This window comes from Rhizobium sp. Root708 (assembly GCF_001429725.1).
GTDB lineage: Bacteria > Pseudomonadota > Alphaproteobacteria > Rhizobiales > Rhizobiaceae > Rhizobium.
The window spans coordinates 1-115343 of record NZ_LMHV01000044.1 but is presented as its reverse complement, the minus strand read 5'-3'; the positions used below and the strand labels follow the sequence as shown (position 1 = coordinate 115343).

96 protein-coding genes and 1 pseudogene (1 of these 97 running past the window's edge) are annotated in these 115343 nt (G+C 57.6%); 58 read left to right on the top strand and 39 right to left on the bottom strand.

Features of this window, described 5'->3' with window-relative positions:
* The 7 genes from ASE04_RS28725 to ASE04_RS28695 form a co-directional block, all read right to left on the bottom strand.
* A protein-coding gene (locus ASE04_RS28725) for an aldo/keto reductase (RefSeq protein WP_056826068.1) crosses the window boundary here: on the bottom strand, positions 1 to 373 show its 5' portion. It extends 680 nt beyond the left edge of the window; only the first 373 of its 1053 coding nucleotides appear in the window; its start codon is at positions 371 to 373; its stop codon lies off the left edge, out of view.
* A gap of 144 nt (positions 374 to 517) precedes the next feature.
* Positions 518 to 1030: a nuclear transport factor 2 family protein gene (locus ASE04_RS28720; protein ID WP_056826067.1), complete on the bottom strand. Its 513-nt coding sequence runs from the start codon at positions 1028 to 1030 to the stop codon at positions 518 to 520.
* 39 nt (positions 1031 to 1069) lie between these two features.
* Positions 1070 to 1489 (bottom strand): nuclear transport factor 2 family protein, encoded by a 420-nt coding sequence (locus ASE04_RS28715; RefSeq protein ID WP_056826064.1) that lies wholly within the window; start codon positions 1487 to 1489, stop codon positions 1070 to 1072.
* A 135-nt stretch (positions 1490 to 1624) separates the two neighbouring features.
* Positions 1625 to 2638 (bottom strand): zinc-binding alcohol dehydrogenase family protein, encoded by a 1014-nt coding sequence (locus ASE04_RS28710; protein WP_056826062.1) that lies wholly within the window; start codon positions 2636 to 2638, stop codon positions 1625 to 1627.
* 319 nt (positions 2639 to 2957) lie between these two features.
* Entirely contained in the window at positions 2958 to 3506 is a 549-nt protein-coding gene (locus ASE04_RS28705) for a YbhB/YbcL family Raf kinase inhibitor-like protein (protein WP_056826061.1), read from the bottom strand.
* A gap of 151 nt (positions 3507 to 3657) precedes the next feature.
* Complete coding sequence (locus ASE04_RS28700) at positions 3658 to 4776, bottom strand: alpha/beta hydrolase (protein WP_056826059.1); 1119 nt, start codon at positions 4774 to 4776, stop codon at positions 3658 to 3660.
* Between the two features lie 842 nt (positions 4777 to 5618).
* Positions 5619 to 7028: a helix-turn-helix domain-containing protein gene (locus ASE04_RS28695; RefSeq protein WP_056826056.1), complete on the bottom strand. Its 1410-nt coding sequence runs from the start codon at positions 7026 to 7028 to the stop codon at positions 5619 to 5621.
* A 114-nt stretch (positions 7029 to 7142) separates the two neighbouring features.
* Here ASE04_RS28695 and ASE04_RS28690 point away from each other — a divergent pair, with 114 nt between their 5' ends.
* Genes ASE04_RS28690 through ASE04_RS28670 form a run of 5 tightly spaced genes read left to right on the top strand, consistent with a single transcriptional unit; the run spans position 7143 to position 14935 of the window.
* Positions 7143 to 8675, top strand: coding sequence for an acyl-CoA carboxylase subunit beta (locus ASE04_RS28690; RefSeq protein WP_056826054.1), 1533 nt, complete (start codon positions 7143 to 7145; stop codon positions 8673 to 8675).
* A 12-nt stretch (positions 8676 to 8687) separates the two neighbouring features.
* The gene (locus tag ASE04_RS28685; protein WP_056826052.1) at positions 8688 to 10694 is read left to right on the top strand and encodes an acetyl-CoA carboxylase biotin carboxylase subunit; all 2007 of its coding nucleotides are present in this window, start codon (positions 8688 to 8690) and stop codon (positions 10692 to 10694) included.
* A complete protein-coding gene (gene scpA, locus ASE04_RS28680; RefSeq protein WP_056826446.1) occupies positions 10694 to 12829 on the top strand; it encodes a methylmalonyl-CoA mutase in 2136 nt (711 codons plus the stop codon). Before ASE04_RS28685 ends, scpA begins: the two co-directional genes overlap by 1 nt.
* 6 nt (positions 12830 to 12835) lie before the next feature.
* Positions 12836 to 13237 carry a methylmalonyl-CoA epimerase gene (mce, locus tag ASE04_RS28675; protein ID WP_056826047.1) on the top strand — a complete coding sequence of 134 codons (402 nt, stop codon included), beginning with the start codon at positions 12836 to 12838 and terminating at the stop codon, positions 13235 to 13237.
* A 36-nt stretch (positions 13238 to 13273) separates the two neighbouring features.
* Positions 13274 to 14935, top strand: a complete 1662-nt coding sequence (locus tag ASE04_RS28670; protein ID WP_056826046.1) for an electron transfer flavoprotein-ubiquinone oxidoreductase — start codon at positions 13274 to 13276, stop codon at positions 14933 to 14935.
* 159 nt (positions 14936 to 15094) lie between these two features.
* On the opposite strand, the gene ASE04_RS28665 is transcribed toward ASE04_RS28670, so the two are convergent.
* Positions 15095 to 16117: a LacI family DNA-binding transcriptional regulator gene (locus tag ASE04_RS28665; RefSeq protein ID WP_156408911.1), complete on the bottom strand. Its 1023-nt coding sequence runs from the start codon at positions 16115 to 16117 to the stop codon at positions 15095 to 15097.
* A gap of 265 nt (positions 16118 to 16382) precedes the next feature.
* Here ASE04_RS28665 and ASE04_RS28660 point away from each other — a divergent pair, with 265 nt between their 5' ends.
* Positions 16383 to 17663, top strand: a complete 1281-nt coding sequence (locus ASE04_RS28660) for an MFS transporter (protein ID WP_056826044.1) — start codon at positions 16383 to 16385, stop codon at positions 17661 to 17663.
* A 67-nt stretch (positions 17664 to 17730) separates the two neighbouring features.
* Positions 17731 to 18831 (top strand): mandelate racemase/muconate lactonizing enzyme family protein, encoded by a 1101-nt coding sequence (locus ASE04_RS28655; protein WP_056826042.1) that lies wholly within the window; start codon positions 17731 to 17733, stop codon positions 18829 to 18831.
* A 216-nt stretch (positions 18832 to 19047) separates the two neighbouring features.
* On the opposite strand, the gene ASE04_RS32315 is transcribed toward ASE04_RS28655, so the two are convergent.
* The 3 genes from ASE04_RS32315 to ASE04_RS28645 form a co-directional block, all read right to left on the bottom strand.
* Positions 19048 to 19308, bottom strand: coding sequence for an aldo/keto reductase (locus tag ASE04_RS32315; protein ID WP_082597538.1), 261 nt, complete (start codon positions 19306 to 19308; stop codon positions 19048 to 19050).
* A gap of 647 nt (positions 19309 to 19955) precedes the next feature.
* Positions 19956 to 20264: a VOC family protein gene (locus tag ASE04_RS28650; protein ID WP_056826039.1), complete on the bottom strand. Its 309-nt coding sequence runs from the start codon at positions 20262 to 20264 to the stop codon at positions 19956 to 19958.
* A 111-nt stretch (positions 20265 to 20375) separates the two neighbouring features.
* Entirely contained in the window at positions 20376 to 21533 is a 1158-nt protein-coding gene (locus ASE04_RS28645; protein ID WP_056826037.1) for an acyl-CoA dehydrogenase family protein, read from the bottom strand.
* A gap of 385 nt (positions 21534 to 21918) precedes the next feature.
* On the opposite strand from ASE04_RS28645, the gene ASE04_RS28640 reads away from it, so the two are divergent.
* A complete protein-coding gene (locus ASE04_RS28640) occupies positions 21919 to 23604 on the top strand; it encodes a GMC family oxidoreductase (RefSeq protein ID WP_443216933.1) in 1686 nt (561 codons plus the stop codon).
* 118 nt (positions 23605 to 23722) lie between these two features.
* Here ASE04_RS28640 and ASE04_RS28635 read toward each other — a convergent pair whose 3' ends face one another.
* The gene (locus tag ASE04_RS28635) at positions 23723 to 24130 is read right to left on the bottom strand and encodes a carboxymuconolactone decarboxylase family protein (RefSeq protein WP_056826034.1); all 408 of its coding nucleotides are present in this window, start codon (positions 24128 to 24130) and stop codon (positions 23723 to 23725) included.
* Positions 24131 to 24411: 281 nt separating this feature from the next.
* On the opposite strand from ASE04_RS28635, the gene ASE04_RS28630 reads away from it, so the two are divergent.
* The 5 genes from ASE04_RS28630 (at position 24412) to ASE04_RS28610 (ending at position 29920) form a co-directional block, all read left to right on the top strand.
* Positions 24412 to 25179, top strand: coding sequence for an SDR family NAD(P)-dependent oxidoreductase (locus tag ASE04_RS28630; protein WP_056826033.1), 768 nt, complete (start codon positions 24412 to 24414; stop codon positions 25177 to 25179).
* A 99-nt stretch (positions 25180 to 25278) separates the two neighbouring features.
* Positions 25279 to 26052 (top strand): SDR family oxidoreductase, encoded by a 774-nt coding sequence (locus ASE04_RS28625; protein ID WP_056826030.1) that lies wholly within the window; start codon positions 25279 to 25281, stop codon positions 26050 to 26052.
* A 41-nt stretch (positions 26053 to 26093) separates the two neighbouring features.
* Positions 26094 to 26693, top strand: a complete 600-nt coding sequence (locus tag ASE04_RS28620) for a VOC family protein (protein ID WP_056826027.1) — start codon at positions 26094 to 26096, stop codon at positions 26691 to 26693.
* Positions 26694 to 26780: 87 nt separating this feature from the next.
* Positions 26781 to 28268, top strand: a complete 1488-nt coding sequence (locus ASE04_RS28615; protein ID WP_056826025.1) for an aldehyde dehydrogenase — start codon at positions 26781 to 26783, stop codon at positions 28266 to 28268.
* Positions 28269 to 28282: 14 nt separating this feature from the next.
* Positions 28283 to 29920 (top strand): GMC family oxidoreductase, encoded by a 1638-nt coding sequence (locus tag ASE04_RS28610; protein WP_056826023.1) that lies wholly within the window; start codon positions 28283 to 28285, stop codon positions 29918 to 29920.
* 69 nt (positions 29921 to 29989) lie between these two features.
* Here ASE04_RS28610 and ASE04_RS28605 read toward each other — a convergent pair whose 3' ends face one another.
* Positions 29990 to 31054, bottom strand: a complete 1065-nt coding sequence (locus tag ASE04_RS28605; protein ID WP_056826021.1) for an ABC transporter ATP-binding protein — start codon at positions 31052 to 31054, stop codon at positions 29990 to 29992.
* 103 nt (positions 31055 to 31157) lie between these two features.
* Positions 31158 to 32096, bottom strand: a complete 939-nt coding sequence (locus ASE04_RS28600) for an SMP-30/gluconolactonase/LRE family protein (RefSeq protein WP_056826019.1) — start codon at positions 32094 to 32096, stop codon at positions 31158 to 31160.
* 506 nt (positions 32097 to 32602) lie between these two features.
* On the opposite strand from ASE04_RS28600, the gene ASE04_RS28595 reads away from it, so the two are divergent.
* The 7 genes from ASE04_RS28595 (at position 32603) to ASE04_RS28565 (ending at position 40497) form a co-directional block, all read left to right on the top strand.
* On the top strand, positions 32603 to 34282 hold the full coding sequence (locus ASE04_RS28595) for an extracellular solute-binding protein (protein ID WP_056826017.1): 1680 nt from the start codon (positions 32603 to 32605) through the stop codon (positions 34280 to 34282).
* A gap of 104 nt (positions 34283 to 34386) precedes the next feature.
* Positions 34387 to 35484: a carbohydrate ABC transporter permease gene (locus tag ASE04_RS28590; protein ID WP_056826440.1), complete on the top strand. Its 1098-nt coding sequence runs from the start codon at positions 34387 to 34389 to the stop codon at positions 35482 to 35484.
* Positions 35481 to 36362 carry a carbohydrate ABC transporter permease gene (locus ASE04_RS28585; protein ID WP_056826015.1) on the top strand — a complete coding sequence of 294 codons (882 nt, stop codon included), beginning with the start codon at positions 35481 to 35483 and terminating at the stop codon, positions 36360 to 36362. The genes ASE04_RS28590 and ASE04_RS28585 overlap by 4 nt, the downstream gene beginning before the upstream one ends.
* Positions 36363 to 36462: 100 nt before the next feature.
* The gene (locus ASE04_RS28580; protein WP_056826013.1) at positions 36463 to 37002 is read left to right on the top strand and encodes a hypothetical protein; all 540 of its coding nucleotides are present in this window, start codon (positions 36463 to 36465) and stop codon (positions 37000 to 37002) included.
* A gap of 50 nt (positions 37003 to 37052) precedes the next feature.
* A complete protein-coding gene (locus ASE04_RS28575) occupies positions 37053 to 37601 on the top strand; it encodes a cupin domain-containing protein (RefSeq protein WP_056826011.1) in 549 nt (182 codons plus the stop codon).
* A gap of 364 nt (positions 37602 to 37965) precedes the next feature.
* Entirely contained in the window at positions 37966 to 38769 is an 804-nt protein-coding gene (locus ASE04_RS28570) for an SDR family oxidoreductase (RefSeq protein ID WP_156408910.1), read from the top strand.
* A gap of 102 nt (positions 38770 to 38871) precedes the next feature.
* Entirely contained in the window at positions 38872 to 40497 is a 1626-nt protein-coding gene (locus tag ASE04_RS28565; protein ID WP_056826007.1) for an MFS transporter, read from the top strand.
* Between the two features lie 17 nt (positions 40498 to 40514).
* Here the strand turns inward: ASE04_RS28565 and ASE04_RS28560 are convergent, their stop codons facing one another.
* Both ASE04_RS28560 and ASE04_RS28555 read right to left on the bottom strand, forming a co-directional pair.
* The gene (locus ASE04_RS28560; protein WP_082597536.1) at positions 40515 to 41381 is read right to left on the bottom strand and encodes an IclR family transcriptional regulator; all 867 of its coding nucleotides are present in this window, start codon (positions 41379 to 41381) and stop codon (positions 40515 to 40517) included.
* A gap of 143 nt (positions 41382 to 41524) precedes the next feature.
* The gene (locus ASE04_RS28555; RefSeq protein ID WP_056826003.1) at positions 41525 to 42964 is read right to left on the bottom strand and encodes an MmgE/PrpD family protein; all 1440 of its coding nucleotides are present in this window, start codon (positions 42962 to 42964) and stop codon (positions 41525 to 41527) included.
* Between the two features lie 196 nt (positions 42965 to 43160).
* Here ASE04_RS28555 and ASE04_RS28550 point away from each other — a divergent pair, with 196 nt between their 5' ends.
* The 15 genes from ASE04_RS28550 to ASE04_RS28475 all read left to right on the top strand — a co-directional run bounded on the left by ASE04_RS28550 (position 43161) and on the right by ASE04_RS28475 (position 63087).
* Positions 43161 to 43946, top strand: coding sequence for an enoyl-CoA hydratase-related protein (locus tag ASE04_RS28550; RefSeq protein WP_056826001.1), 786 nt, complete (start codon positions 43161 to 43163; stop codon positions 43944 to 43946).
* 462 nt (positions 43947 to 44408) lie between these two features.
* The gene (locus ASE04_RS28545) at positions 44409 to 45776 is read left to right on the top strand and encodes an MmgE/PrpD family protein (protein ID WP_056825999.1); all 1368 of its coding nucleotides are present in this window, start codon (positions 44409 to 44411) and stop codon (positions 45774 to 45776) included.
* Between the two features lie 51 nt (positions 45777 to 45827).
* Positions 45828 to 47654, top strand: coding sequence for a thiamine pyrophosphate-binding protein (locus tag ASE04_RS28540; protein ID WP_056825997.1), 1827 nt, complete (start codon positions 45828 to 45830; stop codon positions 47652 to 47654).
* A 13-nt stretch (positions 47655 to 47667) separates the two neighbouring features.
* Entirely contained in the window at positions 47668 to 49128 is a 1461-nt protein-coding gene (locus tag ASE04_RS28535) for an NAD-dependent succinate-semialdehyde dehydrogenase (protein ID WP_056825994.1), read from the top strand.
* 710 nt (positions 49129 to 49838) lie between these two features.
* Complete coding sequence (locus ASE04_RS28525) at positions 49839 to 51425, top strand: GMC family oxidoreductase (protein WP_056825989.1); 1587 nt, start codon at positions 49839 to 49841, stop codon at positions 51423 to 51425.
* Positions 51426 to 51520: 95 nt separating this feature from the next.
* Positions 51521 to 52282: an SDR family NAD(P)-dependent oxidoreductase gene (locus tag ASE04_RS28520; protein WP_056825987.1), complete on the top strand. Its 762-nt coding sequence runs from the start codon at positions 51521 to 51523 to the stop codon at positions 52280 to 52282.
* Positions 52283 to 52303: 21 nt separating this feature from the next.
* Positions 52304 to 52837 carry a carboxymuconolactone decarboxylase family protein gene (locus tag ASE04_RS28515; RefSeq protein WP_156408908.1) on the top strand — a complete coding sequence of 178 codons (534 nt, stop codon included), beginning with the start codon at positions 52304 to 52306 and terminating at the stop codon, positions 52835 to 52837.
* A gap of 365 nt (positions 52838 to 53202) precedes the next feature.
* Complete coding sequence (locus ASE04_RS28510; RefSeq protein ID WP_162260550.1) at positions 53203 to 54360, top strand: ABC transporter substrate-binding protein; 1158 nt, start codon at positions 53203 to 53205, stop codon at positions 54358 to 54360.
* 37 nt (positions 54361 to 54397) lie between these two features.
* Positions 54398 to 55156, top strand: a complete 759-nt coding sequence (locus tag ASE04_RS28505; RefSeq protein ID WP_056825980.1) for an ABC transporter ATP-binding protein — start codon at positions 54398 to 54400, stop codon at positions 55154 to 55156.
* A complete protein-coding gene (locus ASE04_RS28500; RefSeq protein WP_056825978.1) occupies positions 55149 to 55898 on the top strand; it encodes an ABC transporter ATP-binding protein in 750 nt (249 codons plus the stop codon). The genes ASE04_RS28505 and ASE04_RS28500 overlap by 8 nt, the downstream gene beginning before the upstream one ends.
* A 52-nt stretch (positions 55899 to 55950) precedes the next feature.
* Positions 55951 to 57861: an ABC transporter permease gene (locus ASE04_RS28495; protein WP_056825976.1), complete on the top strand. Its 1911-nt coding sequence runs from the start codon at positions 55951 to 55953 to the stop codon at positions 57859 to 57861.
* Positions 57862 to 58083: 222 nt separating this feature from the next.
* Positions 58084 to 60171 carry an acetate--CoA ligase family protein gene (locus ASE04_RS28490; protein ID WP_056825974.1) on the top strand — a complete coding sequence of 696 codons (2088 nt, stop codon included), beginning with the start codon at positions 58084 to 58086 and terminating at the stop codon, positions 60169 to 60171.
* Between the two features lie 42 nt (positions 60172 to 60213).
* The gene (fabG, locus tag ASE04_RS28485; RefSeq protein ID WP_056825971.1) at positions 60214 to 60960 is read left to right on the top strand and encodes a 3-oxoacyl-ACP reductase FabG; all 747 of its coding nucleotides are present in this window, start codon (positions 60214 to 60216) and stop codon (positions 60958 to 60960) included.
* Between the two features lie 14 nt (positions 60961 to 60974).
* Positions 60975 to 62225, top strand: coding sequence for a thiolase family protein (locus tag ASE04_RS28480; protein WP_056825968.1), 1251 nt, complete (start codon positions 60975 to 60977; stop codon positions 62223 to 62225).
* A 4-nt stretch (positions 62226 to 62229) separates the two neighbouring features.
* Positions 62230 to 63087, top strand: coding sequence for a MaoC/PaaZ C-terminal domain-containing protein (locus tag ASE04_RS28475; protein WP_056825966.1), 858 nt, complete (start codon positions 62230 to 62232; stop codon positions 63085 to 63087).
* 602 nt (positions 63088 to 63689) lie between these two features.
* On the opposite strand, the gene ASE04_RS28470 is transcribed toward ASE04_RS28475, so the two are convergent.
* The 8 genes from ASE04_RS28470 to ASE04_RS28435 form a co-directional block, all read right to left on the bottom strand.
* A complete protein-coding gene (locus ASE04_RS28470; protein WP_056825964.1) occupies positions 63690 to 64664 on the bottom strand; it encodes a Bug family tripartite tricarboxylate transporter substrate binding protein in 975 nt (324 codons plus the stop codon).
* A 48-nt stretch (positions 64665 to 64712) separates the two neighbouring features.
* Positions 64713 to 66215 carry a tripartite tricarboxylate transporter permease gene (locus ASE04_RS28465; RefSeq protein ID WP_056825962.1) on the bottom strand — a complete coding sequence of 501 codons (1503 nt, stop codon included), beginning with the start codon at positions 66213 to 66215 and terminating at the stop codon, positions 64713 to 64715.
* A gap of 10 nt (positions 66216 to 66225) precedes the next feature.
* A complete protein-coding gene (locus ASE04_RS28460) occupies positions 66226 to 66684 on the bottom strand; it encodes a tripartite tricarboxylate transporter TctB family protein (RefSeq protein ID WP_082597534.1) in 459 nt (152 codons plus the stop codon).
* Positions 66685 to 66844: 160 nt separating this feature from the next.
* Complete coding sequence (locus ASE04_RS28455) at positions 66845 to 67219, bottom strand: acyl-CoA thioesterase (protein ID WP_056825959.1); 375 nt, start codon at positions 67217 to 67219, stop codon at positions 66845 to 66847.
* Between the two features lie 23 nt (positions 67220 to 67242).
* On the bottom strand, positions 67243 to 67851 hold the full coding sequence (locus ASE04_RS28450) for a VOC family protein (protein WP_056825957.1): 609 nt from the start codon (positions 67849 to 67851) through the stop codon (positions 67243 to 67245).
* A gap of 120 nt (positions 67852 to 67971) precedes the next feature.
* Positions 67972 to 68745: an SDR family NAD(P)-dependent oxidoreductase gene (locus ASE04_RS28445; protein ID WP_056825955.1), complete on the bottom strand. Its 774-nt coding sequence runs from the start codon at positions 68743 to 68745 to the stop codon at positions 67972 to 67974.
* Positions 68746 to 68791: 46 nt separating this feature from the next.
* Complete coding sequence (locus ASE04_RS28440; RefSeq protein ID WP_056825953.1) at positions 68792 to 69571, bottom strand: glucose 1-dehydrogenase; 780 nt, start codon at positions 69569 to 69571, stop codon at positions 68792 to 68794.
* A 62-nt stretch (positions 69572 to 69633) separates the two neighbouring features.
* Positions 69634 to 70479: an SMP-30/gluconolactonase/LRE family protein gene (locus ASE04_RS28435; RefSeq protein WP_056825951.1), complete on the bottom strand. Its 846-nt coding sequence runs from the start codon at positions 70477 to 70479 to the stop codon at positions 69634 to 69636.
* A gap of 415 nt (positions 70480 to 70894) precedes the next feature.
* Between ASE04_RS28435 and ASE04_RS28425 the strand changes: the two genes are divergently transcribed.
* On the top strand, positions 70895 to 72373 hold the full coding sequence (locus ASE04_RS28425; RefSeq protein ID WP_056825946.1) for an NAD-dependent succinate-semialdehyde dehydrogenase: 1479 nt from the start codon (positions 70895 to 70897) through the stop codon (positions 72371 to 72373).
* 39 nt (positions 72374 to 72412) lie between these two features.
* Here the strand turns inward: ASE04_RS28425 and ASE04_RS28420 are convergent, their stop codons facing one another.
* Both ASE04_RS28420 and ASE04_RS28415 read right to left on the bottom strand, forming a co-directional pair.
* Positions 72413 to 73147, bottom strand: coding sequence for an SDR family oxidoreductase (locus ASE04_RS28420; protein WP_056825945.1), 735 nt, complete (start codon positions 73145 to 73147; stop codon positions 72413 to 72415).
* A 65-nt stretch (positions 73148 to 73212) separates the two neighbouring features.
* Positions 73213 to 74181: a sugar ABC transporter substrate-binding protein gene (locus ASE04_RS28415; protein ID WP_056825942.1), complete on the bottom strand. Its 969-nt coding sequence runs from the start codon at positions 74179 to 74181 to the stop codon at positions 73213 to 73215.
* A gap of 365 nt (positions 74182 to 74546) precedes the next feature.
* On the opposite strand from ASE04_RS28415, the gene ASE04_RS31995 reads away from it, so the two are divergent.
* The 14 genes from ASE04_RS31995 to ASE04_RS28350 all read left to right on the top strand — a co-directional run bounded on the left by ASE04_RS31995 (position 74547) and on the right by ASE04_RS28350 (position 91004).
* Entirely contained in the window at positions 74547 to 74669 is a 123-nt protein-coding gene (locus ASE04_RS31995) for a hypothetical protein (protein WP_274533915.1), read from the top strand.
* A gap of 17 nt (positions 74670 to 74686) precedes the next feature.
* Entirely contained in the window at positions 74687 to 76204 is a 1518-nt protein-coding gene (locus ASE04_RS28410; protein WP_056825940.1) for a sugar ABC transporter ATP-binding protein, read from the top strand.
* A 24-nt stretch (positions 76205 to 76228) separates the two neighbouring features.
* The gene (locus ASE04_RS28405; RefSeq protein WP_244490508.1) at positions 76229 to 77431 is read left to right on the top strand and encodes an ABC transporter permease; all 1203 of its coding nucleotides are present in this window, start codon (positions 76229 to 76231) and stop codon (positions 77429 to 77431) included.
* 88 nt (positions 77432 to 77519) lie between these two features.
* A complete protein-coding gene (locus tag ASE04_RS28400; protein WP_056825937.1) occupies positions 77520 to 78917 on the top strand; it encodes an MmgE/PrpD family protein in 1398 nt (465 codons plus the stop codon).
* A gap of 40 nt (positions 78918 to 78957) precedes the next feature.
* The gene (locus tag ASE04_RS28395; RefSeq protein ID WP_056825934.1) at positions 78958 to 79716 is read left to right on the top strand and encodes an electron transfer flavoprotein subunit beta/FixA family protein; all 759 of its coding nucleotides are present in this window, start codon (positions 78958 to 78960) and stop codon (positions 79714 to 79716) included.
* Positions 79717 to 79739: 23 nt separating this feature from the next.
* Positions 79740 to 80687: an electron transfer flavoprotein subunit alpha/FixB family protein gene (locus tag ASE04_RS28390; RefSeq protein ID WP_056825932.1), complete on the top strand. Its 948-nt coding sequence runs from the start codon at positions 79740 to 79742 to the stop codon at positions 80685 to 80687.
* Between the two features lie 52 nt (positions 80688 to 80739).
* Entirely contained in the window at positions 80740 to 82089 is a 1350-nt protein-coding gene (locus ASE04_RS28385) for an MFS transporter (protein WP_056825929.1), read from the top strand.
* 703 nt (positions 82090 to 82792) lie between these two features.
* Entirely contained in the window at positions 82793 to 84445 is a 1653-nt protein-coding gene (locus tag ASE04_RS28380) for an ABC transporter substrate-binding protein (protein ID WP_056825928.1), read from the top strand.
* Positions 84446 to 84515: 70 nt separating this feature from the next.
* Positions 84516 to 85619, top strand: a complete 1104-nt coding sequence (locus tag ASE04_RS28375) for a carbohydrate ABC transporter permease (protein WP_244490520.1) — start codon at positions 84516 to 84518, stop codon at positions 85617 to 85619.
* Entirely contained in the window at positions 85616 to 86497 is an 882-nt protein-coding gene (locus tag ASE04_RS28370; RefSeq protein WP_056825926.1) for a carbohydrate ABC transporter permease, read from the top strand. The genes ASE04_RS28375 and ASE04_RS28370 overlap by 4 nt, the downstream gene beginning before the upstream one ends.
* Before the next feature lie 28 nt (positions 86498 to 86525).
* Positions 86526 to 87299 carry an SDR family NAD(P)-dependent oxidoreductase gene (locus ASE04_RS28365; protein ID WP_056825924.1) on the top strand — a complete coding sequence of 258 codons (774 nt, stop codon included), beginning with the start codon at positions 86526 to 86528 and terminating at the stop codon, positions 87297 to 87299.
* 11 nt (positions 87300 to 87310) lie between these two features.
* Positions 87311 to 87883 carry a (2Fe-2S)-binding protein gene (locus ASE04_RS28360; RefSeq protein ID WP_082597528.1) on the top strand — a complete coding sequence of 191 codons (573 nt, stop codon included), beginning with the start codon at positions 87311 to 87313 and terminating at the stop codon, positions 87881 to 87883.
* Positions 87880 to 88878 carry an FAD binding domain-containing protein gene (locus tag ASE04_RS28355; RefSeq protein WP_056825923.1) on the top strand — a complete coding sequence of 333 codons (999 nt, stop codon included), beginning with the start codon at positions 87880 to 87882 and terminating at the stop codon, positions 88876 to 88878. The genes ASE04_RS28360 and ASE04_RS28355 overlap by 4 nt, the downstream gene beginning before the upstream one ends.
* Positions 88879 to 88895: 17 nt before the next feature.
* Complete coding sequence (locus ASE04_RS28350) at positions 88896 to 91004, top strand: xanthine dehydrogenase family protein molybdopterin-binding subunit (RefSeq protein ID WP_244490507.1); 2109 nt, start codon at positions 88896 to 88898, stop codon at positions 91002 to 91004.
* An 11-nt stretch (positions 91005 to 91015) separates the two neighbouring features.
* Here ASE04_RS28350 and ASE04_RS28345 read toward each other — a convergent pair whose 3' ends face one another.
* The 4 genes from ASE04_RS28345 to ASE04_RS28330 form a co-directional block, all read right to left on the bottom strand.
* Positions 91016 to 91834, bottom strand: a complete 819-nt coding sequence (locus ASE04_RS28345) for a glucose 1-dehydrogenase (protein ID WP_056825919.1) — start codon at positions 91832 to 91834, stop codon at positions 91016 to 91018.
* Between the two features lie 18 nt (positions 91835 to 91852).
* Complete coding sequence (locus ASE04_RS28340; protein ID WP_056825916.1) at positions 91853 to 93358, bottom strand: tripartite tricarboxylate transporter permease; 1506 nt, start codon at positions 93356 to 93358, stop codon at positions 91853 to 91855.
* An 11-nt stretch (positions 93359 to 93369) separates the two neighbouring features.
* The gene (locus ASE04_RS28335; RefSeq protein ID WP_082597526.1) at positions 93370 to 93855 is read right to left on the bottom strand and encodes a tripartite tricarboxylate transporter TctB family protein; all 486 of its coding nucleotides are present in this window, start codon (positions 93853 to 93855) and stop codon (positions 93370 to 93372) included.
* Between the two features lie 75 nt (positions 93856 to 93930).
* Positions 93931 to 94908 carry a Bug family tripartite tricarboxylate transporter substrate binding protein gene (locus tag ASE04_RS28330; RefSeq protein ID WP_082597524.1) on the bottom strand — a complete coding sequence of 326 codons (978 nt, stop codon included), beginning with the start codon at positions 94906 to 94908 and terminating at the stop codon, positions 93931 to 93933.
* A 288-nt stretch (positions 94909 to 95196) separates the two neighbouring features.
* Here ASE04_RS28330 and ASE04_RS28325 point away from each other — a divergent pair, with 288 nt between their 5' ends.
* Positions 95197 to 96219, top strand: coding sequence for a zinc-dependent alcohol dehydrogenase family protein (locus tag ASE04_RS28325; RefSeq protein ID WP_056825910.1), 1023 nt, complete (start codon positions 95197 to 95199; stop codon positions 96217 to 96219).
* 52 nt (positions 96220 to 96271) lie between these two features.
* Entirely contained in the window at positions 96272 to 97771 is a 1500-nt protein-coding gene (locus ASE04_RS28320; RefSeq protein WP_082597523.1) for an aldehyde dehydrogenase family protein, read from the top strand.
* 67 nt (positions 97772 to 97838) lie between these two features.
* On the opposite strand, the gene ASE04_RS28315 is transcribed toward ASE04_RS28320, so the two are convergent.
* The 3 genes from ASE04_RS28315 to ASE04_RS28305 form a co-directional block, all read right to left on the bottom strand.
* Positions 97839 to 98759 (bottom strand): LysR family transcriptional regulator, encoded by a 921-nt coding sequence (locus ASE04_RS28315; RefSeq protein ID WP_056825907.1) that lies wholly within the window; start codon positions 98757 to 98759, stop codon positions 97839 to 97841.
* Positions 98760 to 98906: 147 nt separating this feature from the next.
* Entirely contained in the window at positions 98907 to 99962 is a 1056-nt protein-coding gene (locus ASE04_RS28310; protein ID WP_056825904.1) for an aldo/keto reductase, read from the bottom strand.
* 227 nt (positions 99963 to 100189) lie between these two features.
* Complete coding sequence (locus tag ASE04_RS28305; protein ID WP_056825899.1) at positions 100190 to 101398, bottom strand: DUF3422 domain-containing protein; 1209 nt, start codon at positions 101396 to 101398, stop codon at positions 100190 to 100192.
* A 535-nt stretch (positions 101399 to 101933) separates the two neighbouring features.
* On the opposite strand from ASE04_RS28305, the gene ASE04_RS28300 reads away from it, so the two are divergent.
* From ASE04_RS28300 to ASE04_RS28290, 3 genes are all read left to right on the top strand, one after another.
* Positions 101934 to 102119: a twin-arginine translocase TatA/TatE family subunit gene (locus ASE04_RS28300; protein WP_056825896.1), complete on the top strand. Its 186-nt coding sequence runs from the start codon at positions 101934 to 101936 to the stop codon at positions 102117 to 102119.
* Between the two features lie 452 nt (positions 102120 to 102571).
* A complete protein-coding gene (locus tag ASE04_RS28295) occupies positions 102572 to 104146 on the top strand; it encodes a Re/Si-specific NAD(P)(+) transhydrogenase subunit alpha (protein WP_056826430.1) in 1575 nt (524 codons plus the stop codon).
* Positions 104147 to 104176: 30 nt separating this feature from the next.
* Entirely contained in the window at positions 104177 to 105610 is a 1434-nt protein-coding gene (locus ASE04_RS28290) for an NAD(P)(+) transhydrogenase (Re/Si-specific) subunit beta (RefSeq protein ID WP_056825894.1), read from the top strand.
* Between the two features lie 74 nt (positions 105611 to 105684).
* Here the strand turns inward: ASE04_RS28290 and ASE04_RS28285 are convergent, their stop codons facing one another.
* From ASE04_RS28285 to bioB, 6 genes are read right to left on the bottom strand one after another with little or no spacing between them, the layout of a single operon-like run.
* On the bottom strand, positions 105685 to 106302 hold the full coding sequence (locus tag ASE04_RS28285) for a carbonic anhydrase (RefSeq protein ID WP_056825891.1): 618 nt from the start codon (positions 106300 to 106302) through the stop codon (positions 105685 to 105687).
* Positions 106303 to 106338: 36 nt separating this feature from the next.
* Positions 106339 to 107325 carry a beta-ketoacyl-ACP synthase III gene (locus tag ASE04_RS28280; protein WP_056825889.1) on the bottom strand — a complete coding sequence of 329 codons (987 nt, stop codon included), beginning with the start codon at positions 107323 to 107325 and terminating at the stop codon, positions 106339 to 106341.
* The gene (locus ASE04_RS28275; RefSeq protein WP_082597521.1) at positions 107322 to 108593 is read right to left on the bottom strand and encodes an adenosylmethionine--8-amino-7-oxononanoate transaminase; all 1272 of its coding nucleotides are present in this window, start codon (positions 108591 to 108593) and stop codon (positions 107322 to 107324) included. The genes ASE04_RS28280 and ASE04_RS28275 overlap by 4 nt, the downstream gene beginning before the upstream one ends.
* Complete coding sequence (gene bioD / locus ASE04_RS28270; protein WP_056825884.1) at positions 108590 to 109225, bottom strand: dethiobiotin synthase; 636 nt, start codon at positions 109223 to 109225, stop codon at positions 108590 to 108592. Before bioD ends, ASE04_RS28275 begins: the two co-directional genes overlap by 4 nt.
* Positions 109222 to 110367: an 8-amino-7-oxononanoate synthase gene (locus tag ASE04_RS28265; RefSeq protein ID WP_056825882.1), complete on the bottom strand. Its 1146-nt coding sequence runs from the start codon at positions 110365 to 110367 to the stop codon at positions 109222 to 109224. Before ASE04_RS28265 ends, bioD begins: the two co-directional genes overlap by 4 nt.
* A complete protein-coding gene (gene bioB, locus ASE04_RS28260; protein WP_056825880.1) occupies positions 110364 to 111365 on the bottom strand; it encodes a biotin synthase BioB in 1002 nt (333 codons plus the stop codon). The genes ASE04_RS28265 and bioB overlap by 4 nt, the downstream gene beginning before the upstream one ends.
* 370 nt (positions 111366 to 111735) lie before the next feature.
* Here bioB and ASE04_RS30885 point away from each other — a divergent pair, with 370 nt between their 5' ends.
* From ASE04_RS30885 to ASE04_RS28250, 3 genes and pseudogenes are all read left to right on the top strand, one after another.
* Entirely contained in the window at positions 111736 to 111882 is a 147-nt protein-coding gene (locus ASE04_RS30885; protein ID WP_156408907.1) for a hypothetical protein, read from the top strand.
* A gap of 375 nt (positions 111883 to 112257) precedes the next feature.
* Positions 112258 to 114507, top strand: a complete 2250-nt coding sequence (locus ASE04_RS28255) for a methyl-accepting chemotaxis protein (RefSeq protein WP_056825878.1) — start codon at positions 112258 to 112260, stop codon at positions 114505 to 114507.
* Between the two features lie 304 nt (positions 114508 to 114811).
* A pseudogene (locus ASE04_RS28250) lies at positions 114812 to 115246 on the top strand (DUF4158 domain-containing protein); the annotation flags it as partial.
* Positions 115247 to 115343 lie beyond the last annotated feature (97 nt).

The window sequence follows — 115343 nt, the reverse complement described above, 5'->3', positions numbered from 1 at the left end:
GGTAGAGGTCGATATGGTCGGTGTCGAGCCGACGCAGGCTCGCTTCGCACTGCTCGATGATGTGCTTGCGCGACAGGCCCGCATCGTTCGGCCCATCGCCCATACCCATGCGCACCTTCGTGGCGATCAGGGCGCGATCACGACGGCCCTTTAGCGCCTGTCCCAGGATCTCTTCGGAAACCCCATGCGAATAGACGTTCGCGGTGTCGAAGAGATTGACCCCGTGGTCAAAGGCGACATCGAGCAGGCGCCGGGCTTCGTCGACGTCGGTGTTCCCGGCCTTGGCGAAGAAGCCCGTGCCGCCGAAGGTCATCGTTCCGAATGTGACGGTCGAGACTTTGAGGCCCGACCGACCGAGATTGCGGTATTCCATCTGCTTTTCCCTTCGCATCCTGTTGCGGCTGATGGGACGCACCACAGAAGATCACGTTCGGTGCGCCGATGAAGAGCTGGCCCGGCAAGCAAAGCTGCTACATCGGTGCCAGCCCAGGACTCCGTCGATGCGTTCGAGCCCGCTTCAATTGCTCTTGGCGAAGAAATCCGGAATGAACGGTTTGTTCACCCAGCTTTCCGTCCAGGGTGTCACGACATCGATCTTCCCGTTGATGCTCTGGAAGTACCAGGAGCCGTCGATCTTCGTGAACGTGTCGTTGAAGGTGCCTACAAACATGTAGGCTTCATCTTCGCCGTCGTCGTTCTTCAGAGTCTGGAAATCCAGAATGTAGAAGCTGGCCTTGGCGGTGACGCCGTCTTCGCCGATCTCGATCACCGACGGGATGAAGTAGTGGATCGACCAGGAAATCTGCTTTGCCAGGTTCACGCAGAGCTGCTTGATTTCCGCTCGTCCGGTCTGGGCGGCCTGATCCTCACCGACCTGCCAGGTGGCATCTTCAGCAAACAGCGCGGAGACCTGATCGCCGTTGAACCGGTTGTCGAGCGCCTCGGCGTAGCGCGCCTTCAGCGTCCTGATCTGCTCGATATCTTCCAGGCGCTGGAGCCGCTGGGCGTCGCTCAGACTATTGGTTGTCATCTATCACCTCTTACGGTGTTGGGATCTATTGAAGTCGATCTAGCGGCGGTCGATGTGGACGCGCCGCTCCGTGAACCGCCACTGGCCGTTGCGCAGGGCAAATCTGTCCGCATACCGTCCGCGCGCGGCTACATGGATGCCCGGCCCGTCCACCAGCTGGGATACGATGAAACAGGAGACGCTGGTGGCCGTCTGGCCGTCTTCGGCAACGTCGATGAGGAGGTTACCGATCAGATGCTGCGGGCCGCGATAGGCGTCATGCGCAGGGGTATTCTCGCGCAGCCAGGCAAGTTTCTCTGCCTTGCCATGTGTCACCCGCTCCGGGGAAATGTGCCAGGCCGCATCCTCGAAGAAGGCGGCGACGGCCTCCAGATCGCGCTCATCGAGCCGATAGAAATAGCTATGGATCAGTCGCGTTATCTGGCTTTCGGCCTCGCGGCGCTCATCACGAGAAATCATCGTGCTGTCTCACTTTAAACATCGGTTTCTGGATGGCGATTCCACGGGCTGGGGTGTGATCGCGCCGACGCGGCGCAGGCACCGATCGCTGCCCCGCGGGTCGCCCATTCAAGGCAGGGACTGAAAGCCCGGCGTTCAAAAGCCTTCCAGCACGATTTTGCCGCGTGCTCTGCCGCTCTCCAGCAACTGGTGCGCCCGCTTGAGGTTGGCGGCGTTGATGGTCCCGAAAGTCTCGGTCAGCGTAGTGCGGATCTTGCCGGCCTCGATCAGTTCGGCCACTTGCCGAAGGATGTCGCCCTGAACGCCCATGTCGACGGTCTGCATGAGCGAACGCATGAAGACGGCTTCAAGGTGAATGGAGATGCACTTCCATTTGAAGGGGTTCGCATCGAACACCGCCGGACTGTCGATGTAGCCGTAGCGCCCCTGCGGCGACATCAGCTTGACGATGTCTTCGCGATATTCGATCGAGCCGGCCGTCGCGAAAACGAAGCCCGGCGCACCGATGCCCAGTGCCTCGATCTGTGGGCCCAGCGGCTGGCTGTGGTCGACGACATGATGCGCGCCGAGGCTGGAGCACCATTCGCTGGTTTCCGGGCGTGACGCGGTCGCGATCACCGTGAGATCGGTTTGGGCGCGGAGCAACTGGATCGCCATCGACCCCACACCGCCTGCACCGCCGATAATGAGCACCGCCGCGGCCGCGCCGGGAACAGGCCGCGTCACGTCGAGGCGCTCGAAAAGCATTTCCCAGGCCGTCAGGGAAGTCAGAGGCAGAGCGGCTGCCTCGGCGTCGGAGAGGGATGCCGGGGCCTTCGCCGCGATCCGGGCGTCGACGAGGTTGAACTCCGCATTCGTCCCTTGCCGCCGAAGGGCGCCGCAGTAGTAGACCCGATCCCCAATCTCGAAGCCTTCGACCAGCCCACCCTTCTCAACGACAATGCCGACGGCATCCCACCCCAGGACGCGGAACTCACCGTCTGCCGGTGCGGCATTGCGGCGGATCTCGTAGTCAATCGGATTGACGGCCGTGGCCGAGATTTCGACGAGCAGATCATGATCGGTCGGAACGGGCTTCGGTAGCGTGATGTCCATCAGGGCATCGTCGCGGTCGATGGGTCCGTTTTTGCTGTAACCCACTGCTTTCATGGCATTGTCCTTAGCTGCTGAGGCGATTGATTTGCTGACGCGACATGATCGCGACGCGAGCCAGCACGCCTCACTAATCTAGTAATTAATTCCCTAGTGTCAAACGAATGGCATTTTTATTGTCGAGTAGTTCATCAATACCAAACTGATTGTGAGCCTTATCCGTCGTTTGCCGCCGTCTGCAGCAACGCGGGGCGCCTGCCGGCGAGATCGCGCGAGCAAGACCGCAGACTAGCTGCGACCGTCACCTCGCCGATCAAGCAAGTTGGGCTGAGGAGACGTGCGACCCGCCGCGTTTCCTCAGCCGATTGCGCTGGATTTATCGCGTCGAGACCGGCACAAGTTCTGCAGAAGCTAGGCTGTTCGAGCGGACCATATAGCCGACCTGAGCAGCGCTCATCTCCGTGTTGATTTCCAGCTTCTCGACCGACAGCGCCCAGATCTTGAAGTGGTAATGGTGCGTCTTGTCGCCGGCTGGCGGGCACGCTCCGCCATATCCAGGCCTGGCAAAATCGGTACGGCCTTGCACGGCGCCGGCGGGCAGCTTGCTGCCATCGCGCTGCCCTGCATTCCGATCCAAATGGGTCACGGAAGTGGGGATGTTCAGCACGCTCCAATGCCACCATCCGCTCCCGGTGGGTGCATCCGGATCATACATGGTCACAGCGAAACTTTTGGTGCCCTGAGGCGCACCGGACCAGGATAGTGCCGGCGATTGATCGCCGCCGCTGCACCCGGACCCGTTCTGCACGTATAGGTCGGCTATCTGCTTGTTGTGCTCCACATCGGAACTCGACAAGCGCAGATCAGCGGCATTTGCCGTCGTCGCCAAGAGCGACAAGGCAGCTGCCAGAACTATCTTTTTCATTTATCACCATCATCTTGGTTGTGCCGCCGAGCGGACTGTTATGTCGATTATTCGAGCCGGCCACGGATAACCCGATCGAGCCATACTGACTGTAGATTCCGGGCACCGTGGCTGAGAGCGCCGCTTTTCAGCGCCGCTCTCCAAGCGTCACTCAAGCAACGAGGTGCTTCTGGAAGAAGGCCGTGAGCCGGTCGAACGGGATCAGGTTGACGCGGTCGTAAAGATCGACGTGGCCTGCACCCTTGACCCAGACCAGCTCCTTCGGCTCGGCTGCGCGGGCATAAGCATCCTCGCTGAATTCCTTGGAATGCGCCTGGTCACCGGTGATGAACAGCAGTGGCCGCGGCGAGATCGTCTCGATGTCGTTGAAGGGGTAGAAGTTCATCTGCTTAACTTCCGCCGTGATCGGGCGGTTCGTGGTGAGATATAGCGACGAGCCTTCCGGCACGAACTGGCCGCGCGGCGTCCGATAGAAGTCGAAGAACTCACGCTCGATCGGATGGGCGTTGGGCCGCAGCGTCTCGAGCATGCCGTCGCCATACTTTTTCGGGCCGCCCTGAAACTCGACGTAGCGCTGTTCTGCTGCCGCAGCGATCGCCTGCTTGCGCTGTTCGAGCGACTGAGACTTGTTCAGGCCGTTCCGGGTGACAGAGCCCATGTCATACATGCTGACGGTGGCGATCGCCTTCAGACGTGGGTCGAGCTTCGCCGCGCTGATCGCGTATCCGCCGCTGCCGCAAATGCCGACGATGCCGATCCGGTCCCTGTCGACGAAAGGACGGGTGCCGAGGAAGTCCACCGAAGCCATGTACACCTCGGTGTAGAAATCGGAGGCCACGGCATTGCGGGCGCCTTCGCTCTCGCCCCAGAAGGTCAGGTCGGGAGCCAGGGTCACGAAACCCTGCTCGGCGAGCTTCTGGGCATAAAGACTGGAGCTCTGCTCCTTGACCGCTCCGTTCGGATGACCAGCAATGACGGCCGGATATTTGGTCACTGGGTCCGCGTTCTTGGGTGTGTACAAGTTGGCGACGATGTCCATCCCGTACTGGTTCTTGAAGGTGACCTTCTGGTAGTTCAGCTTGTCGCTCTTGTAGAAATTATCTGCCCCTTCAACGATGCCCTGAGCCTGGGCCTCGAATGGAATGTTGAGGATAGACATTGCGCCGAGCGCGGCCACGCCTGCGCCGGTAAGCTTCAGGAGATCGCGCCGGCCGACGTCAAGATCGGATGCCTGTTCGGGCGTGTTGAGGATTTCATTCTGTCGGTTCATGGACGAACCTCCTTCGATGTTCGATTTGCACGCGTTGTATGTAGTCGCATGTGGCTTGACGGATTAGATCGCCCCGATCGCTTGCAGTGATGAATCTAACTCATGGATCGGAAGGGCTGGCTCAAGTCGAACCGCAAGACGACTGGACTTTGTCATCGGGCGGGCAATCGCAACTGCCGCAGTGACCTTTCGACCATCGGTGATTGAGCCTGCACGGGTTCGTAAGCACAGTGGGGCTAGAGCAACTCCGGGCCGATAATCAACCATGCGCCGGCAACTGAGCGACCTCCTTGAGGGAACAGTTGAGCGTGCTCAGCGACCAGGTAGAAGACTTACAATTCGGGGCGGACGAACAGAGAATCTAACAATATCTACTTTGATAGGGGCACAGGTCTGTCCAGGCTCTGAGCCACCGTCAAATAACAATCCTCACCTAATCTTTCCGTCTTTGCCGCCGGTGCAAATTCTCCCTCGCGGGCACGAAATTGATCGCCCACTGCGTCGCCTTCATGGGCAGCGACCATTTTGTCGAGACCAACGAATAATCGCGTGGGTTGGCGGCGAGCTCCGGCGAGTTTCGGACGTATTCGCCCGAGGTCAAGGAATTGCTGAGATTCTCGACGTTGATTTCGACGCTGTTGCCGTACGGGTCCTATAATTGAAGGCCGTTTGCGCGACAGAATCTGTGCAGAGAACCGGTCGACCGGATGGTGTTCCGCCTGGCCTCAGGCTCCTTCTTGTGGAGCGCAGTCGCGTCGTAGGAGCGTAGGAGCTTTAAATCCGCTCGGGATGCTCGTGAAGGAACAAACGACAGGCAAATTGACACATAGGAGCCGTTACCGTCAAATCAGCCTATAAGGGGTTGCGTCTTTGACATTGTGGTCGACAGAGATCTGTTTGCGCAGCGGCGGAATTGCGCGGCTCGCACAATTAGTCCGCTCGCATGTCAGACAGGAGATGCCAATTGGCTCGAAGGCTGTTCTGTCGGCAAGATTTAGGTCGTCTGCGTAGACAAAGGCGCCGGCGTAGGAGATCTCGCAGCCGATCGCGAGGGCATAGCTTGAACGCTGCGTTCGAAATCCGCCCACACCCTTTGTCACGCGCGTTGCTAGGCATAGGTAGCGCGCACCATCTGGCGTTTCGGCTAGCTGCCGGATAATGCGGTCGGGTGCCTCGAAAGCCTGATGAGCGTTCCACAGAGGACATGCCGCTCCGAAACGGGCGAATTGCAATTTAGTCGCGCTATGGCGCTTTGTAATATTGCCTGCCCGATCGATTCTGGCAAAAAAAATCGGAACGCCTTTCGATCCAGGTCGTTGCAGCGTGGAAAGCCTATGGCAGACCTGCTCGAAAGAAGAACCAAACCGGGCGGCGAGTAGTCCTATGTCATGTCTCAACCGGCGCGCAGCTTCGAGAAAGATCTGGTAGGGCATAAGAAGAGCGCCAGCATAATAGTTATGCAGCCCGATCCGACAAACCTCCGCGGCTTCACGTGTTCGAAACGCGGCCTTGTCCAGAATTGCTTCAATTGCGTCGCTCGCATGGCTCTGAGCGGTCTGGACGGCGATCTGAAATGTTCGGGTTTCGGCCGGCAGGTATGGGTTGAGAGATAGAATTCGCTGAGACGGATCGAAGTGACGGATGTGACTCACCATGGATGCGTCGTAAACCACCCGGACACCGAACCGCCGCTCAAGAAATTCGGCAAGGAGTGGTTGGGCATCGCCGCCCTGAAGGCCAATCTCGGCTGCCAAACCCTCGGCAGCTATATCAAGATCGTGGAGGTAATTATCGACATAATGGAAAAAGTCCCGCACTTCATCATAGGGCGTTCCTTCGACGAAGGCCGTGCGCCCAAGCCGGTCGTCCAGGATGGCGAGCTGCTCGCTATGTCGTCGATATGCTTGGTGGGAGCTGACCAGCGCGCGCGCAAAGCCGGGCGCGTTCTGCAAGATTAGTTTCAGCTCCTGCAGGCTCGGCGAGTATGACTCAAAAAGTGGATCTGCAAGCGTTTCCCTTACCGCCGAGGCCAGTCGGTCGATTTCGCCGGTCGAAAGCTCCGTGATGTCGAGGCCGTACTTATCGGCTAGCGCTAAGAGAACGGTCGCCGACACAGGTCGTTGATTGTTTTCAATCTGGTTCAGATAGCTGAGAGAAATACCGAGCCTTTCGGCAAACTGACTTTGTGTCGCGCTGTGCTCAAGGCGAAGTTCGCGCACCCTGCGCCCGATAAAGAGTTTTCCAGCAGCCATTTCGCAACTTCGCAATTTGCATTTTGAATTTCTATAACTTCACAATTGCTCGCGTTCAAGCGTTTTCGTCCGCCGATCGGTCCTATAGAAAGGTGGGGCAGCGAGGGAGCGAACATGCAGACGATATTGGACCAGCTCGAAACCCGGCGAGCCGAAGCGCGATTAGGCGGTGGCGAACGCAGGGTCGCGGCCCAACACGCCAAGGGCAAACTGACGGCCCGAGAGCGGCTGGAAGTCCTTCTCGACGAAGGGTCCTTTGAGGAATATGATATGTATGTCACGCACCGCTGTGTCGATTTCGGCATGGCGGAGCAGAAGGTCGCCGGTGACGGCGTGGTGACGGGGTGGGGCACGATCAACGGCCGCCAAGTCTATGTGTTTTCGCAGGATTTTACGGTTCTCGGCGGATCACTTTCGGAAACGCACGCGCAGAAGATCTGCAAAATTATGGATATGGCGTTGCGCAACGGGGCTCCAGTCATCGGGCTCAACGATTCCGGAGGTGCGCGTATCCAGGAAGGCGTCGCATCTCTCGCCGGTTATGCGGATGTCTTCAAGAGAAACGTTGAGGCCTCCGGCGTCATCCCGCAGATCTCGGTGATTATGGGGCCATGTGCCGGGGGCGCAGTTTACTCCCCCGCCATGACCGACTTCATCTTCATGGTGAGAGATTCCTCCTACATGTTCGTGACGGGACCCGACGTCGTGAAGACCGTGACCAACGAGATCGTCACGGCAGAGGAACTGGGCGGCGCGCGCACACATACATCAAAGTCGTCGGTAGCCGATGGGGCCTTCGATGACGATGTCGAAACACTTGAAAACATTCGGCTGCTTTTCGACTTCCTTCCGCTCAACAATCGAGAAAAGCCGCCCACCCGCCCGTTCCACGACGATCCTGAACGTCTGGAGCAACGCCTCGATACGCTTGTGCCAAATAGCTCCAACAAGCCCTATGATATGAAGGAACTGATACATGCGCTTGCCGATGAGGGCGAGTTCTTTGAACTCCAATCGTCATTCGCCGGCAATATCATCACCGGCTTCATTCGCATGGAGGGTCAGAGCGTCGGCGTGGTCGCCAATCAGCCGACAGTCCTGGCCGGCTGCCTTGATATCGATTCATCAAGAAAGGCAGCGCGCTTCGTGCGGTTCTGCGATGCGTTTAATATTCCTATCCTGACACTCGTGGACGTTCCGGGTTTCCTTCCCGGCACCGCGCAGGAATATGGTGGCGTGATCAAGCATGGTGCCAAGCTGCTATTTGCTTATTCCCAGGCGACTGTACCGATGGTGACGCTCATCACGCGCAAGGCTTATGGCGGCGCCTACGACGTCATGGCATCCAAGCATATCGGGGCGGACGTTAACTATGCCTGGCCGAGCGCCGAGATTGCTGTCATGGGCGCGAAGGGCGCCACCGAGATCCTCTATCGCGGCGAGGTCGACGATCCAGCCAAGATCGCCGCACGCGTGCGGGAATACGAGGCGCGTTTTGCCAATCCGTTCGTTGCCGCCGAACGTGGCTTCATCGATGAGGTTATCATGCCCCATTCGTCTCGTCGCCGCATCGCTCGAGCATTCGCCTCGCTTCGCAATAAGCAGGTCGATGCCCGCTGGAAGAAGCACGACACGATACCTCTTTAACAGGCTGATCTCATGTTCAAGAAAATCCTGATCGCTAATCGCGGCGAAATTGCCTGCCGCGTGGTCAAAACCGCAAAGCGTCTCGGCATCGCGACCGTTGCTATTTATTCTGACGCCGACCGCAACGCGCTGCACGTGCGCATGGCCGATGAAGCCGTTTGGATCGGCCCAGCCCCTTCAAACCAGTCGTACATTGTTATCGATCGCATCCTGGATGCGATCCGATCCACTGGTGCTGACGCCGTCCATCCAGGCTATGGTTTCTTGTCGGAAAACGCGGCCTTTGCGGCGGCGTTGGAGAAGGCAGGTGTGACCTTCATCGGTCCGCCGGTCGGCGCGATCGAAGCGATGGGCGACAAGATCACATCCAAGCGTCTTGCGGCTGAGGCGGGCGTGAGCACGGTGCCCGGCCATATGGATTTGATCGAAAGCGCCGACGAAGCAGTGCGCATCGCAGGCCAAATCGGTTTTCCGGTGATGATCAAGGCTTCCGCCGGCGGCGGCGGCAAGGGCATGCGCATCGCATGGAACGAACAGGAGGCTCGTGAGGGATTCCAAGCCTCGCGCAACGAAGCGAAAAACTCTTTTGGTGACGATCGCATCTTTATCGAGAAATTCGTCACTGAACCTCGCCATATCGAAATTCAGGTCCTCGGCGATAAGCATGGAAACATCGTCTACCTTGGAGAGCGCGAATGTTCGGTCCAGAGGCGAAACCAAAAGGTCATCGAAGAGGCGCCATCGCCGTTTCTCAACGCAGAGACGCGCAAAGCAATGGGTGAACAAGCCGTGGCGCTGGCGCGGGCAGTTGGCTATCACTCTGCAGGCACGGTCGAATTCATCGTCGACGGCAAGCAGAACAAGTTCTACTTTCTTGAGATGAACACGCGTCTGCAGGTCGAACACCCGGTCACGGAACTTGTAACCGGGCTCGATCTAGTCGAGCAGATGATTAGGATCGCCGCTGGTGAGGCAATCACCTATGGCCAGAGGGACGTGAAACTCAACGGCTGGGCAATCGAAAGCCGAGTTTATGCTGAAGATCCTTATCGCAACTTCCTCCCGTCGATCGGGCGGCTCACCCGCTACCGGCCGCCCGAGGAGGGCCCCGGCAATGACGCAACCGTAATTCGAAATGACACTGGCGTGTTCGAGGGCGGGGAAATTTCGATGTATTACGATCCGATGATCGCGAAACTCTGCACCTGGGCTCCGACACGCTTGGAGGCAATTGCGGCGATGAGCGAAGCGCTTGATAACTTCGAGCTTGAAGGTATCGGCCACAACCTGCCATTTCTGTCGGCGGTGATGCAGCAAGAGCGCTTTCGAGCTGGACGCTTGACCACCGGCTACATCGCAGAAGAATTCCCGGAAGGTTTCCACGGGGTTGCACCCGATGCGCGGGCAGCGCGGCGACTGGCAGCCGTCGCGGCCTTCGTCAATCATTTCGTGCAAGCTCGGGCGGCGGAAATTTCTGGGACAATCGGAAACCATCGGCGAAAACTTGACAAGGATTGGGTGGTGGAATTTGGTGAGTGGCGCTTCGGGGTTGGCGTTGACGCTGTGCCCGCGTCGACTCGCGTTTTGTTTGAGGATGGAGAATACCTTCCCGTTTCCAGCGAATGGCTTCCCGGACTTAGCCACGCGACCTTTGTGGTCGGCAAGGAACGGCTGGGTGTCAAAGTTGATCTTAACGGGGCGGTCATCAGGCTAAGGTGGCGCGGGATCGACGCGCGCGTGCGCGTTCGATCGTCTCGAACGGCCGAGCTGTCGCGTCTGATGCCCAAGAAGGCCGCCATGGACACATCGAAGCTCCTGCTGTGCCCAATGCCCGGCGTCATCACGTCTATTACCGTCGCGGCGGGCGATACAGTCGAGGCGGGACAGACACTGGCTGTAGTCGAGGCCATGAAAATGGAAAATGCGCTCAAGGCGGAGCGCAAAGGCGTGGTCAAACGTATTGAGGCCGAAGTCGGGGAAAGTCTTGCCGTGGACGAACTCATCTTGGAGTTCGAATGATGACGGTGGATACTCATGCATGGCAGGCATTGGCCGAGAAGGAATTGAAAGCCTCGCCGGAAGCGCTCGCCTGGAAGACGCCTGAGGGCATCGACGTCAAGCCACTCTATACCGCCGGCGATCTCGCCTCCGCCGATCATCTGGACAGCCTGCCGGGCTTCGCTCCCTTCACCCGCGGACCGCGCGCCACGATGTATGCCGGGCGCCCCTGGACGATCCGCCAATATGCCGGTTTCTCGACCGCTGAAGCCTCTAATGCTTTCTACCGCAAGGCGCTCGCCGCCGGTCAGCAGGGCGTGTCGGTCGCCTTCGACCTCGCCACCCATCGCGGCTATGACAGTGACCATCCACGCGTCGAAGGCGATGTCGGCAAGGCTGGCGTGGCGATCGACAGCGTCGAGGACATGAAGATCCTTTTCGATGGCATTCCGCTCGAAAAGATCTCCGTGTCGATGACGATGAACGGCGCCGTCATTCCGATCCTCGCTTCCTTCATCGTTGCCGGAGAAGAGCAGGGCGTATCGCGCGCCGAGCTCTCTGGGACCATCCAGAACGACATCCTCAAGGAGTTCATGGTCCGTAACACCTATATCTATCCGCCAGAGCCCTCGATGCGGATCGTGGCCGATATCATCGAATATACGGCCAGGGAGATGCCGAAGTTCAACTCGATCTCGATCTCCGGCTATCACATGCAGGAAGCCGGCGCGACGCTGGTGCAAGAACTCGCATTCACGCTTGCCGACGGGCGCGAATATGTGCGGGCCGCGATCGCCAAGGGCTTGAACGTCGACGACTTCGCCGGGCGCCTCTCCTTCTTTTTCGCGATCGGCATGAACTTCTTCATGGAGGCCGCGAAGCTGCGTGCCGCCCGTCTGCTGTGGACGAAGATCATGGAGGAGTTCGAGCCGAAGAATGCGTCGTCGCTGATGCTGCGCACGCACTGCCAGACATCCGGCGTCTCGCTGCAGGAGCAGGATCCCTACAACAATATTGTCAGAACCGCCTTCGAGGCGATGTCAGCCGTGCTCGGCGGCACGCAGTCGCTCCACACCAATTCCTTCGACGAGGCGATCGCGCTGCCGACGGAATTTTCGGCCCGCATCGCCCGCAACACCCAGCTGATCCTGCAGCATGAGACCGGCGTCACCAAGGTCGTCGATCCGCTCGCAGGCTCCTATTACGTCGAGAGCCTAACGAAGGAGCTTGCCGACAAGGCCTGGGCGTTGATCGAGGAGGTTGAGGCGCTCGGCGGCATGACGAAGGCCGTCAACGAAGGCCTGCCGAAGCGGCTGATCGAGGAGGCGGCAACGCGCCGTCAGGCGGCGGTCGACAAGGGTGACGAGGTGATCGTCGGCGTCAACAAATACCGGCTGGAAACCGAGGAAGAGCTGGAAATCCTGGCGATCGACAATGCCGCCGTGCGCGCCGCGCAGGTCAGGCGGATTGAGGACACCCGGCGCCGCCGCGACAGCGGCAAAGTGCGCGAGACGCTGGAAGCGCTCTCCGAAGTCGCCCGGAGCGGCGAGGGTAACCTGCTTGCCGCTGCTGTCGAGGCAGCGCGGGCGCGCGCCACCGTCGGCGAGATATCGGATGCGATGCGATTGGTGTTCGGGGATCATACTGCAGTCCCGGAAGTGGTCAATGACATCTACGGCAGAGCCTACATCGGCGATCCAGAGCTTGAGACACTTGTCACTCGTCTCGGAGACCTCTCGCGAAGCCTTAGCCGCAAGCCGAAGATCATGGTTGCCAAGCTTGGCCAGGATGGACATGACCGCGGGGCAAAGATCATCGCGTCTGCCTTCGGCGACATGGGTTTTGACGTTTTCGCGGGACCTTTGTTTCAAACACCGCAGGAAGCGGCCGATATGGCACTCTCAGCCAAAGTCCATGTGATTGGTGTTTCCTCGCTGGCCGCCGGCCATAAGACACTCTTGCCACAGTTGGTCGACGCTCTAAAAGAAAAGGGCGGTGGCGATGTTATTGTGGTCTGTGGCGGTGTGGTCCCGCGTCAGGATTATCAGTTCCTGCTCGAGCATGGCGTAGCGGCAGTTTTCGGACCAGGCACCAACGTCATGGATGCCGGCCGGGCCGTTCTTGACCTTCTGGAAGGTCGCTTGAGGAATAGGTGAGGAAAGATGTTAACCTGGCTCAATCACATCGCGATAGCCGTTCCGGATCTCTCCAAGGCTGCGGCGCAATACAAGTCGCTTGGTGCAAACGTCTCCGACCCTAAAGACCTACCTGAACACGGCGTCACCGTCGTGTTCGTCACCATTCCGAACACTAAGATCGAGCTCATGCATCCGCTAGGTCAGGGATCGCCAATCGAAGCATTTCTAGAACGAAACCCAAGCGGCGGCATTCACCATCTGTGCTTTGAGGTTGCCGAAATCGGCGAGGCTGCCGACAAGCTCCGCGACATTGGTGTGAGGGTTCTTGGAGACGGCACGCCGAAGCTTGGCGCTCACGACAAGCCGGTTCTATTCGCGCATCCCAAAGACTTCCAAGGCGCCTTGGTCGAGTTCGAGCAGATATAGGGTTGTACGAACGATCGGCCGATCAGGAGAAATCGAATGGCGGACGAAAGCGCGTTTGAACGTGAAAGCATGGAATTCGACGTGGTCATCGTCGGCGGTGGACCGGCCGGGCTGTCGGCTGCGATCAGGCTGAAGCAGGTCAATCCGGACCTTTCGGTCGTCGTCTTGGAGAAGGGCGCCGAAGTCGGCGCCCATATCTTCTCGGGCGCCGTCGTCGATCCCATCGGCATCGATCGGCTGCTGCCGGACTGGCGCGGCGAGACCGACCATCCGTTCAAGACCGAAGTCAATGCCGACCATTTCCTGGTGCTCGGTCCTGCCGGCTCGATCCGCCTGCCGAACGTTCTGATGCCGCCGCTGATGAGCAATCACTGCAATTACATCGTCTCGCTCGGCAACGTCTGTCGCTGGCTGGCGGGCCACGCGGAAGCCTTGGGCGTCGAGATCTATCCGGGCTTCGCCGCCACCGAAGTGCTCTACAATGACAAAGGCGCCGTCATCGGTGTCGCGACCGGCGACATGGGCGTCGAGAAAAACGGCGAACCCGGCCCGAATTTCACCCGCGGCATGGAACTGCTCGGCAAGTATGTGCTGATCGGCGAAGGCGTGCGCGGCTCGCTCGCCAAGCAACTCATCGCCAAGTTCGACCTGCAGAAGGATCGCGAACCGCAAAAGTTCGGCATCGGAATCAAGGAACTCTGGCAGGTCAAGCCGGAGAACCACAAACAGGGCCTCGTGCAGCACTCCTTTGGCTGGCCGCTCGGCATGAAGACCGGCGGTGGTTCCTTCCTGTATCATCTTGAAGACAACCTCGTCGCAGTCGGCTTCGTGGTTCACCTGAACTACAAGAATCCCTACCTCTACCCCTTCGAGGAATTCCAGCGCTTCAAGACGCATCCGGCGGTCCGCACCACCTTCGAGGGCGGCAAGCGCCTGTCGTACGGCGCCCGTGCCATTACCGAGGGCGGTTACCAGTCGGTGCCGAAGCTCACCTTCCCAGGCGGCGCCCTGATCGGCTGCTCGGCCGGCTTCGTCAACGTTCCCCGCATCAAGGGCAGCCATAACGCCGTGCTCTCGGGCATGCTGGCGGCGGACAGGATCGCTGACGCCATCGCCGCCGGCCGCGCCAATGACGAGATCATCGAGATCGAGAACGACTGGCGTTCGAGCGACATCGGCAAGGACCTGAAGCGGGTCCGCAACGTCAAGCCGCTGTGGTCGAAGTTCGGCACGGCCGTTGGCGTGGCGCTCGGCGGTCTCGACATGTGGACCAACCAGCTGTTCGGCTTCTCCTTTTTCGGCACGCTCGGCCACGGCAAGACCGACGCCCAGTCGCTGGAGCCGGCTTCCAAGCACAAGAAGATCGACTACCCCAAGCCCGACGGCGTGCTGACCTTCGACCGTCTCTCTTCGGTGTTCTTGTCGAACACCAACCACGAGGAGAACGAGCCGGTGCATCTGAAGGTCAAGGACATGGCGCTGCAGAAGTCGTCGGAACATGATATCTTCGCCGGTCCCTCGACGCGCTACTGTCCTGCCGGCGTCTACGAGTGGGTCGAGAAGGACGGGCAGGAGACCTACGTCATCAACGCACAGAACTGCGTCCACTGCAAGACCTGCGACATCAAGGATCCCAACCAGAACATCAACTGGGTGCCGCCGCAGGGCGGCGAGGGGCCGGTCTATTCGAATATGTGAGATATCAACAAGGACGCAACGCAAAGTGCTGATCCATCCGGAGACGGCTTCCGTAGCTGACGGTGCGATGGATGGATAAGACTTCGAACCCTTAACGACACTGTTTCCCTCGATCTACTAACTGGCCGTGAGCAGACTGGGGTGGTCTGAAAGCCAGCCTTACAGCCGTGATGTCGAACCGCGCGGGATCAACGTGGGAGAGGCAATTCGGATCTCGTTTTCGGCCTCTGCAAGAGTGAGTTGCAAAAGCTCGACCGCCGAAGAAGCTATGTGGTCGAACGGTACCCGCACACTGGTCATAGGTGGTGCGAGATGGCGCACAACGGGAATGTCGTTATAGCCAACCACCGAAACATCTGCAGGTACGGACAACCCGTGCGCTTCAAGCCAAGACATCGCGCCGATAGCGAGATTGTCATTGACTGCAAAAATCGCGGTCGGTCGGTGCGCGCCGCCATAGAGCTTTGCTGCTGCTGCTGCCCCGTCGTCAAAGTCAAATCCTGTGTTGACAAGCCAGTCGTCAAGCGGTTGAAAGCCGGCTTCTGACATCGCTCGCTCATAACCCCTCTGACGGCCGACCGAACTAGAGGCATAGGTCCTCCCTGCAATGATCGCTATTCTGCGGTGGCCGAGGTCGAGCAGGTGACGAGTTGCCAGATAGCCTCCAAGCTCGTCGTCGCCCAGAGAAGCGGGCCCCTTGCCATTTGTCCGCAATGCAAGGACGTAAGGCACCCCCTTGGCTTTTATTTCGCTTGGGACGACGTCACCGATTCTTGCTGTTGTCAGGATCAATCCGTCGACGCCTCTCGCCAACAAGGAATTTACGGCATGACGTTCGGCGGCCGCGTCCTCGTTGGTCGTGGCAACGATAGCAAATTGACCGAATTTCTGGCAAGCCTTCACCAGAGCCTCGTAAAACGTGCCCATAACTGTTTCTGCCAAGCTTGGAACCAATACCCCAATTGTCGAAGTCTTTCCTCGCCGGAGGTTCGCTGCTGAAATGTCACGGACGTAGCCTAGTTCGGCGGCAACCTGGCGCACACGCGTCGCTGAGGCGCTGTCCGAGCGGGGCAGGCGCTCATCAAGAATTCGAGATACCGTCGATTTGGACACACCCGCGGCGTCAGCCACGTCCCTCAAAGTTACGCTGGCGCCCGGGTTTCTTTTATTGTCGATAGGCATCCAAGCTCCCTCGCGTAGCAAAAACCATGTTTCGTGTCTTGACATCAGAACGCTCCATACACAAGATGGGAACGTTCCCGGGAACATTCCCGATCGAAGATTGGATCTGGAACGGCGGGAGGCGCGCTGCGTGTCGCCGCCATCGAGCAGCACCGTCAGGGAGGCGGAGCTGGTGGTGCCTTACCCGGCTGGTCTGTGCCTCTGGTCGCAGCCTCGTCGGGTCGGTGCGTGTAGCGGAATAGTTTGCTCTAGGGAGGAGCTTGCGATGAATACCATTACACCAAAGCAACGGCTCAGAGGCGCAGCGGTTGGCGCTTTCGTCGAGTGGTATGATTTCCACATATATGCGCTAACCGCGCCAACGATTGCGTCACACTTTTTTCCCAAGACGGAACCGGTAACGGCGTTGATCAGCACCTTCGCAATTTATGGGATTGCTTTCTTGGCACGCCCGCTCGGCGGAACGTTCTTCGGCTATTTCGGCGACAAGTTTGGGCGCATGCGCATCCTCAGCCTCACTGTGCTGCTGATGGGCACAGTCACATTCGCCACGGGTCTCCTGCCAACACACGATCAGATTGGTATCTGGGCACCGGTTCTTTTGGTGACCTGCCGACTCGCGCAGAGCTGCTTTGCAGCGGGTGAAACAAGTGGCGCTCTGAGTTACGTTGTAGAGACCGCGCCGGTTCGAAAGAGGGGCGCATGGGCAGCACTTATTGGTGGCTGGGGTTTCCTTCCAGTCGCTTTCGCCGCTGCGATCATTTACTTACTTCGACTGGTAATCGGAGACGATGCGTACGGAGACTGGGGATGGAGGCTACCATTCCTGATCGGCGGTGCTTTGGGTGTCATCGGTCTTTGGCTGCGCAAGAATCTTGATGATCCTGAAGAGTCGAACCTGGCACGCGCCGAGGCCCGAGACGTGAATCCGGTCAAGGCCGCTTCCTTCAGATCAAGTCGCGCGACCCTCAATGCAATCTTCCTGGTCTCACTTCATGCCGTCACAGCCTTCACCTTGTTGGGCTACATGTACACATTCCTACTGCAAACAGCCAAAGTCAGCACCGCAACTGCATTGCTCTCCAACGCGGCCGCAAACGTCTTGATATTCGTGCTCTTGCCAGTCGGTGGCTCGCTTGCTGACCGCTTCGGGCGCCGCCCGATGCTCCTCATCGGCGCTTCTTGGTTATTTCTGGCTGCATATCCGGCGTTCGCCCTTGCCTCGAATGGCACGGTTATGGGTGCGGTCGCAGGGCAGCTGGCACTCGTCATCGGTTTCTGCATCTATGCAGGAAGCAGTTTCGTCACGACCTTGGAACTGTTTCCGACCGCGATCCGGCAGTCCGGTCATGCCCTTGCTTACAACTTGAGCTTTGCTGTTTTCGGAGGCTTTACGCCCCTGCTCGCCACGTACATGGTTTCCAGCACCGGTTCGCCTTTGTCTCCCGCCATTCTTCTGATGATCGCTGCGATTGTTGGCGCCGTAACGGTAACTGTCACACCAGAGACGAAAGGGATTGATCTCAGATCGGCTGCCGTAAGCTGATTGGAACACGCCGGCAACGCGCGCTCGGACGCGCCTTGCCAACTCATAAAAACGAAAGGGCTGAGCAATGAAAGTGACAGGCATCGAAACCGTTCCCTATGTAATTCCATACCATCATCCGGTTGTCGCGGCCTCCGGCACCTTAAGCTGTGCCGAACATGTGTTGATCCGCATCCATACAGACGAAGGCATTATCGGCTTGGCGGAAGCTTCAGTCCGGGCATTCGTCTATGGGGAATCGCAGGTCTCGATCGTTGAAGCCGTCCGGCTTTGGTTCGAGCCCGCGCTGATCGGCAGCGACCCGTTTGCGGTCGAAGACATTGCTACGCGCCTTGCGTGGATTCCTGCGAACAACACGACACATGGGGCGATTGATATCGCTCTTCACGACATTCGCGGCAAAGCTGCAGGCATGCCATGCTGGCGACTGCTGGGTGGCAGTGGTGCGCCAATGCGCGTTACACACATCCTCACAATGGGGAAGCCGATGGAAGTCGCTGACGAGGCTTTGGAAGCAGGCGCCCGCTTTGCCATTTCGTCGTTCAAAGTCAAGGTCGGCAGCAAAGACTTGAAGTCCGACATTGAACGTGTTGCTGCTGTCCGCAATGCCGTCGGTACCAATGCTTCAATCTATCTCGACGCAAACCACGGATGGACGGCGGAGCAGGCCATCAAAGTTCTGAATGCCATGGTGGATTACGACATCGACCTCGTGGAAGAACCCAGTCCTTCAGAAGACCTGGTCGGACGACAGCGTCTAGCACGCCACGCTGCGATCGCGGTCATGGCAGATGAAAGTGCACCGACATTGGCTACGGCCACGCGCGAGTTGGTAAGCGGTTCCTGCCGAGCATTGAGCATCAAAACGACGCGAACGGGGTTCACAACCTCGGCGAAGCTCGTCGCGGTCGCCCAGGCCTTGGGTGGCCGGACGCTGATTGGATCTCAAGCGGATGGCATGATTGGAACCGCAGCGGCGTTGGCCTTCAGCTCGGCGCACCCGATGCTCGCTTGCGAACCCGGCGAACTCGACTACTACACAAACCTAAAAGACGATCTCGTCGTCGAACCATTGCAAGTGGCTGCAGGGGTATTGACGCCCAGTTCACGCCCTGGAATTGGCGTCGAAATCGATGAAGACAAACTCAGACATTACAAAGTTCGGTGAGCTCGAGAGTGACGTCTGATGCGACCAGTTGCGGAGTAGCACGACGCTAGATCCGCACCTCGTCGGCGCAGGCCGTCGCCGACCAGCAAACCAACGATACCCCGGCTGTCGGCGGCGAAAATGCAGGTCTTCCGGTGGCGGCGACAAGAGAGGGTCTACTTCCCTTGCATACGGCCTTGAAGCAGGAAAGCTTGCAAGCGATCGACGCGGGCCGGGCTACCAGCCCAACTTCAAGGCCTTGTTTTCCGTAGGCGGTGGGAAGGCCTTGTCAAGAAGGTCGCTCTCCAACGCCGTCAACGTAATTTCCGCAGCTTTGTAATTTTCGGTGACGCGTGTCGGCGACGAGGTCTTGGGGATCGTGATCACGTTCTTCTTTGCCAGAATGAAGGCAAGCGCAATTTGCGCCGGTGTCGCTCCTCTGTTCGCCGCGACCTCTTTGACTACTGTTCCCGTGAACCACTCGGCTGGACCTTTGATAGATGCCTAACCGAGCAGCTTGCTAAACTATTCGGTCATGAGGTTCGCACGAAGATCTCCCCGATCGTAGGCTCTAACTGGAGCCGTGCTGAGCTGACCGGCGGTGCCTAGAGCTCTGCAAAACGAAGCCATAGCAAGGCGCGCCACGTCCTCGCCCAGGCCTGTTACGAACGCCTCTTTTTCCGGGGAGGCGACGCATTGTCGGCGCTGGTAAGCCGTAGATTCCAGTTGGCTTTTTGACGCTTGAACGGCGCCACCCGGAGCAACAGCTTATGAACCTGCCGCATCGCTCGGCATTCGCAGGATTAACCCGTGACTTCGCCCTTGCTATAGGGCGTCCCGGCAACGCTGAGGAGGCGGGATGGCAAGAACTAGGAGCGACACCTTCGCCCGAAGCCAGGAAAGCCGAGCGATCACGGTAGCGCCCTATCGGACGTGTCACCCCATTCCAAGCAGATGAAAGGGTTTGGATGCGCCCGTAATAAGGGGCGCGTTCTGCATTCATGGGAGGAGCTCGACGAGGGTTCCGAACTGATCAGGCGGTTCGCATAGACCACCGCACGCGACCCATCCGCAGGGAGAACGGCGGTCACTTCGAGAAAGCCATTCTGCTCTAGATGTCGCTGGGCGGCGTCCATGTCACCCGGCTAGAAGGCGAGATGATGCAGTCCTTCGCGACCCGCATCGAGAAACTCTTTATAGGATGATGGTGCATCGTTGGACTGATGGATGAGCTCGATTTGCACGTCACCGAAATAGGCAAAGGCGATCGTGAAATCGACACCCCTTTGGACGGCCCCGATGCGCCCGCCACGGGAATTCTCGATCACCACGAATGGTCCGACCTTTAAGACTTTGGTCCAAAAAGCCATCGCATCGTCTATGTTTCTGACCACGTAGGCGAGTTGCAGACGCCTGCCGAGTATCGCTGTTTGCGTGAGATTGGCTGACAACATCCGTCATTTTCCTTCGCGCATGGCAAGCCGTCACACATGCTATCAGGTCTCTACAGAAGTCGGCCACTCCTCTCCGGCTCCCGGAGGGAGCGGACTGCCTGCTTCACGTTGTCACGCACTCTTTGCCGGACGTTGGCTGAACCGTCGATCGAAGATGAATTCGGCCATTCGGTTTTTCATCATCTCGACGGAACCGCCCGCAATCATCCACCCCTTGGTACGCAGCATGCAATACTCTGCCAAGGTTTCCCGGCTGTACCCCATCCCGCCCATAATCTGAACGGACTCACAGGCAACGTCGAAGCCGACCTGATTGCAGGCAAGCTTTGCCAATGTGGTATCATATGCGGACGGGAGACCAGTATCCGCCCCGACTGCCGCTTTATAGAGAAGGAGCTGCGCGGATTCGAGTTTCATGGCCATGTCGGCAAACTTCCATTGCAGCCCCTGGAACTCGCAAAGAGGCCGTCCGAACTGCTTCCGTTCGATGGCGTAATCGCGCGCAAGATTGTAGGCGTGACGACCGATCGCCAACGATCGAGCGGTATTGCCAATCCGCTCGGCGTTGAATGCTGTGATCTGTTGCTTGAAACCGCCTGGTCCGAGTAACAGGTTCTTCTTGGGTACACGCGCATTCTCAAAATAAAGCGGGCACCACTCCTCACCACTCATGAATTCTGACGGCTCGCCAACGGTAAACCCTGGTGTTCCTTTTTCGATGATAATCGATCCGATACCATCGATCCCTGGAGCAAATCGGCAATAAACAAGAAAGATTGATGCGTCGCGGCTATGCGTCCCAAAGACTTTCTGACCGTTGACGATATAGTCGTCACCATCTTCCTTAACGGATGTGCGCAGATCGGTTGCTGCAGAACCCGCCTCAGGTTCAGTCATGCCAAGCGAAATCACCATTTCGCCGGAAAGAAGAGGAGCCAGCCACTTTTCTTTCTGCTCCGCGTTCGCATATTCCGCGAAAGTCCTGATCGCCCCGAAATTTCCCGCCTGGATGATATCGGCGCTTTTGGGACATACCAAGGCCATCTGTTCGATCGCAATGACAGCATCCATCAAGGTGCCACCCATGCCTCCATCCTCGGGTTTAATGGTGATCCCAAGAAGGCCTTGACTAGCGATCATTTTTGCTTCTGCCCAAGGATATTCCTTGGAATGGGCTCGCTTTAGTGCGCCGTCCTTGAGTTTGTCATTAGCGAAGCGGCGAACGCTTTCCGAAAAAAGCGCTTGTTCGTCGGTGAGCGCGAAATCCATAAATTCCTCCAATTCAATCGGGACAATGCCTTAAAGCCGCCGTGGGTACATCCGTGTAACCGACCAGCCACAATCGGCGCATATAAGCTAATCTCATTTAATAGGACATTTTTCAAGAACATTTTGAGAGCGGCGATAACACGGATCGTCGAAGCTAGTGCTGGTAAAAAATCACGATCACTGCTCCGAAGAAGGGCAAGGGCCGGAACTCTTCACCGCCTACGTCGCCCCGAGCGCGGACGTTGGCGTAAAGCAGTGATAACAAAAAATGTTCACACTGCAGGATTTTATCTTTATAAGCTTTTTGTTGATTGTCGGGCGGCGAAAGCTCGCCGCGCGCACTGAGTTCAGTTCGCGTTGAAAAGGAAGTATCGCCGGCAACGCCATGTCCGCAGCCGCGCGGTTTGAAACGAATCTTAGTTGTGGAGAGGGGCTCGGGGAGGCCTACATCGTGGAGGCATACGACTACGTGATCATCGGAGCAGGATCGGCGGGCTGCGCGGTTACGCGAAGCCTGGTGGAGGATCCTGAAAACCAAGTACTGCTCCTGGAAGCAGGTTCGCACGCGAACAGATTTTGGGTCAATACGCCTGCTGGGATGGCGAAACTCTATTTCCACAAGGATTTGAATTGGAACTTTCACACGGAGCCAATGCCAGCGCTCAATAATCGCCAGATGTATTGGCCGCGCGGCAAGCTTTTGGGCGGTTCAAGTTCCATCAATGGCATGATTTTCATCCGCGGGCACCGGAGCGATTTTGATTATTGGCGAGATCAAGGCAATCCAGGTTGGGGATATGACGATCTTCTTCCTTACTTTCGGCAGATGGAACATTTCGAACGACGATCTGATCGTTGGCGCGGTCAAGATGGACCGCTCTGGGTGAGCGATCCCATCAAGAAGATGCCATCCAGCTATGACTTCATCGAATCAGCCAAGCGCTTGCAGATTCCAGAGACGGAAGACATGAATGGCGAGGTGCATGATGGCGTCGGTTTCATGCAGCATACGATCAAGAATGGACAGCGCTGGTCAGTATATAAGGCATTCGTAGAGCCGATCCTGAACCGTGCGAACTTAACGCTAAGAACCGAGGCGCACGTGCAGCGCATATTGTTCGAGGGACGCGTCGCCGTCGGAGTGGAAATTCTTCATAAAGGCGAGCTTAGAAAAATACGGGCGAGACGCGAGGTCATTGTCTCCAGCGGGGCGATCAATTCGCCAAAGCTGCTCATGCTATCCGGTGTGGGTCCGGTCGAGGAATTGCGGCGCCACGGTATTGCAATCAACTTAGCCAGCGAGGGCGTCGGCCAGAACTTGCAGGATCATTTCTACATTCATGCCGGCTTTCGCACGACGCCGGAAAGCTCTTATAACGAACGCATCAGGGGCATACGAAAATACTGGGAAGGCTTTAAGTACCTTCTGACCCGCAAGGGTTACCTGGCGTTGGGTGCGTCCCAGGTAGCAGCTTTCGTCAAGAGCGACCCGAGCCAGAACTATGCAGATCTCCAGATCAGTTTTCGCCCAATGACGTTTGATTTCCATCCTTCCGGGCGGATGGTCGTCGAGGCGTTTCCTGGTGTCGGTGCCTCCGTCTATGTTTGTCGCCCCAAGACACGTGGCACGATCACGTTGCGATCCGCCGACCCTTCCGACAAGGCAGTCTGCAATCCGAACTTCATGACCAACAGCGACGACATCGCCGCGATGATCAGCGGGTTCAAAATCACCCGGCAAATTATGTACACGGAGCCGATGGCCTCCCGTGTGATCGCCGAGGAGCTGCCAGGACCATCGGTTAAGACGGACGAGGATATCCACCGGTATCTGGAAGATTACGGAGCAACGCCGCAGCACACAGTCGGTACCTGCAAGATGGGCAATGATGACTTGTCGGTTGTGGACGAACGCCTAAGGGTTCGCGGCGTCGAGCGCCTGCGGGTCGTCGATGCGTCGATCATGCCGCAGCTGACCTCTGGAAACACCAATGCGCCTTCGATTGTCATTGGCGTCAAAGGCGGCGACATGATCCGCCAGGATGCTTTGTCGCGCCGGCTCTCCGCTTAGAGCGTGGCGGGCGCTCGCCCGCCACAGCGACAACGCTCTCCAGTCCGTGCGTGTTGGTGCCCGTAACAGCGTGCCCGAGCATCAAGCGTTAGGGTACGCCTCTCAGAAGACGCCTACTTCAGCGGTCGTTACCTCCGCCGTCTTCGCTCACTCTGTTCTTGAAATTCTCGAACTCCTCGACGACAAGTGGGAGGGCTGTCGACATGCCATGCAAGTTTGATAGGCTGACGATCTCAAGAGCTTCCATAATTTCATCCTCGCTCGCACCGGCTTCTAACGCGGCCTTTGTTTGACCCGTGACGCCAGCATGGTGAAACTGAAAGGCGTTCAAGGATACCATCAGGATGTGCTTGAATTTTTGTGGCAAGCTAGAACGGTGATAAAGCGGGTGCATGACTGTGTCGTGAAGCCGCTCAAGCATGTCCGGGTCACGCTCCGCCAAGATCTTCGTCCACCCCCGTGCAGTACCGCGGTCACGCTCGACCCGTTCGAGCACCTCCTTCGTCCTTCTTTCGTCACTCGTCATGGCCAATGTCCTCTTCCACGATTTCGTAAAATATCTCTAATAGTGCGATTGGTGTCAACAGGAATGCCCGCTCACCAAGCAAGCCCTTGAAACCCAACTTTCGCAAATGCATTTGACAAAATCCTAGTCTATAGGATATCTTCATAATGTCGACTGACGGTGTTGATTGTGCGGCGGCGCTCTCGATGTGGCCCAGTCAGCACCCTTTCGCAGGCGAACCGTTTCCTCGCGATCGGGGTCGAAACGGGCGTGCGAACTCATCATCTGGGAGGGGTGTGAGCATGAAAAAAATCGCGGTGGTAACAGGTGGAACATCCGGCATCGGGCGGCGGACGGTCGAACGGCTCCTCAATGAGGGTTGGTCGGTTTGGAGCCTGGGGCGGTCAGAGCAGCTCCTTCAACAGCAACGCGACGATTATCAGCACACTGGTGGATTCCGATATGCCCTTTGCGACGTCGCGGATGCAGCCAGTGTCGCATCGGCCTTTGCGGAAATTGCCAGGTCGGTTGAGGGAATAGACGCGCTTGTCTGCTCTGCCGGGATTAACATCACCGGTTCCATGGAAGAGATGACCCCGGAAGATGCTGATAGGCTCATCGGGGTCAACGTGAAGGGCCCATGGTTATGTTCGCGAGCCGCATTGCCGCTCCTTCGCAAACGCGCCACGCCCTCCAATCCGGCCCGTATCGTAATTTTGGGTTCAATCGGGGGGATGCGACCGAAGGCCGGCGCCGGCGTCTATTCGGCAACGAAGGCTGCGGTCCATGTCTTAGCGGGCGTCATGGCGGTCGAGTTCGCGCCTTCGGGTGTCACAGTCAATGCGGTCGCACCCGGTACCACGCGCACACCGATGATCGAGACGGCGCAGAAAAATGCCAGCGCCACTTCCGGGTTCAAGCTGTCAGGCGCATCGCCGCTCGGACGTATCGGCGAAGTCGATGATGTCGTCGATGTGATCGATTTTTTCCTGAGCGACGCATCGAAATACGTCAATGGGGCGGTGCTGCCCGTCGATGGTGGAACCAGAGCAGCGTTCGTCAAATCCTGACCCCACGCAGGCGCCTCCAGATCAGGAAGCACCATGAGGGGTGGTAAGAAGCTTACGTCGTGGCCGGGAGGCGGAGCAACATAACCGAGGAGGACATTCATGGGTAAGGTGAGATATGATTTTACAGGTGAAGTCGCGCTCGTAACCGGAGCGGCAGCTGGGATGGGGTTGGCCGCAGCTAGAGCTTTCGCCGAGGCCGGCGCAAAAGTGGTTCTTTCCGACATCGACGAAAAACAGTTGCAAAAAGCCGTGGAGGAAATCCGGTCCGAGGGCGGTGAGGTGACTTCGTTCGTGTGCAACGTCGCCGACGACGATCAGGTCAAGGCTTTGATTGCAAAGACCGTAGAGATCTATGGTCGGCTCGACTGTGCATTTAACAATGCGGGCGTCATCACCCGTGCCAAAGATATTGCCGACATGGCAGTCGATGAATACGACCACGTGATGTCCATCAATCTGCGGGGCGTCTGGAGCGCCATGAAATATGAGATCATCCAGATGAAAAAGCAGGGATGGGGCGGTGCAATAGTCAACAACTCCTCGCTGGCTGGCAAAGTTGGTGTTGCCCAACGTGCTCAATATGTGGCTGCCAAACATGGCATGCTCGGACTGACCAAGTCAGCCGCCCTGGAAGCGGGGCGCGACGGAATTCGGATCAACGCAATCTGCCCTGGGACGATCGATACGCCCATGGTCCATCGAATGGTCAACGACAATGATTTGGACACGAAGCTTTCCAAAGCAGCCGTGCCGCTTGGCCGACTGGGAACGGTTGAAGAGATCGCCCACGCCGTACTGTGGCTTTGCAGCAACGGGTCGTCCTATGTCATCGGCGAACCGCTCTCTGTCGATGCCGGGGTCACGATTCAATAACCGGGCCACTTTCCAAAATTCCTCTCAAAAAGGTCGTGAACATGATCCCCGGAGCAGAATCGACATTTCTGGCGCCTTTGCTCGGACCCGTGCGACAGCTCGGCTATGTGGTGAACGATCTTGAAGCCGCGATTGGCTTTTGGACGAATGTCCTACGGGTCGGTCCCTTCGTGGTTGTTGAAGAAGCGATAGGGGACCGTGACTTCGTCTACAAAGGGATCAAACGAGACATCAGAACGTCGCTTGGCTTTTGCTATTGCGGCGACGTCCAGCTGGAACTAGTTCAGCAGATTAACACGGTTGTTTCGCCCTACAGGGACTTCCTCGACGATGGTCGCGAAGGCCTCCACCATGTTGCGTTTTTCCCGGATGATTACGAGCTCTGCTGTGATCAACTTCGCGGTGGCGGGCTGAATGAAGTTGCTTGGGTCGCAGGAAGGGATGGGGTCAAGACCAATAGCTTCTTTGGTGGACCAAGTGGCCTTGGCTATATGATCGAGCTTAATGCCGTGACACCCGAACGCCTGACATATTACGAGGGTTTCAAGTTACTGGCACAGTCGTGGGATGGAAGCCGTCCCATCCGCCGCTACAAGACCCGCGCGGATTACATCGCCTCTGCCGACTGTCAGTCGAGATGATTAAAACAGCCGTCACGCCTCACGAAACGGTCGCGCCGGCGTTATCGGCGCGTCAGTGCAAGTGGACCATACAGGAGTTATAGCAGCATGCAGACCTATCAGCATTGGATCGGCGGAAAACATCACAGCCCCGCTTCGGGTGAGTGGCTCGACACCACGGAACCATATACGGGCAATGCCTGGGCAAAGATCGCCAGGGGCAACCAGAAAGATGCTGACGCGGCCGTCGCCTCGGCGCATGAAGCAATGTTCAATGGACCTTGGGCTCGGATGAACCCGACCGAGCGTGGCCACATTCTGCGTCGTATCGGCGATCTCTTGTCCGATCCGCAAAACGCCGAGCGACTGGCCCAGTACGAATCGCGTGACAATGGCAAGATCCTGGCGGAGATGCGCCATCAGCTGAAGACGATCCCAAGCCACTGGTATTACTTTGCCGGACTCGCAGACAAGATCGAAGGCACGGTTATCCCGGTCGACAAGAATGAGATGCTCGCGATGACCTATCGGGAACCGGTAGGCGTCGTAACAGCGTTGACCGCCTGGAATTCGCCGCTTGGTTTTGTCGCCCTCAAGTGCCCGCCATTGCTGGCGGCGGGCTGCTCTGTCGTAGTCAAGCCATCAGAATTTGCATCGGTAAGCACGCTCGCCTTCGCAGAACTGACCAAGGAAGCTGGTCTTCCAGACGGCGTCCTGAACGTCGTTACCGGCTTCGGACAAGAGATTGGCGCTCGGCTCGTCGAACATCCTGATGTCGCCATGGTCACCTTCACCGGCTCCGATGCGACGGGAAAGCGGATTTACGAAACCGCGGCGCGGGGGATGAAGCGGGCGGCGATGGAGCTTGGTGGCAAATCGCCAAACATCGTGTTTGAAGATGCGGATCTCGATCAGGCCTTATTGGGTGCAGTGGCAGGCATTTTCGGCGCGGCTGGCCAGATGTGTACAGCGGGTTCAAGGCTTCTGGTGCAAAACTCGATCAAGGACGAGTTCATCGCACGGCTTACAGATACGGCGCGCAATTTGAAACTCGGTGATCCCGCCAGTGCCGATACGCAGATAGGGCCAATCGCCACACAACCGCAGTTCGACAAGGTGCTGCACTACGTCAATGTCGCCAGAGCCGACGGCGCCGATTGCATTTTGGGCGGGCATCCCGCAACGGGCCCGACCTTGACGGGCGGCCTGTTCTTCGAGCCGACCATCTTCACCGGCGTCACCAGCAAGATGCGCATCGCGCAAGAAGAAGTCTTCGGACCGATCCTTTCGGTCATTGGTTTCGAGAACGAGGAAGAGGCTGTCACAATCGCCAATGATGTCATCTACGGCCTGGCTGCTGGCGTCTGGACGCGCGATATCGGCCGAGCCGTGCGCCTGTCAAAAGCCCTGCACGCGGGAACCGTATGGGTAAACACCTATCGGGCCTATAGTGCCATGGTCCCTTTCGGTGGCGTGAAGCATTCGGGCATTGGCCGAGAAAGCGGCCTCGACGCGATCAACGAGTTCTTGGAAACCAAGAGTGTCTGGATTTCGACGGCCCAATCCGGACCAGCCAACAATTTTGTTCAGCGCTAGGGAAGGGGACGGATATGTCCGACTTCCATTCTGCCCAAGACACCGGCCATTGGGACTATATCGTGGTCGGTGCCGGTAGTGCTGGCAGCGTTGTCGCTGCAAGGCTGAGCGAAAATCCGGGAACCCGAGTGCTCCTGCTGGAATCCGGTCCTCCAGATTCGCTCCTCCTGAAAGCATTTGGACTTGGATACTATTTCGACCTGTCGCGCTACGAGTGGGGATACTGGTCAGAACCCGACCTTACTCGGAACGGACGGTCTGATCATTGGCGGCGTGGTCGGGTCGTCGGCGGCACGGGAAGCATCAATGGCATGAACTACGTGCGGGGAACGCGCTCGGACTACGACCGATGGGCGGCCATGGGCAACATCGGATGGTCAGCCGACGACGTGATGCCGCTGTTCCGCGCCTTGGAACGTGTTGAACTGCCTTTCGAACATCACCCCGACACCACAATCCGCGGTACGACCGGTCCAGTCCCGGTTCGAGAAGTGAGACAGTGTCACCCACTAACCGGGGCGTTTTTGGCATCAGCGGAAGCTGCCGGCTATGCGCGGACCCCAGACTACAACGGAACCCGGCAAGAAGGGGTTGGACGCGGACAGTTCAACCAGATCCGCGGCTTTCGGCGCACGTCAGCCGATGTCATTCTCAAGCCAGCTTTGCGGCGCAAGAATCTGGAACTGTTCACGTGCGCTCACGTCCAAAAGCTCATAATCAAAGACGGGAAGGTCAGCGACATCATTTTTGATCGCGCGGGTACCCTGTGCCGCGCGCGTCCGCAACGCGTTGTCCTATGCGGTGGCGCGATCAACACGCCGCAGATCCTTATGCTGTCCGGGATTGGTGATCCAAAAGACCTAGTCCCACTCGGCATCGAGCCGAAGCTCGAGCGCCGGCGTGTCGGCAAGAACCTCATGGAACACCCCCTTATTAGAACGGCATTTCGCGCCTCGTTGCCAACCTATAATCCGACCGAGGGCCTATTGCAGAAGGTTGGCTTCCTTGCAAAATTCCTCTTCTCTGGTCAAGGGCCGATTGCCACGCCCGCTGAAGCCCAAGCTTTTCTTCGATCGCGACCTGAGGAACCTGAACCTGACGTCCAGATCCATTTCGCACCCCTTGCGGCCGTGTTCGCCAAGGAACGCACGAATTTCTACAAGGGCGTGACGATCCTCCCCTATCCATCATTCTCCATTCACATCAACAAGAGCCATCCCAAGAGCCGCGGTACGGTTCGGCTGACAAGTGCAGATCCCCACATCGCGCCACAAATACATCCCAATCTGCTTGGCGACGTAGAAGATGTGGAGACTTTAGTAAGAAGCATCCTGCTCTTGCGGCGCATCGTCTCGGAAAAACCATTGGCCGACATGATCACCGAGCACGTCGACCCGCAGCTAGGGCTCGTCACCCACGACGAACTTGTCGATTATGTCAGGAATACGACGAGTCTGGCTTATCACCCCGCGGGCACGTGCAGCATGGGCACGTCCGACGATGATGTTGTCACGCCTGGCCTGAAAATGCGCGGGCTGGACAATCTTTGGATCGCCGACGCGTCGGTGATGCCTGATCTCATCAGCGGCAACATCAATGCAGCCTGTATGATGATCGGCGAGAAAATCGGACGCCAGCTGCGCGACAGCTGAGGACCCAGAAGCGGGTTGATGCGCACTGGGCCCTATGGGATCGACAGCGTTATCCTGCAGACACTCCGTTCATTCGATGCGCTTGCCGCTTTCTGCGTCGAAAAGGTGAACTGCGGAAACGTCCGGAAGGATTTTAATGGTCGAATGCCACTTGGCATTGATACGTTCGCGGAAAACGGCCATCAGCTTACTTTGCCCTAGCATGAAGACAACTGCGGTTTCAGCCCCGGTCGGTTCAACGACGCGAACTTCGCATTCAACGCCTGTTTCGCTGATAATGAAATGTTCCGGCCTCACTCCGTAAAGCAGATCTTTTCCCCTTGCACTATCTGAGATCTGACCGACCGGAAGGCTTACGCCGTCATCAGAAATGAAGCGAGGCGAGCCATCGTCCATCAAACGCCCACGGATGAAATTCATCGATGGCGAGCCAATGAAACCCGCAACGAAGACGTTTTTGGGACGATCGTAAAGCTCGATCGGTGTCCCCACTTGTTCGAGGTGACCATTGCGCAGAACAGCGATTCTGTCAGCCATGGTCATGGCTTCGACCTGATCGTGCGTCACGTACACGGTGGTGGTCTTGAGACGCTGATAGAGCTCCTTGATCTCGCCGCGCATCTGAACGCGCAGCTTTGCGTCGAGGTTGGACAGCGGTTCATCAAAAAGAAACACCGCAGGATCGCGGACGATTGCACGCCCCATCGCCACCCGTTGTCGTTGGCCGCCGGAAAGCTCACGCGGGTAGCGAGAAAGGTAAGGGACGAGATCCAGGATCTCAGCAGCTTTTCGCACCCTCTGCTCGACCTCCTGCTTCGGGGTCTTGCGAAGCTTCAGCGCAAAGCCCATGTTATCCGCCACTGTTTTGTGCGGGTACAGCGCATAGCTTTGAAACACCATGGCAATATCGCGATCTCGGGGAGGGAGGTCGTTCACGACCGCGTTGCCGATGCTGATGTCACCCTTGGTGACCTCCTCAAGTCCGGCGATCATGCGCAACAATGTGGACTTGCCGCACCCAGACGGTCCAACGAGAGCGATAAACTCACCGTCCTTGATAGAAAGCGATACGCCATGCATCACCTCAAGCGCTCCATAGGACTTACGGATACCATTGATTTCGATTGATGCCATTGTAACCCTCCAGATTGTAACACCAATTGCTCTTCGTGAGCGGACAAGAACGCGTGGAGGCTGATCCACTTTGCGTCCCAAGCCGGCCGCGACCGCGACTAAATTAGGCTGCTTGCGGCAGATAGCGGCGCTTTAGTCCACTGACTTTCAGATTGATCGAAAATAACGTGGTGATGCAGCAGATGTAGAGCCGGTTGAGGCTTGGCCCGCCACCGAATTCAACATTGCCGCAGACCTCGGGTGTTGCAATGCATCCGATCCGTTCTCCATGCGGATTGAAGCATTGGACGCCGTCACCAGCGCCGACCCATATATTTCCGCGCTCATCAAGTCGCATGCCATCGAAAATAAAAGCGTCGCATTCGGCAAAGACGCTGCCACCGGTCACGCGTCCGTCACCGCTGACGTCGAAGACGCGAATATGGGCCGGGTCGGAGGGGGAATGGGTGCGACCGCTATCGACAACGTAGATCTTTTTTTCATCTGGAGAGAACGCCAAACCATTGGGCATGATCATGTCCGTGATCACCGCATCGATCTTGCCCGATGAGGGATCGACGCGGAAGACATAGTGGGCGCCGATGTCGCTTTCTGCTGTCGGAGCACCATAGTTGTTATCAATTCCGTAGGGTGGATCGGTAAACCAAATCGACCCATCGGATTTGACGACAACGTCATTCGGCGAATTTAGCGCTTTTCCCTGCCAACGATCGGCGATGATGGTGATCGAACCATCATGTTCTGTCCGGGTCACACGGCGCGAGGCATGCTCGCAGGTGATGAGACGCCCCAATAGATCAACCGTGTTGCCGTTCGCATGCTGTGATGGCTGTCGGAAAATGCTAACGGACCCGTCAGTCTCGTCGAGCCGAAACATCCGATCTCGGGGAATGTCGGACCAGACAAGGTAACGTCCGCCCCCAAAGTATGCGGGGCCCTCGCTGTACCCTGTCCCGGTATACAGGGGGACAAGATCCTCGTTGTGATCGATGAGATCATCGAAATCAGGGAAATAGCTCCGATACGCTGGATTGCGCTCCATTTTTCCTCCTCTGCATAGCTCACAACCCGCTCTCCTCAGCCGGTCATGCGACATCTAAAAGTCGCATAGAATGAGACAATTTACAATAGCGCAACGTGGAGTGCGACATTGAGCGCCAAAATCGAAAATATCGAACGCTCTGCCGTCTGACGTTCACCTTCATGCACCGGCACGATCACCTTCCGCTGACTGGTCGCCGCCACCCTCGCGAAAGGCTTTGAAGCAGGCACTCTCATGGGTCGCATGCACCAAGGCTGGCCTAGGAGAGGCAGCAGAATATGAAAAATAAAATCTCACTATACAGGATGTCTGTTGACACCGCGGTAGGCCAAGGGTTAGCTTTGCAAGACATCGGGATTGTCGATCATTCCCGTTGCTGCGCAGCTCAATCGGCAAGAGCATATCGCGTGCTTACATGCATCGTTGCCGTGCAGCGAAAAGATTGGAGTTATCCGACGCATCTGAAAGCTTAAATTGTTCACTTTGGCAGTCTGGGAGGACCTACCATGAAGCTGGAAATTTACGATCAGTACATGCGCATGAGCCGGAGATCGCTTCTCCAAAGCGCCGCAAGCTTGGCGGCTGTTAGCGCAGCGACCACCTGGCCGAATTCACTCTTTGCAACTGATATGTCGCCGGAGGATGTGGACCTGCGCAAGCAGATTGCGCAGGTGCCCGGCGTTGGCGCACGCCAGCCAACCGATTCGGACTGGCAAAGGGTAGGGGAGCTATGCTTGGGGCCGACCAAGAAAAATGTCAAGCCCGGTGAATTCAAGGGTGTGGAACTGAGGTTCATGGGCCTGAACACCCAAAACCTTCATATCATCCTGTTCCGCGGGCTGCTCAAGGCTTGGGAAGATTACACAGGCGCCAAGATCACCTATATCGATCTGGACAACAACACTTTCAATGCGAGATTGCAGCAGTCGATCGCCCTCAAGACAGTCGACTTTGATCTGCTGGAGATGGGCCCCCCGTTCGAAGGCGATACGGCAGGACGTGGTTTGCTCTCCGAGATGCCGGATTGGGTGCCAGCCCAAATTGACATGGACGACTACGTCAATTACCTGAAACCGCCGATCGGGACTTGGGACGGAAAGACCTATCGGATATCAGTTGATGGCGACTGCCACATCTTCAACTATCGAACAGACGTCTTTTTTGATCCTTCATTTTCCGAAGCGTGGACTGCATACGGGGAAGACAAGGCCGGCTTGTCGTCCTGGGGAGTACCAGCCACCTGGCAGCAGGTCCAAGCGACCACGAAGTTCCTGAACGGCAAGGAACTCGACGGGGTAAGCGTCTACGGCTATCTCGACCATTGCAAACCCTGGGGCGGTTTCGGATTTTACTTCTTGATGGATCGCGTCGCGCCCTACGCGAAGTATCCTGGCGAGCCCGCATGGATTTTCGATCCTCAAACAATGGAGCCACTCGTCAACAACCCCGCCTGGGTTCGTGCAATCCAGGACGTCGTTGATGCACTACCCTTCGAACCTTCAGACCAGCTGAACATGGACGGGATGGGAACGGGCTTCACGCAGTTTCTTGCCGGAACCGGATCGATGATCTCATGGTGGGGGGATATCGGGCAAAATGCCAATACAAGTGACCAATCGGTCGTGGGCGACCGCATTGCGTTCAGCGTAAACCCTGCCTCTGACGAGGTGTATAATGTCAAAACGCAAAAATGGGAAAAACTTGCATCCGGTCCGAACGCCGCACCCAACATGGCGTTCGGCGGGCTCGGCATCTATGTGACGAAGCGAGCGGAAAGCGATCCGGTCAAACACAAGGCGGCCTGGTCAGCCGCCGCACATCTGGGCGGCAAGGACCTTGCACTTTGGCTCTCACTGTACCCGTCGGGCATGCAACCCTACCGTAACAGCCAGTTCACGGTCAGTGAATATGTTGGCGCGGGATACAATGAAAACTATATCACCAGCTATCTCAAGGCGACTCAGGATACGTATAACCACCCAAATCCGGCGCTCGATCTGCGTATCCCCGGCACGTTTCAATATTACAGTGCAGGCGAAGAAATCTTGGCGAAGATCTACTCCGGCGGGATGACAGCGCAGCAGGGAGCTGACGCCATCGCGGCGGCTTGGAACAAGATCACGGACCAGCTGGGACGCGAGAGCCAGATTAAGCTTTACCAGCAGGCGCTCGGACGCAAGGTTTAAACCGGAATAAGAGGCACTTACTTTGGTGAGCGCTTCCCGTTCACACACAATGGTGCCGAAGTTAGCGCTGGATCACGAAATTGACCGCCATCGACTATGCAAACATGGAACGAAATCAGGCCGCCAAGCCATCAGTCCGCCATCATCCACGGCTCGGTTTCGGGCTCTTGGTGGTTGGGACCGTCACCTTAAGCGCCATGCTCGCCTTGCAGGTTCTTTATACGCTCGAGATCATCACCATCGGTTTCGACACCTGGCGCCCCGTTGTCTATGCCTACGTCTTCTGGGGTGTGATGTTGTGTGCATCTCGCATCTTGACGCGGGGAGAAGCAGGATGGCGAGCTCTCTTCGTTCTGCCGGCGATTTTGTTCACCGTCGCAATTGTGCTGTTTCCGACGGTGTTTGCCTTTTTCGCCGCATTTACGGACTGGAACCTCGCTGGAAGGTCAGGGCCGCATTTCAACGGCTTGAGCAACCTACTCGACTTGGTGCACGACACCTACTTCTGGAATGCGCTTGCCAACATGCTCTTCTATCTCAGCACCGTCGTCGTCCAATATATACTCGCTTTTGGGCTGGCTTTGCTGCTGAATGCCGACATTCGCGGACGAAAATTTTTCCGGGTCGCCTTTCTGATGCCGTTCATGCTCAGTCCGGTAGCAATCTCATGGATGATCGGTCGCTCGATGATGGATCTTCGCGCAGGACCGGTCTCGAACTTCATGCGCCTTTTGGGGTGGCATGACCCGAGCTTCTTCACCTCGCCTTGGGCTGCGCGCATCAGCATCGCTGCCATAGATGCGTGGGTTTGGATACCGTTCATGATCATTCTCCTGCTTGCTGGGCTACAGGCGATGGACAAGGAGATACAGGAGGCGGCCAGAGTTGATGGCGCGACGTCATGGCAAGCGTTCTGGCAGATCACATTTCCGCTCATGCTTCCCGTATCGATTACCGCCATTCTCATCAGAGTGATCTTTCTCTTGAAGCTTGCGGACGTCGTCATCAATGTCACTGCTGGCGGTCCAGGCGGTGCGACAGATACTGTGTCGAGCTTCATCTTTCGCATGACAGGCGATCGAGCAAACATCGGATATGGGACGATGCTGGCGATTGTCTACCTGATCCTTATTACGGTGTTCTTGCTCCTACTCATCCGAACGTCTGCACGCCTTGTTCGGTACAAGGAGGATCGCGAATGAACAAGCGTCTGCAACAGGCGACCGGGAAGTCGCTCATATACGCGGCCCTTTGCCTTTGGACCGTCGTGTGCCTGTTTCCAATCTACTGGACCTTGACGACGTCGTTCAAACTTGGCCGCGATGTCATCCGCGGGCGCCTCATCCCCGGGGTCGACTACGTTCCCAGTTGGGTCGGCTGGCGTTCGCTCGGCTTTTCGCCAGACACGATTTTCGAAGCCTCGACAGTACGCACGGAATTTTTCTCGAGGTTTGAAAATAGCCTCATCATCTCGCTTGGCGCGTCTTCGCTGTCTCTCGTCCTTGGTTCCCTGGCGGCCTATGGTCTCGCAAGGTTCAGCTATCGCGCTGGGCCCCTGCACAACAGGGACATTTCATTTTTCTTCCTATCTCAGCTGATCCTTCCTCCGGCCGTGCTGGCAATGCCGATCCTCATCTTGTACCGCGCGGTTGATCTCCTCGACACCCGCATCGGTGTTATCTTGATCTACACACTGTCTGTCCTGCCGATCGTCATATGGATCACGCGTGACCAGTTTGCATCCATCCCGCGCGAACTTGAGCAGGCCGCTCTCGTCGACGGCTGCTCAACATGGGGAGCCTTTTTTCGCGTGGTGTTACCTCTGGCGATGCCAGGGCTGGCGGCAGCATTCATCCTGTCAGTGATCCTTTGTTGGAACGAATACTTTCTCGCCGCTCTTTTGACGAGTTCGAACGCCAAGACCCTGCCGGTGATGGTCGCCAGTCAGACCGGTGTTTCCGGCGTCGGATGGTGGACGATGGCGGCGCTGTGTTTCGCATCCGTCCTCCCGCTCGTGATCGTCGGGCTGTTTCTCGAAAAGTTTATTGTCAAGGGTTTGACCGCAGGTTCCGTGAAATAGGGGTGCTACACTGTCTCGTCCGGCAAGATGACCGCATTGCACGGCCGGGAACGACAAGCTCAGAGGCGGAGATTGTCAAAATTCCTCAAGGGAGAAACGGATGACCAAAGCGCAAGTGGCAAGTGACCATCGCACGATGAGGGCGCGCCGCGTGGTGACAGGGGTAGATGCTCAGGGTCGTTCGACATTTGTGAGTGACGAGGTCGTCGAGGAGCGATTTGTCGGCGATGCGTTCACGGTTAACATGGTATGGCGGGTTGGAGGAATACCGATCCCCGTCGATGCGATAGGGGCGTTCCGCGAGATCACGAATGTTCCACCAGAACGCGGTTTCAACTTCTTTATCACGACATTCCCGCCGGACAGCTCCTGGGACTACTCCAAGGACTATGCCAAGTCACTCACTGAGCTTCAGGCCGACGCCGCAGCGGGATCGCAGGACGATCCAAGTATGCACGCGACGAACACGTTGGACATCATTGTTGTGATCTCGGGCGAAGTCTTTGCCTGCGTCGAAACAGGCGAAATTCTTCTAAGGCAAGGCGACACCCTCATTCAGCGTGGCACGAAGCATACATGGCATAACCGCACGAGCTCCGACTGCGTGGTCGCGGCATTCATGGCGAGCGCGAAACGATGATAAAGGCAGCACTATTCCCACACTGACAAGAAAAAACAGAGGAGAGATCAATGACAAACGAAAAACAGGACGGTCTGCAGACAGACCACCGCAACGCGCGCTCGCGCCTCGTCGTCACGGGTGTCGGCGCCGATGGCCGTTCGACCATAGTCAGTGATGCTCTGTCGGACAAACGGTTCGTCGGAGACGCCTATTGTGTCAACATGATGTGGCAGGCACGATCTATTCCGGTGAGCATCGAGGCGGAAAGTTCCATCACTGAAGTCAACTTCCGTCCCCCGCCGAATGGCGTCACCGTCGTGACGACAACGTTCCCGCCGGACAGCTCTTATGACTACAAGGCCGGATATGCCAAGTCTCTCGAGGATTGGGGAGCTAACCATCGAACTGGACGAGACAACAATCCGGCAATGCACACGACCGATTCAATCGACATCGTCACGATTGTCAACGGTGAGATCTGGGCAATCTTGGAAGGCGCGGAAACCTTGATGAAAGCTGGAGATGTTCTGGTGCAACGAGGCACGAGGCACGCTTGGGAAAATCGGAGCAATAGAGACTGCACGATCGTGGCAACGCTGTTGAGTGCAACCCGGTAAGATGACGCACAAGCGGTTGCACCGGATTAGGCAAACGGCTTCCATAGAGCCTGCGAGACAAGCGGTCAGGTTATCATTCGTGTTGACCTGGGCGCTCACGGCCTTGAGGCTAAGAGGCCCGGTGGGTCACTTTGTCACCCGCCCTGCTCCCGAGGCAACAGCGCCGAGCGTTCTGTTGCAATGGCAGGAAGATAACAGGATTCATAACTTTCTCCTATTTTGTGGGATTGTCTTATGGGTTCGGAAGATCCGAAGATTCCGTCGTAATGTCCCGATCGTGGCGGATCCGCAAAACCTCGCAGCAGTGCCGGCTTGACATTAATCCTCCATAGTGAGACATATTTACAGCATCGGAAAGTGAGTGTTGGCTGACGCACCCTTGTCGCCGACATACGAGGAGAACGATATTATGGACTTGGGAATAACTGGCAAGCGCGCTGTTGTGATCGGTGGAAGTTCAGGGCTCGGCTACGCAGTGTGTGAACGGTTAGCTCAGGAGGGCGTTGAGCTTGTCGTGTTTGCACGAGATCTCGGAAAGCTGAATACGGCGAAGGATCAGCTTCTCAAGATTCCGGATGCGAAGGTCGACGTGGTCCCCGGCGACATTACGAGCATCGATGATATCGAACGGTTGAAACAGATCGTCAGTGAGACCGGGGGCGCACAGATTCTGATTCTGAATACGCCGCCGCCGCCACGTCCCATGTTTGACTTTCTCGCTGAACAGGATGATCAACGGTGGGAAGATGCTTACCAGGGTCAGTTGAAAGGCGCACTCCTGGTTCTGCGAAAGTTGACACCCCTTCTTCTCGGTCAGGGATGGGGACGGATCGTCGCGATCACGTCAGCCTCTATCAAACAACCGCTACCAAACCACGCGCTATCGACAGTCTACCGAGCCGGCGTTCAAGCGGCACTCAAACATCTTTCGATGGAACTCGCCGAACACGCGGTGACTGTCAATTCCGTTGCTCCAGCTGTCGTGGTGACATCGTCTTACCACACTGTGCACAACATCGAAGAGCGCGTCAGCCACATTCCTCTGAAACGTGCCGGCAAGCCCGAGGAACTGGCGGCAACTGTCGCGTTTTTTGCATCTGATCTGGCGGGCTTCATTACCGGTGAAAATGTGCAGGTAGATGGCGGATTTACGAGGTCTCTCTACTAGCGCGCAAGCGGCGCCTCGCCATGAAACCCGCAATTTCGCAGGGCCGCGTCGCTAGAAGAAGCTCGCTGCCACGGGCGAAAAAAAGTTCGAAGCGAGGCTGATGTGGACCGTTCGCAATCGCCAATTGGACTGCTGGTGCATCACCGTTCGTTCCTCGTCTACTGGATGGCCGGTCTAAGCGCGAATTTTGGTTGGCAGATCCAGGTGGTAGCGGCGTCGTGGCTGATGACCGCGATGGACGGAAGACCAGAACTTGTGGCGCTGGTGCAGGCATCGGTAGCACTGCCCGTCATGCTATTGTCGTTGCCGGGCGGCGCAATCTCGGACGCCATTGGTGACCGCAAGATTGTGCTTTGGGCCCAGACCTTTCTTCTCGCTGTAAGTGTCGCCCTGGCTCTCCTGTCTTACATCGAACGCTTGACGCCTGCCTTGCTCTTAGCCTGCACATTCATGGTGGGATGCGGTCGAGCATTGTATTATCCGGGCTGGCAGGCCATGGTTTTCGAATTCGTTGAGAAAAAGCACGCGGTCAAGGCGGTAGCACTCAGCTCCAGCAACCTCAATATCGCGCGCAGTCTTGGTCCAGCGATCGGCGGCTCGATCGTTGCGATGGCTGGTGGGTTCGCCGCATTTTCGGCAAGCGCCCTGACGAATGTGAGCGTGCTCTTGTTTGTTCTACGATGGAAGGGCGGAAAGCGCGACACTGCCCTGCCGCCGGAACCTCTGGCCAGCGCGATGATTGCGGGCATACGCTACGTATCACTGTCACCTTTGCTGGTGACTATCATGTTTCGCTCTCTGATCTTTAATATCGCTGCCATCGGCGTCTTGGCGCTGATGCCTCTGGTAGCCCGCGACCTGCTTGGGGGCGGTCCAATCTCATATGGGGCTTTGCTTGGCGCGTTTGGCTTCGGTGCGGTTACGGGAGCGCTACTGATTGACATGGTCAGAAGCCGATTTGCGCTGGAGCCGTTTCTGGCAGCGGGTTTCTTCGGCTTTGCGATCTCTTCCATCGGACTTGCCTGGAGCCCTCTGACGCTCGTCTCGATGCTCGCGAGCGCGCTCGGTGGGCTGAGCTGGGTGTTTGTTCAAGTGACCTTGTATTCCTTGACGCAGATTTCCTCTCCTCGCTGGGTATTGAGCCGTGTGATCGCGATCTTCCAGATGGCCGTTTTCGGAGGCAACGCCGCCGGCAGCTACGCATGGGGACGATTGGCAAGCGACTACGGAACGAGTGCCTCTCTCGAAGCGTCTGCTGTGTTCCTGATCCTGGGCGCGGGACTGGCCCCAGTACTCAAGATACGACCGCTAAAGCCGGACAAGCTCGATTCCAACAACCAGTGGTCTGCACCGCAACCAAAGCTCGACATGGTGATGACAAGCGGCCCTGTGATCACGACTATCACCTATCGCATTTTGGAACGAGATGTTGAGCACTTCCTTGAGGCGATAGGCCGCAAGAGACGCAACCGGCTACGCGACGGAGCTTCGCGGTGGGCACTGTCGCGCGACATGCAAGATCCCTGTGTCTGGTTCGAGCGCTTCTACGTCGCAACTTGGGCCGAAGCGCAGCGATTGCACGCGCGGCGGACAGTGGAGAGTGCCGAACTTATCGACTATTTGCGAAGCCTGCATCAAGGTAGCGAGCGGCCTGAAGTCCATTACGAGCTTGTTCGCGAGCCTTCACGCGGGGAGAGGCAGATCAAGCCGATTTCATTGGGTCATTGATGGTTTAGTCGGCGCCACTAGCCGACAGCACGTGCCGGTCGATCCGTTCCGACTGCAATGACCCCCACCCGGTCGGTCACCTGACGCCCAGCATCCCTGACGATCCCGACCACACGATCGATTTCCTCGCGATTAAAGCTGGAATCGGCCCCGGCGACACCGATGCTACCGAGAATCTGCCCGGCCTTGTTGAAGATCGGCGCAGCAATACCAATGACGTCGGGATTGAACTCGCCGATCGTCTTCGCGTAACCTGCGCGGCGAATGTCAGCAAGATTTTCGCGAAAGGCATCCCAGTCAGCGCCAAGCCCTGAAGTGGCAATCGAGCCACGGTGCTTCGCATAAATGCTGCGAAGCTGGTGTGGACCGAGATGGGCCAGTATGATCTTCGAGGCCGCGCCGCGAAACAGCGGTCGCCGCTGGCCGCGGGAGAAAAGATGCGCTGGGCTTTCGGGTGCCAACTCTTCACGCACGCAAAGAACCGAACCGCTGAAAAGCGCGCAAAGGACGGCTGAAAGATTGGTCTCCTTGACCAACTTTTTCAATGTAGGACCCGCAGCTTTGTAGAGCGGATCGCAATGACGGATCTGAAGATCGAGCTCAATGATACGCGGACCGAGCGTGTAATGTCCGTTTGCAACGGGTGCAAGCATACCAATGTCGGCGAGCGCTTTGATATAGCGATAGCCAGTTGACCGAGATGTCCCGAGTGCTCTGATCAGACCATCGCTGGACCACGCGGGCGCCGCCGCAGTAAATAGATCAAGAAGGCTCAGCATCCTAACGAGGCTATTTGAACCGAGGTCTTCGGATACCGGCTTTGACGATTTTTTCGTGGCGGAGACTGCGCGGGCAGTGGTGGTTTTCGCTGAACTTTTCGCCATCGTCCTTTTATCTCGAAATAAGGCGGCGTCTGCTGCCTCGCCCGTCACTGATTTTATTTCATAGTATTGGATAATACGATGATTTGTCTACCCTTGACGTGGACTATTGCCCACGCCTCGATATCTGCACTGTGAGTGTGGCCTCACGCAGTTGCGCTATGGGCTTGGCTGACAGTCAAGCGGTGCCTCAGCAGATCGGTCAGCACGGCGATCGGCACGTCCGGGTCAAACCGGTCGATGACGGCAAACAGCTCGGATGCCGTGTGCGGCCCTAAGGCGTTTACGGTGAGTTCATCGAGCTTTGCCTGATGCTCCTCCAGTGTGAACGGATTGCTCGGCATCCCTTTTCCCCCTTCCATGAACACCGCCTCTTTCGACCCGTCCTTGAAGGTAACGATGACTTCGCCGACGAAATTGAACGGATATCGACGGTCGAGCTCCTCGGAGTGCCTCAAGCGAATTCGACGGGAGAACTCAACAACAGGCGAGCCCTCATCCAGCGCAAAATCGCCGTCAAGAAAGGCTCTGTGGGTCGCGTAGCCATTTCCCTTTCCCAACACCGCAAGGCCCATCTGCAGCGTCAAACTGAATTGCAGCTCTTCGATATTTGCAGTGCCGTTTTGCTGAGCATGCGGATTGTCACCGAGCGTGCGCGTCATGCCTTGGATTACCGCCTCAACCGACTCGATGTCATCGGCACGTTCCTGGAAGAGCGCCATCGCGTCGATGTAAGGATGATGAGCGCCGCAGCAGCAGTAGGCTTTTAGCCAAATGTTCGTGATGCGCTGCTCGAGAACGGTCGAAAAGGCCTGCATCGCATCGGCGATGACCACATCGCGGCGAATGAAATTGCGGAAAAACCCCTTTGGCCCCGTCAGATATCGCTTAGGTCCGGTGATCCCGACCTTTGCAAGCCTAGCAGCTTCAATGCCATTTCGCACGGCGATGCCGGCATGGATCCGTTTGATGGAGCCGCCACTCTTTGTATACTCCGTTGTGCCCGAGGCGTGACTGAGGGCGATCGCCATTGCGTGAGCCGTCTGGTCCATATCGAGACGATAAAGTTTGGCGGCAACCGCCGCCGCACCGAAATTGGCAAGCACAGCATGCGCATGCCATCCGGCATTAACAAGATCGGGCGCAGCGAGACGACCCAGCCGGACATAGACTTCGTAGCCCGCCATCATGGCTTCGACAACCTGTCCAAAGGACGCTCCGAGCTCTTCCCCCACGGCAATAGCAGTCGGCACAACGCAGCAGCCCGGGTGCCCATTGCTGGCGACGTCGTCATATTCAAAACCATGACCGTAGGTCGCGTTGATGTAGGCTGCATCGCCTGCGTCAATCTTGCTCGCCTCGAGAACGACGCTCGAGGCGCCAGCACGCGGTTTGTTCAGAAACCGGCGCGCATCCCGAGACCATGGAAGATCGACTGCGCCGGCTTGCAAGGCGAGCTGGTCTTTGATGAGGGCCTTGAGCGCCGGCACCGACGCCTGCTCAATGTCGGCCCATCTGAATTCATTGATGAAGCGCGACACCGCACCCTCAAAATTGACCTCGCCCGTGATCTGTCCTTCTGACATAATTCCCCCATTATTAGCAGCTGCATTGCAGAAATCCTAGTTCTTGAGAATATCCTGCATTGCGGGATATCGCAAGCTTATTCGGCCGATCAGGCGTCGTCCAAGACGCGCGCGAGACGTCCAATCTGTCGTATGCAACGTTTGACATTTGTCCCGCATTATAGGATATAATACATTCGCATTGAAGGGGGAACTGATGGTCGAAGAAAGACAAGAGGTTGTTTATTCAAACAGCGTCAGTGATTGCGTAAGCCTGGTTACGATTAACCGCCCAGAGCGGCGAAATGCGCTTAACCTAGAGGTTAAGGATAGACTTTCGAACATCCTTCAAGCTCTTGAGCAAGACCCGGCTGTTCGTGTGATCGTGTTAACGGGAACGCAAAATTGCTTTGTCGCAGGCACCGATCTCAACGAACTGGTCGATATGAAGGCAATTGATCACACGCTGCTCGTAACGGACCGGGTCTTCTCGGTTCTGCGCCGTTGCACCAAGCCTGTGATTGCAGCCGTTGAAGGATACGCTTTGGGTGGTGGATGCGAGCTGGCTCTCGCCTGTGATATCGTCATTTCCGGCGAGACGGCGCGTTTCGGCTTGCCAGAAATACTCGTCGGCGTGATGCCGGGGGCGGGCGGTACGCAGCGGCTTTTGCGAACGATCGGCAAATATCGAACGATGCGCTACGTTCTTACCGGCGATCCAATCATGGCGCGCGACGGCTTCTCGATGGGCTTTGTCTCCGAACTGACCAAAGATGGTGAGGCCTTGCAAACGGCGTTGGCGCTGGCTCAAAAAATTGCCGCTATGCCGCCCTTGGCCACGAAAGCGATAAAGGAAGTGGTACAGACCGGAGGCGATGCGTCGCTCGACACCGCGTTGTTGCTGGAGCGCAGAGCATTCCAGCTGTTGTTTGACACAAACGATCAGACCGAAGGAATGCGCGCATTCCTGGAAAAGCGCGCAGCGAACTTCCTCGGGCACTGAGTTATTGCTTCTTCTTCGCCTCGTCGAGGTCGAAGAGAACCATCTTGGTGGCCGCCGATTTGAGTGCTCTGCAAAATTTGCGGGGCTCGGCAGATGCGGGCTAGGTTTGTGCACTTGGCGGCCGCGTTGCCGGCGATGCGCCCAAGGAGGAGTGCTGTGAAATGTGAATCCCTCCCATTCCGGAAATCACGTTGACGCCACCCACCGTGTCTCCAGCACAGGGACCCTCGATCGGCATAGCCATCATGTTCACGACTGCATGTTCCGGGTGACCGCAAGACCGTCGATAACATCGACCGTCAAAAAACCAAACGATCGGCTTGACAAACACACGTGATTGGCAATTAATGTCAATATATGGGATTAAATTATGGCTTGGCTTGAGGCCTTGCCAAGTCAGGGGATTTGCGTCAGCGCGTTCAAACAAATTATTGCGCCGCCGCCTTAGAAAGAGAATCCAAAATGGTAGCACTTACTGCAGATGTAGGTCGGTTTCTTGCTGCAATTCGCTATGACGGGCTTCCAGCCGAAGTCCTACCGGTCGTCCGAGATGCTTTTGCCGATACCGTGGGCGTCATCATGGCCGGCGTCGACCAGCGCATATCCAAGATATTGCGCAAGACGCTCGTTGAGCAGGCGGGCAGACAAGAGGCCCGTGCCTGTCTGTCATCGCATCTTGTCGCCGGTCCCGATGCTGCTTTGCTCGCCGGCGCAATTGCTCACGCTCTCGACTATGGATGCCAGACGATGTCCGGTCATCCGGGCGGGGTCATCATTCCAGCGATCCTCGCGGAGGCTGAAGTTCTGGGATCGACTGGCGAGGAGATGGTCACAGCCTTCGTCGCCGGTTACGAAGTGTGGTGTGAGGTCTGGAGACGGAACAAGAACTACCATAAGGCAGGCTGGCATCCGACGGCCGTTCTTGGACCGGTAGCGGCGGCTGCGGCCTGTGCCGTGCTTCGAAAACTGTCGGCTGAGAAGGCGCAAATGGCGATCGCCATTGCGGCCAGTCACTCCGGCGGCCTGTTTTCCAATTTCGGATCGATGACAAAAGGTTACCATTCGGGAATGGCGGCTCGGAATGGCGTCATCGCTGCGCGTCTTGCCGACGCGGGAATGACTGGTGGGCAAGATGCCTTGGAAAACAAGCAGGGCTTCCTTGCAGCCTTCTCGTCAGGGGGAACCCCGGATATCGAATCGCCGTCTCTGCTCGGCAAGGAGTGGTACCTTCCGCGCTACAAGCTTCAGTTCAAGATGCATCCGAGCTGTTTCTTCATGCACCGATCGTTCGAGGGAACGTTGAAGATGCTCGAAGGTCGCAAAATCGATCCGCAGGAAGTGGAATCGGTTGAGGTCGAGATGGGCAGGGGGCAGGTGACGGTGCTCGTCCACGATCAACCCCAGAACCAGTACCAAGCCCAGTTCAGCGGGCAATTCGGCATTGCGGCTGCGGTTATTCTCGGCAAGTTCGGCGTGCCGGAGATTGCCGATGAGGTCGTCCAGAGGCCGGACATGCAGGCCTTCTATCCGAAGGTGAAGCTCAAGGCGGTCGATGAATACGACCCACGGGATCCGGTTTTCTCACCAACTGAAACCGTAACTCTGAGGCTGAAGAGCGGTGAAGTCATTGACAGTGGTCCGATCTCAACCATTCCCGGTTACGCTGCAGAGCCATTAACGCCCGAGGAACTGTGGACGAAGTTCCGAGACTGTACGCAGTTTACCCATTCCGAACCCGAGGCACGAGAGCTTTTCGATCTGCTCCAGCGCGTCGATCGGCTGCCATCGGCACAGGCTCTACCGACCTGCACAACAATTTTTCGCGACTAGATCAAGCGTTTCGCGCCCGTCGGGCAAGACGCACATCATGAGGAGGCACCTATGGAAAAGAAAATGATCACGGTCTCGCAGGCCATCGCCCGGCTGCTTGAGACAATGGGGACGGAAGTTGTCTATGGCCTCAACGGCCACGGAAACTGGGGCTTGCTTGACGCGCTCGTCTACGAGACGAACATTACCTGCATCGGTGCGCGCATGGAAGACCAAGCTGTCGAACTGGCCGACGGCTACTGGCGTTACAAGCGCGGCGGACCGCTTCCGATCGTGACGACAAGCGTCGGGCCGGGCAACGCCAACATCATGCCCGCCATTGCAACCGCATATTATGAATCGATCGGCCTCCTCGCCCTTGTTGGCGTCGGCGCAACGCATTGGTTCGATCGAGGCGGGATTGAGGAAGCCTATCGCCAGGGACCGGAGGACTTTGCTGGCGCGATCCGACCGATCTGCAAAAAGGCCGTCATGGCAACCCGTCCTGATACGTGTATCGATATGTTCCTGCGCGCCTACAAGACCGCGCTGACGGGTCGCCCGGGGCCGGTGGTCATGGCTATTCCATTCGACATCCAGCACGCCCTTATTCCCGAAGATAGCCTTCCCGATCCGCTTCCCTATATGCGCGTGCGCCGTCCGGGTCCGGATCCGGAGGGAATTGCCGCCGCAGTCGAACTCCTCAAAGCCGCCAAGCGCCCCCTCGTTGTTTTCGGCAGCGGCATCGCCAATAGCGGTGCGCATCAAGCGCTACAGGATTTTGCCGAAGCGACCGGCACGCCCGTTGTGGCAACCTCGGCCGGCAAGGCGGCATTTCCCGAAAAGCACCGCCTGTCGGCCGGCACGGTTGGTCGCGCCGGTACGCTGCATGGCAACCATCTGGCACGCCGTTCCGATCTGATCATCGGCGTGGGCACCCACTTTACCGATATTGATTCGGGCGGCTGGACGTTGTTTGACATTCCCGGCAACGCCAAATTGATCCATATCGACATCGACGAGAACGAGCTTGGTCGCGCTTATCCCACCGAAGTTGCTTTGAACTCGGATGCCCGGCTTGCACTCGAAGCGTTTACGAAGGCTGCGAAGGCGTCCGGTGTTGGCGAAAAGGCTGATTGGACTGCGGAACTAGAAAAGGAGCGCGCTGCTTTCGAGGAAGCTGTCAAGCCCCTGCGCACCTCCGCGATTTCGCCGTTGCATTATGCGCGGGTCTGCGAAGACGTAAGCCAGGTGGTCGAGCAGACCTGCCCGGATGCCGTCATCACCTTCGATACCGGCCACATGCTGAGCTTTGGTCCAGCATTTATCCGCGCCTCGTCGCGAAACGTCTTCCACAGCAGCTTTATGCACCGCATGGGCTGGAGCGCTTCGGCGGCGATCGGCGCCAGCATGGCCAGTGGCGGAAAACCGGCGATCGCCCTGTTGGGGGACGGAGCCTTCATCATGCGCAATACGGTCATGCTGACGGCTGTTGAGCAGAAGCTTCCTGTCATCGCGATCGTCTTCGACAATAAGTCGTTGCAGATCGAGCGCGAGGCTATGTTCAAGATCTACGGACGCGAGTCGCTTTGCGATTACCGCAAGAAGGACGAGACCGAACTTTGGGGGCCGGATTTTGTGAAGATGGCCGAAGGGATGGGTTGCGTTGGCGTTCGCGTCGAAAAGGCCGACGACTTCAAGCCCGCTTTCGAAGCGGCCATGGCAAGCGGTCTGCCAACAGTCATTAGTGTCGCAACCGAAATCGAGACGCCGCAATACCGCTCGGCTTGGTACCCCTATCCGAAGAACTGGGACGAAACGTGGAAGCCCGGGCTCGTTGCAGGCGAGACCGGCAGGGCATTCGAGATGCCGACATTTGAGAAGCACGCCGGCGAGTGAGGAGATCAGTCTGATGACAAAGCTTGACCTTAAAGACCCTACACTTTTGCGCATGTCAGCCTTTGTCGACGGCAAATGGATCAACGCCGACAATGCAGAAACGATAACCGTAACCAACCCGGCGACCGGAGCGGCCGTCGGCACGGTGCCCAAAATGGGTGGCGCAGAGGCACGACGCGCCATTGAGGCGGCCGACATCGCGCTACGAAAATGGAGGAAAGTTCTTGCAAAAGACCGCGGGCAACTGCTGCGCCGCTGGTTCAACTTGATCATCGAAAACGCTGACGATCTCGCTCTCATCCTCACGTCTGAGCAGGGCAAGACGTTGGCGGAGGCGAAAAGCGAGGTGGTAAGCGGCGCCGCGTTCATCGAATGGTTTGCCGAAGAAGCACGGCGGACCTATGGTGAAACGATCCCAACGCCAGCGAACGATCGTCGGGTCGTTGTGATAAAGCAACCGATCGGCGTCTGCGTTGCCATAACACCTTGGAACTTTCCCAACACGATCATCACCCGCAAAGCCGGCGCGGCCCTGGCTGCAGGATGCACCATGGTCGTCCGTCCGGCGAGCACCACGCCGTTCACCGCGTTGGCGCTGGCTGAGCTTGCCGACCGCGCCGGCATTCCGCCCGGTGTGTTCAGCGTGGTCACAGGTGGCTCGCGTGAGATCGGTGCGGAATTCACCTCGAACCCAGTAGTGCGAAAACTCTCGTTTACGGGATCGACCCAGGTCGGGCGCACATTGATGCAGCAGTGCGCTGGAACAGTGAAGAAGCTCGCTTTGGAGCTTGGAGGCAATGCACCTTTCATTGTTTTCGATGACGCCGACATCGACGCCGCCGTTGCCGGCGCCATGGGGTCGAAATTTCGCAACACCGGACAGGCGTGTGTTGGAACCAATCGGTTTTACATCCACGATAAGGTATACGACGAGTTCGTCAAAAAATTCCTGTCCAAGGTCGCGGAATTGAAAGTTGGATCGGGAACTGAGCCGGGCGTAACCTTCGGCCCCGTGCATGACATGAGCGGGGTCCGTAAGACGGAAGAGCATATCGCCGACGCATTGGAGAAAGGGGCGAAGCTCCTCGCTGGGGGCAAGAGGCATTCTCTTGGTGGGACTTTCTTCGAGCCAACGGTGATCGGCGAGGCAAATGCCCACATGAAGGTTTCGCACGAAGAAACTTTCGGACCACTTGCATCCATCTTCCGCTTTTCCGATGAGGAAGAACTTATCACCGCGGCTAACGATACCGAGTTCGGTCTGGCATCCTACTTCTATAGCCGCGACATTGGGCGCATCTGGCGCGTCGCCGAGGCGCTGGAAACCGGCATGGTAGGCGTTAACATCGGGTTGATGGCCAACGAAGCGGTGCCCTTCGGCGGCATCAAAGAGTCCGGTATGGGCCGTGAAGGCTCACACTATGGCATCGATGATTACATGGAAGTCAAATATATCTGCATGGCCGGGATCTGAAGTCCCCGGAAACTGTCGGCGGCGCACAGGGCCTCCTGCGCGCCGTTTCAGTTTACCTGATTTATCGAACCTCAGCTCTGGACCGCGGCAGAGTGCTCTTACTGCACGCCCGTACTGTCGCGGAACGCCTGAATTTCTTCCATGACCATTGGAAGAGCCTTCGACATTGCATGCAGATTCGAAATCGCAACGATCTCCAGCGCTTCTAAAATTTCCTATTCGCTTGCCCCATTTTGAAGAGCCGCGCGCGTTTGAGCTCGAACGCCAAATTCGTGGAATTGGAAGGCGTTCAAGCACATCATCAAGACGTACTTGAACCTCAGTGGTAGCGTCTGCCGCTCATAAAGAACGTGCATGACGATCTCATGCAAGCGTTTAAGCATGTCAGGATCACGTTCGGCGAGCATACGCGTCCACCCGCGCCATGCCGCGCTAGCGCTCGACTCGTTCGAGCACCTCTTGACTTCGCCTCTGTCGCATTCCGTCACCTCGCAATTTGCCGAGCGAATAGCGTGGAGTCACCACCATGGTGATTTATCCCGTATGATGGCATTTTGGTAGATGGCGAATCGCATAGGCAGCAGCCGACGGACGACAAAATCCCTTGAATATAGTTTGTTATCCTGTATTGTGGGATTATTACAATACAAATGAGCGTGTGCGCGGCCTGCCACCTTCGGGTGTCAGCCCGTGAGGATGGTAGCGTAGGCATGGAAATTTTCGACTTCATCGTTGTCGGCGCTGGTTCCGCCGGCTGCGCAGCAGCCAGTCGCCTTAGTGAATCCGGCCGGCATAGCGTCCTCCTGCTTGAGGCCGGCGGGCCAGATAGCAACCTCTGGATCCACGTGCCGATGGGATTTGGAAAGACATTCGTCAACAAGAGCCTGACCTGGCAGTTCACGACCGAGCCGGTGCCGTCACTTTCAGACCGGCGCATTTTTACCCCGTCGGGTCGTGTCGTTGGCGGATCGAGTTCCATCAACGGTCTGGTTTATTGCCGCGGACAATCCGCCGATTTTGACAACTGGCGTCAGGATGGTAACCCCGGATGGAGCTATGCCGACGTCTTGCCGTTCTTTCGTCGATCGGAAGACCAGCAGAATGGTGCTGATGCCTATCACGGCCAGGGTGGACCGTTGGCTGTTTCCGACCTCGTGGACCGCAATCCGCTATGCCGCGCCTTCGTCGACAGCGCTTTGGCAGCAGGGTTCACGGGCAACAACGACTTTAACGGGGAGACCCAGGACGGCGCTGGATACTTTCAGATGACAGCGAGAAACGGGCGCCGCTCAAGCAGCGCTGTCGCTTTCCTGTCAAGCGCACGAGCAAGAAGGAACCTTGTCTTGCGCACGCATGCGCAGGTCGAGCAGTTGCTCATTGAAGACGGGCGCGTCAATGCGGTTCGCTACACGATGGGCCAGGGGCCGGCCGTCGCGCAGGCGCGGCAAAAAGTGATCTTGTCTGCGGGCGCTATCAACACGCCAGCCATCTTGCAGCGATCGGGTATCGGGCGCGGTGAATGGTTGCGCGAGGCTGGCATAGATGTGCAGCACGAGCTGCGGGGAGTGGGCTCGAACCTTCATGATCACGTCCAAGCGCGTCTGGTGATGAAGAGCCGGCGCAAGACACTCAATTCTCAGGTGCGCAGCCCTATGAGCAAGGTCGCCATGGCTTTGCAATACGCCCTCTTCAGGCGCGGTCCGCTGACATCCTCGGGGGCTCAGTCGGGCTGCTTCATCCGCTCGCGCCCCGGTCTGGATCGCCCGGACGCCTTGCTGATGTTCATGCCGTTCAGCAGTACGGACTACCGCAAAGGGCTCGATCGTTTCCCGGGTTTTTCGGTATCTGCTTTCCAACTGCGCCCGGAAAGCCGCGGCTCTGTTCGGGTCCGCTCGGCAAGCTGGCGCGAAGCACCTCTCCTTGCGCCCAATTATCTCGAGAGTGAGCTTGACCGGCAAACTCTGATCGCTTCACTGCGCATAGCAAGGCGAATTGTCGCCTGCAATCCGCTCAGTGACCAAATCGAGCGCGAGGAACGTCCTGGCTTGGATGTGTCCAGCGACGCCGAACTTCTGGATTACATAAGAGGGGCAGCAGGATCCGTGTACCATCCGGTCGGGACATGCAGGATGGGCACCGGACCCGACGCTGTTGTCGATGCGAGGCTTCGGCTTCATGGGCTGGATGGACTGGTGATTGCCGATGCGTCGATCATGCCATCGATCGTTTCGGCGCCCACCAACGCAACATCGATCATGATCGGCGAACGGGCGGCTGCGTTCTTGCTGGAGGGCTGAACTTCCAGAAGACACGACGCAATCGATACCCCGGTTGCTCGGGCGAGAAGGCAGCGGGGAATAGCGAAAGTTTCGTTTGGAGAGGAGACGTGACAATGGCGACCATCAATTTGGAAGGCGCAATCGTGCCAGTGACTGGAGCAGCATCGGGCATTGGGCTTGCGATCTGCAGGCGCTTGCGCGAGCTGGGTGCCTATCCAATTTTGCTCGATTTGAATGCCGGGCTCTTGGAGGCTGCCGCGCGCGATCTTTACCAGGACGAAGACGGATCACGCTTCGCCTACGTCGTTGATGTCTGCGATGCGCGAGCGATGGAACAAACTCTACGGCTCGCCGCACGTGAGCATGGATCGATCACCCACGCGGTGGCAAGCGCTGGTATTGTTGGCCGCGAGCCGGTGATCGAGATGAGCGATGAAACGTGGCGCTCAGTCCTCGACGTGAATTTGAACGGCGTATTTTATTTTTGCCGCGAAGTGGGACGGCAGATGGCAAAACAGCAACGCGGATCGATCGTGACAATTTCCTCGGTCGCAGGCATGTATGTAAGGGAAGGGCGTTCTGCTTATTCAGCATCCAAAGCTGGCGTCATACTGTTTACCAGCGCCCTTGCTTTGGAGCTTGGTCCAAAAGGTGTCCGGGTCAACAGCGTTGCACCCGCGCTGATCGACACGCCCATTCAAAAAGCCAACGCGTCCGCAACTGTTTCAGCCGTCGCCGAGCGGACCGCCCTGAAGCGGATGGGCACGCCTGAGGAGGTGGCCGATGCGGTCGTCTTTCTACTCTCGGACATGTCCTCCTACATCACCGGGCATGCGCTTGTCGCCGATGGTGGCCTGAGCACGCGCTACAACTGATTGGATAAGATGGAGCAGCCGATGCTCAGACTTTCCCCCGTGTCAGCAGACATAGACAGTCCCCCCGACGTCATCCAGGCTATCAGGTCGAGGCGCGGAGGCACGCTCTTCGACATCGATCGGCTGCTTCTCCACAGTCCTGCTTTCGCCGCCGGATGGACAGCCCATGCCGGCGCTGTCAGATCGCAGCTGTCCCTGGAACCAAGACTTCGTGAACTGGCGATTGTTGCGGTCAGCGTCGTCATGGAAACGCACTACGAGGTGGCAATCCATGGTCGCGTTTTTCTGGAGGCGGGTGGATCACAAACGCAGCTCGAAGCACTACGCGACATTGATAGCGCCCGCGAGCAGACCCTTCTTTTCAGCGCGACAGAACGGGCTGCGATCGCCTTGGCGATTGAGATGACGCGCTCCATTCGGGTGTCTGATTCGACCTTCTTGACGGCTAAGGAAGCAATGGGCGATCCGCGCGCTCTTGTGGAGTTGATCGGCGTGATCGCTACGTACAATATGACCAACCGATTTCTGATGGCTCTGAACTTTGCCCAATCGTGAGCATCGGACTGCAGGGTCTCGGACTGCGCTTGCAACCGATGGACACAGGGAGTGAAAGACAAGCGCCATTGCAAATCCGTGTCATGTCGCCGCAGCCCCTCATCGTTCCGTTAAATTATCTCGCCAATTGAGATCAATTACGCCAGAATTCCGCTGGAAGACCATCACTTCCCCACTTTTCAGCCGCCTTTTGTCGCTTTTTACAGTTTAGGTGTGGTCCGTGAGCCCCAAAACAAACGCTATTTGACCGTCATAAAATCTCATGATACGGTATTTTTAACTTATGCAACGAACCGGGAGGGGTTTCCATGCAAATCAACCGACGCAATCTATTGAAGTATGCCGCCGCTGGTGGAGTCGCTTCAATGATGAACCCAGCATACGCACAGCAACAGCAACCGTTTCGGATTGGCGTCTTGTGTGACCAGTCGTCGGTGAACTCGACATCCGGCGGCAAGGGGTCGATTACTGCTATCCAGCTGGCTGTCGAGGATTTCGGTGGGCAGGTCCTTGGACGCCCGATCGAAGTGCTCACAGCCGACCATCAAAACAAGGTTGAAATCGCGTCCGGGATAGCCCGCGAGTGGATGGAAACAAAGAATGTCGAGGCATTTTTTGACCTGCAGAACTCCGCTTGCGCTCTCGCAGTTATGGGACTTGCGTCCGCCAAGAACAAAGTTGCCGTTGTATCGAATGCCCATTCCTCGCAACTAACAGGCAAGCAGTGCACGCCGACCTCGTTTCATTGGACCTACGATACATATCAGCTGTCGGGCGTTCAGCCCCAAGCATTCGTGGGAATGGGCAAGAAACGCTGGTTCCTGCTGAACTGGGACTACGCGTTCGGGATTTCGCTCGAACAAGATTTTCGCCGTTCACTCGAGGCGCTTGGGGCTGAGGTCGTCGGGTCTGTCAGGGTCCCCGCCGGCGCCTCGGATTTCAGCTCGGCAATTCTCGCTGCTGCCAATTCGGGTGCAGACGTCGTCCAGGTCGGGGTTGCTGGTACAGACCTCTTGAACCTCATCAAGTCAGCTCGGGAATTCGGGCTCGATAGCGCTGCTACCCTTGCGACCACAAGCATTACCTTGGTGGATGTCGAACTGCTCGGTCTCGAAGCAGCGCAGGGCCTCTACGTCAACGAAGTCTTCTATTGGGATCAGAATGAGAAGACCCGTGCGTGGTCGAAGCGTTACATCGACAAGGTCGGTATTCCCCCGAATGGCGAGCGCGCGTGTGGTTATAGCGGCGCACTCCACTACTTGAAGGCGGTGGCGAAAACCGGCGGCGCCGATGGAGCGGCGGTTGCCCGTGAAATGCGCAATACGCCGGTCAACGATCTTCTGAGCGACAACCTAACGGTTCGCTCTGATGGTCTGTGCGTTCGCGACATGTATCTCTACAAGGTCAAGTCGCCGAGCGCGTCGAAAACGAAGTTCGATGATTACGAATACGTCTCAAAGGTAACCGGCGAAAGCTCGGTTCGCCCCTTGAGCGTCAGCGAGTGCCCGCTCGTCAAGACGTAAGTCCGATCGCATTCGGTGAGCATGGGAGGAGCCGACTTTGTCGGAAACTGATTTCATATTGCAAACAAGAGAACTGCGGCGCGACTTCGGTGGCTTTCGAGCAATCGATGGGGTCAGCCTCGATATTCGCCGTGGCCAGATCCATGCGATCATCGGACCGAACGGTGCAGGCAAAACAACGACGTTCAACATGCTCACCAAATTCCTCGCTCCGACGGCGGGGAGCATCACCCTGGACGGGATCGATATCACATCAGCTGGACCCGCTCAGGTCGCATCTTTAGGGATGGTCCGCTCGTTCCAGATCTCGTCAACCTTCGGGCGGCTCACAGCGTTGCAAAATGTCAGAATCGCCTTGCTGCGCGCTGCCAACGAGACGCATCAATTTTGGCGCAGTTCGGACCACATGAACAAGCACAACGATCGGGCAATGCAGCTGTTGGGTCAGGTCGGGCTGGAGACTTGGGCTCACCATCCAGCGGCGCTTCTTCCCTATGGACGCAAGCGCGCGCTCGAACTTGCCACCACACTCGCCCTTGATCCGAAAATTCTGTTGCTCGACGAACCGACGGCGGGCATGGGGCAGGAGGATATCCAGACCATATCCCGCCTCGTCAAGTCGCTCGCTGGAAGGAAGACCATCGTGATCGTGGAGCATAACCTCAAGGTGATCTCCGAGCTCGCGGACCGAATCTCGGTCATGGTGCGCGGTCGTGTCGTCTGCGAGGGTGACTACGCGACAGTGTCTGCCAATCCCGACGTCAAGGCCGCTTACTTGGGTTCTGCTCATGTCTAACATTGCAACAGCGCCAACCCTGACAGTCGTCCCTTCCGACAAGACACCGGTCCTGGAAGCGCGCAAACTGAATGCCTGGTACGACGAGAGCCACGTTCTGCATGGGGTCGACATCCAGCTTAACGAAGGAGAGCTTGTGGTTTTGATCGGCAAGAACGGCGCCGGCAAGACAACCACGTTGCGCAGCATCATGGGCATCGGGCCACGTGCGACAGGTGAGATTCATCTTTTTGGGCGACCGATTCTGGGTCGCCCTCCCGAGGCGATTGGTCGGCTCGGACTTGCCTATTGTCCAGAGGAGCGAGCCATATTTTCCAGTTTGACGGTCGAGGAAAACCTCTTCCTTCCGCCGGTTATCGGACCAAACGGGCTTTCCGTCGAGGAGATATTCGAACTCTTCCCGAACCTGAAAGAGCGTCTGGCGACCCAGGGCACGAAACTGTCCGGTGGTGAGCAGCAAATGCTTGCTATCGCGCGGATCTTGCGCACCGGCGCGCGCGTATTGATGCTCGACGAACCGACGGAAGGTCTCGCACCGGTCATCGTCGAACAGATCGCAAAGACGATAGCCATCCTGAAGAAGAAGGGCTTTACCATACTTCTTGTCGAACAAAACCTGGCGTTTGCGATGTCTGTGCTGGACCGTATCTACCTCGTGGATCAGGGTCGTACGGTTGATGTTCTCGACAAAAGCGCCGCATCCGCAAGGATCGACGACCTCAAAGCCTGGTTGTCTGTCTGACGGCCAGAAGGTGCTTTCGGCGGCAAAAGATAAACTTACAAGGTGACGAACCATGGACGGCTTCTCCCTCAATCTCTTTTTCTCGTACCTTTTCCTAGGTCTGATGAACGGGGGATTTTACGCTCTGCTTAGCCTTGGGCTTGCCGTCATTTTTGGCATGCTTCACATCGTCAATTTCCTTCACGGCGTGCAATACATGCTGGGTGCATTCGCCACAGTGCTGTTGCTTCAGCATCTTGGTCTTGGCTATTGGTGGGCCCTTGGTATAGCACCGGTGCTTGTCGGCTTCTCGGGCTACGTCGTCGAGCGGTTCTTGCTGTCGCGCGTCGCCGGACTGAACGCGCTATACGGCATGCTTTTGTGCATCGGGCTTTCGATGATGATCCAGGGGCTGTTTCAGGCCTTCTTCGGTCTCGTGGCGCTACCCTACTCGCCGCCGCCGGAATTGCGAGGCGGGCTTCGTCTGCCGTTCATGGTCGCCCCTTATTATCGTCTGTGGGTTCTCGGCTTTGCCGTCTTTATCTGCGGCGCGACCTGGTTTTGTATTCAAAAGACCAAGCTTGGAGCCTATCTTCGGGCCTCCACGGAAAATCCAGAGATCGTCCGGACGTTCGGCATCAAGGTTCCTTTGCTGGTGACACTGACCTATTCTGTCAGCGTGGCGCTTGCCGGTCTTGCGGGCGTCCTCGCAGCCCCGATCTATCAGCCACAAGCCTTCATGGGCAATGACCTGATCGTCGTCGTCTTCGCGGTAGTGGTCATCGGCGGCATGGGGTCGATCTCGGGAAGCATCATCACCGGTTTCATTGTCGGGCTTTTGGAAGGTGTCGTTGCTTACTTCTACCACGAGGCCTCCTCTCTTGCGATTTTCGTGTTGATGGTTCTTATCTTGATCGTTCGCCCAGCCGGTCTGTTCGGATGGACCGTGAACAGCCCGAAGAATGCCGCAGAAAACGATGAGATCTTCGACGTAACCCCTTCAGGGGTGAAGGCGACAGGGCTCATGCTCGCCGTCGGACTGCTTGCGGCTTTCTTCCTCATCTACAAGTTCACGGTCTTGCAGGCATTGTGCTTTGCAATCTACGCGCTGTCGGTGGGCTTCCTTGTGTCTTGCGTCGGTCTTCTGTCGTTCGGACATGCGATGTTTCTGGGTGCCGGTTCCTATACCGTCGCCTATCTTAGCTCAGCGTGGCAGGTTCCTACCGAACTAGCGGTGATTGCCGGGGTGATGATGGCGGGGGCTCTCTCATATCTGGTCGGATTGGTCGCACTTCGCCGCCAAGGTATCTACTTCGCGATGATCACCATGGGTATCGCACAGATGATCTATTTTCTGATCCTGCGCGCACCGTTCTCGCATGGCGAGGATGGTATCCAGAATGTCCCATTATCAAACTTTCTCGGGGTCTTCCCGCTGTCAGATCCGACGGTCCTTTACGTGATCGTCTCGGCAGTGTTTCTTGTCACCGTGTTTGCTATCGGCCGCGTCGTCAACTCACCGTTTGGCGAGGTTCTAAAGGCGGTCCGGGACAATGAGCCACGGGCCTTATCCCTGGGCTTCAAGGCAAACCGCTACAAGCTGACAGCCTTTGTCATTTCGGGCGCCTTGGCTGGGCTGGCGGGGAGTTTGAAAGCAGTCGTTACCCAAAGCGCAAACCTAACGGACGTTCACTGGTCGATGTCGGGCCAGGCACTGCTCATGGTTCTGATTGGTGGCATGGGAACGCTTTACGGCCCGATCCTTGGTGCATTTATCGTCTTCGGACTGATCTATTATTTCGCGTTCCTCGGCGAGTGGGTTTTGGTGGCGCAAGGAGCCGTGTTTGCGGCGTGCGTCTTGCTCTTCCGCCGCGGGGTCGTCGGCGAGATCATCACCTGGCTTCGCCGTTCGTCAGTTGCGGCGAAACGGTCCGACACCATCGATGCGCGTCTTGCTTCGGACGTCGGTCGCAAACTGTCTTAGCCCCGTGGCGCGACCATGAGCAGGCGGTTGACGTCAAACGGGCATTGCCAGGGCGCTATCGAAATTGAAGCAATTCCCGGCCAGTCGTTCTCCTAAAATGCTCGGGCTAACAGCAATCATGCACAGATAAGGATTTGCAAAAAGTCCCACACTGTGACATATCTTAATGGAACCGCTCCGGCGGACGTAGCACCTCAAAATCACAACATAGGGAGGATCACCGTGAACTCACACGAGAAGCGGCAGTTCGAAGCTCTGTTTTCTCCGCGCACCATTGCATTGATCGGTGCCTCGGCCGACCAGAAGAAACATACATCGCGACCGCAGCGTACGCTTCGCAAGCACGGGTACGAGGGCACGATCATCCCAATCAACCCAAACCGAGACGAGGTGGGCGGCGATCGCGCCTATCCGTCCCTGCTCGATGTACCGGTCGCAGTCGATCACGCGTTCATCATGGTGCCGCGAGCCGCGGTACCGGAGGCTATTGAGCAATGCGCCAGGAAGCAGGTTCCGATCGCCACGATCTTTACCGACGGTTTTGCTGAAACAGGTGACGAGGGACGTCGCATCCAGGACGAGATGCTGCGCACGGCGCGCGCTGGTGGCGTGCGCCTCCTGGGGCCCAACTGCAGCGGAATTTATAGCAGCAAGCCATCCTGTGCGTTGTCGATCAACGCCGCTGTAGAGAAACTCGATATCGTGGCGGGCTCGCTCGCGATCATTTCGCAGTCTGGCAGCATGACCGGCGGCTTGATGTCTCGCGGTCTTGGACGTGGCGTCGGCTTTTCGAAAATCGTCTCGATTGGCAATGAATGCGATTTGTCCGTCGGCGAAATCGCCGAATGGCTGGTCGATGATCCGGAGACCGGCGCGATCTTGTTGTTCCTTGAGACCTTCCGGATGGCGCCAAAGCTTGCGAAAGCCGCCCGGCGTGCCGTGGAGAAGGGTAAGCCGATCATCGCTTACAAGCTCGGCCGATCTGACGTGGGCCGCGACCTAGCAGCATCGCACACCGGAGCGATGGCAGGAGGCGACGAGGTTGCCAACGCATTCTTTCAGGCAAACGGCATTCTCAGGGTCGACTGCCTGGAGACATTGTTCGAGCTTCCGGCGATGCTGAAAGGGCAAAGACCTTCGTCAACCCATCGCGTCGCGGTCATGACCACGACCGGCGGCGGCGCAGCGACTGTGGTTGACCGGCTGGGCACTCTCGGCGTCGACGTTGTTGCACCACCTGAATCGATCGTCCATGATCTGGCCGAAAAGAACATCACTATTCCGCGCGGTCGACTGACCGACTTGACTTTGGCAGGAACCAAGACTGAAGTTTATAGTGCGGTCGCCGGAGCGCTGCTCGCCTCTGATCACTGCGACATGTTGGTCGCGATCGCCGGCAGCTCCGCTCAGTTCCAGCCTGAGATCACCGTCGGTCCTCTCGTCGAGGCAGACAAGCATGGTAAGCCGCTGGCCGTGTTCATTGCGCCGCATGCAAAAGATGGCCTTGATCAATTGGCCGATGCAGGCATTGCGGGCTTCAGGACCCCCGAAACCTGTGCGGATGCGGTTAATGCCTGGGCGAATTGGAAGCCTCCGATTCTGCGCCCGGAGCCGGATGAAGCTTTGTTGGAACCCGTAAAGAAGGTCATTGCCGCATTGGGCGGACGAAAGCCAAATGAGGCTGACGCCGGCGAGATTTTCAAGTCGATCGGCATCTCAACCGCAGCGTCGAGGACGCTAACAGCCGCGGGCGATGCAGCCGATCTCCGCTTTCCGGTGGTTGCCAAGATCCTGTCGGCTGATGTGCCCCACAAGACGGACGCCGGTGGCGTGGTCTTGAACATCGGCAATGCCGAAGAACTCACTCAGGCTATCCAAACGATCAGCGAGCGTGTCGGCAAGAAACATCCCCAAGCCAAAATAGAGGGCTTTCTCGTCCAGCAGATGGAGCGTGGCGCCCTGGCGGAGGTCATACTCGGCGTCAGACAAGACCCCGAAGTGGGCCCCGTTGTCGTGCTCGGCGTCGGCGGCATCCTCGCCGAAATCTACAAGGACGCGGCCATCCGACTGGCACCTGCAACGCTAGAAGAGGCTCACGAGATGATCGCCGAAGTCCGCGGGCTGGCGACCATCCGCGGCTATCGCGGGCTGCCGGAGGGAGATTGCGATGCGCTCGCAGAGGCAATTGTCCAGATCTCGCAACTGGCAGGTCTCGACACGGTCGCCGATGCGGAGATCAACCCGCTCTTCGTCAAGGCGAAGGGCGAGGGGGTGGTCGCGGTAGACGGCTTGGTGCTTTTGAAGAATTGAGGACCCGGTCGACAACCGGGCCACAGGGCAAGGAGATCTGAGATGGAATTGAGCTTGACGGGTAGGACCGCGATCGTCACGGGCGCGGGAAACGGTATCGGTGCGGCGATCGCGGCGAGACTGGTCGCCGAAGGCGCCAATGTTGTCGTAGCTGACATCAATTTGGAAAATGCAGAAAGACAAGCTGAAGCGTTGCGCAGGGATGGAGGCAAGGCAAAGGCGATCAAGGTCGATGTGGTCAAGGAGGCTGATGTCAATGCGATGGTCGATGAGACTGTCGCAGCCTTCGGTTCAATCGACATCCTTGTCAACAATGCGGGCCTAACGCGCGACATGCGCATCACGAAAATGTCCGAAGCAGATTGGGACATCGTCGTCGATGTGATCTTGAAGGGCTCGTTCAACTGCACCAAGGCCGTGCTGCCGCATATGAATGAGCGCAAGTGGGGTCGCATTGTCAACATATCGTCGCGTGCCCACCTCGGCAATCCCGGCCAAGCCAACTACTCGGCCGCCAAGGCTGGGATCATCGGCTTCACACGTGCGATGTCGCTGGAGGCCGGACGTAATTACATCACAGTCAATGCGGTCGCGCCCGGGATCATCAATACGGACATGATCAGGTCCCTGCCACATTGGGAAAAGATCAAGGAAAATGCGGAAAAAACGACGCCGATACCGCGTGTTGGAGAGCCTGAAGACGTCGCCGACGCGGTCGCATTTCTTGTGTCGGAACGGGCAGGCTACATCAGCGGCGACGTGCTGCATGTGACGGGCGGCCGCTACTAGGAGAGGATGAGACAATGACCGAAGCCTACATTACCGGAATTGGAATGACCCCCCTTGGAAAGCACTGGGATCAGAGCGTCAAGCAGCTTTCCGCGCGCGCGATAGACGTCGCTTTGGCTGATGCTGGTATTGGACTTGATGCGATCGAGGCCGCATGGTTCTGTAACACGCGGCTCGGCGTGCTGGAAGGTCAGCACAACATCCGTGGCCAAACCGTGCTGCGCGCTTACGGCTTCGAAAATATTCCAATCTTCAATACTGACAATGCATGCGCGAGCTCGAGCTCGGGGCTTGCACAAGCCTGGGCGGCCGTCCGCTCGGGAATTCACGACGTTGTTCTGGTAGTCGGGGCGGAAAAAATGAACTTCCGCGACAAGGAACAGCAGATGTTCGATGCGTTCAAGGGCAGCTGGGATCGGGAGCTCGCCGATCAGCAAATGCAAGCTCTGCTGGCGATTGGTGAAGATCTTCCATTGCCAGAGAAGGCCTTGAACCTGACAGGTCAGCGGTCCGTGTTTATGGACATCTATTCTGCAATGGCGCGCTACCATATGCATCGCTTTGGCACCACTGAGGAACAGATTGCCGAAGTTGCCGCCAAGAACCACTGGCATTCGCAATGGAACGAACTTGCGCAGTACCGCACGCCGATGGATCGTGAGCAGGTGCTCGCTGACAAGTTGATCTCATATCCGATGACGCGTGCCATGTGCGCGCCGATGAGCGACGGTGCGGCAGCGCTGGTGGTGGTTTCGGAACGCGCCATGGACCGTTTTGATCGCAAACGGGCGGTTGGCATTCGGGCCGTGGCGGTCAGTAGTGGTAGCAACCGGAAGCCGGATGAACTGGACAAGCATTTGACAAGGACGGCCGCCAACCGCGCCTACGCGCTCGCCGGCTTGGGCCCCTCCGACGTATCCGTTGCTGAGCTTCACGATGCCACGGCATTTGCCGAAATCATGCAGAGCGAACATTGCGGTTTTGCCCCGTATGGAGAAGGTGGCCCTCTGGCCGAAAGCGGCGCAACGCGGCTCGGCGGGCGTATCCCGATCAACGTTTCTGGTGGGCTGCTGTCGAAGGGGCATCCCATCGGTGCTACGGGGGCAATCCAGGTCAATGAAATTGTAACGCAGCTGCGCGGCGAAGCCGGCCAGCGCCAGGTGGAAGGCGCCCGCATCGGACTTTGCGAAAATGGCGGCGGCTTTTATGGCTTTGAAGAGGCGGCATGCGTGGTTTCGCTCTTCGAAGCTCCCTCGAGAGGCTGAACTCATGGCGATCGACGCTAAGCATCTTTTGTCCTACAAGGTCGAGGATATCCACCAGACTTACACCGCCAAAGACAGCGCGTTTTATGCGCTGTCGGTCGGCATGGGCCATGATCCATTGGATGAGCATCGTCTGGCATTTGTCGATCCTTTGAAAGGCGACGCCCAGCTGGTGCTGCCTTCCATGGCACTGGTGCTCGGCTATCCCGGTTTCTGGCTTGTTCGACCGGACACAACAATCGACCCTACTCGTGTCCTTCATGGCATGCAGTCCGTCGAATGGCACAAACCCCTGCCTGCAGCAGGGGAGGTGATCGGGAAGACAAAGCTGGTGAAGCTTGTCGATCGGGGCGAGGGAAAACACGCAATGGCCGTTTCCGAAAGGGTCATTGAACATGCCGGGACGGGAGAACGCTACGCGACATTGACACAAGTCCATGTCTTGCGCGGCCAAGGCGGATTTGGCGGCGATACGACGCCACTTCCCGCGCCGCACGCGCTGCCACGCACCGACCCCGATTTCCGCGTCGAGGTTGCGACGAATTTGGATCAGGCGCTGGTTTACCGGTTGAACGGCGATCTTTTCGCCTTGCACGCCGACCCCGAAATGGCCCGAGAATCCGGCTTCGAGCGGCCGATCTTGCATGGCATGTGCGTGGCGGGCATCGCCGTCCAGGTGTTGATGAGATTGCTCGCGCACGATGACCCCGCCCGCCTCCGAGCCACTGAGATGCGCTTCTCGGCCCCCTTCTTCCCAGGCGACAGCCTCGTTATAGAAGCTTGGAAGGATGGTTCCTTCAAGGCGATGAGTAGCCGCAACGGCGAAACAGTGCTTGATAACGGCAAGATGCTCTGCCAGTGACTTAACCCTTCAGCTTGACGTGACCTCGGGGCTTGACCCTTCCAGCCCGCGTTTTGTACGCGGCGGGCTAACAGCTTAGCCCGCCTGACACACAGATCCTTGCGCACTCGTGATCCAGCTGTCACGCCATTACACCCCGATGTAAAGGGTAGACGTTTCGGCGGATTCCGAGACGGTAGGAGCGGGGGCCGGCGTGGTCCAGACGAAGCAGCCGGTCTAATCGGGGGTCCACGGCCACTCAACTTCGACCGTCAGCGGCAGAAGGACCCACGATCGCGCGCGCGATGGCTGCAGACGACGCCAAGCCCTATGGAACGCGTCGTATCGTTGTCGCCGGTGAAGTGGCGCTGCTCGAAAGTTTGCACGCACGGGACAGCGAGCCTCTTTTGTGAAGGCGGTGATCGCCTTGGTGCATGGCTTCGAAAAGAGTTGAACATCATCTTGTCCTAGGGGGTAAATCTGAAGTGAGTGCGAAGGCGGTTATCGGTTGCCGCGAATGAAAACACGCTGACGCAGTCAGAGCGACGTTTGGACTTGAGATGGTGCACGGGATTGCCTTCGGGGCGGAAGCAGGTCCGAAGACCTGCTTCACAGATTCCGATCTATTCAGGCTGAAGGCCGGATTGCTGGATCAGGTCACCCCATTTCTTCAGCTCGCTTTCGATATGCTTGCGAAACTCCTCGTGTGGCGCATAGGCGACAAGAAGTCCCTGATCGTCGGCAAGCTTTTGGAAGTCTGGCGACGTGACTGCCGTCTTGCACGCTGCTTCAAGCTTATCCACCACGTCAGGGGGCGTGGAGGCCGGCACCGCAAAACCGATCCAACCGATCAGCTCCATGTCTTTGTAGCCCAGCTCTTCGAATGTCGGCACATCCGGCATCGACGGAAGCCTCTTCGGGCTCATGACGCCAAGACCCACCAACTCTTTCGCACGGATAGCCCCGAGCAGCGGACCTGGTGATTCGAACAACAGGGGCACATGATCGCCGATCGTATCCGTTACAGCTTGGGAGGTGCCCTTGTAGGGGACATGCATGATCTCGATTTTTGTCCGCGCCTTGAGGAGCTCCTGCGCCAGATGGCTCGGCGTACCCGGACCCGCCGAAGCGAAGGAGAGGGTCTCGGCCTTTGCTTTGTCCAGCAACTCGGGCAACGTCTTTACCTGCAGCGATGGATTTGCCACCAGCACGCTCGGAGATCCGCCAATTCGACACACCGGCTCGAAACTCTTGACTGGGTCGTAAGCCAGGCTCTTTCGAAGATGCGGGTTAATGGAGAAGGCAGAGGCGGCAGCCAGGACCATAGTGTAGCCGTCCGGCTCTGCCTTTGCGGCGGCGGCGGTTCCGAGCGTCGCACCCGCACCGGGCTGGTTTTCGATGACCACAGGAACGCCAAGTACCTGACTGAACACCGGGGCCAGTTTGCGCGCTGCAATATCACTGACGCCGCCGGCTGACAGCGGGACGATTACCTCAATCGCCCGGGACGGGTAATCGTCAGCATAGGACGGCCCGGCGAGAGCCAAGAGTGCACCAGCGCAAACGCCAGCGGCGAGTTTCTTTGCAATGTAGGTCATAGTTCCTCCCTTGACATACAGATTGGATTTATCTCTTCCTTGACACCTTCAATCTTCGGTAAACGCGACTTCGCGCGTGCGTCGCAGGCTCGGCAATGCAATCAGCAATACCGAGGCGAGCGCCAGAACCAGAAGAACCGCACTGATCGGCCGCTCGACGAACACAAGCGCGTTGCCATGAGATAACAGCATCGCGCGGCGAAGGTTCTCCTCCATCATTGGACCGAGCATAAAGCCCAGTATCAACGGGGCGGGTTCGCAATCGAGCTTTGCAAATATGTAACCAACCAAACCGAAAAGTGCGAGCAGTCCGACGTCGAAGCCCGAGTTTCCAAGGCTGTAGACACCGATCCCGCAAAAGACCAGAACGGCGGGGAAGAGCACGTGATAAGGCACGGTCAGCAACCTCACCCAAATGCCGATCAGCGGCAGATTGAGGATCACGAGAAACAGGTTGCCGATCCACATGGATACGATCACCCCCCAAAACAACTCCGGTTGTTCGGTCATGACCGTGGGTCCCGGCTGGATGCCCTGAATGACAAGCGCTCCCATCATCAAAGCCATGAGCGGGTTCGACGGAATGCCCAGGGTCAGCATGGGGATGAATGACGTCTGCGCGCCAGCGTTGTTTGCGCTTTCCGGGCCGGCAACGCCCTGAATGGCACCATGACCGAACTCTTGAGGCCTCTTGGCAATCTTTTTCTCAAGTGCATAGGAGGCGAAGGACGAGAGCATGGCGCCACCTCCCGGAAGCACGCCGAGGATTGATCCGAGAGCAGTTCCGCGCAGCACCGGCATCGCCATCTGCTTGAGATCCTGCAAGCCGAGCCGTAGCCCGGAGACCTTGGTGACAACCGTTTCCCTGTGTTCAGCGTGCTCGAGGTTTCGGATGATCTCGCTCAGCCCAAACATGCCCATCGCCACGATGACCAAATCGATCCCATCTTCGAGGTCGGGAATGCCGAGCGTATAGCGAAGCGCGCCTGTCGTCACGTCAGTCCCGACCAGTCCGAGGAGCAATCCAAGGACGATCATCCCGATCGCCTTGATGAGAGAGCCGCGTGCCAGCACACATGAAGCGACGAGGCCAAGGCACATCATCGAAAAGTACTCAGCGGGACCAAATTTCAAGGCCATATGGGCGAGGGGAGTCGCAACGAGTACAAGTACGAATGTCGCGACAGTGCCCGCGAAGAATGAGCCGACTGCCGCCGTTGCCAAGGCCACCCCGGCTCTGCCCTTGCGCGCCATCTGGTAACCATCGAGCGCCGTCACCACAGACGAAGACTCGCCCGGCAGATTGATCAAGATTGCTGTCGTCGACCCCCCGTACTGCGCGCCGTAGTAAATCCCGGACAGCATGATCAGCGCCGTAACAGGCGACAACGCAAAGGTGACGGGCAGCAACATCGCGATTGTCGGCATCGGACCGAGACCAGGCAATACACCGATCAGCGTGCCGAGAAAAACACCCAGGAAGCAATAGCCGAGATTGACCGGCGTCAACACGGCTTCGAAGCCAATGGTTAGATTTGTCAGGAGATCCAATGTCTTCCTCCTACCTGAACCAATAGCCGAACACCGCAAACGGCATTCCTAGCGCGTAGCAAAAACCAAGGACGCAGAAGGCCGACAAGCCCGCGGCAAGAAGGGCGGCGCCCTTGATCTTGGACTGCGCGCTCGCGATTGCTCCAATGGCCGCGAGCACGAATACGGAAATCAGCAACCCAGCCGGTCGCATCAGCAGGCCGAAAGCCAACGTCGCACCGAGGACGAATACGATGCCTCTGACATTCAGACCGGAGATCGGTTCGCCTGTCGCGACAAAACCCTTGAGCGCGACAATGAACCCAAGCGCGATGAGGAGCAACGCAAGGACGACGGGAAAGTATCCCGGTCCCATTTGTTTCACCGTGCCAAAACTATACTGGAATCCGCCCCATAGGAACGCAAGGCCAAGGACCACGAACAGACAACCTGCGACGAAATCCCGGGTTACCAACAAGCTTCTTAACATTCATTCCTCCCGAAACGATCGTAGGGCAGAGGCCGCCTTGGCGGACTGCAACACCTCCTAGTTGAAGTGCCAGCCGATCAAATTTATCTCATATTATAGCATTTTTTACAGGAATCAGAACTGTTTTCTTGCATTGGCATGGCCTTGATGATTCCCGGAGCTATAGCGGTCTGGGCTTGCCCTTCTCGTCAAGAGCGACGAAGGTGAAGGTCGCGTGCGTTACCTGTTCACGATGTTCACCATAGCGATCGCGACGCCACGCCTGTACAAAGATGCGCATCGAGGTTCGTCCGGTAGCATCAAGACGGGCGAAGAGCGAGACTTCGTCACCCACCTTTACGGGACGCATGAATGACATAGCCTCCACAGCCACAGTCGCCGAGCGCCCGCGCGCAACGCGAGCGGCCATGTTACCGGCCGCGAGGTCCATCTGCGCCATCAACCATCCCCCGAAGATGTCGCCGGAAGGATTTGTGTCGGCGGGCATTGCGATCGTGCGGATGACAGCCTCGCCAAGTCCTTCAATTTCGTCCATGAATATCCCTCCCGTTTCCATAATCATCCCGCTGGCGTCGCAGCGCAGTCAACAGATGAAAGATATTCTTCACGTGTCCTGTAGCGACGGACAGGACGCTCGCCATTCCACGTCTGGCAAAGCGCCTTGATCCCCTGGAAGTAACGAACCCGTCCGGCTGTATTGGGCGCAAGCTCGATGAAGTGACCCAGCGATGAAGGGGCTTTGAAGTAGATTGAACTAATGGCGCCGTCCGAGGTCTTGATCGCACACTCGCGAGCAAAACCAATCGCCTCCAGCTTCTTGCAACTCTCCTCATAGTGTTCCGGCCAGAAGCCGAGATGGTGCAAACCCTCGCGACCTTCCTTGAGGAAGTCAGCCCATGGCGACGAGCCGTTACTATGAACCGAAATGAGCTCGATCTGCACATCGTTGGCGTAGCTAAACGCGAGCGACATCTCCACCTTGCTCTGGGCTCCACGATATTCGATCAGCCGGTCGGAAGCGGCATCTTCGATGACCACAAACGGTCCCGTCTGAAGTTTGTCGGTGAACAGGCGCATCGATGCTTCCAGATCCCGAACCACGTACGATATTTGAAAGCTCGTTCCGAGGAAGGCCTCGGCAAATGCGCTGGTGGGCAGGTTGATCATCGTCGCTACCTTGCGTTTCTTTCCGGAGCTACTCGAAAACGAGCGGACCCGACGGTTCCAGAAGTAGGGGCCTGGCATGCCGGCGAGCTGGGAGGACCCCCGCCGGATCGTTGCCAGGCCCTAGGCGTAGTGGATGCTCAGCCCCCCATCCACCACCACCGTCTCTCCGGTCACGTAGCTCGCCATATGCGAGAGCAGGAACAACGCCACCTTGGCGATTTCCTCGGGTTCCCCAAGCCGGCGCATTGCTGCGCGGGCTGCTAGCTGCGTCACAAAACCCTCACCATAGGCTCTAGCCTGCGCCTCCTGGATGGGCGTCTTGATCAGCCCGGGCGCGATACAATTGACGCGGATGTTGTGCGCGGCGAAATCGAGTGCCATGGCACGCGTCATCTGCACAATTGCCGCCTTTGACGTCGTGTAGGCAGCACGCTCAGGCTTGGAGAGGATCCCACCGATGGACGCCATGGTCAGGATGGCACCGCCATTGTTGTCGACCATGTGGCGGGCTGCTGCTCGACAGACATGGAGGACACCATTGACATTGATGTCGATCACCCGTTTCCAATTCTCCTCCGGCATATCAAGAAGGTTTCCGCGCCAAACGATGCCGGCGTTGGCGACCGCATGGGTGACCGGACCATGGTCGTGATGAATTTGCGCGAAAGCGGCGTCGACGGCGACCATGTCGCTGACATCGACCAGGTAACCAAAGCGGGAATGCGTCTGGTTGGGATAGAGTTCTTCCAGCGCCTTTTCGAGTTGACCCTTGTCAACATCGAGAAGAACAGGCTTGGCGCCTTCGGCCCGCAGCGCCCGGCAGATTGAAAGGCCGATACCGGAAGCGCCCCCGGAGACCGGCACGACCGCCGAATTCAAGTCAAGAGATATCATCGTCATTTTCGCTCGATGTTGCAGGTCAACTTCATCTGATTGCGGATCAGCCGATACCGGCACTTTGCCCGCCGTCGATATTAAGTGCTGCACCGGTAATGAAAGCGCCGTCGTTCGAGCACAGCCACATGGCGGCGCGCGCCATCTCGTCGGGCTTTGCAAACCGCCCGACAGGCTCCTGTCCAATCAATCTCTTCCGTCCCTCGTCTGTGCCGCCCGATACGCGCTCGATCATCGGCGTGTCGGTGATGCCTGGGCAGAGAGCGTTGATGCGGATGCGATGTTCTGCCACTTCGAGCGCTGTCGATTTGCTCAGGGCGACGACGGCATACTTGGTCGCGCAATAAGAGCCCTGGTTGCGGATAGACAGAACACCCGCCGTCGACGCCGTGTTGATGATGACGCCACCACCTCGTTTGGTCATGACCGGAATCTGGTACTTCATGCACAAATAGACGCCTTTGACATTGATGGCGAAGAGGCGGTCAAACAGGTCCTCTGTTACCTCCGTCAACGGGACCACGCCCTGCTCGATGCCAGCGTTGTTGAAGGCAAAATCCAGCCCCCCGAGCGCCGAGATTGTCTCTTGGACCGCCGAGGCGACCTGAGCGTCTTGCGTCACGTCGCATACGATTGCTCGCGCTCGACCGCCCGCACTTTCAATTTGCCTGACTGTTTCGGACGCTGCGGAGGAATTGACATCAACCACCGCCACGGCAGCACCTGCGGCGGCAAACGCCAAGGCGGCGGCGCGACCGATACCGCTTCCGGCGCCAGTAATGAAAACTGTCTTGCCGGCAAAATCATAGCTTACGGGGCTCGTCATCATCTTCTCCAACGTCTAACACCAGCCGTGTGGCGGTGGTGCGAACAATTTCGTTTGAACATTTATTCGCGGGGAATATCCACGCGCACGGTATTGATAAGCCCAAGCCGCTTCCTGTCCCGCTGCTCCTCCAATGTCCCGTCATAGGTGGTACAGAACAAGGTTTTGCCGTCGGGGCCTCCCAACTGACACGCGATCGCACTTCCGTTGAATTGCAGGCGGTCGGTGATCTGGCCTCCTTCGAGGATACGCAGCACTTCACCGGTATTGAAGGACGGCAACCAGATGGCCCCCTCCCTGTCGGCACAGATACCGTCGGGATGACGTCCGCTGACGTCGGCAAACAACCGTCGATTGGAAAGGGTTCCCGAGCGGGGATCGCGGTCATATGCCGTCAGCTTCCCACACCAGGTTTCGGCGACGACAAGCGTTCGCCCCCCATTTATGATGGCCGTGCCATTCGGGAACTCCAGGTCACTTGCCGCAGACTTTACGTCACCACCCGGTTCGACGACGTGGATGTCCGTCAGTCTGATCGCCTCGCCTGCAAAAATGTCATAGCCGAAATTGCCAACATAGAGGCGCCCGGCGTCATCGATGGCGAAGTCGTTAAGGTCGCCTGTCGCGTGTTGCGAGAGATCGACGTAAACTTCCAGGCGACCATCAACAATCCGATTGATCTGGCGCGCAACAGAGGAAACCACCAGAGGCGTGCCATCAGGAAGGAAATTGATGCTGTTTGGCCGCGGCGGCAACTGTGATAGGACAACCTCTTTCGACCCATCCATATCCACCTTGTAGAGAACGCCGTCAAAGACGTCGGCGACCCACAACGCGCCTTGATGCCATCGAGGCGCTTCCAGAAATATGAAGTCTGATGCCAGTACACGCGCGTCGCCAGTCGTCATGATCGTTGCCTCCTCAACATGGCCGGGCGAACCGCCGCAGCCCTAACGCGGCACCCCTCCAGGCGGCGCGTCGTCATCTCGTAATTGCTACCAACATTGAGACAAGATGTCAATTGACGGGATTTTCTTTAGGCGCAAAAATCGAGCATAGCAACGGTCCGCCGCGACTTCCGCCGCGCATTGTTAGTATCCGATTGCATAATACGGGATTTTTTGACATGCTCGCCCCGGCTGCCGGTTTTGACATCGGCGCACTCGGCACCTGACGAGGCCTGACTGTATTCGATCTGCGTCGCTGCGTAGCGTAATGTCGCAGACTGATCATGCATCATGTCTCGGCATTTTTCACGGGGCAATGCCGGGGCGGTTGAAAACATATACTTAGACGACGTCAAATGCGGCAAAGGAGCATGTCATGAGAGAGATTACCACACGGCCCTCCGAAGCTGTCGAGCAGAGCCTTTATCCGAGGATCGGTCTTTACATCGGCGGGAAATGGATCTTTGACCGCGAGAAGTGGGGCGATGTCCTCAACCCGAGCACTGGCAATGTTATCGGACAGGTTCCGAAAGCCAGCCTATCCGACCTGGAATCGGCCCTTCAGTGTGCCGATGCGGGTTTCAGCATCTGGCGCGATACTGCCCCTCTCAAGCGCGCCGAAATTATCAGCAAGGCGACGTCACTGATCCGGCAGCGGGTGAGCGACATTGCCAAGATTCTCACTCTTGAACACGGAAAGACGCTTGCCGCGGCTGAGGGAGAGATCACCCGCAGCTGCCGGTTCTACGACTGGGAAGCCGGACAGGGGCTGAGAAGTTATGGATGGGTCGTGCCAGGCGATGCAGCCCTGCAAAAGCGTATCCTGCGCCAACCGATCGGACCAGTGATCGCAATCACCCCGTGGAACGTTCCGATGAGTGCCTTCGCGCGGAAGACATCCGCGGCACTCGCCGCTGGATGTTCGGTCATCGTCAAAGCGGCAAATGAAACGCCAGGTACGGCTGTAGAACTTGTCCGCTGCTTCGAGGAGGCGGGCCTTCCTCCTGGGGTCCTCAACCTGGTGTTCGGAAATCCTTCAGAAATCTCGACCACGCTGATTGGCTCGCCGATTTCCAGGCTCGTCACGTTTACCGGGTCGACGGGGGTGGGCAAACACCTCACGGAGCTGGCCGCGCGGGCGATGAAGCCTGTATTGATGGAACTAGGGGGGAACGCGCCCGTGATCGTCAGCGCCGGTGTCGATGCTGAAAGGATCGCTGTGATGGCGGCCGAGGCCAAGACGCGCGCCTCTGGACAGATTTGTGCATCCGTGTCCCGCTTTATCGTACACGAACGTGTCTATCGACCCTTTGTTGACGCCTTCGGCGGTGCACTTGATGCTCTTCGGGTCGGCGACGGCTTTGATCCGAGCGCTCAGATGGGCCCTCTTGCCAATGCTCGCCGCCTCGAGGCGGCGCAAGCAATCGTTAGCGATGCGTCGCAGCGCGGCGCTCGCATCGTCACAGGTGGACAGACAATTGGCAATCGTGGCTTTTACTTCGAACCCACACTGATCGCCGATACACCGCTCGATGCGGATGCAATGACCGTAGAGCCATTCAGCCCTATTGCGTCTTGCGTTTCGGTTCCCGACCTTGAGGCCGCACTTTCGGTCGCCAACAGTGTTCATGTCGGCCTCGCCGGCTATGCGTTCACAAATTCACTGACAGAGGCTGAAACGATCGAGCGTCGCCTGGAGGTTGGAACGCTTTCCATCAACCATTTCGATACGCCCGATTCCGATACCCCCTTTGGCGGCGTAAAAGATAGCGGTATTGGTCGGGAGGGTGGACCAACGTCGCTTGACGCATATCAGGTGCACAAGACGGTCCTGCAGCACAGCTCCACCGTCTAGCGGACAGGTGACGGCGTACTCATTGCGACGGCGTCCAAGTCACCAGCCGCCGTCGCAGCTGATGTTCTGCCCGGTGATCAGGTCGGACTGAGCCGATGACAGAAAAATTGCGAGGTCCGCAATGTTATCCGGCTCGATGCGGCGCTTCAGGCATTGGTGGTCGAGAATCCACTGGTGATAGGCCTCGCGCCGGTCCCCGAACAGCTTCCACTCCGCGTCCGACAAGACGGCGCCCGGCGAGATGCCGTTGACGTTGATCCCGTGTTTTCCGAGTTCTCGCGCAAACGACTTGACGAGACCGAACATCGCACCCTTCGAAGCGACGTAGGGCACGAAGCCTTCCCATTGACCATTGAGGGTGAGGGATGTCAGGCAGATGATTTTCCCACGGCGTTTGGCCTTCATTCCTTCGGCGCAAATGCGCGTCAGAACAAAGGCAGCAGAGGAGTTGATCTTGAGTGCTTCCTCATATTCGGCGACCGAATAGTCTTCATATGGCTTGTTGGTAATGTGGGCGGCGTTATTGACGAGCACATCGATGCCGCCCACTTCGTCGCAAAGCCCTCTGACGGCCCGTTCAGTTGCTGCAAGATCGGCAAGGTCACAGCCTAGGTAGCGCGCCTTTCCGGCAATCGTTGCTGGATCTCCATGCGGGAGGTCGAGCGCGACGACTTTGGCACCGACGTCATGGTAACGACTGACAAGGGCCTGTCCGATCGTTCCGAGAGCGCCGGTAACGAGTACGGTCTTGTTATCGAGCGAGAGGCTCGCCACGCGCAAAAACTCCGTTGAGGACAAGTTCGCCCGGGCACTGCGGCCCGGGCGATCATAACTCCTGCTTACCACTGCGGTTTGCAGCTCTCGACATTGCTGGCGCCGTAGATCGGGGGCTGAATGCTGACAAGCTGGGCTTTGGGGGTCTTGGGGTCCGTTGCGGCCTTGTAAAGCGTGTCTGCGCCAGCCGCGCCATACTCGCGCCAGAGCTCGCAGACCGACGCCGTGATCTGCCCGGATTTCACGTAAGGTACACCGGCAGCCAGTCCGCCTGCCGCGGTCACGACCTTGGCCTTTGAACCGGCATCGCTGATCGCGTCGGCACAGCCGACCGCCATTGTTTCTGCGTGAGCGTAGAATACATCGATGTCGGGGTTGGCCACCAGCGCATTTTGACATACTTCCTGGCCTTTAGCCTGGGTCCAGTCAGTTGGCTGGGAGGAGACGATCTCATACTTCGCGCCGGCCTTATCGAGCCCCGCTTTGAAACCGTTCGTCAGGTTGACGACTGTCGAGTAGCCCGCCATTCCTTCGACGATCCCGACTTTCGCCGCACGGTCCTTGGGAAACTGCTTCGCGGCAAAGCCTGCGAGCTCCTCTCCCGTCTGGAAGTCGTCACGTCCGACAAGCGAGGCAAGTCCCGGATAGACATCCGTCCACTTCGCGCTCGGCTCGCCGACTTGCACCAGAACGGCCGTGAACGGAATATTTGCGGCATTGGCCTTGTCGACCCAGCTTTTTGCGACCGTACTGTCGAGGACGATCGCTGCGATACCGTCGACCTTTTGCGCAATAGCATCGTCAATCGCATTGGACTGCTTTTCGACACTGCCCTTGGAGTCCATCAGCAGAACCTTTGCACCGAGCTTTTCACCCTCCTTCTTAAAGCCGTCCGCTTGGCTGACCTCTGCAACGTTTTGAAAATTGGTGACGACAAAAGCAAGCGTCACATCCTTTGCCTGCGCCGGAATGCACGCAAACGACAACGCCGTTGCTGTGCTCGCGGTCGCAGCTGCTCTGATGATTGATGACATGTTCGTTCCTCCCAAACCAGCAGCGTCTCCTCCGGCCGCTGCATTGCCGGCTGTCCGGGCTTACGCAGAGATGACGCCTGATGTGCATCTCCTTTCCCGAGCGTTGCTTCCCAAGCACCGCATATGTGAGATAATCTTATTATTCGAGAAATTGTCAATATCCCCGTGGGTTTTCAAGTCGGGGTTGCGTTATACCGCGCGGTGAGGCCCGTCCTTTCCTCCTTTCCCGCGAAGCGCGCACAGTCGACCGTCTCGGCCCACGGACACCGTCGAGCGACGACCGCAGTCAAGTCTGTTGACGTAATCTCACCTTTCGGGATATTATCATATCACTACAGTTTGAGCTGGCGTTGGGAGGCGCGGTTATGAAGTTGAAACACGTCAAGACCACAGCACGATGGGGAGCAGATCGTCCGAGCAAGGCCGGCGACCATCCCGTCAATGGGAGCGTGATCGCATCGATCGACGCTCGGGGGCACAATCTGTGACCGAGAACAGAATTCTAATGCGTCTTGAGAGGCTCACCAAATCCTTTGGCAGTCTTGTGGCGCTGCAAGGCCTCGATCTTGAGATTGTAAGCGGTCGCGTTCACGGGCTTCTAGGGGCAAATGGCGCCGGCAAGTCGACCCTTATCAAGATCATATCCGGAGCTTACCAACCAAGTGCCGGGCAGATATTTTGGAGGGGCGAGCCGGTAACGTGGTCGAGCCCGAAAGACGCGAACAATCGGGGTGTTGCAACTATCCACCAGCATATTCCACTCGTTGAAACACTTTCGGTGCTGGAAAACGTCTTCCTGGGATCGCCGGGACGATGGCGCGAGACCCGCGAACATCGTCGAAGCTTCGACATGATCTGTGAGCGTGTTGGCTATCGACTGGACCCTGACGTCCTGGTCGCTGATCTGCCGATTGGGGCAAGACAGATGGTCGCTATTTTCCAGGCTCTCGGCTCAGGGGCGGACCTTATCGTCATGGATGAGCCAACGGCGTCTTTGGCGACGGAAGAACGTGAACTGGTCTACCGCACCGTCCGGAGGCTGACCAAAGGTGAAAACAAGGCGATCCTCTTTGTCTCGCACTTCCTGGACGAAATCATCGCTCTGACTGACGAGGTAACTGTACTGCGCGACGGACAAGCTGTCCTGCGCGCGAAGACCTGCGATCTCGATGAGGCAAAAATTGCTGAGGCAATCGTCGGGCGCCGGCTCGCCGCAATGGAATCTTCGACTCGAGCGCGCAGTCTCGATCAGCTCAAAGAGCTTCCGCAACTGCTCGAATTGCGCAACCTTTCATCACCGGGCAAGCTCGCGCCGACAACGCTCCATCTGCGTGAGGGCGAGGTCGTGGGAATTGCCGGCTTGCTTGGCTCGGGTCGCAGTGAGTTGTTGCATGCCATCTTCGGGGCCGATTCCGCTGCAACCGGGGATGTCGTATTGAGAGGCAAGAAGCTGCGCGGAACGACTGGCGCTGCAGTCAAGGCTGGTATTGCGCTCGTGCCGGAAGACCGGATGCGCCAAGGACTGGTACCCTCCTTCGAAATCTGGCGCAATACGACGCTTCCGGCTCTGGAAGGAGTCTCCGCGGGAGGCCTGCTACCACGTTTTGCCAAGGAATACGAAAGAGCCCGTGACGCTATTCAGAGACTATCCATCAAGGCGCAATCGCCGGATGTTCCGGTAACAGAGCTTAGTGGCGGCAATGCCCAGAAGGTCACGATCGCGAAGTGGCTCTATAGCGACGTATCGGTCTTTCTCCTTGATGAGCCGACCGCGGGTATCGATGTTGGCGCAAAGGCGGATATCCTTGCCCTCGTACGCAAGCTCGCCTCTGAAAAGAAGGCTGTGATCATCGTGTCTTCGGAGTTCGAGGAACTGATGACGGTCTGCGACCGCATACTGGTGATGCGCGATGGGCGCTTTGTCGCTGAACGAGCGGTCAACGACACATCCGAACACGAGCTGGTCCTGCTATCTGGTGGACAGGCTGGAGCAGCATCGACTGCTTCAACGCAGCTGAGCTGACAACGACGAATTCCGAGAGAGATCATGGCTGAAACTTTAAAACAGACTAAGCAAGCCGACGACGGTCCCAATCGTGGGCAAAAGCTTGCCATCCAGCAGACCCGTGGCGACTGGCGTCAGACTTTTGGCTTGCGTGAGATGGGCGTGTTCTACGCGCTCCTTCTCCTTGTCGTCATACTGTCCTTCACGACTGCCTATCTTGGTCGCGCAAACTACCTTAGCATCATCAACGTCACCAACGTGATCTACCAAGCATCGCTGATTTCTTTCATGGCAATTGCCATGACCGTTGTTCTCATCACCGGGAACTTCGACCTCTCCGTTGCTTCCGTTGGGGCCCTGTCGGCGGCGATTTTCGTCGGGACGGCGAACTCCCTGGGATTGGTACCTGCGGTTTTTTTCTCGATGGGCGTTGCCGTATTCATCGGCTTTGTCAATGGCTCTATCGTGCAGTTCCTTGGCATCAATGCGTTCATCGTCACGCTCGGAACCCTGACCGCTGTCAGAGGCATCGTCCTGATCTACACGGACGGAGCGTCCTTGACAGTCCAGTCGCCTGAAGCGGTTGAACTGTTGAAAGTCTTCGAGTCAAATCGTCTGGATGTCGGCATCCTATTGGCGCTGCTTGGCGGCGTGTTGCTGCTCTGCGGTGTTCAAAACGTTCTCAAGCAAAAGTCATTGACGCCTCGCGGCGCGGGGCTCTTGCTGTGGGGTGCGGCTCTTGTCGGTTTCTGCTGGGCGGCTGACTTCGTCATCTCGGTTAAGATGCCAGTTATCTACCTCGCCATTTTCACCCTGATCGTCTGGTTCGTGCTGCGCTTCACCACCGTCGGGCGAAAAATCTATGCGGTCGGCGGCAATCCCGAGGCGGCACGCCTGTCCGGTATCAATGTCACCATGTATCGGCTCGCCGCCTTTGTCTTCTGTAGTGGTGCCGCTGGATTTGCGGGAATACTTTTTGCCGCACGCCTTCGCTCCATGAACCCAACTGGCTTGCAGGGAGCCGAGCTGACGGTGATTGCGGCTGCCATCCTTGGTGGCACCTCCTTGTTCGGAGGCGCCGGCAGTGTCGTAAAGACCCTCGGCGGCGCCTTGCTGCTTTACTCCCTGACCAACGGCTTCAACATTCTCAATCTCGGCGCCAATTACCAGGGGCTGATCGAGGGTATTGTCGTTGTTTGCGCTGCGGCGATCTACACGGTCGGGGGGCACAAGAGGCGACATTAGTTCCCCACAGCAGTTGAGGGGCCGACTTGTCAAGACAGGCGGCTTGTAGCTGACAGCTCGCCTGTCGCAGAGGTAGGACAACCAGGATATGGATCATCAGGATCTTTCGTTTCACCTAGCCCGGCACGTCGCCAGGACCCGTTTCGAGGACCTTCCCCAGGGTGCCGTTGATGCCGCAAAGAAAAGTGTACTCGATCTTCTCGGCGTAAGCCTGGCGGCGAGCGGAACAATTCCCGCAATCAAGGGCGTGATGGAGTTTGTCAGGGCGCATGGGGGTTCACCGCATTGTGGCGTACTTGGATTCGAAGACCGCTTACCACCGGCGATGGCGGCCTTTGCGAACGGCGCCATGGCCCACTGCCTTGACTATGATGACGTGGCACCTGATGGCAACCATGCAAGCAGTTCCCTTATTCCGGCAGTGCTTGCTGTCGCCGAATTCAAAGGCGGCGTTTCCGGGAAGCAACTGATCACCGCCGTTGCGCTCGGACAAGACATCTTCCTCAGACTGCGGCGCAGCCTCCATCAGAGATTGGATTGGCTGGTAACGACTGTTCTTGGCGTGTTTTCGGCAACCGCTGCCGTTTCATACGTGCTGGCGTCCGGCGAAGACAAAATCGCTCATTCGCTTGGGATTGCGACGCTTGGTTCTTCCGGAACCCTTGAAATGCGGTTTGGCACCGGCAGCGATCTTGGGGAACTCTACGCGGGTTTTGTTGCCAAGAATGCTGTGATGGCTGGTATGCTCGCGGCCGCCGGTATCACCGGAGTGCAGAAAGTCTTCGAGGGCCAGGCTGGTATCATGCCTGTTTACTTCGGCAACGACTACGACCGCAGCAAGGTCCTGGATGGACTCGGCGAGGATTTTTATGGCCGCGCCATGCAATATAAGCCTTGGCCTGTATGCGGTATCGCGAACACCTATATTCACGCGGTGCTTCAGGTTGTTCGTGAAAAGCGCATACACCCGGGCGATATTGTGGCGATCCGCCCTTTTGTTGGCGATTTCCAGCAACGCATGTGTAAGCCGCTGAACGAAAGACGCCGTCCTGGTGGTGCCATGGACGCGCGCTTCAGCCTACCCTTTTGTCTGGCGGTCGCAGCCGTCTATGGAGACGTGAAGGTTGAACACTTTGGCACGGCGAGCTTGGCCGACCCCGCCGTCCTGGCGATGACCGACAAGGTTACACCAATTGACGACAGTGCCTTTGATTGGGTCGGCGCGATGCCGGAGGCGCGCGTCGAGATTGATCTCAACCATGGTGAGACTGTCGTCGCGACCAGTGAGGGAACGCCCGGTTCGGCATCCAATCCCCTCGGCTGGGACGACCTTGTTGGCAAATTTCATCATTGCGCAAGCCTCGCGGCCAATCCGAAACCCCCAGCCACACTTGTGAAGGTGACAGACATGCTGAGTGAGCTTGAGGGACTGGATGACGCAACCAAGCTAATGCGTCTGATCTGTGAACCGTCGAACCTCAGGTAGCATCGTCATCGACCGCATAACGACCTTAGGAAAGGACCTCATGAAAATTCTCGTCCCAGTAAAGCGGGTGGTTGATTACAACGTGAAGATCCGCGTCAAGCCTGACAGTACGGGTGTTGAGCTCGCCAACGTCAAGATGTCGATGAACCCGTTCGACGAGATCTCGGTGGAAGAAGCGTTGCGGCTGAAGGAAGCCGGCAAGGCCGAGGAAGTGGTCGTCGTCTCGATCGGTCCGGCCAAGGCCGAGGAAACGCTGCGCACCGCGCTCGCCATGGGCGCCGACCGCGCCATCCTTGTCGAGACCGACGATACCATCGAGCCGCTCACCGTCGCCAAGATTCTGAAGGGCGTCACTGAGGCCGAAAAGCCCGGCCTCATCATCGTCGGCAAGCAGGCGATAGATGACGATAGCAACCAGACCGGCCAGATGCTGGCTGCCCTCCTCGGCATAGCACAGGCAACATTCGCCTCGAAGATCGAGATCGAAGGTACTGGCCCTGGGGGCAAGGCTACCGTAACCCGCGAAGTCGATGGTGGCCTGCAGACGATCGACGTCAAGTTGCCTGCCGTGGTCACCACCGACCTTCGCCTCAACGAGCCGCGCTATGCCTCGCTGCCGAATATCATGAAGGCAAAAAAGAAGCCGCTCGACAAGAAAGTTCCTGCTGATTTCGGCGTCTCCACCAAGCCACGCCTCAAGGTGCTGAAGACCGAAGAGCCGTCCGGCCGCAAGGCTGGCGTCAAGGTCGCTTCGGTCGCCGAGCTTGTCGAAAAGCTCAAGACCGCTGGCGTCCTCTAAGGTTCGAGAAAGGATTTACCACCATGGCCATTCTTCTTCTGGCTGACCACGACAACGCAACCCTTTCCGACCAGACCGGCAAGGCACTGACGGCCGCTTCCAAGATTGCCGAGGATCAGGGAAGCGACGTTCACGTGCTGGTCGCAGGCAAGGGCGCCAAGGCTGCGGCCGATGCCGCTGCCCGCCTGTCTGGTGTTGGCCGAGTCCTTATTGCCGAAAGCGACGCGCTCGCCCACAATCTGGCTGAGCCACTCACCAACCTGATCGTTTCGCTGGCAGGCAGCTACGACACGATCATCGCCGCCGCCACGTCGACCGGCAAGAACGTCCTGCCGCGCGTCGCAGCCCTGCTCGACGTCGCCCAGGTCTCCGAGATCATCGAAGTCGTCTCGGCCGACACCTTCAAGCGCCCGATCTATGCCGGCAACGCCATCCAGACCGTTCAAGCAACCGATGCCAAGAGGGTCATCACCGTCCGAACGGCTGCATTTTCGGGTGCGAGCACGTCTGACCAACCGTCCGTGATCGAACATATCGCATCGGCGGCATTGTTTTCCGACTTGTCGACATATGTCTCCGAAACATCCGTGGCCTCCGACCGTCCGGAACTGACCTCTGCCAAGATCATCATCTCCGGCGGCCGTGCGCTCGGTTCCGCCGAGAAGTTCCAGGAAGTCATCCTGCCCCTTGCCGACAAGCTCGGCGCTGCCGTCGGCGCCTCGCGCGCTGCCGTCGATGCCGGCTACGCGCCGAACGACTGGCAGGTCGGCCAAACCGGTAAGGTGGTCGCGCCCGATCTCTACATCGCCTGCGGCATCTCGGGTGCGATCCAGCATCTCGCCGGCATGAAGGATTCGAAGGTCATCGTCGCCGTCAACAAGGACGAGGAAGCGCCGATCTTCCAAGTCGCCGATTACGGCCTCGTCGGCGATCTCTTCGAGGTGCTGCCCGAGTTCGCGAAAGCACTATAGCGCTCAAGGCGGCGCACAAGTTCGTCGACACGAAAGACATCGGCAGGAATTCATGAAAAGAACATTAGGCGCCGCCTCGATCGGAAACTTCGGAGAACTCTACGACTTTGCCGTATTCGGCTTTTCCATCCCGTTTATAGCCACCCATTTTTTTCCCGCAGACACGCCCTCGGCGGCGCTGCTGAACACCTTCGCTGTCTACGCGGTGGCGTTCTTTGCCCGACCCGTGGGCGGTCTAATGTTTGGATACCTTCTCGATCGTGTGGGACGCGTCAAGGTGCTTGCCGTGACGATCTGGCTGATGGCCGGGGGAACAGCAATCATCGGGCTGTTGCCGACATTTCAAACAATCGGGCTCTGGGCGCCGGTGCTGCTGGTTGGATGCCGGCTTGCGCAAGGGATCGCGATGGGAGGAGAAACAACGGGAAGTACGAGCTTCATCCTGGAATCGGCCCCGGAAAGCCGGCGCGGCTTCTGGGTCGGCATCATCTACTTTTTCGCCAACATCCCCAACGCTGTCGTCGCGCTCATGCTTCTAGGCCTGCAACTGCTCGTCGGCAAGGACACTTACGTCGACTGGGCCTGGCGGCTGCCGTTCCTGCTCGGTGGGCTGATTGGTGTCGTTGGATTTTGGCTGCGACGCAACCTCGACGATCCGCTCGAGTTCAAACAGGCTGTGAGAGATGCCGATGAGCATCGACCGCTGCGGGCCTTCAGTCGCCCGGGTCTGAAATCCATGTTGTTCGTCGCGCTGCTGTTGCCGCTGCAGTCTGTCGCGTCGTACCTGTTGCTTGGATACATGTACACATTCCTGATGAAGGAAGGGGGCCTAGGATCAACGGCAGCGCTGGTATCAAACGCTGCCGCACTCGCTGTCTATGCCGCGTTTATCCCGGTTGGAGGCGCACTTAGCGATCGGTTCGGCCGCAGGACGATCCTTTCAGTTGGTGCATTGTGGCTTGCGATCGTCGCGTACCAAGCAGTGGCATTTTCGGCCAGCGGTAGCTTTTTCGAAGCCCTTCTCGGACAAATCATTCTGGCAGCTGGGATCGGGCTTTACGGAAGCGCCTGTTTCGTTGCCGCGGCAGAATTGTTCCCCACTGCTTTTCGGGCAACAGGCCATGCGATTGCCTACCAACTGACTGTTGCCATCTTCGGTGGTACAGCACCGTTGGTTGGCGCATGGCTCGTCGGTGCGATGGGAACACCGATGGCCCCGGGTTGGTACGTGACGATCGTCGCCTTCATCAACCTACTGCTCGTCCAATGGGTGCCCGAAACCAGTAATGTCAGTCTGCGCGATTCCATCCACGATCGTACTGCGCACCGAAAAGCACAAGTTCCAAGCAGCGAGGATGAGCCATCGTCGAGCTGCTATGAGAAGGTGCCGCCGATCCTTTGACCTTGGCTACTGGAGGCGTGCAGCGAACCATGCTCAAAGCGTCGCTACCGCATGGGAAAGAGAGCTTGAGCCGGAGGGTGTCTCGCCCTGCTGCTTGCGACAAGTCGGCTTCGGCGAAGATCAACCAGTGGCCCTTTCCGGGAAGCGCGGTGAGCACTGGCCGGCCGTCTGCCGATCCCGTCGAAAGCCCTAAGCTTGTCGCGACGATCGGCAGCTGAAGCATGCTACTGCCGATCTCGGGTGCGCAGGATGCTTTCTGCCTGATGGCAGAGCCGGGAGAAGCGCTAGGATATACGACGTCATCCAATGCGAGAATGCGGGCCCAACTGCATGGCGATCGCGGCTCGCGTTGCCAGAGGGGCCACGTGTTTGAAAGCACTTTCTGCTAAGTCCATACGTCTCGGTGGTTGGGTGATAACACCAGCAAATCTCGTGGGCTGGCCTTGTGTTGACACGTGTACAAACCGGAAGCTACCTTTATCTCCAAGAGGATAGGTCGCCTGGAGCATTGTCGTTCAACGATGCGGAAAAGTTCAGGCGCTTGGTCTAGCAGCAAAAACTCGACCATCGCAAACGTGTGACCGGGATAAGGATCAGGCGGTATGGCCGCTTGCGCGAATGCCAGCGCGAAAGCGTCAAATCGGCGACAGACAGCGTGTGCGCTTGAAAGCTGGTGTAAACTTCATTCAAGGGAGGAAATTCAATGAAAATTGACGCGTATAAGCATCTCTGCAGCCTGAGCAGGCGAAACCTGTTCAAATTGACCGGCGCCGCCGCCCTCTTGAGTGCCACGAGCCGCTATGCGCCGGCGTTTGCACAAAGCGATCTACGCGCCGAAATTTTGAAGATCCCGGGGGTTGGAAGCGGTTCGCCGGGCGATGCGGAATGGCAGAAGGTTGGCGAATTGTGCCTCGGACCTACCAAAGACAGCGTCAATCCAGGTGAGTTCAAAGGCGTAGAACTCACGTTCCTGGGAACAAATGCCAGCAACGTTCATAACGTTCTGTCGCGTGGCCTGCTCAAACCCTGGGAAGCTTACACTGGCGCAAGAATCACCTGGATCGATCTCAGCGTCCCTGACTTCAATGCGCGCTTGCAGCAGTCGATTGCACTGAAGTCGATTGATTTCGATATCATAGAAATGGGCGCTGCTTTCGAGGGCGACACGTGCAGTCATGGACTGATGTCGGAGGTGCCAGACTGGGTCAGAAAGCAGGTCGACATGGATGACTATGTTAATTACCTGAAGGCCCCTGTCGGCACCTGGAACGGCAAGACCTATCGTGTCTCGACCGACGGTGACTGTCACAACTTCAACTACCGCACCGACGTGTTTGCCGACGCCGATCTGGCGACGGCTTGGGCACAATTCGGTGACAAAGCCGGACTGACCGAATGGGGCGTACCCCAGACATGGCAGCAGGTGCAAGCGGCGACCAAATACCTCAAAGGCAAGAAAGTCGCCGGGATGGATGCTTACGGCTATCTCGATGCTTGCAAGCCATGGGGCGGTTTCGGATTCTACTACTTGGCCTCACGCGCGTCGGCTTATGCAAAACATCCCGAAGACAAAGCATGGCTGTTCGACATCGATACGATGAAGCCCAGGATCAATAATCCAGCCTGGGTGAGAGCGATCCAGGACGTCGTGGATGCCCTGCCATACGAACCAGCTGATCAACTTGGCATGGACCCGCTCGGCACCGGCTTTACCCAGTTCATGGGCGGCACGGGTTCGATGCTGGCATGGTGGGGTGACATCGGCTCGAACGTCAAGACAAATGACAACTCGGTTGTCGGCGATACGACAGGCTTTTCCATCCTTCCAGGGTCGAATGACGTGTTCAACGCCAAGACGGGCCAATGGGACGTTCTGTCCTCCGGTCCTAACCATGCACCCAACATGGCGTTTATTGGTTATGGCCTCTATGTCATGGCACGCGTTGACGGCGATACACTGAAGCACAAAGCGGCGTGGTCAGCGGTCGCCCACTTGGGCGGCAAAGACCTTTCTTTGTGGACCGGTGCCTATCCATCGGGGCTTCAACCCTACCGCAACAGCCAATTCAACATCAAGGAATGGGTGTCCGCGGGTTACGACGAAGATTTCATCACCGCCTACCTCAATTCGCTTTCAAATTCCTACAATCACCCGAACGCAGCGATCGAGCCACGACTGCCAGGAATTTACCAGTATTACAGCATTGCCGAAGACGAGCTTGCGAAAGTCTATTCCGGGCAAGTCACCGCACAAGCCGGTGCAGATGCAATTGCGGCAGCTTGGGAAAAGATCACCGATCAACTGGGGCGAGAGCAGCAGATAGCCTTCTACAAGTCGTCGCTCGGTGTTCAATAAACACGCCGGCGCCGACCAATCGGGGTCGGCGCCGTTCAAAGGGTAGATCGACACTGTGGCAAAGACTTATATCGAGGACAACCTTTTGATAGGAACGGCGGCGAAAAGACTGGAGAGAAAACGGGCTGGACAGCTGTTGGTTGCAGCTGCATCGGCCGTCCTGGTGGCAACACTGATTGGGCAAATTCTCTACAAAGCAGGCGCTACTTCGTCTGGGTTCGAAACTTGGCGCCCCGTGCTTTATGCTTATATTCTGTGGGCGATTGCCATGGGCGTGAACCAGGTCGTCGCGCGAGGGGACGCAGGTCAGCGCGCGCTCTTCATCCTTCCCGCCGTTCTGTTTACGGTCGCTGTCGTGATTTTCCCGACGATCTTTGGGGTCTTAGTCGCGGTCACGGATTGGAACCTGTCTGGAGTTACCGGGCCTCGGTTCAACGGACTGGCAAACTTCTACCAGATGCTCGGCGACGCATATTTCTGGAATGCCCTGGCAAACATGGTTTTCTATGTTGCGACAGTCTTTGTCCAATATGCGATCGCCTTTGGGCTTGCTCTGCTCCTCAACCTCGAGATCCGCGGCCGGAAATTTTTTCGCGTCGCCTTCCTGCTGCCGTTCATGCTCAGTCCCGTCGCAGTCAGCTGGATGATCGGTAAATCCATCATGGATTTTCGCTCCGGACCGCTGACAGCTGTGATGCGCGCACTTGGCTGGGAAAACCCAAGCTTCTTCACGTCGCCGATGATCGCCCGCCTGAGTGTCGCGATGTTGGATGCATGGGTGTGGATCCCCTTTACCGTTATTCTGCTGCTGGCCGGCTTGCAGGCGATCTCGAAGGAGGTTCAAGAGGCGGCCAAGGTCGACGGCGCCGGTCCCTGGGAGTCCTTCTGGCACATCACCTTTCCACTGATGCTGCCAGTCTCGATCACGGCCTTGATCGTGCGAGTAATTTTCCAGCTGAAGCTTGCCGATATCGTCATCAACACGACCTATGGCGGCCCCGGAGGTGCAACCGACACGGTGTCGAGCTTTATTTTTCGCGAGTATCGAGATCGGTCAAACGTCGGCTATGGGACGATGCTGGCCATGGTCTACCTCGTCATCATCGTGGTCTTTCTGTCGATCGTGTTATCGTTGTTACGTCGGTTTTCGCATTGGAAAGAGGGCAGCAAATGATCGGCAACATACGGCGGGTGTACAGCAGCGTTTTGATCTACAGCCTGCTATGTTCATGGGCATTTCTTTGCCTTTTCCCTATCTATTGGACGTTCACGACAGCCTTCAAGAGAGCGCCTGACGTTCTGCGCGGGCATTTGGTTCCCTGGCTTGATTTCACGCCCGATTGGATTGGATGGCGTACGCTCGGATTGTCTCCCGACAAGATCGGCATGACATCCACCGTCCGCGACGAGTTCCTCCTGCGGTTCGAAAACAGCGTTGTCATATCGCTGACCGCGGCAGCACTTGCCGTCCTGCTCGGCGCGCCGGCTGCCTACGGGCTGTCGCGCTTTCGCTACAGGTTCGGCGTGATGGGAAACAGCGATATCTCATTTTTCTTTCTGTCGCAGATGATCTTGCCGCCCGTCGTGCTCGCCCTGCCGATACTCGTGTTGTATCAGGGGCTTAACATGCTCGATACGCGCACAGGCCTGATTGTCATCTATACGCTTTCGGTCCTGCCGATTGTCATCTGGATCATGCAGGATCAGTTCAGCATGCTGCCAAGCGAGCTCGAGCAAGCAGCCCTGGTCGACGGTTGCACGGTATGGGGAGCCTTTCTGCGTATTGTCGTTCCTCTCGCCATGCCAGGGGCGGTGGCTGCGTTCATTCTCTCGACGGTCTTGTGTTGGAACGAGTATTTCTTCGCGGCCTTGCTTACCAGCACAAACGCGACCACCTTGCCTGTGATGGTGGCCAGTCAAACCAGCTCGCAGGGTGTCTCCTGGTGGACGATGGCGGCCCTTTCCTTCGCCGCCATCCTGCCTCTCATTCTGGTTGGTATTTTTCTGGAAAAGTACATCGTCAAGGGCCTGACGGCTGGCGCCGTCAAATAAGGCTAGACTCGGTCGCAAGGAGATACCTATGCCACTGTCGCAAAGACTCCGCCTGGACGGCAAGGTCGCGTTTATTGCTGGCGGCGCCGGCGGCATTGGCGCTGCGGTGGCCGAGAGCTTCATCGAACTCGGTGCAACTGTCGTGTTGGGCGACAAGGATGCGGGTCTGCTGACAGCCACAGCTGGCAAACTTGGGTCCGACGCCAGCGTAACCACGCTCGAACTCGACGTTGCGACAAGCCGTTCCGTTGACCACGCGATCGAGTCGGTTCTCGAGAGGTTCGGCAAGCTGGACGTTGCAGTTGCCGCAGCGGGGGTGTCCTACGAACAATCGACGATCGACCATAGCGACGAAAACTGGCGGCGCGTCATGGCGGTCAACCTCGATGGGGCATTCTTTTGCATCCGCGCAGCCGGTCGCGCAATGATAAAATCCGGTGGCGGCTCGATCATCGCCATCTCTTCCATATGCAGTCGTGTCAGGGTGAGACCGGAACTTCATGTCGGATATGATGCGACCAAGGCAGCTGTCGCACTGCTATGTCGCAATACAGCCGTCGAGTGGTCGTCAGAGAATGTCCGCGTCAACGCTGTCGCCCCCGGATACACGGATACGGTGCTTCTGTCGGAGGTCGGGCGGCAGCGTCCAGCTGTGATGAAACAATGGCTCGACGACATTCCCCTTGGGCGCCTGATCAAGCCGCAAGAAGTGGCGGACGCCGTTTCGTTTCTCGCCTCGGATGCAGCAAGTGGCATTACTGGTCAGGAATTGATGGTCGATGGTGGATATTCGGTGGCCTAGCAGGAGTTGAAATGAGCGATCAGACAAAGGGCGGAGATGGAACGCAAGGTAAGGACCTCAGTGCGTTCTGCGCCGCGACCGAAGCAGTCCGTCACATCGCTGCAGAAAAAGAAGTGTCGATCGATCTTAACGTCAATGGGCGCCAATGCCGCGTGTCGGTCGACAGCCAAACGACATTGCTCGATGCCTTGAGGGAACGGCTCCTCCTGACCGGAACGAAGAAGGGCTGCGGGCTAGGGCAGTGCGGCGCATGTACCGTTCTGATGGATGGAAGCCGCTTTAAAGCTTGTCTTCTGCTTGCCGCCCTCGTCGGGGGCCGGCAGATCACGACCATCGAAGGCCTAGCTGACGGCGAAAAGCTACACCCGCTGCAGCAGGCGTTTATCGACAGGGACGCGTTTCAGTGCGGGTATTGCACCAGCGGGCAGATCATGTCGGGCCTTGCCTGCCTTCGCGAAGGACATGCCGGTTCGGCGCAGGAAGTGCGGGCCTGGATGAGTGGCAACCTGTGTCGCTGCGGTGCCTATGACAATATTGTGGCGGCCATACGCGATGTCGCTCAAATGGACGAGGGCGAGCGATGAGATCGTTCGACCTTTTGCGTGTCGCCACACTCGATGAGGCGATCAGGTCGGGTGCGGTGGCCGGACGCACCGATAGCGACCGGATGTTCATCGGCGGCGGCACCGACATGATCCAACTGTTGAGAGAAGACGTTGTCCAGCCTAAGACCATTGTCTCGCTGGGGAACGTCCTCGACAAGACGATCAAGCTGGACGCGACCGGCCTTTCTGTCGGGGCTGGCGCAACCATGGCCGAACTGTCCTCGCATGCGCTTGTTCAGGAACGCTATCCGTTGATCGTCGATGCGCTCTTGAATTCAGCAAGTCCCCAGGTCCGCAATCAGGCGACCATAGCGGGAAACCTCTTGCAGCGAACACGTTGTCCTTACTTCCGTGACACGGGCTGCCACGCCTGCAACAAAAGGGCGCCTGGCTCCGGATGCGCCGCCATTGGCGGTGCCAACCGTTGGCATGCATTGCTTGGAACGAGCGAGCATTGCATTGCCACCCATGCATCCGATCTTGCAGTGGCGCTGGTCGCGCTTGGCGCGACGGTCTCGATCAAGGGGCCCAGTACAGCGCGGCATGCCAGCCTTCAAGATTTCTATCAACTCCCCGGCACCACGCCGCATATCGAAGCCACTCTTATGCCTGGCGAGCTGATCGATGCCATCATTGTCCCACCGGCGATGGAAGGCCTCTCCTCGTCCTATATCAAGGTCCGTGACCGGGCGTCGTTTGAATTCGCGGTTGTTTCGGCGGCCGTCGCTCTCGATGTCGATGGTGGGCTGATCCGCCAAGCGCGGGTGGCGGTCGGTGGCGTTGCGACAAGACCTTGGCGTTTGCCGTTGGTTGAAGACCGGCTGCGAGGCCTGCAGCTGGAAGAAGATTGCGTGAGGTCGGCCGCGGACGCCGCCTCGCGTGGTGCGGTCGGGCGCGGCGACAATGATTTCAAGATCGATCTCATGAAACGGGCGATCGTGCGTGCCGTTCAAGCGGCTGGAGGCATCAAATGAAATCTGGTCAAATCGGCATGGCTGCATCGCGTGTCGACGGACGAGCCAAGGTCACGGGGCAGGCCCGCTACGCAGCAGAGTTCGATGTGTCGGGGCTCGTGCACGCCGTTGTCGTGCGTAGCACGATCGCATGCGGGAGCATGGTGGAAATTGATGTTGCAGCGGCCATGCAATTAACCGGCGTCATCGCCGTGCTTACGCACCAAAACACACCCAAACTGCCTTATCGACCTCACAAGGGCCTCCCTGACGCAGCGATCGGCGAACGACTCCACGTGTTGCAGGACGAGCGCATCAGCCATCAGGGACAGCCTCTGGCGGTGGTCGTGGCGCAAACCCTTGAACAAGCCGACAGCGCCGCTCGCCTCGTCAAAGTTCAATACGTGCTTGAAGCCGCAGATACGGATTTCGGGATCGTCCCGGAGACTGACCCGACAGATCCGCTTGCAGGCGAACCCGCACCGGAAGAAACCATCCGCGGCGATTGCGATCTGGCGATGAAGGCGGCCGATCTTCAGATCAATACGACCTATTCAATCCCACGAGAATATCACAACCCGATCGAACCCCATGCCACGATCGCTCGATGGGAAGGCAGTGCGCTTACCCTGTGGGACAAGACCCAATGGGTTCACAACGTCGCGGAAGAAGTCGCAGCGGTGTTCGGTATCGAGGCGTCCGATATTCGTGTCATATCGCCATTCGTAGGCGGCGCGTTCGGATCGGCCGCCCGCGTCTGGTCGCATGTCATCCTCGCTGCCTTGGCAGCGAAAATCGTCGATCGTCCTGTCAAGATCGTGCTGACAAGACGAGAAATGTATTACGCGACCGGCTACCGCCCGCAAAGCCGACAGACGCTCTCAATCGGCGCGTCCCGTACCGGACAGATTGACGCGCTGAGGCATGAGGTCTGTCATGAGACGTCGACCTATGAGGAATACAAGGAATCGCTTCTCCTTCCAACGCAGATCTTGCATTCCTGTCCAAACCTTTACACGCGCTATCGGCTGTCCCCGTTGAACGTTCACACGCCGACTTACATGCGTGGTCCAGGCGAGGCCAGCGGACTTTTCGCTCTGGAATCTGCGATCGACGAGCTGGCAACGCAAACAGGGATCGACCCTGTGCAGTTGCGCTTTTTAAACGAACCGCCATTCGATCAATCGGTCAATCTGCCTTTTTCGAGCCGTTCAACAAGGGAATGTTACCGCCTTGGTGCCGAACGTTTCGGTTGGGACAGGCGCGATCCTCGTCCAGGCTCGATGATTGACGGTCAGTGGCTGATTGGTTGGGGAATGGCTAGCGGCGTTTATCCGGTCTATGTCGCCACAGCATCAGCGAGAGCGCAGCTCTTTCCTGATGGGAGGGCGGAGGTCTCAAGTGCAGCGAGCGACATGGGACCGGGGACATATACGTCGATGACGCAAGTCGCAGCGCAAACGCTCGGGCTTTCCCTCGACAAAGTGCTGTTCAAACTGGGCGACAACAGACTTCCAAGGGCTCCGATCCACAGTGGATCGATGACGATGGCAAGTGTTGGCAGTGCTGTCAAAGCTGCTTGCGAGCGCGTTAAGGCCGAGGCGATAGCCTATACCGGTGCCAAAGATTTTGCACGGGCGTTAGAAATCTTGGACCGCCCGATCGACTGTCTGGTCGAGGTTCAGCCTGGCGATAGCGGTGAGCGCTATTCGATGAACGCCTTTTCCGCGATTTTCACCGAGGTCGGCGTCGATAGGGATCTGGGTGAAGTGCGTGTGCGTCGAATGGTGGGAGCTTATGGCGCCGGGCTTATCGTGAACCCGAAGATTGCCCGCAGCCAATGTGTCGGTGGCATGATCGGCGGGATCGGAATGGCGTTGATGGAACATGCCGTGGTCGACAAGAGGACCGGTCGTGTCGTCAACGCAAATTTCGCTGAATACGCGGTCCCGGTCCACGCTGATTGCCCGCCCGACATTGATGTGATCTTCGTCGACGAGGAAGATCATCACGTCAATTCACTTGGCGTAAAGGGGATCGGTGAATTGGCAATGGCGGGGATTGCGCCAGCCATCGCCAACGCTGTTTATCACGCCACGGGCAAGCGGATCCGCAATTTGCCGATCACACCCGACACGTTGCTGTAGGCGGCGTCGGTCTATCGCCCGCGTCCGATGACTTCGGCGAGCCGATCGCCTTGCGACGTGATCGCACCAATGGTGTGGCCGCCGTCCACCACCAACGCGTGACCGATTGCAAAGCCTGCTGTGCTCGAGCATAGCCACAGGACCGCCGACGCGATCTCTTCGGGGCGACCGAGCCTGCCAACGGGCTCCTCAGCCGCCATGCGGGCCAGACCTTCCGTAGTACCGCCGGAAACTTCCACGGCCATGCTCGTGTGCACAATTCCCGGGCAGACAGCATTGATGCGGACGCCGGTCTCGGCATAGTCAAGAGCGGCGGATTTGGTCAAGCCAATCACGGCGTGCTTCGCTGCGGAATAGGCCGCAGCCCCTTTGATACCCATGATACCTGCGCCCGAGGAGGTATTGACGATCGCACCGCCGCCGCGTTTGTGAATCCTTGGTATCTGGTTGCGCATGCATAGGAACGTGCTGGTGACGTTGATATCGATGATTTGCCGCCATTCCTGGTCAGTGATGTCTGCTGCGGACGCGACATTCTGATATTTGCCGGCGTTATTGAATGCGAAATCAAGACCACCGAACTCTTGTTCGGTACGATCAAGCGCAGACAGGATGTCGCTTTCGACCGTCAAGTCACATCGCAATGCCAGGCCATTGCCTCCGGCGTCGCGAACAGCGGCAGCCGAGGCATCGCAGCCCGCCTGATCGATGTCGACAAGCGCAACGGCGGCGCCAGCTTGAGCAAAAGCAACGGCTGTAGCTCGCCCAATCCCACCAGCGGCGCCAGTTACGAACGCCACCTTACCCTTGAAATCATGAATCGTCGTCATTCCAGTCCTCCTGTTGGTTTAATCCGCATCTTGGAACGCTAGTTTCCGGTTTCTTCTCAAGACCGGCAAAAAGACCGCAACCATCAGTGCAGCAGCGATAAACAGAAGGGTGGCACTGACAGGTCGCGTGACAAAGACGCTTGGATCGCCGTGGGAAACGAGAAGTGCGCGACGCAAATACTCTTCCAGCATCGGGCTCAAGATGAATGCAAGCAGCATCGGCGCCGGCTCGGCATCCAATTTGCGCAGAACATAGCCCGCAATGCCGAATACGGCTGTCAGGTAAATATCGAATGTCGAATTGCTGAGACTGTAGGCGCCGATGGCACAAAAGAGAATGATCGCCGGAAACAGAAAATGGTAAGGGATCGAGATCATCTTTACCCAGATGCCGATGAGCGGCAGGTTTAAGACGACAAGCATGAGATTGCCGACCCACATCGACACGACCAGTCCCCAAAATAGACCTGGCTGTTCGGTCATGACGCTTGGTCCAGGCTGGATGCCCTGGATGATCATCGCGCCAATCATCAAAGCCATCACCGAATTTGCCGGAATGCCCAGCGTCAGCATCGGGATGAACGAAGTCTGCGCCCCTGCATTATTGGCGGCTTCCGGTCCGGCCACCCCTTCGATCGCGCCGTGACCGAATTCGGCCCGGTTTCTGGAGACTTTCTTTTCCAGCGAATAGGACGCAAACGAGGCAAGCAGCATGCCTCCCCCCGGCAGCAGGCCAAGCACCGATCCTAGGACTGTGCCGCGCAGAACCGGCGCCGTCATCCGGACAAGATCCTCGCGGGTCGGAAGCAGGCCGTTCACCTTCTTGACAAGCGTTTGCCGGGATGTCTCGTGCTCTAGGTTGGCGATGATCTCGCCGATGCCGAACATTCCCATCGCCAGCGGTACGAACCCTATCCCGTCGGACAATTCAGGGATGCCAAAGGTGTAGCGGGCTATCCCGGAATTGACATCCGTGCCGACCATGCCGAGTAGTAGGCCCAGCAGCACCATTGCGACGGCGTGGAACAGCGAACCATGAGCGAGGACGATGGAGGATACCAGTCCGAGCACCAGAAGAGAGAAATATTCCGGTGTCCCGAAGCTCAGCGCGAGCGCGGCGAGCGGCGGGGCAAAGAGTGCGATGATCAAAGTCGCAATCGTTCCCGCCACAAACGAACCAATGGCGGCGGCGGCCAGCGCCCGTCCGGCTTTACCCCGCTTTGCCATCTCATAGCCGTCGAGCGCCGTCACCAGCGACGTCGTCTCTCCCGGCAGATTGATCAAGATCGCTGTCGTCGATCCACCGTACTGCGAACCGTAATAAATTCCTGCGAGCATGATCATGGCGGACTCTGCTGGCAACCCTGCCGTCAGCGGCAGTAGCATCGCGATGGTGGTGGTCGGGCCAAGGCCAGGGAGAACGCCGATTGCCGTCCCAAGCAGGACGCCTATCAAGCAGTAGAAAAGATTGGCCATCGAAAGCGCCGATTCTGCGCCGATCAGGAGATTTGACAGGATGTCCATCGCGAAGGCCCTTAATTTGATTGAGCGGGCGCCAGCGCCTGAAGCCAGGGACCGAAAGCCTGCATCTGGACGCCGAGGCCGTCGATGAAGACGAAGACGCATGCGGCAATCAGCGCAAGTGCCGCAAGCGAGGTCGCCAACGAAAGCCGGAAGCGCGCGCTCGCCAAAGCGCACAACAGAACCAGTGCGATGCTTGCCCCGACAAAGCCGATACGAGGAATCAGGTAGGCGAAGGCGCCGAGCGCGCCGATGATCAAGGCCGCAGATTGCCAGGCCAGGGTGCCGGGCATCTCGCTGTCGATGAGAAGGGAGCGCACGACTGCTATGACCCCAAACACAAGCAGGAGAACGGATATGATGGTCGGAAAGAAGCCTGGTCCCATCCGTGCCGCGGTTCCAAAGGCATAGTCCCGGCTAAGGACGACGCCGGCAACGCCACAACTGGCATAGATCAAGCCTAGCCATAATTCTCTTGTTCCGCGTAGATCCAGTCGCATGACCAATCTCCCGTTAGCTGCCACATCGACCGGGCATGATGAGGCTCATGCTCCGATCGATGCTGCTGCCGATCATCAATCGAGCGAGATGTTCTGGCTCTTGGCGATCTCGCCCATTGCCCGTGTTTCCTCCGCAAGCGTCTCCGCCAGCTCCTCGGGCGAACTCGTCCAGGCCGTAAAGCCGATCGATGCCAGCTTTGCTTCAACGTCCTGCTCGTGCAGAGCGCGGCTGACATCGGCATTGATCTTGTCGACGATCGCCTTCGGCGTCCCCTCCGGCGCATATAGCGCGAGCCAGGACTTGTGAACGAAATCGGCAGGCCCGCCCGCTTCTGAAAAGGTCGGGATTTCAGGGAAGTTGGGATTGCGGACCTTATCGGCAATGGCGATGAACTTGACCTTGTTGGCGCGCAGCATCGGCCCAGCCGTGGAGGCCGTACCAAATGCCATCGCCAATTCACCATTGGCGATCTGGACGAAGATCTGGGGGGTCTCCTTCACTGGGACATGCGTCAACTTGATGCCGGTGGCGTTTTGCAACTTTGCGCCACCCATGTGCATGGCGCTTCCGACACCAGATGAGCCAAATGTGATATTGCCATCATCCGCCTTTGCAGCAGTGACAACGTCGGCCACGGTCTTCCACGGAGAATCGGCTGCGACCGTCAGGAAGTAGGTGGCCTGGAACATCGGCGCGACCGGTACGAAATCCTTGTCGGGATCGTAGGGTAACTTCTTGAAGATGTGTCGCTGAAGGGCGATCATCCAGTTTTCGGTCTGGAACAATGTGTAGCCGTCAGGCTTGCCACGCTTGAAGGCGTCAACTGCGCTCCAATAGTTGGAGCCGGGCCTGTTTTCGATCGTAACCGGTTGACCCCAGTAGCCCTTAAGCTTGTCTCCAACAAGGCGCATAACGGTATCGGGTCCTGTACCCGTCGGATAAGGCAGGATGACATTGACGGGATGTTCGGGAAACCCTGCCGCGCGTGCCGCCAAACCCGGCGACACCGCTGCCATCGCCACAATCGCCATGATCAATCTTGTTAGTCGCATTGGTTTTCTCCTCCATTCGGCGTCGTCAACTATGCTGGGCCTCCTCCTGGCTTTCAGCAGATGACCGACGCGCTATTAAGCGTGGTGGAGCCTGGTGCATCCAACCAAGTGACAGCTTATGTGGCAAAGCGCCTCTATCGCAACGCGAGGCGCCGACAGGCGATAACACTGGGGTATCGCCATGGTGTGTCTAACCTTGCACGCCGCCCGTTGCTCTGCCATCCAAAGGGAGCGCCGATGGCTTTATGTGCCTCGGGATGCGGTTCAGCACATGAGGAGGGAGATCCAATGCAGGGTATCGTCTTTACCGGTGATTGTGGAGTTTGCCTTGCCGATTTTCCTGACCCAACGCCGGGACCAGGGGAGGTGGTGCTGGAGATCAAGGCTTCCGGCATGTGCGGAAGCGACCTCCATCAATATCGTTCCGCTGCGGGGGTAATTTCCGCCGAACTGATCAGGGGACACGAGCCTTGCGGTGTGGTTGTGGCGGTTGGGCCTGGTTCTGTCGCGCCGCATGCGCGCATCGGTGCGCGCGTGATGGTTCATCATTATGCCGGCTGCGCCGGGTGCCAACAGTGCAATTCCGGTTGGCCCCAGATGTGTGAAGAGGTCCCGGTGACCGTCTATGGCATTGATGGGCACGGCGCTCACGCGCCATACATGAAGGTGAGGGCGGACACTCTTGTTCCCCTGGACGAGCGACTGAGTTTCGTTGCTGGTGCTGCGATATCCTGCGGCACGGGAACGGCGTGGGGTGCGTTCGAGCGCATGGGTTTGACCGGGCGCGATGCAGTCGCCGTCTTCGGGCAGGGACCGGTCGGCCTGTCCGCTACGCTAATCGCAAAGGCGCAGGGCGCAAAGGTGATCGCTGTCGACATCGATGAGGAGCGGCTTGCGGTCGCAAAGGCGTTCGGAGCCGACCACGCTGTCAACCCGAGCAAGGAAGATGTCGTCGAGGCGGTCAAGGAACACACGCAGGGGAAGGGGGCCAGTAAGGTCCTCGAAACGTCGGGAGCGGTTCAAGCATCTCTCGATGCCGTGCGTATTGCGCGCGCCTGGGGTACGATCGGTCTGGTGGGGCTTGGCGCTGAATTTAAAATGACTTTGTCTCAGGTGCTGCGCCGGCAACTCAACGTCATTGCCTCCTGGACGATGTCGATCCAGGCACAGCGCGCCTGCGCAGACTTTGTGGTGGAGCGGGGCATTGATCTCGACCAGCTTTTCACGCAGCGATGGCGGTTGGACCAGGCGGAAGAAGCCTACAGACTGTTCAACAAGCAAAGCAGCGGCAAAGGGGTTTTCATTCCCTAGAGCAGCCAGACCGACACTCGCATTCGAAATGTACTAAGCCGAGGAACGAGCGATGAGCCAATCGACAACCCGCACCCCACTTTCTGCCGCAACAACCAAGTTCCTGGCGCAGGACCGGTTTCTTCACCTGATCAATGGCAAGGACACGCCGTCGCTATCGGGAAAGACTTTCGAGACCTATGACCCATCATCGGGCCATGTCCTCGCACGATTGTCGCAAGGCGATGAAAGCGACGTCAATGCAGCCGTGGCGGCTGCGCGCGCGGCATTCGAAGGCAGCTGGCGGCTATGGACGCCCTACGAGCGCCAGACTTTGCTCCACCGGATCCACGATGTGATCGACGCCAATTTCGAGGAGCTTGCCCAGATCGAAACCATGGACATGGGTGCGCCGTTGTCGCGCACCTTGGGCTTTAAATCCTTCGTTTTGCGAGTCATCGCCTTTTTTGCTTCGCAGTGCGGCTCAGTTTCGGGTGAAACGCTGCCCAACAGCCTGCCGGGGGCGGTTCACTCGATGACCTTGAAAGCGCCAGTTGGCGTGATCGGCGGCATTATCCCTTGGAACGGACCACTTGGCAGCCAGTGGTGGATTATCGGCGCGGTGCTTGCAAGCGGCTGCACGGCTGTGCTCAAGCCCGCAGAAGACGCATCACTTTCGGTCCTGCGCACCGTTGCGTTGTTGCATGAAGCGGGAATGCCCGAGGGTGTTATCAGTGTCGTGACAGGACATGGCAGCGTCGCCGGGGCTGCGCTCGCCGCACACGCAGGCGTCGACAGAATAGCGTTCACGGGATCTACGGTCACCGGACGCAAGATCATCGAAGCATCGGCAGTCAACATCAAAAGGCTGCAGCTTGAACTCGGCGGCAAGTCGCCCGATATTGTGTTTGCCGATGCCGATCTCGACAAGGCCGTTCCGAGCGCAGCCATGGCCGTTTTTGCAAATTCCGGCCAGGTTTGCTACGCGGGAACGCGCGTCTTCGTGCAACGGTCGATCGTGCCGGAGTTCTGCGAACGCCTCACCGCCTTTACCAAGACGATCCGTGTCGGACACGGTCTTGACCCCAGCGCTCAGCTGGGCCCGTTGATCTCGGCTAAACAGCTCGATCGCGTCATGTCGTACATCAAGCTCGGATCTGAAGAGGGCGCGCAGCTTGTCTATGGCGGAGATCGACCGGGTGGTGATCTGTCTGAAGGCTTTTTCGTAAAGCCAGCGATCTTTTCCAATGTCGATAACGGTATGAGGATTGCCCAGGAAGAGATTTTTGGTCCGGTCCTGTCGGTCATTCCGTTCGATACCCAAGACCAGGCGATCAGCCTCGCGAACCAGACGGAATACGGACTAGGCGGAGCTGTCTGGTCGCGCGACATCTCGACCGCACTCAATGTCGTCCGTCACATCTATACTGGCGTCATGTGGGTGAACTGCTATGGGCTTGTCGACCCTCTGGTGGGCTTCGGAGGGACGAAGCACAGCGGCTACGGCGCCAAGGGTGGCAAGGCTCACCTTGACACATATTTGTACACGAAGACGGTCTATATCGACACCTGACGCTACAATCGGCAGCTCTTCCTAGCGATGACGCCAGCGCTCCGGACGCTTGTCCGGAGCCTTCCATTCAATGCCTCAGACCCCGAGCCTTCCTGTCAAGAAGAACACCCACTTCGGCGACGGTTTCGATGAACTTGCGGCGGGCCACGTCCAGGAATGAGCGTTCGCGGAAGAATACGGCGATGTCCCGGCTCATGATCCTTGAGGTAATCGGCAGAGCAACGAGCTTGCCGCTCGCAAGTTCCTCGTTGACGACATGCTCCGGAAGCATTCCGAGGTGATCGGAGTTTTGGATCACCGTTTTCATGAAATTCACGGAGTTGCATTCGGTCATTTGCGTCGGGACATCGACCTGCTCATCGGACGTGACCTGCTCGACGGGAGAGATATTGCGGCCGACCAGATGCGTGACCCACGGATATTGCATGAGCTCAAACCAGGCAATGTTGCCCGTCCGAGCTGGATGGTCCGATCTGCAAAGGACAACAAGACGGTCCCTGAACAAGACGCGCTGCTTGATACCTTCGATATTGTCGAAACAACCCGTCTGCGCGATAATGAAGTCAAGTTCCGATCGCTGCAAACCAACCAGTAATTCCGGATGGGCGTTCTCAAAGATCCTGAGCGGAAGATGAGGGTAGTCCAGGCGCCACTTGCAGACGGCGTTTGGAACGACATGGGCGACAAGGCTGACAATCGCGCCGACAGTCAAGCGGTCCGCCGTGCCTTGCGATTGAGCGCGTATCTGCTTTTCCGCAACATCGATTTCGTCCTGGATGAACCAGGCTCTGGAATAGAGCATTTCGCCAGCGGAGGTTGGAACAACCCCCATTGGACCGCGCTCCAGAAGCTTGACGCCAAGCGAGGCTTCCAGCCGATCCATCGACGAACAAAGCGCTGGCTGGGAAACCTGCAGCTCCTTTGCTGCTTTTCTGAAGCTTCCGTGGTCAACGACAGATTTCATGTACAGAAGTTTTCTGGGATCCATTGTGTTTCTCCTCCGTCACACAATGAGGCAGTCACATGTTATTCGATTCCGTAATCAGGTATTGTGCGCGCTCGCTTCTGTTAAAGTTTCAGAGCTTGGGTTCCGGCCAGCCTCAGCAGGGGCTGACCGGCTTCATATCATCGTTGATCAATTGCCCAGATGCGGCCTGATGAGAGAGAGATCGGCCTCACTGAGGCGGTCTTGGGCATTCAGCTGGTGCCAGTAGGGATAAATGAGAGGCGGCTGGCTGACGCGGTCCAGCCGAGCCCGTTCTTCATCGGAGAGTTTCAAATCAGCCGCCGCGAGATTGTCGACAAACTGCGCCTCAGTTCTGCCGCCGACGATCAGCGACGTGACACCGGTGCGTCCAAGCGTCCAGGCGAGGGCAACTTGCGCTGCTGAGACGCCCCGGCTTTCGCCAATCGCGACAAGTTCATCGACGATGTTCCAGAGGCGGTTTTCATCGCGGATCGGCGGTTCCGTCCACCCGGCGAACTGTCTGGTGTTTTCAGGCGTCGCTTGATTGCGCCGATGCTTGCCCGACAGCAAACCACCGGCAATCGGTGCCCACACGAGCACACCCAGTCCCTGGTCGATACTGATGGGGATGAGTTCGTACTCGGCGTCGCGCGACTCCAGCGTGTAGTGGATCTGCTGGCTAACGAACCGTGCGCGCATCTCGCGCTCGCTGATCCCTAGGGCCTTCATGATGTGCCAGCCTGAGAAATTGGAGCAGCCCACATATCGTACCTTGCCCTGACGCACGAGCGTGTCCAATGCTTCCATAGTCTCTTCGAGAGGCGTCAGTCCATCACGTTCATGCAACTGGTAAAGGTCGATGACATCGGTCTTCAGGCGCTTTAAGCTGGCTTCGCAGGCGTTGATAAGATGGTAGCGTGAAGCACCGCTATCATTGGGACTTGCGCCCATCTGGAAGCGCGCCTTCGTGGCGATGAGCAAACCGTTCCTGCGGGGGCCGCCGATGATTTCGCCCAGGATCTCCTCGCATCGGCCATCAGAGTATATGTCAGCCGTGTCGATCAGGTTGACGCCTTTATCGACACAAAGATCGACAAGCCGGCGCGCCTCATTCACTTCGAGCTCGCCCGTCATCTTCGCCCAGTTCTTGCCGCCGATCGTCATGGTGCCCATGGTGATCGTCGAGACTTTCAATCCCGTATTACCCAGCAGTCGGTATTCCATTATGTCCTCCCAATAATCTATGATCGTTTTATCACTTGGGCGTATCGCCCTGGATTGCCGCTCCACTGTGTCTGGCTGTTTCCGGTGCACAGAGGGTTTCAATTGTTAATTAGTCTCTTATTATGAGATCTAGTTTGTCAAGTGGGATCTCGGAAGATGTGTTGCCGACAACCCCATAACATGCTGTTTGCCAGCGAGAGCGGGTGCGCCTTACGTAGTTGAACAGGTCATGGCTCGGTCTTCAAAGCGTGCTTGACGCGCAGCACCGCGAGGCACACGCCGAAAATCACGATCGGAATTGACACCAACATGATCAGCGGGCTGACGTGCTGCCCTGCAAGCTCCAGCGTTTCGGCAACCTCCTTGATGAGATTGAGCAGGTAGTAACTGATGGCAATGATCGAAAAACCCTCGACCGCCCTTTGAATCTTAAGCTGCGTCGCCGCGCGGTTTGCCATCACCTGGATTTGCGTCGCGTTCTGATACTCGATTTCCACCTGAATGCGGGTTTGGAGCAGATCTAGAAGGTGCATCGTCGCGTGGGAAAGCTGTTCAAGACGCAAGGACGTAGCGGCGCAGGTTCGCATCGCCGGCTTGAATCGGCGGGTTATAAAGATCCCATAGCGTTGAAAACCAGGAACGTGATGCTCACGCAGTTCCGCGATGCGCTCATCGACAATCTGCGCATACGCGGCGGTGGCCCCGAACCGGTTTCTCGTTTCAGCCGTCGATGAGATGACCTGCGCCGACAAAAGCGAGATATCTTCCAGCAATGATTTATGTTCCAGGGCGCCGGTCTTAAGGTTTCGGCTGGTCAACGCGACCAGGCGAGCATCGAACTCCGCTAGGCTTGCCGACACACGCTTTGCATCGGAAAGTCCGAGCAACGCCATCGCTCTGTAGGTCTCTATCTCGTACAGGCGTCTGACCATTCGCCCGAGGCGATAGGGATTGAGGTCCTTGTTGAAAACGACGATGCGGCTCGTTTCGTCCGATCGGACGCGAAAGTCCGAGCAGACTTGAGCAGCGCCTCCGCCGACATAAGAGGCTGCGGTGTCACCGAAATCGAGTTCGCGCAGCAGCGGTCCTAGTTCGTCACGTGCCGGTCCGGTGACAAAAATCGCGATGCGGCAAATCAGGCGACCATCTTGTAATCCCGCAAGATCGGCAAGCTCGGTATTTGTCGCCAGGCTTTGCGGCCAACGCTGAGCATCACTGGATATCGGAGAAACACGCGTGACCGTGGTAAATTCGGTATGATGCTCGATCTGGGTCCTGACATCGGACGTATCTGCTTCAACGACCACGGACGGCGAATGCCGTTGCGAGGCAAGGGCGAGCGGGAGCGGCAGCAAAGCTACGTGTTCAACCAAGCTCGGCCCCTCGAAGTAAATCGACGGACGGGCATGCAGTTCGGAATTGAAGTCGATACCCACGGGCTACCTTTTTGTGCGAGAACGCATCATGCCCCTTATCGATTGCTTCAGGTTTTTTCCAGCCGCCTCAAGGCTCAGCAGGGTTGTTCGCAACCGGTCGCTTTGCCGCAGTGGGCTACAATGGTCGAAGATCAAAGATCTGCTCTTTAACGAAAACCAGCGTTTAGCTCGATCTGCAGCGCCAAGATCGACAATATTCATGAGCAAAACTTATGACGTCATGCAACGCCGTGCATCAATCGCGCCCTTACATGCAACGCTCCATAAAGCGTTAGGAGATCCCAGTCGTCACGCACTGCACGGTGAGGCTCGAAAGAGCTGGCTTCGCGAACTCCTACCGCTCTGAACCACTGAAAAGCGTTTCGAAGAACTACAGCAAACGCTGAGCAGGCTTTCAAGCCGTCAATTCATTGATGAACACTGCTCATGACGGCAAGCAGAAAACAGTTATAGTTCCAACGCCTATCCAACGCTAAAAGGTTCGCTTGCTCTGCTCTTGAGCGTGAGCGCGAGTTCAAGATTGAATGGAGTAAGAATGGGTTCTCTAAGCTTGTGGCACTGGCTGATCGTCCTTGTTGTCGTGCTGATGTTCTTCGGGCGCGGTAAGATCCCGGAACTCATGGGCGATCTTGCCGGAGGGATTAAGAACTTCAAGAAAGGCATCGCTGAGGGTGATGACACGCCTCAGCTCTCGAACGATCAGCAGGACAAAACCAGATAGTTTCCTCTGAGCTTCACGTCGCCAATCTCGCGACAATAGAAACGTGGCGTCGGAACCTAGCTGTCCATTTTCCGACGAGGGCGTTCTCATAGGCGAAAACGATATTTCTCTATTGTGAGCCATCTGCAGCATGCAGGACAGACTGCAGGCCGGTAGCGAGCGCCTGCTGCAGCAGATCCCCGTATAAATTCCGCTTTAACATCTGTGCGAAGCCTTTCGCTGTCCGGCCGCGATCACGCAAACCGGCTGTGAAAGCTCAATGCTATGACAGCTCTGCAAGCCATTGAAAATAAAATCGATTTAGATAATTTCCAAAATCGGTTTCGAGCCGAATAACACGCCTTGCTGTACTGGACAGCGGCTTTGAAGTCTGCTTGTGAGGTCCCCGCATTTGATGTCGGAACGGTCGCATCGCATCGCGACCGGATGCGCAGGAGGGGAACTCGATGACGATGAAGATTGGAAGCTGTAGAGAAGTCCATCGGGATGAAGCGCGGGTGGCACTTACCCCTGACAGCGCTATCGAGCTACAGAAACTTGGATATGATTGTTCGATCGAAACCGGTGCTGGTCTGGCCGCAGGATTTGCAGATGACGCGTACCGCGCGGCAGGCGTTGAGGTCCTGTCGTCAGCGTCAGAGGTTTGGTCCTCCTGTGATGTCATGGTGAAGGTGCGCCCACCCCAGCCGTCCGAAGCTGAGCAGTTGAGGCCTGGCAGGACGCTGATCTCATTCTTCTACCCCGGCCAGAACACCGCCCTGCTCGAGCAGGCGAAGGCGACAGGTGCCAACGTCATCGCCATGGACATGGTGCCGCGCATTTCGCGCGCCCAGAAGATGGACGCTCTGTCGTCCATGGCGAACATCGCCGGTTACCGCGCCGTCATCGAAGCCGGCAACAATTTCGGCCGCTTCTTCACCGGCCAGGTCACTGCCGCCGGCAAGGTTCCGCCGGCCAAGGTGCTGGTCATCGGCGCCGGTGTCGCCGGCCTTGCCGCTATCGGCACCGCCACCTCGCTCGGTGCCATCACCTATGCCTTCGACGTTCGCCCCGAGGTGGCCGAGCAGATCGAAAGCATGGGCGCCCAGTTTGTCTTTCTCGATTTTGACGAGAGCCAGCAGGATGGCGCCGCCACCGGCGGCTATGCAGCACCCTCCTCGCCGGAGTTCCGCGAGAAGCAGCTGGAGAAGTTCCGCGAACTGGCTCTCAAGATCGACATCGTCATCACCACCGCGCTGATCCCCGGCCGCGACGCGCCGAAGCTGTGGCTGGCCGATATGGTCACCGCCATGAAGCCGGGTTCCGTCATCATCGATCTCGCGGCGGAGCGTGGCGGCAACTGTGACCTCACGGTCGCCGATCAGCGCATCGTCTCCGACAATGGCGTGATCGTTATCGGCTATACCGATTTCCCGAGCCGCATGGCCGCGCAGTCCTCGACGCTCTACGCCACCAACATTCGCCACATGATGACGGACCTGACGCCGGCCAAGGATGGCAAGCTCGCCCACAACATGGAAGACGACGTCATCCGCGGCGCCACGGTCGCCTTCGAGGGCGCCATCACTTACCCCCCGCCGCCGCCGAAGATCCAGGCGATCGCCGCCCAGAAGCCAAAGGAGAAGGCCAACGAGCCGACGCCTGCGGAAAAGCGTGTACGCGAAGCCGCGGCCTTCAAGGCGCAGACCAAGAGCCAGGGCTTCCTACTTCTGATCGGCACCGCGCTGCTGCTTTTGGTCGGCGCTTACGCCCCGGCAAGCTTCATGAACCATTTCGTGGTGTTCATGCTCGCCTGTTTCATCGGCTTCCAGGTGATCTGGAACGTCTCGCACTCGCTGCATACGCCGCTGATGGCGGTGACAAACGCGATCTCGGGCATCGTCATTCTCGGCGCGCTGCTGCAGATCGGTTCAGGCAACTGGCTGGTCGTCATTCTGGCCGCGCTGTCGGTTCTGGTCGCGACGATCAACATCGTGGGCGGCTTTCTTGTCACGCGGCGCATGCTCGCCATGTTCCAGAAGTCCTGATCGGGCCAAAGATATCAAGGGATTTTCAATATGACGATTGGTATCGTTTCGGCCGCCTACATCTCCGCGGCTGTGCTTTTCATACTGTCGCTGGGCGGTCTCTCCGGTCAGGAAAGCGCCAAGCGCGCCGCTTGGTACGGCATTGTCGGCATGGCGCTCGCCATTGTCGCGACCATCTTCGGCCCCGGCGTGGGTAACTGGGTCATCATTCTTCCGATGATCCTGGCCGGCTCCATCGCCGGCTACTACGTGGCCAACCGCGTGCAGATGGCGGAGATGCCGCAGTTGGTGGCCGCACTCCACTCCTTCGTCGGTCTCGCGGCCGTCTTCATCGGCTTCAACGCCCATATCGAGGCATGGCGCATTGCCGGCATGGACGAGGCGGCGCGCGCAGCACTTGACGGGTTCGCCGGCATTCTCGCCCATAAGACGCCGGTCGAGGTCGCCATCATGAAGTCCGAGGTGTTCCTCGGCGTCTTCATCGGCGCCATCACCTTCACCGGCTCGATCGTCGCCTTCGGCAAGCTCGCCGGCAAGATCGATGGCAAGGCGAAGAAGCTGCCAGGCGGGCATTTCCTGAATGCGGCTGCTACGATCCTGTCGCTGATCCTGCTCCTCATGTATGTGAACGGCGATGGCGTCTGGACGCTGATCCTGATGACGTTGCTCGCCTTCTTCATCGGCTACCATCTGATCACGGGCATTGGCGGCGCCGACATGCCGGTCGTGGTCTCGATGCTGAACAGCTATTCCGGCTGGGCGGCCGCCGCCATCGGCTTCACGCTCGGCAACGATCTCCTGATCGTCACCGGCGCGCTGGTCGGCTCATCAGGTGCGATCCTCTCCTACATCATGTGCAAGGCAATGAACCGCTCCTTCGTGTCCGTCATCCTCGGCGGCTTCGGCGGCACCACCGGCCCTGCCATGGAAATCGAAGGCGAGCAGATCGCCATCGACGCCGAGGGCGTGGCGTCCGCGCTCAACGATGCCGACAGCGTCGTCATCGTGCCGGGCTACGGCATGGCGGTGGCACAGGCGCAGCAGGCCGTTTCCGAGTTGACACGCAAGCTGCGCGCCGCCGGCAAGACCGTCCGCTTCGCGATCCACCCGGTTGCCGGCCGCCTGCCCGGTCACATGAACGTGCTGCTCGCCGAAGCCAAGGTGCCTTACGACATCGTGCTTGAGATGGACGAGATCAACGAGGATTTTCACGAAACAGATGTCGTCATCGTCATCGGCTCCAACGACATCGTCAATCCTGCTGCAATGGAAGACCCGAACTCTCCAATCGCGGGCATGCCGGTTCTGGAAGTCTGGAAGGCCAAGCAGGTGTTCGTGTCCAAGCGCGGCCAGGGCACCGGCTATTCCGGTATCGAGAACCCGCTGTTCTACAAGGAGAACACGAGGATGTTGTTCGGTGATGCCAAGAAAATGATGGGCGAGTTGCTCCCTCAAATTGCCTAGAAAACGGCAACGACACGGCTGGTTTCACAGCCGTGTCGTTGCCCGATCACGAATTTGCTCAAAGGTTGTTCCCGTTAAAGCTCGTTTTCAGTCTGCTCTGCGCAGCCGCTTACCGTGCAGTTGAGATCCGACAGGATCCCGTCTTTGATGCCGTAGATCCAGCCGTGTATCGCCACTTGTCGGCCGCTGCGCCAGGCAGTTTGCATCGTCGGAGTGCGTGCCAGACGTTCGACCTGAGCGACGACTGATGTTTCGCAGAGCCTGTCGATTTCGGGCTCACTCCATTTTCCACATTCCCGACATCCGAAATGGCGGTCCGCAGTGTCCCGGATTGGCTGAAGCCAGTGATCGATAAGTCCGAGGGTCTGGCCGCCGACGGCGGCGCGCACCCCACCGCAGCCATAATGCCCGCAGACTATAATATGCTTCACATTGAGTTCGCGGACGGCAAACTCCAGAACTGAAAGCATGTTGAAGTCGGTGTGATGAATAAGGTTGGCGACGTTTCTATGGACAAATACCTCGCCTGGCTGAAGGCCGGTAATGACGTTAGCCGGTACGCGACTGTCCGAACAGCCGATCCATAGATATTCAGGTTGCTGAAGTTTTGAGAGCCTCTCGAAATAATCCGGTCTTTCAGCCGTGCGCTCGGCAGACCAGGCTCGATTATTGTCGAAAAGATCAGCGATCATGTAAGCTCTCCAGCAAAGTCTGTTGGTACCTTCTGTTCAGGCGTCAAAGAGGATGGCGCCGCCACTGAAACCGGCACCCGCGGCCGTCATCAGCAGCCGTTCTCCTCGGACGATCGGTTTCGTTCGGTGTTGCACCGACAGAGACAGAGGAATGGTGGCAGCAGAGGAATTGCCGAAGTCGGCGATCGTGCTGACAGTGCGGTCCTCGTCCACCCCAAGATTATGACGGACGGCGTCACATAGACGTGTGTTCGCCTGATGCGGAATGAACCGCGCGACATCCATGAAGTTGGCTGAAGCCTGCGCGACGACCTGACGGGATGTCTCTGTCATTACTTTTACAGCCCGCGTAAAGACCTCACGACCATCCCTGAGCCGCATCAAGGTCTGCTCGCTCGATGTTTGGCTAGAGAAGGGATGACTGCTGCCGCCTGCGGAAATCGAAATCAGGTCATAGCCGCTGCCATCGCTTGTGAGGCTGGCGGCCCTTAGGCCACTCGTTGCGTCCTCGCAAGGTGTCAGGATAACGGCACCGGCGGCGTCTGCGAACAGAACGGCACTTGCACGTTCCGCAAGATTGATCCGGCGACTGAGAATGTTTGCTGCCACGACCAACACGGGACGACCCTGCGCCCGCACGAAGCCATCGGCAAGCGACAGCGCATAGAGGAATCCGGAGCACGCTCCGGCAAGGTCGACCGCGCCGGAACTGGCCAGTCCAAGCTTATGTGCGAGCAGGGGGGCGGATGGAGGAAGCAAATGGTCAGGCGTAGAGGTTGCAAGAAGCGTAAGGGCGATATCATCTGCCGGCATCGCCGCATCGTCGAGCGCCATCTTGCCTGCCTTGGCGGCAAGTCCCGTCAACGTGTCACCATTTTCAGCCCAATGACGTTGCTTGATTCCGGTCCTCCTCTCAATCCAGCCTTCCTCAAGACCGAGAACCTGCTCGATCTCGGCATTGACAACAATCCGCCCAGGAACCGCATGGCCAAAACCGACCAGTCGAGACGATACCGGCGTCATGGCGCTCTTTCCCTTATAATCTCCGACGCCACTTCATCGATCGCGTCATAGGCGAGAGCAAGCTCCGCTGCTGTCGTGCAATAGGGCGGCATCAAGTAAATGACGTTTCCAAGGGGGCGTATGAGGAGGCCGCGCTCGCGAAAAAGCTTGCGCATCCGAGGTCCGACCTCTGCCAAGTAGCCCCCCGAAGAGACATTCAGGTCAAGCGCCGCGATTGTTCCGCATTGCCTGACATTTGCAAACCTCGTATCGCCTTCGAACCGCCGCAGGTGATGCGTGTGCATGTCAGACAGCGCGGCCAGCCTTGCTCTGACCGGCTCGTCGTTCCAGACGGAGAGGTTGGCCACTGCTGCGGCGCACGCGATTGGATTTGCCGTATAGGAACTGGAGTGAAAAAACGTCTTCCGTCGATCCTGCGACAAGTGCGCCTCGAACACGTCTTCGGTACAAAGGGTTGCGGCAAGAGGAAGGGACCCGCCTGTCAGGCCCTTCGACGTGCAGAGAATGTCAGGCTTTACGTCTGCCTGCTCACACGCAAACAGGGTCCCTGTTCGTCCCCACCCTGTCATCACTTCGTCGGCAATAAAAAGGCAGCCATATCGGCGCGCTATCGCCCGCAGTTCATGCAGGATTGAAGGCGAATAGGGTTTCATCCCACCCGCCCCGACAATCAAGGGCTCTATGAGGATGGCCGCAATTTTTCCGGAGCGGCAGCTTGCTTCGAAGGCGTCGAGGCTGATCTGCTCGTGTTCTGCCTCCGGGAAGGGTATCCGCTCAACACCGAAAAGCAGAGGCTCGAAGGGCGCGTTGAAGATCCCCCGCGCTCCGACCGACATGGCGCCGATCGTGTCACCGTGATAGGCGTCTTCCATCACGACGATCCGATTGCGTTTGATATCGCGATTATGGAATGTTCCAAGCGCCATCTTGATTGCGACCTCGACCGCGGTGGAACCGCTGTCGGAGAAGAACACGTGCTGCAGTCCGCGCGGTGAGAGATCAATCAATCCCGCCGCAAGCGCCTCGGCAGGTTCGTGGGTAAATTCAGCGAAAATGACCTGATCAAAATGATCGCTCGCCTTGCGAATCGAGTTCATGATCGCTGGATGACGATGACCGTGGGTAATGACCCACCAGGATGAGATGGCATCGAAGATGCGTCGGCCGTCTTCGTCGAAGAGGAAAGCCCCTTCTGTTTTCAGGACCCTCCTCATCGGGGCTTCGAGAGCGTGTTGGGTGAACGGGTGCCAGACCCTAGAAGATCTCAACAATATCCTCCCGTGAATGAACCGACATCGAAGCTGTCTTGGAAGGATCTGCGCAACGTCTCACCGGTCAGATGTTCCAGCCAGGGGAGGCGGCCCAAAACCGGCACCTGGCCGAACGTCGCGATCGTTGTTTGGGTATCGGTGTTTTCAGGACCGATAAACGCCACGCCTAAAAGTGGGATGTTTCGCCTGCGAGCCGCCTCGATCGAAAGCAGCGTGTGATTAATTGTGCCCAACGCGGTACGGGCGCAAAGGATCATCGGCAAATGCCATTCCGCAAACACATCCGCGAAAAGCACCGATGAATTGAGAGGAACAAGCAGGCCACCCGCACCTTCGATCACCAGTGACCCGTCGCAGACCGGCGGCACCAAACGCGATGGATCGATAATCAGACCCTCTTGACGTGCGGCAAGGTGAGGGGAAGCGGGTAGCGACAGACGATAAGCTTCCTGCAAGATATTTGCAGACGGCAAACCGCTCAGTTCTGCAACAGCTTCACTGTCCGTAAGTCCTTCACGACCTGATTGCACAGGTTTCCAGTACCGCGCGTTCAAAGCTCCAGCCAACGCGGCCGCGAATACCGTTTTGCCGATCCCGGTGTCTGTTCCGGAGACGAGAAGCCGTGTCATCTTGAAACCTTCAAAACATCTGCCAGGCAACCGAGCATGGCGTTGACCTGGCTCACCGCGACATGAAGGGTTATCGACAGACGTAGACGTGATGTCCCTTCGGGAACCGTTGGCGGGCGGATGGCGCGAACATCGAAGCCGTTCGACTGAAGTTCTCTTGCAATTTTGACCGTGCGCGCGCTGTCGCCGATGATTATCGGCTGGACCTGCGATCCGCTTGGCGCAATGCCGAGATGGGCGGCCAACAAGTCTCCCACCTCGCCAATCAGACGATGCAGAGCTTTTTGGCGCAATGGCTCGTCGTCGATGATTTTCAACGCCTCACGAACGGCGCATGCAAGGAGAGGGGAGGGCGCTGTGGAATAGATGAACGACCTTGCCCTGTTGATCATGTAGTCGACCAGAACAGCCGGCGACGACAGGATCGCGCCTGAGACGCCGAGCGCTTTGCCGCACGTATGGAGCACCAGGACATTTTCCTTTCCCTCCAGGCCGCAGGCGAGGCCGCGCCCGCCTTTGCCAAACACCCCTGTCGCATGAGCCTCATCCACGACGAGAAAGCCATCGTGATGGTCAGCCAGCGTTGCGAGCTCCTCAACCGCCCCTCTGTCACCGTCCATAGAAAAGATGCTCTCGGTGGCAATCCATGGACGACCTTTTCCCCCACGACGGCGCCAATCTTTGATCGCGTCGTCGAAGGCCGTGACATCGTTATGGCGCACGCCGTGGCTTTCGGATTTACTGGCGCTGATGCCATCAAGTGCGCTCGCATGCAGAAGCGCATCATAGACGATCAGGTCTTCTCGACGTGGCAGAGTCGAAAACAAGGCGGAATTTGCAACATAGCCACTCGCGAAGAAGAGGGCGCGTTCCGCACCGAAAAATTTTGCGGCCTCCAGTTCCAAGGCTTCGTGTTCCGGGTGGTTCCCGCGCAGGAGCCGCGAACCGCCGGAGCCCATGGGTACACCCCTTTGAAGCGCGTGCGCAATTGCGAGCCTTATCCGGGCGTCATCGGCGAGAGCCAAGAAGTCGTTTGAGGTGAAATCAACGCCTTCCTGACGCGTGAGATACCGTCGTCTTGACTTTCGCTCCAGACCGTCAAGCGTAGCGGCATAGGCCGACAGCAACGAGCCGCCGCTCACCCTCGCGGTTCCACTGTCGCAGGATAGATCCCGAGACGTCGAAACAGCCCGTCGTCATGCGTTTCGTCAGGGTTATCCGCGGTCAACAACGTATCTCCGATAAAGATGGAGTTCGCACCCGCGAAGAAGCAGAGGGCCTGCATCTCATCGCTCATTTGCGTTCGTCCGGCAGAAAGTCGCAGATGGGAGGTCGGCATGAGAACCCGTGCCAGGGCAACGGTTCTTATGAAATCGATAGGGTCGACAGACTTGGCGCTAGCGAGTTTCGTCCCCGGGACGGGAATGAGATGGTTGATTGGCACACTTTCGGGGGCAACTGGCAAGTTTGCGAGTGTCAGCAACATGGAGATACGGTCGGCGACCGTTTCGCCCATGCCCAGGATTCCGCCGGCGCAAACCTTCATCCCTGCAGCTCGAACGCGCTCAAGGGTTTCGAGGCGATCTTCGAAGATCCGCGTCGTGATGATTTCCGGATAGAAATGCTCGGACGTGTCGATATTGTGATTGTAGTAATCGAGGCCAGCCTCCGCCAGGCGACCCGCTTGCTGCTCGCTCAGCATTCCGAGCGTCATGCACGTCTCCAGCCCCAACGCCTTGACGCCTTCCACCATCGCAACCAGGGCGCCCATATCACGATCTTTGGGGCTTCTCCACGCCGCGCCCATGCAATAGCGAGTGGCGCCTGTTTGCTTGGCTTTTCGTGCCTCCGCAACGACGCTTTCACTATCCATCAATTTCGAGGCGATCAAACCGGTCGGTGCGTGGGCGGATTGGCTACAATAGCCACAGTCTTCGGCACAGCCACCCGTCTTGATCGACAGCAGCCGGCTCAACTGAACGGCGTTGGGATCGAAATTCTTCCGGTGCACACTTTGAGCGCGGAAGAGCAGATCATTAAACGGCAGATAATATATCGCCTGCACTTCATCGAAGGTGAAGCGCGGACGCGCTATCGATACATCACTAGTCGCGTGCACGAAAGTTTGCTCCACTGGCATCGATTGATCTCTCCTACGGGCAGTCGTTCACGAGGGCATTTTCGGTCGTCGGACCGTATTTGCTGACGATCGACGAGATAGACGCGTCCCACGCACTTTCGCAATAAGAAAATCTCACAAAATGGCATAAAATCGATTAGTCGCCGCATTGAAGTATTCCTGAACACTCTTTTTGCTGGGAGTTGCGGGTGACGTGATGGGATCGATCGAGCGAAGTGACGTGGAGGATTCACAAATAAGGAGGTCGACAGATGGGCCAATCGGGTAAGTTACGCGGGGCGAACTGAATAAGCTTGCATTCGATCGACAATTCCACTGCGCCTGCTTCAAGGCAAATATTTCGAAGGCGTGGTGATGGGAAAGAAGCTCGTTGAACGATGACAACAATGAGATTTTTCCGCGCGAGATGAACGAGCGCGGCATCAAACGTCCTAACCTGCTGAAAATGCGGGGCGCTGGTATCGCGGGGTTTACCGCGATACCAGCTATGAACAATCATTTGCTGAGGCTCAAGTAGGTCCAACGGCGCAAACAACTTCTACAAAAGCGGCAAGCTCAAGCTAGAACGTCGTAATTTATAAGCGAAGGCAGGAACGGATGGTGTTGCTTTGGTTGAGGATTTGCAAGCGCAGGCTGGAAGAGGACAAGACGCGCTGTCGCACAGCAGGGATTGAGGAGCAAAGAGACGATACTTCCTTGCCGCTAAGACGGGTGCAAGGTTGCCCACCGTACGCTACTTTCTCGTTAATCTCTTATTATGAGATTTAGTAATAGAACAGTGCGCAGGCAAACGCACGCTTATTAAGATTTATTTATTGAGCGTCTACAGACAAACTTCGACACCTGCAGTGACCTTCGTTTTGTTAGCTCCGCGAATTTTGGGGAAACTTTGATGAACGCATCGGCTTACAGGTCAATTCGGACCAAGATTCTCATCGCAATGAGCCTCCTGCTCGCTGCGGTACTGGTTCCAGCAGGAATTTTCCTATGGGCAAGCTCAAAGTCCAACTTGGAAGAGATGACCCATAAAATTATGAGCGAAGAAGCCGCCCAGGCTTCGAACCATGTCAACGCTTTGATTGCAGAGTACAAAGGCTTGACTGAAAGTACAGTCGCTTTACTAGGGATGCAATATCAACAAGGAATGCTCGATCCCATTTCGGTTAGGAATGCGATGCAAGCGCAGATGGATGCATTTCCGGATCGGTACAATGCCTGGTTCCTCTCCTTGCCCGGATCGGAATTTCCCTCGAGTCTTAGCAGCGATGCTCAGAATGCCCCTATCAACAAGGAGGGTTTCGTTTCGATAGCGATCACGCGTGAGGATGATGGCTCTCTAACACAAACTATCTTCGAGCGGGTGAAGACAGCCGACTGGTATCGAGTGCCGGTTGAGACATCGCAGCAGTGGATCTTGACCGAACCGTGGATCTCTCCAATTGCGAGCCATCCGGTTATTATTACCTCCGGACGGGTCATTCTCGTCGATGGGAAAAAAATAGCCCTCCAGGGTTACGACCTGAACTTGACCCACCTCTCTCGGAATATTGCCGAGATGAACCCGATGGGAACAGGAAGGATCGGCCTTCTATCGCAGACGGGTAGCTGGATTGTTAATTCTGACACCTCCCTTCTCACCAAGCCATATGGGGAAGCTGAAGGAAGCGCGGAATTGAAAGCTGCTCTAGCCTCTGGCACTCCGCAATTCGTGAACGGCTACAAATGGTCGGATGGAACTGTGGTGAGGCGAATGTTCTTCCCCTTCAAAATACCCGATTTCAACGTAACTTGGGTCGCAGTAGTGGATGTGCCGATAGCCGCAATCAGCGCGCCAGTCGAGCGACAGCTCGTCGCCATGGCCATCGCATTCGTGGCCGTTCTCGCGCTTGTCTTCATCCTCGGATGGCTCATTAATCGGATGATCGTGAATCCTGTTCGGAAACTTTCCTCGCTCATGAGAAGCCTGGCGGATGGCGACATGCATGTAGATTTCGACGCCAAGATACCACGTGACGAAATTGGCGACATGATGAACGCTGTCCACGTCTTCCGTGAAAATGCCGTAGAACGTCAACGATTGCAGACGGACGCGGAAACAAACCGCAAACTTTCCGACATGCAGCGCATTGATCAAGAAGACCGAAAGGCGAAAGAGGCTCTTGAGCTACAGTTCGCCGTAGACCGCCTAGCAACGGGACTTCTGCAGCTATCGGAAGGCAACTTGTCGTACCGCATAGATGATCAGTTTGTAGAGAGCCTTGTGTCGGCGCGTGATAATTTTAATGTCGCGGCTGACAAGCTGGAGGCTGCTCTCTCTCAAGTCGTCGGCAGTACGACAAACATTGATGTCGGGGCGAGGGAAATTCGCTCCGCGGCCGACAATCTTGCCAAACGCACGGAGCAGCAAGCAGCGGCCGTCGAACAAACTGCGGCAGCACTCGAGGAAGTCACCATAACTGTCAAATTGTCAGCGGAACGCGCTCGAGACGCGGGCGACTTGGTTTCCCATACAAAGCAAAACGCTGAGGACTCTGGAGAAATCGTTTCTACCGCTATTGCAGCAATGGAGCAAATTGAAAAATCATCATCTGAGATTTCATGTATCATTGGAGTCATCGACGAAATTGCCTTTCAAACAAATCTTCTCGCCCTGAACGCTGGCGTCGAGGCCGCCCGCGCAGGGGAAGCCGGAAAGGGATTTGCAGTGGTTGCGCAGGAAGTACGGGATCTGGCACAAAGATCGGCTAAGGCCGCGAAAGAAATCAAGATCTTAATTAACACATCGAACGGGCAGGTCGAGAAGGGGGTGCATCTCGTTAAGGAGACCGGGCGCGCGCTGGAGAACATCGTCCTAGAGGTACAGAAAATTAATCACCATGTCGCCGCAATCGTGGAAACCGCCCAGGAGCAATCATCTGGCCTCCAGCAGATCAATGCTGCCGTCAATCAGATGGATCAGGATACCCAGAAGAACGCGGCAATGGTGGAGGAAACCACGGCGGCCAGCCATGGGTTGGCACACGAGGTAGGTGCATTAAATGCGCTGGTATCTCAATTCAAACTGTCGGAGCACGCCGTCGACCGCGCTCAGCTAATTCCATACCATTTAGCAGAATCGGGTGTGCAGCGCCTTTATGGTTGACAAGCGACACGCCAAATGAGCCGGCGGAAGTTATTCGCTAGGGGCAGACGGCCTGCATTGGTAGGCCACACACGTCGAATGACGAGACCTGAGGTGTCCCAAAGCTGCTGAGGCTTGGGTGGGGTCAGAACAAGAGCAGTCCGAAATCGTACGCTAAGGCCGAACGAAACCGGAACGATGCCTTAGATCGGATGTGCAACATCCGATCTCTGTGGATTGCCATCGACATGCGCCAGTTTTGATTTCTCTGTCCGGCCCGACTCGGCAACGCTTCACTCAGATTGGTCATGAATGGAGTCGGGCGATGGCAAAGCGCAAGCTTCTCAAAGACCAGGATCGCCGGAAGCTTGTCGATATCCCAGTCGACGAGGACAGCTTAATCCTGCACTATTCGTTGTCATTGGCGGATCGCCTGGAGATCGAACTGCGGAGACGTAATCACAATCGGCTCGGCTTTGCCATCCAGCTATGTCTGATGCGATACCCGGGTCGAGTGCTTAGAGCAGAAGAAACTCCGGCTCGCGCCATGTTGAAGTATGTTGCTGACCAGATCGGCGCCGCTCCAGACGAATTTTCCCTCTATGCACGTCGAGAAGAAACCCGTCGGGATCATATGGCGCGGCTAATGGTCTATCTGGATACGAGAAGCGCGACGCTGCAAGATCGCCGCGCCGCGCTATTGGCGGCAATTCAAGCGGCGACCATGTCCGATGACGGGGCTGCGATAGCCAGTTCGATTGGTAATCCCCCCGCAAATTAACGGGCTTCAAAAGTAGAATTTTCTCGGGCTTTATGATCGAGGAGATTTTGATGAAGACGAGCAGATTTAGCGAACC

Coding starts and splice junctions, on each gene's coding strand:
- ASE04_RS28360 (WP_082597528.1), top strand. CDS start 87,311: ATGAGCGATCAGACAAAGGGCGGAGATGGAACGCAAGGTAAGGACCTC.
- ASE04_RS28295 (WP_056826430.1), top strand. CDS start 102,572: ATGAAGATTGGAAGCTGTAGAGAAGTCCATCGGGATGAAGCGCGGGTG.
- ASE04_RS28500 (WP_056825978.1), top strand. CDS start 55,149: ATGTCTAACATTGCAACAGCGCCAACCCTGACAGTCGTCCCTTCCGAC.
- ASE04_RS28710 (WP_056826062.1), bottom strand. CDS start 2,638: ATGAAAGCAGTGGGTTACAGCAAAAACGGACCCATCGACCGCGACGAT.
- ASE04_RS28310 (WP_056825904.1), bottom strand. CDS start 99,962: ATGGAATACCGACTGCTGGGTAATACGGGATTGAAAGTCTCGACGATC.
- ASE04_RS28365 (WP_056825924.1), top strand. CDS start 86,526: ATGCCACTGTCGCAAAGACTCCGCCTGGACGGCAAGGTCGCGTTTATT.
- ASE04_RS28520 (WP_056825987.1), top strand. CDS start 51,521: ATGGCGACCATCAATTTGGAAGGCGCAATCGTGCCAGTGACTGGAGCA.
- ASE04_RS28370 (WP_056825926.1), top strand. CDS start 85,616: ATGATCGGCAACATACGGCGGGTGTACAGCAGCGTTTTGATCTACAGC.
- ASE04_RS28495 (WP_056825976.1), top strand. CDS start 55,951: ATGGACGGCTTCTCCCTCAATCTCTTTTTCTCGTACCTTTTCCTAGGT.
- ASE04_RS28700 (WP_056826059.1), bottom strand. CDS start 4,776: ATGAACCGACAGAATGAAATCCTCAACACGCCCGAACAGGCATCCGAT.
- ASE04_RS28585 (WP_056826015.1), top strand. CDS start 35,481: ATGAACAAGCGTCTGCAACAGGCGACCGGGAAGTCGCTCATATACGCG.
- ASE04_RS28615 (WP_056826025.1), top strand. CDS start 26,781: ATGCAGACCTATCAGCATTGGATCGGCGGAAAACATCACAGCCCCGCT.
- ASE04_RS28540 (WP_056825997.1), top strand. CDS start 45,828: ATGGAAAAGAAAATGATCACGGTCTCGCAGGCCATCGCCCGGCTGCTT.
- ASE04_RS28705 (WP_056826061.1), bottom strand. CDS start 3,506: ATGAAAAAGATAGTTCTGGCAGCTGCCTTGTCGCTCTTGGCGACGACG.
- ASE04_RS28395 (WP_056825934.1), top strand. CDS start 78,958: ATGAAAATTCTCGTCCCAGTAAAGCGGGTGGTTGATTACAACGTGAAG.
- ASE04_RS28280 (WP_056825889.1), bottom strand. CDS start 107,325: ATGACGCCGGTATCGTCTCGACTGGTCGGTTTTGGCCATGCGGTTCCT.
- ASE04_RS28355 (WP_056825923.1), top strand. CDS start 87,880: ATGAGATCGTTCGACCTTTTGCGTGTCGCCACACTCGATGAGGCGATC.
- ASE04_RS28635 (WP_056826034.1), bottom strand. CDS start 24,130: ATGACGAGTGACGAAAGAAGGACGAAGGAGGTGCTCGAACGGGTCGAG.
- ASE04_RS28655 (WP_056826042.1), top strand. CDS start 17,731: ATGAAAGTGACAGGCATCGAAACCGTTCCCTATGTAATTCCATACCAT.
- ASE04_RS28690 (WP_056826054.1), top strand. CDS start 7,143: ATGCAGACGATATTGGACCAGCTCGAAACCCGGCGAGCCGAAGCGCGA.
- ASE04_RS28320 (WP_082597523.1), top strand. CDS start 96,272: ATGAGCCAATCGACAACCCGCACCCCACTTTCTGCCGCAACAACCAAG.
- ASE04_RS28575 (WP_056826011.1), top strand. CDS start 37,053: ATGACAAACGAAAAACAGGACGGTCTGCAGACAGACCACCGCAACGCG.
- ASE04_RS28660 (WP_056826044.1), top strand. CDS start 16,383: ATGAATACCATTACACCAAAGCAACGGCTCAGAGGCGCAGCGGTTGGC.
- ASE04_RS28630 (WP_056826033.1), top strand. CDS start 24,412: ATGAAAAAAATCGCGGTGGTAACAGGTGGAACATCCGGCATCGGGCGG.
- ASE04_RS28285 (WP_056825891.1), bottom strand. CDS start 106,302: ATGATCGCTGATCTTTTCGACAATAATCGAGCCTGGTCTGCCGAGCGC.
- ASE04_RS28510 (WP_162260550.1), top strand. CDS start 53,203: ATGATGAACCCAGCATACGCACAGCAACAGCAACCGTTTCGGATTGGC.
- ASE04_RS28645 (WP_056826037.1), bottom strand. CDS start 21,533: ATGGATTTCGCGCTCACCGACGAACAAGCGCTTTTTTCGGAAAGCGTT.
- ASE04_RS28650 (WP_056826039.1), bottom strand. CDS start 20,264: ATGTTGTCAGCCAATCTCACGCAAACAGCGATACTCGGCAGGCGTCTG.
- ASE04_RS28605 (WP_056826021.1), bottom strand. CDS start 31,054: ATGGCATCAATCGAAATCAATGGTATCCGTAAGTCCTATGGAGCGCTT.
- ASE04_RS28625 (WP_056826030.1), top strand. CDS start 25,279: ATGGGTAAGGTGAGATATGATTTTACAGGTGAAGTCGCGCTCGTAACC.
- bioD (WP_056825884.1), bottom strand. CDS start 109,225: ATGACACGGCTTCTCGTCTCCGGAACAGACACCGGGATCGGCAAAACG.
- ASE04_RS28525 (WP_056825989.1), top strand. CDS start 49,839: ATGGAAATTTTCGACTTCATCGTTGTCGGCGCTGGTTCCGCCGGCTGC.
- ASE04_RS28340 (WP_056825916.1), bottom strand. CDS start 93,358: ATGGACATCCTGTCAAATCTCCTGATCGGCGCAGAATCGGCGCTTTCG.
- ASE04_RS28345 (WP_056825919.1), bottom strand. CDS start 91,834: ATGACGACGATTCATGATTTCAAGGGTAAGGTGGCGTTCGTAACTGGC.
- ASE04_RS28560 (WP_082597536.1), bottom strand. CDS start 41,381: ATGGCGAAAAGTTCAGCGAAAACCACCACTGCCCGCGCAGTCTCCGCC.
- ASE04_RS28435 (WP_056825951.1), bottom strand. CDS start 70,479: ATGACGACTGGCGACGCGCGTGTACTGGCATCAGACTTCATATTTCTG.
- ASE04_RS28405 (WP_244490508.1), top strand. CDS start 76,229: ATGGCTGAAACTTTAAAACAGACTAAGCAAGCCGACGACGGTCCCAAT.
- ASE04_RS28695 (WP_056826056.1), bottom strand. CDS start 7,028: ATGGCTGCTGGAAAACTCTTTATCGGGCGCAGGGTGCGCGAACTTCGC.
- ASE04_RS31995 (WP_274533915.1), top strand. CDS start 74,547: ATGAAGTTGAAACACGTCAAGACCACAGCACGATGGGGAGCAGATCGT.
- ASE04_RS28610 (WP_056826023.1), top strand. CDS start 28,283: ATGTCCGACTTCCATTCTGCCCAAGACACCGGCCATTGGGACTATATC.
- ASE04_RS28330 (WP_082597524.1), bottom strand. CDS start 94,908: ATGCGACTAACAAGATTGATCATGGCGATTGTGGCGATGGCAGCGGTG.
- ASE04_RS28400 (WP_056825937.1), top strand. CDS start 77,520: ATGGATCATCAGGATCTTTCGTTTCACCTAGCCCGGCACGTCGCCAGG.
- ASE04_RS28595 (WP_056826017.1), top strand. CDS start 32,603: ATGAAGCTGGAAATTTACGATCAGTACATGCGCATGAGCCGGAGATCG.
- ASE04_RS28460 (WP_082597534.1), bottom strand. CDS start 66,684: ATGTTAAGAAGCTTGTTGGTAACCCGGGATTTCGTCGCAGGTTGTCTG.
- ASE04_RS28290 (WP_056825894.1), top strand. CDS start 104,177: ATGACGATTGGTATCGTTTCGGCCGCCTACATCTCCGCGGCTGTGCTT.
- ASE04_RS28255 (WP_056825878.1), top strand. CDS start 112,258: ATGAACGCATCGGCTTACAGGTCAATTCGGACCAAGATTCTCATCGCA.
- ASE04_RS28600 (WP_056826019.1), bottom strand. CDS start 32,096: ATGGAGCGCAATCCAGCGTATCGGAGCTATTTCCCTGATTTCGATGAT.
- ASE04_RS28720 (WP_056826067.1), bottom strand. CDS start 1,030: ATGACAACCAATAGTCTGAGCGACGCCCAGCGGCTCCAGCGCCTGGAA.
- bioB (WP_056825880.1), bottom strand. CDS start 111,365: ATGCCAGTGGAGCAAACTTTCGTGCACGCGACTAGTGATGTATCGATA.
- ASE04_RS28385 (WP_056825929.1), top strand. CDS start 80,740: ATGAAAAGAACATTAGGCGCCGCCTCGATCGGAAACTTCGGAGAACTC.
- ASE04_RS28470 (WP_056825964.1), bottom strand. CDS start 64,664: ATGACCTACATTGCAAAGAAACTCGCCGCTGGCGTTTGCGCTGGTGCA.
- ASE04_RS28390 (WP_056825932.1), top strand. CDS start 79,740: ATGGCCATTCTTCTTCTGGCTGACCACGACAACGCAACCCTTTCCGAC.
- fabG (WP_056825971.1), top strand. CDS start 60,214: ATGGAATTGAGCTTGACGGGTAGGACCGCGATCGTCACGGGCGCGGGA.
- ASE04_RS28535 (WP_056825994.1), top strand. CDS start 47,668: ATGACAAAGCTTGACCTTAAAGACCCTACACTTTTGCGCATGTCAGCC.
- ASE04_RS28685 (WP_056826052.1), top strand. CDS start 8,688: ATGTTCAAGAAAATCCTGATCGCTAATCGCGGCGAAATTGCCTGCCGC.
- ASE04_RS28580 (WP_056826013.1), top strand. CDS start 36,463: ATGACCAAAGCGCAAGTGGCAAGTGACCATCGCACGATGAGGGCGCGC.
- ASE04_RS28620 (WP_056826027.1), top strand. CDS start 26,094: ATGATCCCCGGAGCAGAATCGACATTTCTGGCGCCTTTGCTCGGACCC.
- ASE04_RS28590 (WP_056826440.1), top strand. CDS start 34,387: ATGGAACGAAATCAGGCCGCCAAGCCATCAGTCCGCCATCATCCACGG.
- ASE04_RS28640 (WP_443216933.1), top strand. CDS start 21,919: ATGTCCGCAGCCGCGCGGTTTGAAACGAATCTTAGTTGTGGAGAGGGG.
- ASE04_RS28515 (WP_156408908.1), top strand. CDS start 52,304: ATGCTCAGACTTTCCCCCGTGTCAGCAGACATAGACAGTCCCCCCGAC.
- ASE04_RS28445 (WP_056825955.1), bottom strand. CDS start 68,745: ATGATATCTCTTGACTTGAATTCGGCGGTCGTGCCGGTCTCCGGGGGC.
- ASE04_RS28670 (WP_056826046.1), top strand. CDS start 13,274: ATGGCGGACGAAAGCGCGTTTGAACGTGAAAGCATGGAATTCGACGTG.
- ASE04_RS28665 (WP_156408911.1), bottom strand. CDS start 16,117: ATGCCTATCGACAATAAAAGAAACCCGGGCGCCAGCGTAACTTTGAGG.
- ASE04_RS28555 (WP_056826003.1), bottom strand. CDS start 42,964: ATGTCAGAAGGACAGATCACGGGCGAGGTCAATTTTGAGGGTGCGGTG.
- ASE04_RS28300 (WP_056825896.1), top strand. CDS start 101,934: ATGGGTTCTCTAAGCTTGTGGCACTGGCTGATCGTCCTTGTTGTCGTG.
- ASE04_RS28480 (WP_056825968.1), top strand. CDS start 60,975: ATGACCGAAGCCTACATTACCGGAATTGGAATGACCCCCCTTGGAAAG.
- ASE04_RS28715 (WP_056826064.1), bottom strand. CDS start 1,489: ATGATTTCTCGTGATGAGCGCCGCGAGGCCGAAAGCCAGATAACGCGA.
- ASE04_RS28455 (WP_056825959.1), bottom strand. CDS start 67,219: ATGGACGAAATTGAAGGACTTGGCGAGGCTGTCATCCGCACGATCGCA.
- ASE04_RS28315 (WP_056825907.1), bottom strand. CDS start 98,759: ATGGATCCCAGAAAACTTCTGTACATGAAATCTGTCGTTGACCACGGA.
- ASE04_RS28350 (WP_244490507.1), top strand. CDS start 88,896: ATGGCTGCATCGCGTGTCGACGGACGAGCCAAGGTCACGGGGCAGGCC.
- ASE04_RS28545 (WP_056825999.1), top strand. CDS start 44,409: ATGGTAGCACTTACTGCAGATGTAGGTCGGTTTCTTGCTGCAATTCGC.
- ASE04_RS28450 (WP_056825957.1), bottom strand. CDS start 67,851: ATGATCAACCTGCCCACCAGCGCATTTGCCGAGGCCTTCCTCGGAACG.
- ASE04_RS28335 (WP_082597526.1), bottom strand. CDS start 93,855: ATGCGACTGGATCTACGCGGAACAAGAGAATTATGGCTAGGCTTGATC.
- mce (WP_056826047.1), top strand. CDS start 12,836: ATGTTAACCTGGCTCAATCACATCGCGATAGCCGTTCCGGATCTCTCC.
- ASE04_RS28380 (WP_056825928.1), top strand. CDS start 82,793: ATGAAAATTGACGCGTATAAGCATCTCTGCAGCCTGAGCAGGCGAAAC.
- ASE04_RS28475 (WP_056825966.1), top strand. CDS start 62,230: ATGGCGATCGACGCTAAGCATCTTTTGTCCTACAAGGTCGAGGATATC.
- scpA (WP_056826446.1), top strand. CDS start 10,694: ATGACGGTGGATACTCATGCATGGCAGGCATTGGCCGAGAAGGAATTG.
- ASE04_RS28325 (WP_056825910.1), top strand. CDS start 95,197: ATGCAGGGTATCGTCTTTACCGGTGATTGTGGAGTTTGCCTTGCCGAT.
- ASE04_RS28425 (WP_056825946.1), top strand. CDS start 70,895: ATGAGAGAGATTACCACACGGCCCTCCGAAGCTGTCGAGCAGAGCCTT.
- ASE04_RS28410 (WP_056825940.1), top strand. CDS start 74,687: ATGCGTCTTGAGAGGCTCACCAAATCCTTTGGCAGTCTTGTGGCGCTG.
- ASE04_RS28415 (WP_056825942.1), bottom strand. CDS start 74,181: ATGTCATCAATCATCAGAGCAGCTGCGACCGCGAGCACAGCAACGGCG.
- ASE04_RS28550 (WP_056826001.1), top strand. CDS start 43,161: ATGGTCGAAGAAAGACAAGAGGTTGTTTATTCAAACAGCGTCAGTGAT.
- ASE04_RS28440 (WP_056825953.1), bottom strand. CDS start 69,571: ATGACGAGCCCCGTAAGCTATGATTTTGCCGGCAAGACAGTTTTCATT.